Here is a 113,007-nt window from a genome sequence, read left to right as displayed (position 1 = left end):
CGTCGTTGGCGCCGACGAAGATGACCGCCACCTCGGGACGCGCTTTGAGCGCCCTGTCGACCTGGTCGCCGAGCTCGGCCGACGGCGCGCCCGACTGGCCGACGACGGTCAGCGCGACCGGGCGCTCGGCGACGGCGGCCAGGCCGTGCGCCAGCCGTACGCCGGGAGTGTCCTTGGGGTCGTCCATGCCCAGGCCGACCGAGGTGGAGTCGCCCAGCATCGCCAGCCGCAGGGGCACGCCGGGGAAGTCGCCGTAGACGCCGTCGGAGGCGGGACCCTCCGTGCCGTGCGGGCGGCCGATCACCTTCCTGGCGACCAGGCTCTCGGCGACGAGCAGGCCGTAGGCCGTCGCGCCGAGCGCCGTCAACCCGCCGCCGCCGAGGGCCGCCGCTGCCGCTATCCTGCGCGCGGTACGCGCCACCCCGGGAGTCCAGATCACCTCAGCGGCTCCTCTCGAGCTGTCGCGACGGTAGCGTTGTCCATGAGAAACGTGCTGGTATAACCGCTCGGGCGGCTCCCGCGCGATCCTCAGGGTTTGAAACCTAACCGAGGCTCCACCACCCCCTGGGAGCCGCGGCCATCCACAAGCTGATCAAGCTTCGGCAAAGAAGGTGAACACCTCAGTGCGCGTTTACGATTCCCTGATCGAGCTCATGGGGAACACTCCGCTCGTCAGGCTGCACAAGGTCTCCGCCGGCCTGCCCGCACAGGTGCTCGCCAAGGTCGAGTACTTCAATCCGGGCGGCTCGGTGAAGGACCGCATCGCGGTACGGATGATCGAGGCGGCCGAGGCGTCGGGGGCGCTGCGGCCCGGGGGCACGATCGTCGAGCCGACCTCGGGCAACACCGGCGTCGGCCTGGCCATCGTGGCCCAGAGGAAGGGCTACAAGTGCGTCTTCGTCGTGCCCGACAAGGTCGCGCAGGACAAGATCTCGGTGCTGCGGGCCTACGGCGCGGAGGTCGTGGTCTGCCCGACCGCCGTCGCGCCCGACCACCCCGAGTCCTACTACTCGGTCTCCGACCGGCTCGCGCGAGAGATCCCGAACGCGTGGAAGCCCGACCAGTACTCCAACGTCAACAACCCGGAGTCGCACTACCACTCGACGGGCCCCGAGCTGTGGGAGCAGACCGAGGGCAGGATCACGCATTTCGTGGCGGGCGTGGGCACAGGGGGCACCATCAGCGGCACGGGGCGCTACCTCAAGGAGGTCTCCGGCGGCCGGGTGAAGATCATCGGCGCGGACCCCGAGGGCTCGGTCTACTCCGGCGGTACGGGACGCCCGTACCTGGTCGAGGGCGTCGGCGAGGACATCTGGCCCGCGACCTACGACACGACGATCTGCGACTCGATCATCGCGGTGTCCGACAAGGACTCCTTCAACATGACCAGGCGTCTGGCCCGCGAGGAGGGGCTGCTGGTCGGCGGCTCCTGCGGCATGGCCACGGTGGCGGCGCTCCAGGTGGCGGCCCAGGCCGGGCCCGACGACGTGGTGGTCGTGCTGCTGCCCGACGGCGGCCGCGGCTACCTGTCGAAGATCTTCAACGACGACTGGATGGCCGACTACGGGTTCCTGACCACGGCGTCGGAGGACGGGCTGGTGCGTGACGTGCTGTCGCGCAAGAGCGGCACGATGCCGGAGTTCGTCCACGCGCACCCGCACGAGTCGGTGGGCACGGCGATCTCCATCATGCGGGAGTACTCGGTGTCGCAGCTGCCCGTCATGAAGGAGGAGCCGCCGGTCATGGCCGCCGAGGTGGTCGGCTCGATCGTGGAGCGCGACCTGCTGGAGGCGCTGTACCGGGGCAAGCTCGGCTCCGACGACCCGATCGCCGACCACATGTCGCAGCCGCTGCCGATGATCGGCGCGGGCGAGCCGGTCTCGCGGGCGGTCGAGGCGCTGGAGAAGGCGGACGCGGCGGTGGTGCTGGAGGACGGCAAGCCGTCCGGCCTGCTCACCCGCCAGGACCTGCTGGCCTTCCTCGCCAACCACTGACCGCCGGTCCAAGGACCCTGGCCCGCGTGCCGCGCGGGCCGGGTCCTGCGCCGCGACGCGGCAGGCACCCCGGTCCCCGGTGGGGGCCGGGGTGCTTCGGGTCACGGGTCAGGGCTTCCTGATGGACTCGACCACCGAGCCGAGCCCCTCCGCGGCATGTCCGTCGGCGACCGCGCGGGCGAACAGGTCCCGCAGCGCCTCGGGCAGCGTCACGTCCAGCCCCGCGTCGGCGAACGCGTGCACCACGTGCTCCATCCCCACCGCCTGCATGTGCAGGTTGTTCTGCGCCCCCGGGTAGACCCGCTCCTCCATCTCGCCGGTCAGGATCTTCAGGTACCCCATCGGCCCGTCTCCAGCGATCCCGCCGAACGTCCCCTGGGCGTACGGCAGCAGCTGCGTCACCGGCAGTCCCGCGCTCTGCGCCAGCGCCCCCGCGTACATGTACGCCGTGAGCCCCGCCCAGAACATGAACAGCTGCGACTGGTAGAACAGCATCGCCAGCCCGGGGTCGGCCCCGACGTAGGTCACGTCGCTCAGCGCCTTCAACGTCTCCTCGTGGGCCGTCAGCGCCTCGGACGGCCCGCTGTAGAACGTGTACGCGCCGGGCTGCCCGATCCCCGGAGGCGGGGTCATGATGCCGCCGGTGACGAGCACGCCTCCCCTGCCCGCCACCCACCCCGCGGCCTCGCGCAGCCTGGCCGGAGCGTCGGAGCTCAGGTTGACCAGCACCTTGCCGGTCAGGTCGACGCCGTCGAGGCTGTCGTACATCGCCTGGTAGTCCACCTGGCTGATCACCATCAGTTCACCCGCCTCGGCGGGGGAGGCCGCCTCGTGCGCGCCCAGCGCGACCAGGGCCCCGGCCTTGCCCGGCGTCCTGTTCCACACCGTCACCCGGTGGCCCGCCTTCAGGAACGTCTCGGCCATCGCGGAGCCCATCGCGCCGAGGCCGATCACAGTCACATGCGTCGTCATGCCCCCACCCTCGGCCCCCGCCCTACGGGAAACCTTCTGGTTAGCTACGGGTCATGCGTTTCGGAGTGCTGGGACCGCTGGCCGTGTGGGCCGACGACGGGAGCCTCGTGCGGGTGCCCGAGGCGAAGGTCCGCGCGCTGCTGGCCGACCTGCTGGTGCACGAGGGCCGTCCGGTGCCCATGGACAGGCTGATCGACGACCTGTGGGGAGCGCGCCCCTCCGGCAACCCGGTCGGAACGCTGCAGGCGAGGGTGTCGCAGCTGCGCCGGGCGCTCGGCGGCCCGCGAACGGTCGTGCGCGAGCCCGCGGGCTACCGCCTGGCCGGGGCCGAGGTCGACGCCGCCGAGTTCGCGGCGCTGCTGGCGCGGGCGAGGGAGGGCACGCCGCAGGAGCGGGCCCGCCTGCTGGCCGACGCGCTGGCGCTGTGGCGGGGCCCCGCCTACGCCGACCACGCCGACGCGCCGTTCGTCACGGCGGCCGCCGCGCGGCTCGAGGAGGCGCGCCTGAAGGCGCTCGAGGACCAGGCCGAGGTACGGCTGGCGCTGGGCGAGCCGGTGGAGCTCGGCGCGCTGGTCGAACGCCACCCGCTGAGGGAGCGGCTGCGCGGGCTGCACCTGCGGGCGCTGTACCGGGCGGGGCGGCAGAGCGACGCGCTGGAGAGCTACACGGAGCTGCGGACCCACCTGGCCGACGAGCTCGGCGTCGACCCCGGCAGGGAGCTCGCGGCGCTGTACGAGGCGATCCTGCGTCACGACCCCTCGCTGGACGGGCCGGTCACGGGCGCTGTCCGCCTGTCCGGAGGCGGCATGCCCGCGCCGCTGACCGAGCTGATCGGCAGGGAGGCGGCGGTCGAGGAGGTGCGCGCCCTGCTCGACGCCGGCCGCCTGGTCACGCTCACCGGCCCTGGCGGCGTGGGCAAGACCCGGCTCGCCCTGGAGAGCGCGGCGGGGGTGGAGGGCGCGCTGCTGGTCGAGCTGGCCGCGACGACCGATCCCGTCCAGGCGGTGATCGAGACGCTGGGCGTCCGCGACGACGGCCCCGCCGCGGGCCCGGTCGAGCGTCTGGTCAGCGCGCTGCGCGACCGGCGGCTGCTGCTCGTCATGGACAACTGCGAGCACGTCGTCGACAGCACCGCCGACCTGGTCTCCACGCTGCTCAGGGCGGCCGGCGGGCTGCGCGTGCTGGCGACGAGCAGGGAGCCGCTGGCCGTCCAGGGGGAGCGGGTGTGGCCGGTGCCGCCGCTGGAGACCGCCCAGGGGGTACGGCTGTTCGCGGCGCGGGCCGTGGCCGCCGATCCCGCCTTCTCGCTCGACGAGGACGAGGCCCGGACCGTGGCCACCATCGTGGAGCGCCTCGACGGGCTCCCGCTGGCGGTGGAGCTGGCGGCGACGAGGGTGCGCGCGCTCGGCGTGCGGGAGCTGGCTGCCAGGCTCGACGACCGTTTCAGGGTGCTGGGCGCGCGGCGGAGAGACGCGCCCGGCAGGCAGCGGACGTTGCGCGCGGTCATCGACTGGAGCTGGGAGCTGCTGTCCGAGGCTGAGCGGGTGGTGCTGCGGCGGCTGGCCGTGCACGCGGACGGGTGCCTGCTGGCGGCGGCCGAGCAGGTGTGCGCCGAGCCGGGGGTGGACGTCGTCGCGACGCTCGCCCAGCTGGTCGACAGGTCGCTGGTGAGCCCCGGCCCGCGCTACCGGCTGCTGGAGACGGTCCGGGCCTATGGCCTCGAACGGCTGGCGGAGGCAGGCGAGAGCGCCACGCTGAAGGAGCGGCACGCGGCCTACTACACCGCCCTCGCCGAACGGGCCGACCTGCGCGGGGCCGAGCAGGGCCGGTGGCTGCGCGCGCTCGACGCCGAGGGCGCCAACCTGCGCGCGGCGCTGGAGAGCGAGAGTCACGCGCTGCGGCTGGTGAACGCGCTGGGCTGGTACTGGTTCCTGCGCGGCAGGCGGGGCGAGGCGAGCAGGGCGATCGAGCGGGCGCTGTCGTCCGGCGGCGGCGAGGCGCGCGAGCGGGCGCTGGCCGCGGTGTGGCAGGCGGGGATGACGCTGTCGACCGGTGACGACGCGGGCGCCGTACCGTACGGGGGGCTGGACCGCGCCGGGGCCGCCTTCGCCGACTGGTTCCTCAGCTACGTGAGATGGGCCTACGGCGACCACCCCGCGCACGAGGCCAGGGTGGAGCGGGCGCTGGCCGCCTACCGCGAGCTGGGTGACCGCTGGGGCGTCGCGGCGGCGCTGGACGTGCGGGCCAAACTGGCGCTCGTCCGCGGCGACCTGGCCGCGATGGAGGCGGACGGCGAGACCAGCCTGGCGATCTTCCAGGAGGTCGGGGACGGCTGGGGCCGGAGCGAGGCGATGGAGACGCTCGGCCTGCTCGCCGAGATCCGCGGCGACTACGCGGAGTCGGCCAGGTGGCGCGGCGAGGGGCTGCGGCTGGCCGAGGAACTGGGGCTGGAGTCGGCCTACCGCCTGTCGGTGCTGGGCAGGACCGCGCTGCTGACGGGCGACTACGCGCTGGCCGACGACTACCACGAGCGAGCGCGCAGGCTCGCCGTCGAGCAGTCGTACAAGTCGGCCGAGGAGCACGCGGTGCTCGGCCTCGGGCTGGGCGCGCGGCGGCAGGGACGGCTGGAGGAGGCCGAGGCGCTGCTGCGTCCCTGGCTGGCCTGGCTGCGGCAGGTGGACGGGCAGCCGGGGCGCGCGCTGATCCTGGCCGAGCTCGGCTTCGCCGCCGAGCAGCGCGGCGACACGGCGACCGCGCTGGCGCTGCACCGCGAGGGCTACGCCGCCGCGCGGGCCAGCGGCGACCCGAGGGCCGTGGCGCTGGCCCTGGAGGGCCTGGCCGGCGCGCTGCCCGGCCGCGACGCGGCCAGGTTCCTCGGGACGGCGGCCGCGATCAGGGAGTCGGTCGGCGCGCCGCTCCCGCCCGCCGAGCGCGGCGACGTCACGCGGATCTCCGCCAGGGCGCGCGCCGAGCTGGGCGAACGGGCCTACGCCGAGGCATGGGCGCTAGGGCAGCGGGAACTCGGCACGCACCTCCCACGCGCCCTCGGCCGTGGGCCCGGCCACCAGCCGGCCGCCCAGCGCCTCGACCCGCTCGGCCATGCCGACCAGTCCGAATCCGCCGCCCAGCCGTGAGATGCGGGGATCGGTGGCCGAGCCGTAGTTGCGCACGCGCAGCACCACCACACGCTCGTAGCGCCGCAGGTCCGCCTCGACCCAGCCGGTGCCGGGAGCGTGGCGGCGGACGTTGGTGAGCGACTCCTGCAGCACCCGGTGCAGCGTCGTCATCACCTCCGGCGGCAGCGTGGCGTCGTCGATGCCCTGCCCGATCTCGAAGGCGACCTGGGGGCCGCTGGCGGCGAAACGCTCGGTCAGCAGGCGCAGGTCGGCCAGCGAGGTGCCGGGCGTGCGGGCCGCCTCGTCCTGCGCGCGCAGCACGCCGACCAGCCGGCGCATCGAGGTGAGCGCGTCGGCCCCCGCGTGGGCGATGGCGTCGAGGGCGGGCACGACCGCCTCCGGCTTGTTCTCGGCCACCGTACGGGCCGCCTGCGCCTGGACGACGATGCCGGTGATGTGGTGGGCGACCAGGTCGTGCAGTTCCCTGGCCAGCTCCAGGCGTTCGGCCCGCCGTACCGCGTGGATGGCCTCGGTGCGGCGCTCCTGCATGAAGCGCAGGTAGCCGCCGACGCCGGCGGCCGTCGCCCAGCCGATGAACAGCAGGAACGAGAAGGCGAGACCGGCGCTCCGGTAGTCGCGCATGCCGCCCTCGGCCATGAGGACGGCCATCGCGACCAGCGACAGCACCGCCGCCCGCGGCACCGGCTCCACGTGTCGCAGGATCCCGATGGTGAGGATGAGCAGCGCGCCGCTCTCGGCCATGCCGGGGAAACCGGCGAAGTCCGTGACACCGAACAGCAGGGAGACCGCCAGCGAGCACGCCATGAGGACGACGAAGCCCTCGACCCGGTAGCGCCTGCGCAACACCACCGCGGCGATGCCGACCGCGCCGCACCCGGGCACCAGGTGCTGCGGGCCGCCCGCGCTGAACGAGGCCACCACGTCGACCATCAGCAGCAGGCCCAGCCAGCCGATCATCGCGATCTCGCTCAGCCGTCTGACCCAGTAGACGAAACGTTTGTTGTCCCCCACGGCACTCGAGCCTAGGCCGGAAGTCGGACCACCCATATCAACCATTCGGCCGAGGGCCCGGCCCGCGGACCAATCCTTCAGCGGAGGCGGCGGCAACCCCCGGCGGCCGATGCTTGAAGCGTCGAAGGGATGAGGGACATGGTGGTAATCGGATTCCTGATGCTGGCTCTCGGGCTCGGCGTGGTGCTGCTGCTCGCGCTGGCCGACCCGGTCCTGCTGTCGAGGATCAACGGCGAGCCCGCCGAGGGCGGCAGCGGCCGCCACATCGAGGCCGACATCGTCCGGCTGCCGCGGCGCTTCCAGGAGCGCGGCGAGGCCGAGGCGGCCTGACGGACACCCCCCTGTGCTCGTCACGGGTGGGCGGTTGGGGGACAAGCCGCCCGTGACGTCGGTGAGGCCCGTGATCGGTTGGGGGACGGATCACGGGCCTCACAGGTTTAGCGTGGTGGGTATGAGCCACGGATTTGAGACTCTGGCCATTCATGCTGGCCAGGAGCCCGACCCGACGACCGGCGCGGTCGTGCCGCCGATCTATGCCACGTCCACCTACAAGCAGGACGGCGTGGGCGGCCTTCGGGGCGGATATGAGTACAGCCGCTCGGCCAACCCGACGCGGACGGCGCTGGAGGAGGCGCTGGCGGCGGTCGAGGGTGGGGCCAGGGGACTGGCGTTCGCCTCCGGCCTGGCGGCCGAGGACACACTGCTGCGCACGGTGTGCAAGCCCAACGACCACGTCGTCATCCCGAACGACGCCTACGGCGGCACCTACCGCCTGTTCGCCAAGGTGCACCAGCGCTGGGACCTGCGCTACGACCCGGTGCCGCTGGGCGACCTCGACGCCGTCGCCGCGGCCATGACGCAGAAGACCAGGATCATCTGGGTCGAGACCCCGACCAACCCGCTGCTCGGCATCGCCGACATCGCCGCGCTCGCGCAGCTGGCGCACGACAACGACGCGCTGCTCGTGGTGGACAACACCTTCGCCTCGCCGTACCTGCAGCAGCCGCTGTCCCTGGGCGCCGACGTGGTGGTGCACTCGACGACGAAGTACGTCGGCGGCCACTCCGACGTGGTCGGCGGCGCGCTGATCTCGGCGTCCGCGTCGCTGGGCGACGAGCTCGCCTACCACCAGAACGCCATCGGCGGGGTGGCGGGGCCGTTCGACGCGTGGCTGACGCTGCGCGGGCTCAAGACGCTCGGGGTGCGGATGGACCGTCACTGCGACAACGCCGAGCGCGTGGTCGACCTGCTGCTCGCGCACCCGCGCGTCACCCAGGTGCTCTACCCGGGCCTCGACGAGCACCCGGGGCACGAGGTGGCGGCCAAGCAGATGAAGCGTTTCGGCGGCATGGTGTCGTTCAGGGTCGCCGGCGGCGAGCAGGAGGCCGTCGAGATCTGCAACCGGACGAAGCTGTTCACGCTGGGCGAGTCGCTGGGCGGCGTGGAGTCGCTCATCGAGCACCCGGGCAGGATGACGCACGCCTCGGCGGCGGGCTCCCCGCTGGAGGTGCCGTCCGACCTGGTGCGGCTGTCGGTCGGCATCGAGACGGTTGACGACCTGCTGGCTGACCTGACCGAGGCGCTGGGCTAGGCGCCGGGGACGACCATCAGGAACAGGACGACCACGTAGATCAGCGCGATCACGCCGCCGAGCGCGGCGATCCTGCCGTTCTCGACCTTCGCGTCGTCGTCCGGGCTCTCGGTGGAGAAGACCCGGACCGCGGCGCGAAGGTCGCGGTCGATGATGAACAGCAGGACGAGGGCGACGAGGAACAGCGTCATCGACGCCGACATGTACCACTGGCCGATGACGCCGAGGCGGATCGCGAGCCAGATGCCGAAGACGAGCACGCCGAGCGAGCCGATGCCGTAGATCCGGGTCATCCGCTGCAGGACCTGCAGGACGGAGGCGTTCTTGGCCCGGATCGCGCGCGGCGCGGCCATGACCACCGCCGTGAGAGGACCGACGGTGAAGATGGCGAATGCGATGTGCAGCAAGAGCAACGTGCTATCCATGGGGCTGACCTTAGCCGCCCGGCGATCTCACCGGGAAACACTCTCTTCCTGGGGATCGTCCTGGTGGTGAGGGCAGCTCATGCACAGCTCGAAGGCCGCGACGGCCACGACCATCACGGCGATGATCACGATCATGGCGAGCATGGCTTCCTCCTTCCCCGAATATCGTCCGTAATGACTAGACGTCGTGGCAATGGAATAAGTTCAGCGCCGGTATGGTTGGTTGTCTGTTTCCCAGGGCACAAGGGGGTGCCGTCGTGGCCGTGAGGCACGTCGAGCCGTACTCGGACGAGTGGGTACGCCAGCCGTTCTCCTATGTCACCCAGGTCGTCGGCGTGCTCGGCGCCGAGGTGGGCGACTGGTGGGAGGGTCCGTGCGACCCGCGCGACGCGACCGTGCGCCTGACCGACGGTTCTGCCCTCGTGTGGGACGAGGAGAGCGGCTGGCGGCTCGGCCGGTTCGTCTCCGGCAGCCGCGGCGCGCACAGCGAGCTCGAAGAGGTGCGCTATCTCGGCCACGGCCTGCTGCCGCGACCGGAACGGGTGCAGGGCGCGCTGGCCGACGCCCGCGCCGGGGTCGGCGCGAGCTCGGCCTGGCGGCCCAGCTACCGTTCGCACCGCAACTGCCGCGACGGGTTCGACGTCGCGCTCAGCTACTACTGCTCCTTGCTCAACGCCTGATCTCGCCCGTCGCAGGTCGGGCAGTCGAAGGGCGCGTGCTGCGCGTTGGTGGCGTACCTGCATCCCGTGTGATCGACGGTGAGCCTGAGAATCCGTCTGGCGCCCGCGTCTAGCGGGCCTGGCGGTGTTCCGGTCGCCGAGCTCCTGCCGTCCTCGTGGTGTATGCCGATGACCACGACGATGAAGATGCCCGCCGCCCCGCTCGCAATGATCAGCGCCAGGATGACGGCTGCTTCCATCAAGAGAGGCCTCCCCTCGGTGTGGGGTGGAATTCGGGGGCGCGGTCCCGGGTGATGCGGCCTCGTTGCCGCGTCCGTTCTCGCGGGGAATCCTGGGTGTAGGATTCAGTTTGGTGAAACCAGTCATACCAATGATTGGTCTCACTCAAACCATCGGAACTCAAAGAGGAGCGATCCGGTGCCCGTCCCGAAGTACCAGCAGCTTGCCGACCGTCTGCGCAAGGCCATCGAGGACGGGCGGTGGGGTCCGGGTGACCAGATCCCGACCGAGGTCGAGCTGAAGGAGTCGTCCGGATTCTCGATCAACACCGTGCGCGAGGCCATCCGCCAGCTGGTGAACCAGGAGCTGCTGGAGAAGCGCCAGGGCGAGGGCACCTTCGTCCGCCGCGCACCCGACACCTTCCCCGTGGTGCTGTCCGACGAGGAAGGCAGGCGCGCGGCCCACCTGCCGGGCGACGCCTACGTCTCCTCCGTCCTGCTGCGCGGCCGCCGTCCCGAGGTGGGCAGGCCGCACGTCGACGTGGTCGACGCCCGCGCCGACGTGGCGGCCAGGCTCGACATCCCGGTCGGCGCCAAGGTCGTCACCAGGGTGCAGCGGCGGTTCGTGGACGGCGTGCCGTGGTCGGTGCAGACCTCCTACTACCCGATGGACATCGCCGACGGCACCGACCTCATCAGGCCCGGCGACATCACCCGGGGCACGATCAAGCTGCTCGAAGACCTCGGGCACCCTCAGGTCGGCTACACCGACGAGCTGACCGCCCGCATGTCCTACGCCGACGAGAGCGCGTTCTTCGGCGTCACCGGCGCGGGAGTGTCCGTGCAGGTCCTCTGGCGCACGGCCTTCGACCCCACGCGCCCGATCAGGCTGACCGTGACCGTCTACCCGGCCGACCGCAACCGTCTCGTCTACCACATCGGGTCCGTCCCGGCGAAGTACCGGGACGGGAGCTCGTGATCCACCCGCGCAGGGCCACGCCGGACGACTTCCCGGCGATCATCGGCCTGATCGACAACGCCGCGGCGTGGCTCGCGGGCAAGGACACCGACCAGTGGCAGCGCCCGTGGCCCGACCGGGTGGCCAGGGACGCCAGGGTCAGCGGCGGCATCGCGGAGGGGATCACCTGGGTCGAGGAGCGTGACGGGAGGCTCGCGGCCACCGTCACCCTCACCACGACGGTGCAGCGGGAGCTGTGGGCCCACCACGACCCTGACGCCGACGCGCTCTACCTGCACCGGCTGGTCGTCCATCGGGACTTCGCGGGGCGGGGCCTCGGCGCGGAGATCATCGACTGGGCGGCCGCGCGCGGCCCTGGGCTGCTGCGCATCGACGTGTGGCGGACCAACGAGGCGCTGCACAAGTACTACCTGCGGCAGGGCTTCGAGTTCGTCGGGATCTCGCCGCTGCCCGGCTATCCCTCGGCGGCCCTCTTCCAGCGGAAGTTGGTTACATTAGGGTAAAGCCTCCCCCAGCGAAGGGAACAGCATGCGGCCGTACACATCGGAATGGCTCTCGCTGCCTGTCGCCTACGTCGCCGAAGTCGCTCTCGCCGTGGACGCCCTCGAATGGTGGGACGACCCCTTCGACCCCCGCGACGCCACGATCCTGCTGGTCTCCGGGTCCGCGCTGGTCTGGGACGAGGAGAGCGGCTGGCGGCACGGCCGGTTCGTCTCGGGGGAGAAGGGCGTGCGCACCGAGCTGGCCGACCCCCGCTACCTGGGCGGCGGCGTGCTGCCCAGGCCCGCGGACGTGCCCGTCCTGCAGGCCATGGGCGGCAGTCCGGCCAGGCCCGTCTACCGGTCCTACCGCGACCACGGCGACGGGCTTGACGAGCGGCTGGCCACCTACACCGTCCCCGCGATCGTCTAGCGGGCCCGGCGCTGGCGCAGGAAGTCGCTGACGACGTACTCGCCCAGGCGGTCGGCGCTGGGGGAGAAGACCCTGCCGCCGTTGCGCCTGGCCACCTCGTCGACGAACTCCTTCAGCCGGTCGTCGCCGGCCAGCATGAACACGTTGATCGTCGCGCGCCGCCTGGTCATCTTGTCGACCTCGGCCAGCGTCAGCTCCAGCGTCTCCGGTGAGGGCGGCCACTCGAAGGCCGAGCGGCCGTTGCGCATCAGGTGCGCGGTGGGCTCGCCGTCGGTGACCACGAGCACGACGGGCTCGAAGTCGGGATGCCGGTCGAGGTGGCGGCCCGCGATGAGCAGGGCGTGGTGCAGGTTCGTGCCCTGGACCATGTCCCAGTCGAGGCCGGCCAGCTCGTCGGGCTGCAGCACCCTGGCGTAGTTGGAGAAGCCGACGATCTGGACGGCGTCCTGCGGGAACTTGGCGGCGACCAGCGCCTGGAGGGCGAGCGCGGTCTGCTTGGCGGCGGCCCAGGTGCCGCGGAGCGCCATCGAGTACGACAGGTCGACGAGCAGGCACACGGCGGCGGCGCTGCGCCGTTCGGTCTCGCTGACCTCGAAGTCGTCGACGGACAGCCGGACCCGCGGGGAGGCGGCCCGCGCGCGCCCCCCGAGACGGTCGTCGCGCTGCCCCGCGGCGCGGGCCGGCCGGGGCGCGGTGCGGGCCGCCCGGCCGAGGTCGGTACGGCCGGCCGCGTCGTGCCGGCGGATGCCGTTGACGAGCGTGCGGACCACGTCGATCGGCTGCTCGTCGCCGAAGCGCCACGCGCGCGACGACCCGGTCAGCTCGCCCGCCGCCCCCGCGTCCCGCTGGTCGTGGTCGCCGCGCCGTCCCGCGTCCAGGGAGGAGAAGACGCGCCGCAGCGCCGTCTCGCCGAGGCGGCGCACCGCCTTGGGGGTGAGTTCGAGCTTGCCGCGCCGCCGCAGCAGGTATCCCTGCTGCTCCAGCTCGCGTTCGATCCGCTTCAGCGCCTCCAGGTCGTCGACCGCCGACCGGCCGAGGGCACGGCGGATGGCGGCCTCGTCGATGTCGTCCAGGCGCGCGCCGGGGTAGTCCTGCCGGAGCGCGGCCTCCAGCTGGGTGAGGTCGGCCAGCTCCTCGAGCGCGGTCACGGCGTCGCCCATGCCCATGGGGTCCTCGCCGGTCAGCCGCTCGGGGGTGGTCCACGCCAGGTCGGGCCTGCGGGCGTAGAGGGAGTCGCCCAGGCGGCGCATCTGCTCGGACAGGCCGGCCTGGTCGAGCGTCTGGTCGATCAGGTTGGCGAGCTCTTCCCGCTGGCGCGGGGTGAGCGAGGCGAGCATGCGCTGGGTGGCGGCGGCCCTGCGGGCGAGGGTGTCGACCAGCTCCTCGAGCGTGCGCGGCCGCTCTGGGAACATGTCGCCATATTTCGACATGAAGGAGTCGAAGTCGGCTTGGGTGTGCTCGCCCCGGGCGTCCCGGTCCAGCATGTCGTTCAGGTCGCTCAGCATCTGCCTGATCCGCTCCATGGCGGTCGGATCAGGGTTGGCCAGCGCGTCGCGCATGCCCTTGAACTGGGTGTCGAGCACCTCCCTGCGCAGCAGGTCGCGCAGCTCCTCGAAGGTCTGCCGCGCCGCAGGCGAGCGCCAGTCGTAGGAGCTCAGCTCCTGGATCGCGCTCGCGGTGTCGTCGGGCAGGGCGTCGAGAGCGGCCTCGCGCAGGCGGGCGTCGTCCGACGGGTCGGGGAACAGCTCGGCCCGCTCCTGCCCGATCGCCTTGTCCAGCAGCGAGCGGGCCCGGTCGAGGGTGCCGTCGAGCCGTCCGCGCTCGCGCAGCTCGCGGCGGCGGCGCCGTACCTCGCGGAGCATGTCGTCCAGGCCCCTGCGGTCCTGCGCGCCCGGCAGGCCGCGCTTGAGCAGGTCACGCAGCGCGTGGACGGGGGTGGACCCGGACAGGATGGCGTCGCCCATCTCGTCCAGCGCCGCCCGCACGTCGTACGGCGGAGCGAGCGGGTCCGGCCCTTCGTGGTACTCGCCATAGCGGTAGGCCATGCGCCCACGCTAACCCGAGATATCCGGCTATGCGTCGCCGAAGACCTCCCAGACCTCCACCAGTTCGCCGCTGAGCGGGTTGTAGTCGGCTTTCACCAGGATCGGGTGCGCCTGCGCCTTCAGCGCGGCGGTGAAGTCGCCGGCCGCGCAGTTCTTCGTGCCGAGCCCGTCGCGGTCGGCGTTGACCGGCCTGCCGGACAGCCAGCCCGCCGAGCACGAGGCGGTGACGCGGTAGAAGCCGAGGGCGTGGGTGTAGCCGAGCTTGCGCCCCTTGAAGGAGACCGTGGTGTCGTCGACGCGCTTGAGCGTGCCGAAGGCGCTCCTGGGCGTGCCCCAGTCGGTCAGGAACTCGCTGACCTTGACCGCCTTCGTGCCCGAGTACTCGATCTTGAGGGGGGCGGGGCCCCGCTGCAGCGTGAAGGCGAGGTCGGCGGGCGTGCACGCCGTCCGGCCCAGGCCGCTGCCGTCGAGCGCGACCCGGCCCTCGGTCTCGACCAGGTCGCAGGCCACGGTGAGCCTGCGGTAGGCCGCCTTGGTGTAGTCGAGCCTGACCTCCTTGGCACCCGCGACGGCCTTCAGCCGGTAGCGCCGGATCCCGTGCTCCTTGACCAGGGTCGCGCCGGCGGGCGTGATCCTGAGCACGCCCTTGCCGTCGGCCCAGGCGAAGCCGTACGCGACCGAGCCGGAGGTGGCGGCCGAGGCGGCCCCTGGCGTGCAGAGGCCGGCACAGAGCACGGCACTGGCGGTCAGAGCGGGCAGGCGCATGATCTCCCCCGAGGTCGTAGGTGTCATCCTCTAGGACGCCGGAGATCACGCAAATGTTCACCCGAGCGTGTCGGCGGATCAGGTGCGGTAGACGGCCACCCCGTCCACGTCGTCCTTCGACAGCCGGCGCATGAGGTACAGGCCCTCCAGCGCGAACTCCAGGGCCGCGGCCGCGTGCCCCGGCGACTCCTCGCCGGTGCCCATGCCCAGCTTCGACATGATCCTGGCCAGGCCATCGACGGGCCCGATGCGGCGCAGCAGCTCGGCGGCCGGCACCAGCTCGCCCGACTCCACCTGGGTGCCCGCCGAGAATTTGTCCAGCAGCGGCGTCAGGTCCAGGCCGCCGAGCCTGCCGCGGAAGGTCTCGGCGGTGGCGCGGCGCAGCAGGTGGGCGAGGATCTCGATCTCCCTGCCCTCCTCGCTGACCTCGAACTCCACCTTGCCGCGCAGGCTGGGGACGACCGGGGCCAGGTCGCAGACGCGGGTCACCGCGCGCTCCTCGCCGGCGATGGCCGCCCGCCGTACGGCGGAGGCGGCGGCGGTCTCCGCCGCGGCGATGGCGAAGCGCGCCGACACGCCCGAGCGGGCGTCCACGGCGGTCGACTCCCTGACCAGGCGGGTGAAGCGGGCGATGACCTCGACGAGGTGCTCGGGGACGTCGGCGCCGATGTCGGGCATCGACTCCTGGCGGATGAGCGCGAGCTCGTCCTCGATGGTCAGCGGGTAGTGGGTGCGCACCTCGGCGCCGAAGCGGTCCTTCAGCGGGGTGATGATCCGGCCGCGGTTGGTGTAGTCCTCGGGGTTGGCGCTGGCGATGAGCAGGATGTCCAGGGGCAGTCGCAGGTTGTAGCCGCGCACCTGGATGTCGCGCTCCTCCAGCACGTTCAGCAGCGCGACCTGGATGCGCTCGGCGAGGTCGGGCAGCTCGTTGACCGAGAAGACGCCGCGGTTGGTCCGTGGCACCAGGCCGTAGTGGACGGTCTCGGGGTCGCCGAGCGTGCGGCCTTCGGCGATCTTGATCGGGTCGACGTCGCCGATCAGGTCGCCGACCGAGGTGTCCGGCGTGGCAAGCTTCTCGCCGTAACGCCCGTCGCGGTGCTTCCACGCGACGGGCAGCTCGTCGCCGAGCTCGGCGGCCAGCCGTACGCAGCGGGCGCAGACCGGCGCGTACGGGTGGTCGTTGATCTCGCAACCCTCGACCACGGGGGTCCACTCGTCGAGCAGGCCCGTGACCGTGCGGATGAGGCGGGTCTTGCCCTGACCGCGTTCGCCGAGGAGGACCAGGTCGTGACCCGCGAGGAGGGCGCGCTCGAGATGGGGCAGGACGGTGTCGTCGAAGCCCACGATGCCGGGAAAGCGTGTCTCTCCCGCGCGCAGCCTGGCGAGCAGGTTCTCGCGGACCTCGGTCTTGACGCTGCGACGGACGTGACCGCTGTCTCGCAAGTCGCGGAGAATACGAGGCTGATGCACGCGTTCGAGACTACGTCTCCTTGGGGGAATGGGGGAATGTCTTTCGGATTTGACTGATGCGTGACGATAAGGGCGCGTGCTTGTCCTCCCAGTGGGGAGAATCCGCCCGAGGGGCACTCCGAAGCGTGAGGAGGCGAGACGCGTGGCCCTGTTGACGAGCCGGTTCGCGGACGGCCTCGCTGTGGGATCCGACCTGGTCGCCGCCGCGGAGACGGCCGTCCGGCAGGCTCTGGCCGGGCTGAGCGGCCCCGCCGATCTCGTCTGCTTCTTCATCTGCGGGGAGGACCCCGACGACGTGGCCAGAGCGGGGCAACGGGCCATGGCCGTCGCGCCCGCCGCCCACGTCATCGGCTGCAGCGCGACCGGCGTCATCGGCGACGGGCAGGGCGTGGAGCTCACCCCGTCGGTCAGCGCGTGGGCGGCCACGCTCGACGGCGGCCGGCTGACCACGTTCGCGCTGGAGACCCTGACCGCCGAGGACCGGTTCGTGATCATCGGCCTGCCCGAGCGCCAGGCGGACGACAGGGTGGCGATCCTGCTGGCCGACCCCTACAGCTTCCCCACCGACGCCTTCGTCGAGCGCTCCGCCGAGGTGCTCGGCGACCTGCCGCTGATCGGCGGCCTGGCCAACGGGCTGCAGGGCAGGGGCTCGGTACGGCTGTTCGCCGGGGGTGAGGTCTACGACGAGGGCGCCATCGGCGTGCTGCTGGGCGGCGAGGTCAAGGTCAGCACGGTGGTCAGCCAGGGGTGCAGGCCGATCGGCCCGACGATGGTCGTCACCAGCGCGGAGGAGAACCTGCTGCTGGAGCTGGCCGGCCAGCCCGCGCTCGCCAGGCTGGAGGACATCGTCAGCGAGCTCGACGAGGACGACCGCGAGCTGGTCGCCTCGGGACTGCAGATCGGCGTGGCGATGGACGAGTACGCCGAGCACCACGAGCGGGGCGACTTCCTGATCCGCGGCGTCCTGGGCATCGACCCCGAGCGGGAGGCGGTGGCCATCGGGGACGTGGTCGACATCGGCAGGACGGTGCGCTTCCAGGTGCGCGACGCCGCCACCGCCGACGAGGACCTCTACGACCTGCTCGACGCGCACCGCGAGCAACTGGGCAGGATCGACGGCGCGCTCCTGTTCGCCTGCAACGGCAGGGGGTCGGCGATGTTCGGCACCGCCGACCACGACGCGGTGGCGGTGCGCGACACGCTCGGCTCCATCGGCCTGGCGGGCTTCTTCGCCGCGGGAGAGGTGGGGCCCGTGGGCGGCCAGAACCACGTCCACGGGTTCACCGCCTCGATCCTCGTCTTCTCCTCCTGATCTCCGCCGGGCGGGGGTCAGCGCAGCGCGTCGACCGGTTCCATGCGCGCCGCGCGCAGCGACGGGTACAGCCCCGCCAGCAGACCGACCATGGCCCCCGCGAGCGGCGCCACCAGGGCCAGCCGCAGGTCGAGGACCGGGGTCCACTGCTTGGCCGCCGAGACGCCGACGATCGCGACCACGCCGAGGCTGGCCCCGATCACCCCGCCGGTCAGTCCGGTGAGCGTCGACTCCAGCAGGAACTGGGCGGCGATGTGCCGGCGCGCCGCGCCCAGCGAGCGGCGCAGGCCGATCTCGGCGACGCGTTCCATGACGGTCACCAGCGTGACGTTGGCGATGCCGACCGCGCCGACCACGAGCGAGACCAGGCCGAGGATCAGGAACAGCGCGTTGACGTCGTTCTGTACGGCGTCGCGCGCCCTGGTGGGCGACGGCGGCGCGATGACCTGCAGCACGTTCTCGTTGCCGGGGCTGAGCGCGAGCGGCGCCTGCCCGGCGACGAGGTCGGCGGCGCCCAGACTGGTGTTGATGAGCACCCTGGTGACGTCCCTGAGCCCGAACTGCCTGCCGAGCGTGGGCGGGACCATGACCGCGCCGGCGAGGTTCCGCTCCCGTTTCATCCCGCCCAGGATGCCGATCACCGTGTAGGCGTGCTTGCCGATGAAGACGGCGGGCGCGCCCTCCAGGCGGGTGATGCCGAGCATCGCGGCCGCCTGCTCGCCGAGGACGACCACCCTGTCCTTGCGCGCGAGGTGCCCCACGTCGAAGAAGCGGCCCTGGAGCAGGCTGCCCTTGACCGCCTGGGGAAGGCTGGGGCTGGCGGCCACCACGGTCAGGGTCTGGTCGGTGACCCTGGTCGGGTCGACGATCTTGTTGGAGCGCACGCTCAGGTTGGCGCTGTCCTTGGTCTCGGCGACGGCGGCGGCCGACGTCACCCCGCGCAGCCTGGTGACCTGGTCGACGGCGTCCCACTCGACGAGGGCCGTGCGTTCCTCGGGGACCTCGACGGTGATCGCGGTGGCGGTCAGCTCGTCGAACCTGCCGACGATCTGGTTGCCCGCGGTGGCGGCGATGCCGAGCGTGATGACCAGCGTGGTGATGCCGAGCACGGTGCCGAGGGTGGTGAGCGCGGTCCTGACGGGGCGGGCCAGCATGCCGGCCATGGCCTCGTTCAGCAGGTCGCGAAGGTCCACTACTCCTCCACCAGGACGCCGTCGGTGATCCTGACCCTGCGCTTCGCCCGGTCGCTCACCTCGTTCTCGTGGGTGATCACCACGATCGTCAGCCCCTGGTCGCGCAGGTCGTCGAAGAGGTCGAGGACGGCTTCGGTGTTGCGGCTGTCGAGGTTGCCCGTGGGCTCGTCGCACAGCAGCAGCGAGGGGCCGCCCATCAGCGCCCTGGCGATCGCCGCCCGTTGCCGCTCTCCGCCGGACAGCCGGTCGGGCAGGAAGTCCACCCGGTGCGACAGGCCGACGCGCTCGAGCGCCGCCAGCGCTCTGGCCCTGCGGTCCTTGCGCCCGCGCCTGGCGGCGCCGCTCCGGTACACCTCGGCCAGCATCACGTTCTCCGCGACGCTGCGGTGGGGGAGCAGGTGGAAGGACTGGAAGACGAAGCCGATACGGCTGCCGCGCAGCCTGGTGCGCTCGCCGTCGGGCAGCTCGGTGGTCTCGATCCCGTCCAGCCGGTAGCTGCCCGAGCTGGGCCGGTCGAGCAGCCCGAGCACGTTGAGCAGCGTGGACTTGCCCGACCCCGAAGGGCCGATGATCGCCACGTAGTCGGTCCGGTGGACGTCGAGCGAGACGCCGGACAGCGCGCGCACGGGCGGGTCGGCGGGGAACTCCTTGCCGACGGCGTTCAGGGCGATGACGGGCTCAGGCACTGTTGACCACCACCCGGTCGCCCTGCTTGAGGTCGCCGGTCACCTCGACCTTGCCGTCGGCGGTGAGGCCGGTGCGCACCTCGACGTCCCTGGTCCTGTCCGGCGCGACCTCCACCCGGACCCGCGCCTTGCCGTCCGCCGAGGTGATGACGGCGGCCACCGGCACGACGAGGACCGCGCTGTCCGTCGCGCCGACGGTCACCTTGACGGTGACCGACGCGCCGGACAGGCCCCTGAGGCCCTTGCCGGACAACGGGCTGATCAGGACCGGTTCCGAGCTCGTCGCCGAGGTGTTCTCACCTGCCTTGGCCTCGCCGGTGGCGAGCTTCGCCTCCTGCCCGAAGGCGGTCAGTCGTGCCGGGAACGTCCTGCCCGCCTCGGTCTCGATGACGGCCGGCATGCCCTCCTTGAGCAGGGTGGCCTCGGTCGCCTCCACCGATCCCGTGACGACGAAGGTCGAGCTGGTCACGGTGGCGATCGCCTTGTCCACGGTCTCGCCGGCCTTGACCGCGGCCTTGTGCAGGCGGGCGGGCAGTCGCGGCAGGAACACCAGTTCGCCCGGCGGGATCGTGGTGCCGTAGCCGCGCAGGTACTCGGCCATCAGCGTCTTCGCCGCGCTGACGTCCTTCCTGGCGTTGGCGACCTTCAGCTTGGCGGGGGACAGCGCGCGGGCCTGCCGCAGGGCCTGCTCGGCGACGGCCACGGCCTCCTCGGCGTCCCGCACGCCCTTGCTCAGCTCGGTCAGCTTCTTCTCGCGGGCCTGCCGTGCCTCCTCGTCGATCCGCCCGTACGCCCTGCGTGCCGCGTCGAGGTCGGCCCGCGCGTTGGACACCCTCAGCTCCAGCAGCGTCGTGTCGGCGGGCGGCTTCGGCGTGGCCGGCGGCGCCGGGGTGGCACCCGGCGCGCCCAGCCCGGTCGTCGGCCCGCTGGTCGGCCCGGTGCTCGGCTCCTGGCTGCCGTTGTCGGCCCTGGCGGCGGCCAGGTCCTGCTCGGCCTGCAGCAGCTTCTCCTCGGCGGCCCGGACGGCGGCGTCGGCGCTCTCGATCCTGGCGATGTCCTCGGGGGTGTGCTCCTGCTCCTTCGCCTGCCGGTGGGCGCGCTCGGCCGCCTTCAGGTCCGCCCGCGCGTTGGTGAGCTTCAGCTTCAACGGCAGGACGTCGCCGCCCTGGTCGAGCGTCTTCTGCTCGACGGCCAGCGTCTCCTGCGCGGTCTGGACGGCCTTGCGCAGCGTGTCGAGCTGCTGGCGGGCCTCCAGCGTGGGTTGCTGGGCCGCGTAACCCTTCCTGGCGTAGAACCGGGTGACCGCCGCGACGGTGGCCTGGTCGAACACGCCCGTGACGCGCGTGCCGTACCCGAGGCGGCGCAGCGACCGCTGCAGTTGCTCGACGTCGTCGCCCTTGGCGCCGGGTGCGATGGTGCGGTGCATCGGCACCTTGCCCGTCATGGCGAAGACGGGCCTGCCGTTCACCTCCAGGAGGACCCCGCCCTCCCTGATCGTGCCGGGACGGGGCGCGCGGGTGGCGCGCTGGGTGGTGTCCGCGCCACCGGCCGCGCCGCCGACCCCGCCGCCGACCATGCCGGCCAGCGAGACCGGCAGCGGCGAGCCGTACTCGAGGGTGCCGTTGACCACGATCGTGCTGGCCAGCCTGGTGTGCTCGACGGGCGCGGTGACCAGCGACGCCTTGGGCGGCTTGCGCAGCGCCGCCTCGTCGGCGGGCGAGCGCAGTCTGGTGCTGACTCCCCAGCCGACACCGGCGATGGCGATCACGCCGGCGACGGTGCCGACGAGCACCTTGCGGGGGGACTTCACGTCGGAACTCCTTGTTCTCGGGCATGCTGAGGTTCTCGGGCATGCTGAGGTTCTCGGGCATGCTGAAGTTCTCGGGGGTGCCGAAGTTCTCGGGCATGCCGAAGAGAGCTCGTGGCACTGGAGCCGGGACGAGCCGCTAGCGGAGGCTGCGGCGCCTGGCGCGGAACGGCACGGCGACCGCCGCGCCCGTCAGGACCACCAGCAGGGCCGCATGGGCGATGTCCTGCCTGGCGACGAGCTCGACGGAGGCGTTCTCCCAGAGCACGGCCGTCGCGGGCACCAGGTAGACGCCCGCGGCGACGGCCCAGCGGGGGTCGGCGGTGAGGTGACCGGCGCAGGCGGCGCCGACGAGCAGGACGACCTCCAGGCAGACCCTGGCCATCGCGGTCGGCGAGCCCGCGACGATGTCGAGCCACGCCGGGTCGGCCCCGGCGACCAGCGGCACCGCGGCCAGCCACCACCACGAGCGGGCGCGGGGCCGTTCACGCCTGCTCGCCAGGACCAGCAGCCCGGCGACGATCAGCGCGTTGGAGGTCAGCGGGGCGATCGGGCCGCCGTGGCCGTACAGGGCGGGGCCCGACCACGGCCCGTCGGGGAAGACCGGCAGCAGCGTGGCGTCCAGCCACGGGTGGCCCATGGTGATCGCGGTGACCTTGACGGCGACGGCGCCCGCCACCGGGAGCGCGAGCCTGACGTGGCCGCGCAGGACCAGCACGAAGGCGACGGCCGACAGGGCCAGCCACAACGGGATGCCGCCGGCGTAGGGGATGAGCACCGCGAGGTTGAGCATGGCCAGCGCGACGACGCCCCTGTGCAGCCCGTCCGTCCAGGCGGGCCCCTGTGCCGCCGAGATGACGCGGGCGCGGATCCCCCCGACGACCAGGGCGACCGCCTCGCGTGCCGGAGGTATCGCCCGGCCCGGCTCCGCGCTGTCCAGGAGGATGCCGAGAAGCTCGTCCCCGTGGTCGGCCCGGTAGCCGTTCGGATAGGCCCGCAACAGCCAGCGGTACCGCCGCTCGAGGGTGGTCATGCGAACGTGGCTCCCAGGCTGTGGCGTCCGGTCACCACGGCGGCCGCCTGCTGCATGCGCCTGGCCTCCGCCTCGACGATGCGGTTGCCCTCGTCGGTGATCCTGAAGTAGCGGCGCTTGCGGCCGTTGACGACCTCCTCGCGCTCCACCGCGATGACACTGTTGGCGGCCAGCCGGTCGAGCGCGCCGTAGAGGGTGCCGACGGCCAGCGTGATCCGGCCCTGCGAGAGGTCGACGACCTTCTTGATGATCGCGTGTCCGTGGAGCGGGCCGTCCAGGAGCGCGGCGAGAACGAAGTAGGTCTGCTCACTCAACCCGGATGATCCCTTGGACATAGCGGAGAACGTACTTCGCTCGCCGAAGTATCGTCAAGACCATGCCCGCATCCCGAACTCCTCGTCGACCTTGGCGTCGATCTCGTTCGCCTTCGGCAGGTAGGCCGGGTAGAAGCCCTTGCCGCACTCGAGGTCGTCGAGCGCGATCCTGATCTCCCTGGTGAGGTACGGCCTGGCCTGCGCGGCCGTGAGCGTGGGCTCGTAGACCCGGCCCTCGGGCAGCTTGCTGTCGTCGACGTCGTCGGTCTTGCCGAGGTTCACGACCATGGCGCGGACCTGTTCGTCGCCGCGCACGGCCATCGCGGTCGGATTGGTCTTGGGTGCCCGGTAGCCCTTGCCCTTCAGGCACTCGGCCATGCTCGCCGCCTTCTCCACCAGGACGGGGTCGCCGTCGAGGGCGCGGGTCTTGGCCTGGGTCCTGGCCTTGTCCACCTGCTCGTAGTGGTCCATCGACGACGCCACGACCTTTCCGGTGATCTTCTTGATCACGGCCACGTAGCAGGTCTCGTAGGCGCTGTTGTAGGCCTTGCGCTGCTGCTGGGACAGCGAGCTCTGGATCTTCCAGTTCGGGTTGACCTCCGGGTTCTCCGGCTCGAACATCGGGCTCTCGTACTCCTTGGGGTAGACGTACACGGCGAAGTGCCCGAAGCCGTACTTGTCGCGGACCGACTTCATCGCGGCGTAGTCGCCGCTGCCGGCCGCCTTGCGCTCCTGGCTCAGCGTGCGGCCCTTGGCGACGAAGGCGACGTACTTGAAGCCCTTGCCCTTCATGCAGGTGGCCAGCTCGGCCTCCTTGCGCTGCTCGACTCCCTGGACGGCGGGGCTGGGCGCGGCTTGCGTCGCGGTGCCGGCGCATCCGGTGGCCAGGGCGAGGGTCAGGAGCGCCGCCGCGCGCCTCGTCGCCCGAACTCGGCGTTGATCTGGCATGGGGAGGACCATACTTCGCGTGGCGAAGTATGGTCAAGAGCGTTCCGCCGACGCGGGTGGTGGGAGACTGGGCGACATGGTTCTCCCGCAGGTGACCCTCGACGACGTGGTGGCCGCACGCGCCCTCCTGGCGGATGTCGCCGTGCAGACCCCCGTGCTCCGGTCCAGGATCCTGTCGGAGACCATCGGCGGCCCCGTGCACCTCAAGTGCGAGAACCTCCAGCGCGCGGGCTCGTTCAAGGTGCGCGGCGCCTACGTCCGCATCGCCAGGCTGACCGACGACGAGCGGCGCAAGGGCGTGGTCGCCGCCAGCGCGGGCAACCACGCGCAGGGGGTGGCGCTGGCCTCGGGCCTGGTCGGCACGCACGCCACGGTCTACATGCCGGAGGCCGCGCCGCTGCCCAAGGTGGAGGCGACGCAGGCCTACGGCGCCGAGGTCGTGCTCGGCGGAACCAGCGTCGACGTGGCGCTGGCCAGGGCGAAAGAACACGCACGGCGCACCGGAGCGGTGTTCATCCACCCCTTCGACCACCCCGACGTCATCGCCGGCCAGGGCACGATCGGCCTGGAGATCATCGAACAGCTTCCGGAGGTGGGCACGATCGTGCTCGGCATCGGTGGCGGAGGGCTGGCCGCGGGCGTGGCCCTGGCGGTGAAGTCGCTGCGGCCGGGCGTGCGGATCGTCGGCGTGCAGGCCGAGCAGGCCGCCGCCTACCCCGCCTCGCTGGCGCTGGGCGAGCCCGTCGTGGTCGATCCCTCGGGCACCATGGCCGACGGCATCGCGGTGGGCCGCCCCGGCGAGCTGCCGTTCGACATGATCCACTATCTGGTCGACAGCGTGGTGACGGTGTCGGAAGAGGAGATCTCCCGCGCGCTCGTGCTGTGCGTCGAGCGAGGGAAGCTGGTCGTCGAACCCGCCGGCGTGGTGGGGGTGGCGGCGCTGCTCGCGCATCCGCGCACGTTCGAGCCGCCGGTGGTGGCGGTGCTGTCGGGCGGCAACATCGACCCGCTGCTGCTGTCCAACGTGCTACGGCACGGCCTGGCCGCCGCGGGGCGCTACCTCACGGTCAGGATCAGGCTGTCCGACCGGCCTGGCGCGCTGGCCGGCCTGCTCGTCACGCTCGGCGAGCTGCGCGCCAACGTGATCGACATCGTCCACGAGCGGGTCAGCGCCAGCCTGCACGTCGACGAGGTCGAGGTGCGGCTGCAACTGTCGACCCGGGGTCAGGCACACAGCGACGAGGTGCTGGGGGTGCTCACGCGGGAGGGCTACAAGATCTTCGGCTGACGACGGCTACAGGCCGATCAGCGGGCCGTACTCGGCCATCACCCGCGCGTCGATGGAGGACTGCTTGGGCGCGAAGCGGGTGTAGAACTCCTTCCCGCACTCCAGGTCCTGCATGGCCGCCTTGACCTCGCGGTCCAGGTGCGACCTGGCCTGCGCGGCGGTGAGCTCGGGGACGTAGCTGCGACCGTCCGCGTGGTTGGGGAACTGCTGGTCGCCCAGCTTGTTGGACTCGGCCCAGAAGGCGTCGGTGCCTCTCCTGGCGAGCGCGGTCGGCTTGGTCGAGGAGACCTTGACCCCCTTGGCGGTGAGGCAGTCGGCGAAACGCCCGGCCAGGGCGAGCAGTTCCGGGTCGCCGTCGATCTCGGTGGCCTCCAGCCTGGCCGAGGCCGCGTTCAACAGGTCCACGGCGTGGTCCGTGGAGGTGACGTCCTTGTTGAGCACCTCCCTGGCGGCCTTGCCGAGACAGGTCTTCTCGGCCTTCCGGTAGGAGGCGAGCTGCGAGGAGTTCAGGTTCATCATGATCTTGTTGTTGGGGTTCTCGGCGATGTCGGCCTCGGCGCCTCCGGCCAGGGGATCCTTGGGGTAGACGTGCATGGCGAACACCCCGAAGCCGTATTTCTGGCGATAGGCCTTCATCCCCTCGTAGGTGGTCCTGTCGGGCTTCGGCTGGCTGGGCCGTACGAAGGGGATGTACTTAAAGCCCTGCTGTTTCATGCAGTCGGCCATGATCTGCTGCATCCTGGGCCGGGGATCAGGCGCCTTGGCGGCGGGGGCGGGGGTGGCGGCCTGCTCGGTCGCGCAGCCCGTGACGAGGGCAAGCGAAAGCAACCACGTGACACGACGCATGGAGAAACTCCGGATCTGTCGGGTGATCAGGTGAACGCGCGCATGCGCGACCCGCGCGGCGCGACGGCCGCGACAAGGGTGAGGAACGCCAGCAGCCCCCAATAGGCGAGGTCCTGGCGCGACTGGTCCATCAGGTGCTGGGCGAAGGCGGCCGAGCCGGCCACCAGGTAGAGCGCGGCGGCCAGCGCCCAGCGCAGGTCACCGGTCAGGCGTCCGGCCCACACCGCGCCCGCCAGCGTCACGGCCTCGGCCGCGATCCTGACCGCGACGGCGGGGGCGGGTTCGTCGAGCGACATCCAGGCGGGATCGGCCGTCGCCAGCAGGGGTACGGCGGCGAGCCACCACGACGAACGTCTGCGCGGCCGGTCCTCCCGCAGGGCCAGGATCGCCAGCCCGGCGCAGGCCAGCGCGGGCCCGGCGACCGCGCCGAGCGGGCCGCTGAGGCCGTAGAGCGGGTCCGGTGTCAGGAAAGCGGGCTCGACCGGCAGCGGCGTGGCGTCCATGAAGACGACGCCGGTGCCGAGTGCCCACGACTTGATCCCGGTGAGCAGCGCCAGCGGTACCGCCGGCCGTACCCGGCCCATGACCACCAGGACGAGGGCGAGCGCGGACAGCGCGCACCAGAGCGGGATCGACGCGGCATAGGGCAGCCAGGACGCCAGGGAGGCCGCGCACAGCGCGGTCACGCCGAGGTGGAGGCCGTCGGACCAGGCCGGAGCGGTGGTGGCCTGCCAGGCCCGCTCCTTCAGGCCGTTGGCCAGCAGGCTCACCACCTCCCTCAGCGGTGGCCTGGAGCGCCGCGGGTCGGTGTGCCCGAGCAGGACGTCCAGCAGTTCCTCGCCGTGCGCCGCGCGGTAGGCGCGCGGGTAGGCCCGGATGAGCCGCCGGTAGCGCCGTTCGAGCGGGCTCACGCCAGGCCCAGGTCGCGGCGGCCTCTGACCACGCTGGCCGCGTGGTGCATGCGCTCGGCCTCGGCCTCGGCGATCGCCCTGCCGCGATCGGTGATGCGGAAGTAGCGGCGGTTGCGGCCGTCGACGACCTCTTCGCGGTCGACGATGAGCGTGCCCTGGGCGGTGAGCCGCTCGAGGATGCCGTAGAGGGTGCTGACCGACGGCTTCACGCGGTCGCGCGACAGCTCGATGACCCGCCCGACGATCGCGTGCCCGTGCAGGGGGCCGTCGAGAAGCGCGGCGAGCACGAAGTACATCGGCTCGCTGACTTCCGTTGATCTTCTCGGCATGGCGATCAAGATACTCCGTTTAACGGAGTGATGACAAGGCCGGCTTTCTCGCCTCGAAGAGCCAGGCGTTGAAGAGGGGATCGAGATCCTTGCCCGACAGCCGCTCGGCGAGAGCGACGAACTGCGGCGTCGTGACGTGACCGTACTTGTGGCGGTCGGCCCACTCCTTGAGGATCCTGAAGAAGACGTCGTCGCCGACGCTCATGCGCAGCGCGTGCAGCGTCATGCCGCCGCGGGTGTAGACCGACTCGTTGAACAGGTCGCCCGGCCGGGCCCGGCCGGGCGGGTAGGCCCACATCGCGTCGCCGGCGGGCCTTGCGTAGTAGCCGTCGAAGGCGCTCTGCGCGCTCGCCCTGCCCTTGTGCTCCGACCACAGCCACTCCGCGTACGTGGCGAAGCCCTCGTTGAGCCACAGGTCCTTCCACCGCTTGATCGACAGGCTGTCGCCGAACCACTGGTGAGCCAGCTCGTGGGCGATGATGCTCTCGTCCGGCCGGAAACCGCCGTACATCGGCTTGGTCTGGTTCTCCAGCGCGTAGCCCGCCGCGAAGTCGTCGACCACGCCGCCCGTCGACGAGAACGGGTAGGGACCGAACACCGTGGACCAGTAGTCGGTCACCTCGCCGGAGGTCGTGTAGAGGCTGTCGAGCGTCGAGGCGAACTTCGGGTCGGCGGCGGCCAGGTTGGGGATGCCCTTCGCGGTCGTGCCCTGGCGCAGCTCGAACCTGCCCAGCGTCATCGTCGCCAGGTAGGTGGCCATCGGGTGCTTCTCCGACCAGGTGAACGTGGTCTTGCCGGCGCGCGTGACGGGCTGCCCGGTCTGCTCGCCGTTCGCCAGCGCCGTCAGCCCCTGCGGCACGGTCAGCTCGAAGTCGAAGCGCGCCTTGTCGGCTGGGTGGTCGTTGGCCGGGAACCAGGTCTTGGCGCCGTTGGGCTGGCAGGCGACGAAGGCGCCGTCATCGGTCGGCACGAAGCCGTAGGTGCCGAGGTTGGTGGAACCGGTGATCGGCCGGGGCCGGCCCGCGTAGGCGACGGCGACGGTGAAGGCGCGGCCCTCGCGCAACTGCTGGGCCGGGGTCACCGTCAGCTCGTCGCCGCTGCGCGCGACCGTGGCCCGCGCGCCGTCGACCGTGACCTCGGAGACCTGGAACCCCGCGAGGTCGAGATTGAAGCGCGGCAGCGGCTGCGTCGCCTTGGCCTGGATCGAGGCCAGGCCGTTCAGCCGCTTGGCCGCGGGGTCATAGTCGATCTTGAGGTGGTAGCGCGTGACGTCGTAGCCGCCGTTGCCGTCCAGGGGGAAGTCGGGATCGCCGATGCCCCGGCCAGGCTCCCCCGGGCTCGTCACCGGAGCGGGCGGGGCGGACGACGCCGCGGTCCCGTCGAGCGGGGCGCAGGCGACCGCCCCCAGAAGCGTCAGGAGCAGAGCGGAGCGCATGGTCCATCATCCTACGCGAGCCGCCGCGGCCGGGCACGCATAGTGGCAGCATCGTCACCCGGCGTTCCCATCGGATACGGCGAAGCCCCGGAGCGGCGGCGGCCTGCCCCGGGGCTTCGGGCGAGCATGATCGGGCGGACCCTACAGGTTGCCGCGACGCTCCTGCTCGCGCTCGATCGCCTCGAACAGCGCCTTGAAGTTGCCCTTGCCGAAGCCGAGCGAGCCGTGCCGCTCGATCAGCTCGAAGAACACCGTCGGGCGGTCCTGCACGGGCTTGGTGAAGATCTGCAGCAGGTAGCCGTCCTCGTCGCGGTCGACGAGGATCTTGCGCTGCTTCAGCTCCTCGATCGGCGCCCGCACCTCGCCGATCCTGGCGCGCAGCTCCGGGTCGTCGTAGTAGGAGTCGGGGGTGTCGAGGAACTCCACGCCCGCCGCCCTCATGTTGTCGACGGTCGTGAGGATGTCGTTGGTGGCCAGCGCGATGTGCTGCACGCCGGGACCGCCGTAGAACTCCAGGTACTCGTCGATCTGCGACTTCTTGCGGCTGATCGCGGGCTCGTTGAGCGGGAACTTCACCTTGCGGGTGCCGTCCGCGACGACCTTCGACATCAGCGCGGAGTACTCGGTGGCGATGTCGTCGCCGACGAACTCCGCCATGTTGGTGAAGCCCATCACGTTCCGGTAGAACTCCACCCACTCGTCCATCTTGCCGAGCTCGACGTTGCCCACGCAGTGGTCGATCGCCTGGAAGAAGCGCTTGGCCGGGGGCGCCACGATGGGCTCGGCCGCACGGTATCCGGGCAGGTAGGGGCCGGAGTAGTTGGACCGGTCGACCAGGGTGTGCCGGGTCTCGCCGTAGGTGGCGATGGCCGCGACCACGACCTTGCCGTTCTCGTCCTCCAGCGTGTACGGCTCGGCCAGCCCCTTGGCGCCCTTGGCGAGGGCGTGCGCGTAGGCCGCCTCGACGTCGGGCACCTCGATGGCCAGGTCGATCACGCCGTCACCGTGCTCGGCGACGTGGCGGGCCAGGTCGATGCCGTGTCCGTGGTCGCGCCCGCTTCGGCCTTCGTCGGCGCGCTGCGGCCGTACCGACGCGCGGAACTCGAACCGCGCCCCGCCCGAGGCGAGGACGTAGGCCACCTCGTCCCTGCTGCCGTTCTCCGGGCCGCGGTAGGCGACCAGCTTCATCCCGAACGCGGTGGAGTAGTAGTGGGCCGCCTGCTTGGCGTTGCCCACAGCGAACACCACGGCGTCCATGCCCTTGACCGGAAACTCATCGCTCATACCGATAACTCTCAATTTGTATGGACGCCTTGTGCAACTGTTACTTGAACCAGTGGACAATCTGTCCATGACCATCGACGAACTGGACGCCAAACTGCTCAGTCTGCTCTCCACTGAGCCGCGCCTCGGAGTTCTGGAGTGTTCGCGCCGGCTCGGCGTGGCCCGCGGAACGGTGCAGGCGCGACTCGACCGGATGATCGCCAGGGGGGTCATCACCGGTTTCGGCCCTGACGTCTCGGCGGCGGCGCTCGGCTACGACGTGACCGCGTTCGTCACCATGGAGATCCGCCAGGTGAGCGGCCACGATCCGGTCGCCGACCAGCTCGCGCGCATCCCGGAGGTGCTGGAGGTCCACACCATCACCGGAGGCAGCGACCTGCTGTGCAGGGTCGTGGCGCGCACCAACGCCGACCTCCAGCGCGTCATCGACCGGATCGTCGCCGTCCAGGGGGTTCTGCGGACTTCCTCGGTGATCGTGCTCGACACTCCGGTCCCATACCGAGTTCTGCCATTGGTCATGGATGTACCACGGCGAGGCGTGCGAAAGTCTTAGCATCGTTACCGATCGTTTATTCTTGGCCTTCCGCCAGCTGACGGGGGTTTGCTGAGCGTGCGATCGGGGGGGAGTCTGTGGCGAAGAGCGTGGGCAAACGGCGGATTCTGCGGTGGGTGGCCATCGCGTTCGGTGCCGGGATCCTCGCGACGGTCGCGCTGTTCGGCGTCGCATGGGCCATGACGCCCATCCCGGACAGCACCCAGAAGGAAGCCACGGCGCAGGGCTCGGTGATCTACTACCGCGACGGCAAGACGGTCCTGGCCAAGCAGGGCGTCAACCGCAAGAACGTCAAGCTCGCCCAGGTGCCGCCGCACGTCTGCGACGCCGTCATCGCCGCGGAGAACCGCTCCTTCTACACCGACAGCGGCGTGTCGCTGAAGGGCACCGCCCGCGCCGTGTGGTCCACCGTCACGGGGCAGCAGCTGCAGGGCGGCTCCACGATCACCCAGCAGATGGTCCGCAACTACTACAGCGGCCTGAGCCAGGAACGCTCGATCACCAGGAAGTTCAAGGAGATCCTGATCTCCATCAAGGTCGACCAGTCCAAGTCGAAGGACTGGGTGCTCGAGCAGTACCTCAACACCATCTACTTCGGCAGGGGCGCCAACGGCGTCCAGGCCGCCGCGCAGGCCTACTTCGGCAAGAACGTCGAGAGCCTCACCGTCGCCGAGGGCGCCTACCTGGCCGCGGTCATCCAGCAGCCCAGCAGGTTCGCCGACCCCAAGGGCGGCGACCGCGCCGCGGCCGAGGCGCGCTGGCGGGCGGTCGTCGACGCCATGGTCCAGACGGGCGCCCTGACCGCCGCGGACGCCGCCAAGCAGGACTTCCCCGAGCTCAAGAAGCCCAGGGCCGCCTTCGCGCTCAAGGGTCAGGACCAGGTCATGGTCGACAGGGTGCGCGAGGAGCTCAACGCCCGCGGCTACACCGACGAGCAGATCGACAGCGGCGGCCTGAAGATCCTCACCACCTTCGACAAGAACCTCATGGGCGCCGCCGAGCGCGCGGTGAAGTCCGTGCTGCCGGAGTCCACGTCCACGAAGGTGCGCACCGGCCTGGCCGCGGTCGACCCCGCGACCGGCGAGGTCGTCGCCTTCTACGGCGGAAGCAAGGACCAGTCGTGGGACAACGCCTTCTCCGCGAAGGTGCAGGCCGGTTCGACGTTCAAGCCGTACACGCTGGCCGCCGCGCTCGACAGCGGCCTGCCCCTCTCGACCACGGTCAACGGCAACTCGCCCATCTCCGTGCGCGGCGCCTCCCAGCCGATCCCCAACGACAGCGGGCGTTCCTACGGATACGTCGACCTGATCCGCGCCACCCAGAACTCGGTCAACACCGCCTTCGTCGACCTCGGCCAGAAGGTCGGCCTCGACAAGGTCGCCAAGGTCGCCGAGGCGGCCGGCATCCCCGCCGCCCAACTCGAGGCGCAGCGGGCCTACGCCTCCTTCCCGCTCGGCGTCTCCTCCGTCAGCGCCGTGCAGAACGCCTCAGGCTTCGCCAGCTTCGCCAACGGCGGCGTCCACATGGAAAGCCACGTCGTCAAGTCGGTGACCGACGCCAACGGCAAGAAGTCGGTCATCAAACCCAAGGCGACCACCGTGGTCAGCGAGCAGGCCGCCGCCGACACGATCTACGCCATGGAACACGTCGTCAAGTACGGCACCGGCACCGGCGCCCGCCTCTACGACCGGCCGGTCGCCGGCAAGACCGGCACCACCGACAGCAACGCCGCGGTCTGGTTCAACGGCTTCACCCCGCAACTGGCCACCGCGGTCAACATGTTCCGCGACGACAACAAGACCGTCGAGGTCCCCGGGTACGGCGTGCAGTTCGGCGGCCAGCTGCCCGCCCGCATCTGGAAGGCGTTCATGACGGAGGCGCTCGACGGCGAGCCCGTCGAGCAGTTCCCCCAGCCGTCGCAGTACGGCTACGACCGCTGGGACGACACCCAGGCCCCCCGCGGCGACGACCGCGGCCCCGACACCGGCTACGACGACGGTTACGACACCGGCTACGACCGGCCCCAGGACACGTGGCCGGGCCAGTGGAACGGCGAGCGGCAGGACAACCCGCAGAGCCCCCCGCCGTCCGAGCAGCCGGCCACGCCGCAGAACCCGGTCGTTCCCGAGGAGACCGACAGGGGCGAGGCCCAGGACACCGCGCCGCCGAACACCGGCCAGCCGGCCGAGCCCGACCGGCTGGACGACGCCTCAACCCGCCCCGGGGGCCGCTAACTCGGCGAGCAGGCTTCAACCCGATCCGGGGGCCGCCAGTTCGGCGAGCAGGTCGGCCGGGGTGGTCACCGGGAGGCGGCAGGTGAAGCCCCGGCAGACGTAGGCGGCGGGCGCCCCGCCGACCAGCCCCCGTTCCTCAAGCAACGGCACCCTGACACCGCCCGCGCCACCGTCCACGCCGCTGCCCGCGCCGCCCGCGCCGCCGCTCGTGTCGCTGGCCGCGCCGCCCGCGCCGCCGCTCGTGTCGCTGGCTGCGCCGCCTGCGCCGGTGCTGGTGGGCGCGGGGCCCTCCAGCGGGGCGTCGCCCACGGCGATCACCATGCCCGGCACGTCGGCCAGCAGCGCCGCCCGGTGCAGCGCTCGCGTGCGCGGATCGTCCGCCGGCCCCACGATCGCCACCTCGACCGGCCCGGCCAGCGCGGCCTGCGCCACCGCCAGGCCCCAGCCCGCGAACCTCGCATGCCCCCCGGACAGCACCGACACCGTGCCGAGCGCCGACGCGGCGGCCTCCCGATGCCGCGCCGACCCGGTCAGCGCCGCGTACGACAGCAACGCCCCCGCCGCGGCGAACTGCCCGGACGGCGTGGCGTTGTCCGTCGGATCCTGGGGCCGCTGGAACAGCCGCTCGGCGTCGTCCGCCGTGTCGAAGAAGCCGCCGCGCCCGTCCGCGAAGCGGGACAGGACCACCTCCAGCAGCCGCTCCGCCAGCGCGAACCACCGCACCTCGCCCGTCACCCCGTACAGCGCGAGCAGCCCCTCGGCCAGGTCGGCGTAGTCCTCCAGCACGCCCGCGTTCCGCCCGGCGTGCCCGTCACGGGAGGTCCGCAGCAGCCGGTCGCCGTCGAGGTGCACCCGCTCCAGCAGGGTCGCGGCCTGCCGCGCCGCCTCCACCAGGTCGGGCCGCTCGAACACCGCTCCCGTCTCCGCGAGCGCGGCCACGGCCAGGCCGTTCCACGCCGCGACCACCTTGTCGTCGCGGCCCGGCCGTACCCGCTGGTCCCTGGCCGACATCAGCCGCGACCGCACCCTGGCGAACCGGTCGGCGTCGTCAGGGTCACCGAGCAGCTGCAGCACCGAGGTGCCGTGCTCGAAGGTGCCCGTCACCTCGAACAGCTCGATCGCCCACGCGGCGTCCTCGGGGTCGAGGACCTCCCGCAGCTGGGCGGGCGTCCAGACGTAGAACCTGCCCTCCTCGCCCTCGCTGTCGGCGTCGAGCGCCGAGGCGAAACCGCCCTCGGCGGTGCGCATCTCCCGCAGCAGCCAGTCGGCGGTCTCCAGCGCGACCCGCCTGGCCAGCGGCGCGCCCGAGGACTTCCACCAGTGCGTGTAGACCCTGAGCAGCAGCGCGTTGTCGTAGAGCATCTTCTCGAAGTGAGGGACCACCCACCCGGCGTCGACGCTGTAGCGGGCGAAGCCGCCGCCGAGCTGGTCGTAGATCCCGCCCCGCGCCATCGCCTCCAGCGTCCTGGACGCCATGTCCCTGGCCGCCACGGCACCGTCGCCCTGGTATCTCAGCAGGAACTCCAGCACCATCGACGGCGGGAACTTGGGCGCGCCGCCGAAGCCGCCGCGCACCGGGTCGAAGGACCGCAGGAGGTTCTCCACGGCCACCGTCAGCGTCTGGGCCGTCGGCACCGGACCGCTCGGCAGCGTCGATCCGCCGGTGAGCGCCTCGACGACCTTCGAGCCCTGCTCCACCACCTGCCGCCGGTCCTCGGTCCACGCGGTGTGCACCCCGACGAGCAGGCGCTGGAACTGGGGCTTCGGGAAGTAGGTTCCGCAGTAGAAGGGGTGGCCCTCCGGCGTCGCGAACACCGTCATCGGCCACCCGCCCTGCTGCGTCATGGCCTGCGTCGCGCTCATGTAGACGGCGTCGACATCGGGCCGCTCCTCGCGGTCGACCTTGACGTTGACGAAGCGCTCGTTCATCAGGCGGGCGGTCTCGACGTCCTCGAAGCTCTCGTGCGCCATGACGTGGCACCAGTGACAGGCCGAGTAGCCGACCGAGATCAGCAGCGGCACGTCGCGCCGTCGCGCCTCCTCGAACGCCTCCTCGCCCCACTCGAACCAGTCGACCGGGTTGTCGGCGTGCTGCTGAAGGTAGGGGCTGGTGGCATGCTTCAGCCTGTTCATAGGGCCAGCCTCTCACGCTCGCCACCCCCGGCGACCGCCCCGCCGACCACCGCCGTCCCCGCGCTCCCGCAACGCCCAGGCCCTTCCCCTCTCCCGGCCCCACCTGGCCATTCCCACGCCCAGGCCCGCGCTGCCGTCCACGGCGGTCAGGACTCCGGCGCGGGTCTCGGCCGGCTCGGCGATCCTGCGTTCGAGCGCCTCGGCGGAGTGCGGGCCGAGCGTGCTTCCCGCGGCCAGTCCTCCGCCCGGAGCTTTCCGCGTCATTCTCGCGGCCGGCCCTTCATCCGGCCATTCGCGCTGCGTTCGATCTCCGCGACGCCCAGGCTGCTTCTCGGACGGCGGGCGGGTGCCCGGCCGGGTCGGGCGGGCCCACGGGTCCTCGGTGCGCGGCATGTCGTGGCCTGCCGTTGGGGGTCCGTGACGGCGGGGACCGGAGTCCTGCTGGGCGGCGCGCCCGCGGCGGACGGCACCCCGCGACCGGGGAGGCGCCAGACCGGCTTGCCGTACGGGCCGGGCCGGGAAGGCGGGCCGGGCCGGGAAGGCGGGCCGGGCCGGGAAGGCGGGCCGGGCCGGGAAGGCGGGCCGACTCACGGGAGGCCGGACACCGGCAGACCTGGAGGACGGACCCGGAAGGTGGGGGGATACGCAGAAGAGAGGGCTGGGTGGGTAGGTTACCGAGCGTGGACCTTGACTTCGTGAGCGCTCATGCCGAACGCGCCGCGACCGAGCTGACCCGCAGGGATGTGGCCCGCGCGCTGCTGGCCGTCCCGTCCGGGGTGGCGCTGGTGGCCCTGCCGGACCTGCGGCGGGCGATGTTGGCCGCCGGCAACCCGCTCTCGCCGGTCTTCTGGGACACCGCGAGGGCCACGCTCAGCTCGATCGAGGCCGGCACGGCCACGGTGGGCGACGTGCAACGCTGGCTGGAGGCCACCGGCAGCGAGCCGATCCTGCTCACGCCCAGCTACTTCGTCTGGCCCGAGGAGGACGAGCGCGGCCCGGTCGCCGAGGAGATGTACGCGCTCTTCGTCGCCTACCTGGAGCGGCGCGTCGAGGCGGGCGAGACCGACCCCGACGCCCTGGCGACGGGCGATCCGGCGGCCCGCGCCGCCTACGAGGAGCTGCAGGAGCGCTGGCTCAACACGGCGCTGCCGGACGGCAGGGTGCCGGTGCTGGTGGTGAGCGACGAGCAGGACGAGGAGTTGTTCGCGGCGTGGGACGAGGAGGAGTCCTACGCGTTGGCCGAGCTGCGAAGGATCCTCGACGAGCTGCCCAAACGCCCCGAGCTGCCGGAGCCCGAGCTGCGCCAGGCCGCGGCCAGGCTCAGGGAGGTGCTCGTCTTTCCCGGCTATCCCGGCAACGTGCTGCGGGCGTGCGCCGGGTTCGAGGGCGGGCTCATGCCCGACGACGACAGGGAGCTGTGGCTGTCGGTCGTCGCGGGGATCGCGGGCCCGGTCTCCGACCTGGACGAGGACGTGGACCTGGACCGGGTCCTGGGCCAGGACCAGGAGAAGGACCTGGCGCCTGAGCCGGCGGACGAGGACCTCACCCACGAGGAGGCGGTGCTGGCCGCGCTGTGCGCCATCCATCACGCCGACTGGCTGGCCGCGGTGGCGGCGCTGGCCCGGCTGGGGCCCGGCGTGCTGGCCTCGCCGGAGCGGATCGCCCGGCTCATCGCGGAGTCCGAGGACATCACGGTCGACATGGACGATCCCGACGACCTCGACACCACCGAGACCCTGTTCACCCACGTGACCGAACTGTGGGCCTACCTGGGCATCGTGGACGAGGACGACGTCCTCACCCCGCTGGGCTGGTGGGGCCTGCCTGCGGCGCTGGAACGGGCCTGGTCGGCGGAGGAATGAGCGCCCGGCAGCCACGCCGATCCGGCCCGCGCCCGTGACCAGGGCGGCACGGCCACGGTTTCCTCACTCCCACGTCAGGGGGCGAGGTTCACCGTCACGCTGTCTCGACCAGGTCCTGGTAGTCGGGGTGACGGCTGATCCACTTGGCCACGTACGGGCACAGGGGACGGACCTTCAGCCCGGTGTCCCTGGTCACGTCGAGAGCCCGCCTGACGAGCCGGCCGGCCAGACCCTGCCCCTCGAACTCCGGGGCGACCTCGGTGTGGGTGAACACGATGACCGTGGGCAGCAGCTTGTACTCCGCGAACCCGGCGAGCCTGCCGCCCACGTGGATCTCGAAGCGGGACTCGTCCGGGTTGTCGACGATCGCGATCTCTTCGGTCACTTCTTGTCCAGGTCGGCCTCGTGGGGAACCTCGATCTTCGAGATCTGCTTGTTCATCGACTTGATGAGCAAGAACAGCGCGAATCCCAGGAGTGCCACGACGGTGAAGCCCAGGATGCCCGGGCTCACGTCACCAACGGCGAAGTACGTCACGCCGTCCAGTCTACGTGCGGGCGCACGCGGTCTCCTCGGCGTGTATGCCCGCGAACAGGTCGTCCTCGGGAAGCCTGGTGTCGACCAGCGAGCGCGCGAGGTGGTAGTCCTCGGTCGGCCAGATCTCCTGCTGCAGCTCCCTCGGGCACACGAACCAGAACCCGTCGGGGTCGACCTGGGTGGCGTGCGCCATCAGCGCCTCGTCGCGGGTCTTGAAGAAGTCGCCGCACGGCACCCGCGTCGTCACCGGCCACTTCTGCGGGCGGTCCTCCCAGCGGGCGATCCAGTCGGCGTACGGCGAGCCGATGCCGCGCTTGGTCATCGCCTCGTGCAGCGCCTCGAACCGCTCCTTGGTGAAGCCCATCTGGTAGTAGAGCTTCAGCGGCTGCCAGGGGTCGCCCGCGCCCTGGTAGCGGTCGGGGTCGCCGGCGGCGTCGAAGGCCTCGACCGACACCCTGTTGGTCATGATGTGGTCGGGGTGCGGGTAGCCGCCGTCGTCGTCGTAGGTGAGCATCACGTGCGGCCTGAACTCGCGCACCGCCGCCACCAGCGGCCTGGCGGCCACCTCGAGCGGCTGCAGGGCGAAGCACCCCTCCGGCAGCGCCTCCTCCTCGCTCTCGGGCAGGCCCGAGTCGACGAAACCGAGGAAACGCTGGCTCACTCCGAGGATCTCGCGCGCGCGGTCCATCTCCTTGCGGCGGACCTCGGCGATGTTGGCGACGATCTCGGGCCGGTCCATCTTGGGGTTGAGCACGGAACCGCGCTCACCGCCCGTGAGAGTACAGACGAGGACCTCAACGCCATCCGCGACATAACGCGCCATCGTGGCGGCGCCCTTGCTCGACTCGTCGTCGGGATGGGCGTGGACGGCCATCAGCCTCAGCGTGGCGCTCACTGGCTCGCTGTCTCCTCACATCGGACCGGGTCACTCGCCACAGGAGGTTTACTTCTCCTGGGCGGTCGCGGGGGCGCACCCCCTACAGGCGACAATTGTCTCGGACAACACCGCGGAGTGCAGGGAGATTCCGTCATGGCCACCAGAGATGCCGAGAACGGTCCGGTTCTCGGCACCCCGGACGACTTCATCGACCGCCCGGAACGGCAGGGCAGGCTCGTCGTCCATGTCGTGATCGCGGTACTGGTGGCGATCATCGCTGGCGGATGGGGTTACGTGATGTGGACCGCCACCGGTCAGGCCACGGTCCCGCAGCAGGTCATCGCCTTCGACGCGAGCAGGCCCGACTCCGCCGAGATCACGTTCGGCGTCGGCAGGCCGGCGGACAAGACCGTGGTGTGCCGGCTGAGGGCGACGGATGCCAACCATGTGGAAGTAGGTAGCAAAGAGGTAAGGATTCCGGCCGGTGAGGGGTATATCCAACTGAAGGAGCGCCTGGACACCAGTGCTCAGGCATCCTCAGTCCACATCCAGTCCTGTTATCTCGTATAGTGAGACGTTTGGGGAAGCGTTGAGCGTGTAAAGTTGTTACTCTTTCGCGATTCGCGGACCCAAGTGAACACAGGGCCCCCAAGGAAGCAAGGAGAACCCGTGGCCGACTCTCGCGATGAGAACGTCACCTGGCTGACGCAGGAGGCGTACGACCGCCTGAAGGAGGAGTACGACTACCTCTCGGGCCCGGGTCGTGTTGACATCGCCAAGAAGATCGAGGCTGCTCGTGAAGAGGGCGACCTGCGGGAGAACGGCGGGTACCACGCGGCCAAGGACGAGCAGGGCAAGATCGAGGCTCGTATCTACCATCTCAGGCAGCTCCTCGACAGCGCGAAGGTGGGCGAGGCCCCGAAGACCGAGGGCGTGGTGGGTCCCGGCATGACCGTCACGATCCGCTTCGAGGGCGACGACGACGAGGTCACCTTCCTGCTCGCCTCCCGCGAGGAGACCGGCGCACCCATAGACGTCTACTCGCCCAAGTCGCCGCTCGGCGCCGCGATCAACGGCAAGAAGATCGGCGAGAAGGCGACGTACGCCATGCCCAACGGCCGTCAGAACACGGTCGAGATCCTCGAGGCCGTGCCGTACATCGGCAACTGAATCCCGACCAGCAGATCCGCCGGGCAGTGGGCCCGGCGGATCTTCAGCGTGCGCAGGGAGGAATCAGGCAGGACCTGTCCTTCCTGGTGTACGGCGACCGCCCGTGCACGCCGCGGCCGCCCGGCCCGTACGGCCCGCCCCCGCCCAGGCCGCCCCGCGGCCAGCGGCTGGTGCCCTTCATCGCGGTGACGCTCGCCATGGTGATCGCCGCCGACGTGGCGTTACTCGGTGAGTTCTCCGAGAAGGAGCCGGCCCCGGCCGCCGTGACGGCCACGAAGCTGGCCCCGCGGGAGAACCTGGTCGCCGAGCGCGAGACGGCGCCCCCGGTGCAGCCGCTCGGCAAGCTGCGCAAGCCCAGCGTGTTCGTGGTGACGCGCAAGCCGCTGCGGCGCGCCACGATGGAGAAGGTCGTCAAGGTCAAGGGCATCCAGGCGGTGGAGCTGGCCGACGCCGCCTCCGTCACGATCGACGGCAAGCGGGTGCAGACGCTCGGCGTCGACCCCTCCAGCTTCCGGTCCTACACCCCCAAGGTGACCGCCTCGTCCGACGGCCTGTGGGCCAACATCGCGGGCGGCGACGTCGCCGTCTCCTTCGTCCTCGGCAACGACGGCGGGCTCTCGCTCGGCCGCAGCGTGCCGGGGCCGCGCGGACAGCTCAGGATCGGCGCCTACGCGACGATGGGCATGGGCGCGGTGGACGCCGTCGTCTCCAGGGACAAGGCCCGCTCCCTCGGTTTCCCGCAGAACAACGCGATCGTGGTCAGCGCCCCGAAGGCCGACACCGCCACGCTGCGCAGGGCGCTGCTGCGGGTGCTGCCGAAGGGCTCGCAGGTGGCCGCGATCAACCCGGTGCTGGCCGCGCCGAAGAAGGTCACGCAGTGGAGTTCGGGCTCGTTCATGACGGCCGCGCAGCTGACCACGGCGCTGCAGGCGGGGGCGGGCAAGCTGGGCCGGCCGTACGTGTGGGGCGCGGAGGGGCCGGACACCTTCGACTGTTCGGGGCTCGTGCAGTGGGCCTTCGCCCAGGCGGGCGTGCGCATGCCGCGCGTCACCCACCAGCAGTGGGTGACCGGGCCGCAGGTGCCGCTGGCGCAGGCGCAGCCCGGCGACCTCATCTTCTGGCGGAGCGACCCCACCAACCCCGGCTACATCTCTCATGTGGCGATTTATTGGGGTAACGGCAAGGTGCTGCAGGCGCCGAGAACCGGTGACGTGGTGAAGATCTCGCCCCTCAGCACGCGCAACCTGGCGGGCGTCGTGCGGGTCAGCCCGGTCATCGCCGCCCGCGTTCGCTGACAGCTTTCCTCCGACGGCACGACTGAGGCTGGCCCTTGTCCGGCAAGTGTGTAATTCTCATTACATGGATACTGACGAAGCAACCAGCACGCTGCGGGCGTGGTTCACGGGCCGGCTGCCCGAGACCTGGTTCACCGGCCCCGTGACCATCGTCCTCGACCGCGAGGAGATCGCCGTCATCGGGACCCTCCCCGAGCCCGAGGCCGGCTCCGACGCCGAGAAGGCCGCCACGATCGACGGCCTCGTCCGGCGCTTCAGGGAAGAGACCCGAGAGCGCCGCATCGAGATCGCCACGGAGGCCGAGCGGAAGTTCCGCCGCAAGGTCTCGTGGGGCGTGACCTGCGGCGACGAGACGGTGATGTTCACCACACTGTCCGTGCCCGTGATGACCAGGCTGCGGCAGTCCGAGCGGCAGGTCCTCGACACCCTGGTCGCCGCCGGCGTGGCCCGCAGTCGCAGCGACGCGCTCGCCTGGTGCGTACGGCTGGTCGGCAAGCACACCGACACCTGGCTGACCGAGTTGCGCGACGCGCTGCAGCATGTCGACCGCATTCGCGCAGCTGGCCCTTCCGGAATGGACTGAACCAATCTCCTGATTGGTTTAGACCTTTCCTCTTGGTCTGGACCAATTAACTTTCTTTAAATCTCTTCTCGGTGGGTAGGTTCCCTCTCCATCAAGGCCGCTGCCTGCGCAAAGGTCTACGCCAATTCGCCTTTGTCGGCATTAGTCGTTAATGATGACGTGGCCCAGATAAGAGTGGAGGAGCCGCTGCCGTGTCCCTTTCCGTTGAAGTACCCAGCCCGACGTCCAACCAGAAATTGGCCGACTGGGTGAACGAGATCGCCGCCCTGACCCAGCCCGCCAGGATCGAGTGGTGCGACGGGTCCGAGGCCGAGTGGACGCGCCTGACGAACCTGCTCGTCGACCAGGGGACCTTCACCCGCCTCGCCAAGAGGCCCAACAGCTTCTACGCCAAGTCCGACCCGAGCGACGTCGCCCGGGTCGAGGACCGCACCTACATCTGCTCCGAGCGCGAGGAGGACGCGGGCCCGACGAACAACTGGATCGCGCCCGCCGAGATGCGCGCGACCTTCGGTGAGCTGTTCAAGGGCTGCATGCGCGGGCGGACGATGTACGTCGTGCCGTTCTGCATGGGACCGCTGGGCGGGGAGATCTCCCAGCTCGGCGTGGAGATCACCGACTCGCCGTACGTGGCGGTGTCCATGCGGATCATGACGCGGATGGGCGCTGAGGCGCTGCGCCTGATCGAGCAGCGTGGAGCGGCGCGAAAGGCCGAAGAGAGCGACGAAGGAGCCAACGAAGGCCGCAGCAAGCGCGACCATGAGCACGGCGACTTCGTCAAGGCCGTCCACTCCGTCGGCGCGCCTCTGGCCGAGGGGCAGCAGGACGTGCCGTGGCCGTGCAACTCGACCAAGTACATCAGCCACTTCCCCGAGACCCGCGAGATCTGGTCGTACGGCTCCGGCTACGGCGGCAACGCGCTGCTCGGCAAGAAGTGCTACGCGCTGCGCATCGCCAGCGTGATGGCCCGCGACGAGGGCTGGCTGGCCGAGCACATGCTCATCCTCAAACTGACCCCGCCCACGGGCGAGACCCGCTACATCGCCGCCGCCTTCCCGAGCGCCTGCGGCAAGACCAACCTCGCCATGCTCCAGCCGACCGTTCCCGGGTGGAAGGTCGAGACGATCGGCGACGACATCGCCTGGATGCGCTTCGGCGAGGACGGCAGGCTGTACGCCATCAACCCGGAGGCCGGCTTCTTCGGCGTGGCGCCCGGCACCGGCGAGACCACCAACGCCAACGCCGTGAAGACGCTGTGGGGCAACAGCATCTTCACCAACGTCGCGCTCACCGACGACGGCGACGTGTGGTGGGAGGGGCTGACCGACGAGCCGCCGGCGCACCTCACCGACTGGAAGGGTCGCTCGTGGACGCCCGACTCCGAGGAGCCGGCCGCCCACCCGAACGCCCGCTTCACCACCCCGGCGTCCCAGGCGCCGACCATCGCCCCCGAATGGCAGGACCCCAAGGGCGTGCCCATCTCGGCGATCCTGTTCGGCGGCCGCCGCGCCACCGCGGTGCCGCTGGTCACCGAGTCGCTGAGCTGGCAGCACGGCGTCTTCCTCGGAGCCAACGTCGCCTCCGAGAAGACCGCCGCCGCCGAGGGCAAGGTCGGGGAGCTGCGCTACGACCCGTTCGCGATGCTGCCGTTCTGCGGCTACAACATGGGCGACTACTTCGGCCACTGGCTGTCCGTCGGCCGCCGCGAGGACGCGCGGCTGCCCCGCATCTACTACGTGAACTGGTTCCGCAAGGACGACGCCGGCCGCTTCATCTGGCCGGGCTTCGGCGAGAACAGCCGCGTGCTGAAGTGGATCGTCGAGCGGCTGAACGGCGAGGCCGAGGCCGTACCGACGCCGATCGGGCTGCTGCCGAGGGAGCTCGACACCGAGGGGCTCGACCTGTCGGAGGAGGACCTGCGCACGCTGCTCACCGTCGACCGTGAGGTGTGGCGGCAGGAGGCGGCCCTGATCCCCGCGCACTTCGAGAAGTTCGGCGACCACCTGCCCAAGGAGCTGTGGGCCGAGTACGAGGCGCTCCTCGACCGGCTGTGATGTCGAGGCCATGCCGGGCGGGGACGGCCCGGCATGGCGGTGGACGGTTCCTCCGTGTGCCATGCGGCATACGCCTGCGCTCTTCCTGCGCGTGCCCGAACTGAGGGAAACTTTTGAGGGGACGCCACGCGTCTCATAAGCACACGGGCGTCGTCCTTCCCTCAGGGGGCAGTACATGGCATTCGTTCTGTTCTTTCTCGCGTTACTGCTGGCCGTCGCGGTCGCGAAGACCACGTCCTCGCTCCTGCGGGAGCACGCCAGGGTCCGGGAGGTGGCGGCGCACGCCGGCGGCGATCTGGGCCATTACGAGCTCGCCTACCTCGCTGGCGGCCCCCTGCGGGTCGTCAACACCGCGATCGCCCTCCTGGCCAGGGCGGGCGCGCTACGCGTCTCCCGCGGCGGCCTGGTGCACCCCGTGGCGGGGGCCGACTCGGCCGATCCCGTCGAGCGGGCCGTGCTCGCCGCCGTGGCCGTGCTGCCCGGCGGCATGCCGGTGCACGCGCTGCGCCACGAGGTCGGCACCGGCCCCGCCATGGACGACCTGCGACACCACCTCATGGGGGCCGGCCTGCTCGTGCCCGACGGTTCGCTGGTGCCGGTCCGCACCCACCTGACCCGCGTGAGCGGGTTGTCGGGCCTCGCGGCCATACTCGGGATCTTCACGACGGTCATGCTCGTCGCCGGCGCCGTGCCCGTCGAGCCGCTCTCGGTGGCGACGGTGCTCATCTGCGCGATCGTCTGGCTGGCCGGCCGGATCGTCGCCCGGCGGCGGCGACGCGCCCTCACCAACATCCTCAGCCGTGCCGGGCAGGCGGAGCTGCTCCGTGCCGAGCAGCGGCACGTGCGCGGGGCGGCCGCCCCCGACCTCGCCTTCGCCATCGGCGTGCCCGTCGCCCTGTACGGCCTGAGCGAGCTCGACGACGCGACCCTCAGGGACGAACTGGACGAGAAGCACAAGGCCGTCTCGTCATCGAGCTGCGCCTCGGGGTCCTGCGGCGGCGGGTCGGGCTCCGACACCCTCCACGGCGGCGGCGACTTCGGCTCCTCCTCCGACGGCGGCGGCTCCAGCTGTGGCGGCTCCAGCTGTAGTGGCGGGTCCGGTTGCGGCGGCGGGTGCGGTGGCGGCTGCGGCGGCGGGTGACGGGATGCGCCCGATGGACGGCCGGCTCGGCGTGGGCATCGGCTGGCGGCCGGAGATCGACCTGACGGTGGAGCGCCTGCCCGACGTCGACTTCGTCGAGATCGTCGCGGAGAACATCAGGCCGGCCGCGCTGCCCGAGTCGCTGCGCGTCCTGAGGGAAAGAGGCGTCCCCGTGGTCCCGCACGGCGTCGGCCTCGGCCTCGGCGACGCCACCCCGCCGGACCCCGCGCGCCTGGCCCACCTGGCGGCCTGCGCGCAGGCGCTCGACGCGCCGCTGGTGAGCGAGCACCTGGCGTTCGTGCGCGGGGGCGGGATGGAGGCCGGGCACCTGCTGCCGGTCCCGCGCACCCGCGAGACGCTCGTGGTCGTCGCCGACAACATCAGACGCGCCCAGGACGCGCTGCCCGTCCCGCTGGCGCTGGAGAACGTGGCGGCCATCTTCGGCTGGCCGGAGGACGAGCTGACCGAGGCCGAGTTCCTCGGCGAGCTGGTGGCGCGCACCGGGGTCGGGCTGCTGGTCGACGTCGCGAACCTCTACACCAACCAGGTCAACCTCGGCCTGTCCGTGGTCGCGGCGCTGGACACGCTGCCGCTGGCCGCGCTGGCCTACGTGCACGTGGCCGGCGGGCACCTGCACGACGGCGTCTGGCACGACACGCACGCGCAGGCGGTCCCTGAGCAGGTGCTGGAGGTGCTGGAGGAGCTGTGCGCCCGGGTGGCGCCGCCGGGCGTCCTGCTGGAGTGGGACGACCACTACCCGAGCGACGCCGCGCTGGCCGGCGAGCTCGACCGCATCCGCACGGCCATGGCCGCGGGCGCCCGCCGCCTGGCGACCTCGTAGGACCGGGCATGGAGGGTCACGGCAGCGTGCAGGCGGGGAGCGGGTCGCAGGCGCTGAGGGAGGCCGGGCCGGAGGAGGTGACGGAGGTGTCGGGAGTGTCGGGGGAGCTGTCGCGGGGTGCCGCGGGGCCCGAGCGGTCGCTGGAGGACGTCAGGGCGCGGCTGGGGGAGGCGCAGGCGAGCGTGGTCGCGGCGCTGGTCGCGGGTGGCGCCCCGCCCGCCGGATTCGACCAGGTACGGCTGGCCGTCCAGGCGCGCAGCCTGCTCGCCAAGCGGCGCGGCATCGTGGCGAGGCTGCGCCCCGACGCCGCCGCGGCAGCGGGGGCCGCGCTGGTGGCCGAGTTCGCCGCCTACGCCGCCGCCCGTACCGAGCCCCCGGCCCGCTACCGTGCCGACGCCGACGACTTCGCCGACTGGCTGCGCGCCCGAGGGATCCTCCACGACCCGCCACCGCGCCGCCGCGGGCGCCTGCCGTTCCCCTGGCGCCGCCGCTGAACCGGGGGACACCCCCCACAGTGCGGGTCGGCCACCCTTCGCCTCGCAGCGGCCCGAGCCTCGGTCCTGCCGTTCTTCCTGGGGCCGCGGTGAGTCCCGGGGAGCTCTTGCCGAGGTCGGCCAGACATCCTATGTTTGCCGCGTGATAGTCGACGCCCACCAGCACTTCTGGAACCTGGAGACCGGCGCCTACTCCTGGCCCACTCCCGACCTGCCGGCGATCCACCGCACCTTCGGCCCCGCGGACCTGGCGCCCGAGCTGGCCGCCGCGGGCGTCGACCGGACGGTCGTGGTCCAGGCCGACGACTCCTTCTGGGAGACCGACGCCATGCTGGCCCACGCCGACGCCCACGACTTCATCGCCGGGGTCGTCGGATGGGTGCCCCTCGACCGCCCGGAGGAAGCCGCCCGAGCGCTCGAGCGCTACACCAGACATCCGAAGTTCGTCGGCGTCCGGCACCTCATCCACACCGAGCCCGATCCCGACTGGCTGATCGGGGAAGCGGTGCTCGACGGGCTCGGACTGCTGGCCGAGGCGGGCGTGCCGTTCGACGTGGTCTCGCTGCTGCCCCGGCATCTGGAGCACGTCGTCACGATCGCCGAGCGGCACCCCACGCTCAACCTCGTCATCGACCACCTGTCCAAGCCCAGGATCGCCGCCGGTGAGCTGGAGCCGTGGGCGTCGCTGCTGCGCGCCGCCGCCGCCTGCCCCACCGTGTACGCCAAGGTGTCGGGCCTGGTCACCGAGGCCGACCACGCCCGCTGGACCGTGGCGGACCTGCGGCCCTACGTGGAGCACGCGGTCGAGGTGTTCGGGCCGGACCGGCTGATGTTCGGCAGCGACTGGCCCGTCTCGCTGCTGGCGGCCGACTACCGGACGGTCTTCACGGTGTACGGGGCGCTTCTCGGGGGGATCGACCGCGACAAGGTGCTCGGCGGGAACGCCGCCCGTTTCTACGGCTTGAGTGCGATGTAGCGGCCCGTCGCGGGCCGGAGGTTCGCGGCTATTTGCGTGGTTTATGCTATTTTGCTACTTTTGGGTCGTTGTGCGACGAACTGTGACATGTTCGTTGCCGTTTCATTGCCCGGACCGCGCGTCATCTCAGGCCAGTCCGCCGGACGCGCGGCCGCCGAATCCGTATCCACGGAGCCGGGGACCCACTTCCCTTGGGGTGAATCGAGCGCCCGCTCAGCGGCGCCCGTAGGGCACTTCCCAGCCCGAACCCGTCAGCTAACCCGGTAGGCGGCATGGAAGCCAAGGAGCAGACCCTTCATGCCCACGCATCTCACCTACCGGCTGGGACGCGCGCTGCTCGGCGCCGTCATCACCGCGGGCGCCGTGACCGCGGTCGCCACCGGTGCGCAGGCCGCCCCCCAGCCCGGCGTCGTGTCGCCGGTCTCCCGGACCCCCGCTCCGGCCGCCGCCGCGGACGCCCCGGCGGTGCTCGGCCGGGCCGCCCACCTGATCGACGCCAGGACCGGCAAGGTCTACTTCAGCAAGAAGGCCGATCGGCGCATGCCGGTGGCCAGCATCACCAAGGTGATGACCGCCTACACCGTGCTGAAGGAGGCCAAGCCCACGGACGTGGTCAAGGTCACCTCCGCTGACGTGCGCTACGCCTCGAAGGGCGGCGCCTCCGTGGCGTACCTGCGCGCCGGCGACCGGCTCACCGTGGAGGAGATGCTCTACGCCCTGATGCTGCCCTCCGGCGCGGACGCCGCCCACGCGCTGGCCCGCTCGTACGGGCCCGGTGTCGACGCCTTCACGGCGAAGATGAACGCCAACGCCCGCGCGCTCGGGATGAAGGACTCGCTGTACGTCAACCCCGACGGGATGCCCGCCAAGGGCGGCGGCTACTCCACCGCGCGCGACCAGGTACGGCTCGCCCAGGCCGCGCTGGACAACAAGACGATCAAGAAGGTCGGCTCCACCCGGTACCGCTCGCTCCCCGAGACGGCGGAGCACGGCGCCTACTCCTGGCGCAACACCAACCGCCTCCTCGGCACGCCGGGCGCCGTCGGCCTGAAGACCGGCTTCACGCGCGCCGCGGGCTACACCCTCGCCTTCGCGGCCGAGCGTGACGGCCATCGGCTGGTCGGCGTGATCCTGGGAGAGTCCAGCTCCAGCCGCCGCTTCGACACCGCCGAGGCGCTTGTCGACTGGGCGGCGACCAGCGGCAGGCTCTGACCGGCGGGGCGCACGCGCCCCCATGGTCCCGCCGCGTCCGACCACCGCCCGCGGCGACGGATGTGGCGAGCGGGCCGGACGGTTCCACCGTGGCGCTGGAGGCGGCACCGGATCGCCGACAGCTCGCCAGGAATCCGCCTAAGGGGGCCAGCAGTCTCGAAAGGCGGTGATAATTGCCTGTTAGGTCGTGAGTCGACCACTAAGGCACAGCACCGCTGGGGAGGAACTCCGTGGGCCTGCGCGATCTGGTCTACCGGCTGTACGAGCGCCGGTTGGAGGCCAAGCTGTCCGCCGACAGCGGCGACTTCCCCCGCCATGTCGGGGTCATCATCGACGGCAACCGCCGTTGGGCGCGCGCGATGGGCATGCGCGACGTCAGCAAGGGACACAGGAAGGGCGCCGACAAGATCTCGGAGCTGCTCACCTGGTGCCGTGAGGCGGGCGTGGAGGTCGTCACGGTCTGGATGCTGTCCAGCGACAACCTCAACCGGCCGAAGGAGGAGCTGGAGCCGCTCCTGAGGATCATCGAGGACGTCACTCAGGAGCTCGTGGCCGAGGGCTGGCGCATCATCCCCGTCGGCGCGCTCGACCTCCTCCCCGACCAGACGGCGAATGTCCTGAAAACCGCGAAAGAAACCACATCGCACCGTCCCGGGCTGATTGTGAACGTTGCGGTTGGGTATGGAGGAAGACGTGAGATTGCCGATGCGGTGCGCTCACTCCTCCAGGAGCACGCAAGTAGGGGGGCGAGCATCGAGGACCTGGTCGAGGTCCTCGATGTGGAGCACATCGCGGAGCATCTCTACACTCGCGGTCAGCCCGATCCCGACCTCCTCATCAGGACGTCGGGCGAGCAACGACTGTCAGGCTTCCTGCTCTGGCAGAGCGCCCACTCCGAGTTCTACTTCTGCGAGGCCTACTGGCCTGACTTCCGCAGGGTCGACTTCCTGCGGGCGCTGCGCGACTACGCCGCGAGACACCGGCGTTACGGCTCCTGAGACATGTTCACGAACAGCACGTGAACAGACGCTTGGCCGCTTCGGCGGCGGGTATCCAGGACCTAACGTTGGAAGTGGCCGACCACAGGCCGGTCACTCCGGAGAGGGCCCGCCTTTGCGCACTGACCTGCCGAGGGGGGCCGGTACCCGGCGCCCCACGCGGGGCGCGGGCCCGGTCCGAATTCCCGCCTCGTCTGCAGGGCGCCCCTTCCACGGGCGCCCGGGGGAGAACGTGTGGCAGTGTCCTCGAGCAACAACTCCACCACCAAGCGCACCTACGTGCTGGACACCTCGGTCCTGCTCGCCGACCCGGCGGCGATGACCCGCTTCGCCGAGCATGAGATCGTCCTTCCGATCGTCGTGATCACGGAGCTGGAGGCCAAGCGGCACCATCCCGAGCTCGGCTACTTCGCACGCAAGGCACTGCGCTACCTCGACGACCTGCGGGTGCAGCACGGCAGGCTCGACGAGCCGATGCCGACAGGCGAGGGCACGATCAGGGTCGAGCTGAACCACAGCGACCCCTCGATCCTGCCGGTCGGGTTCAGGCTGGGCGACAACGACACCCGCATCCTCACCGTGGCGCGCACGCTCGCCGCCGAGGGCAAGGACGTCGTGCTGGTGTCCAAGGACCTGCCGCTGCGGGTGAAGGCCGCCTCCATCGGCCTGTCGGCCGAGGAGTACCGCGCCGAGCTGGTCATCGAGTCGGGCTGGACCGGCATGGCCGAGGTCCAGGTCACCACCGACCATGTGGAGACGCTGTTCGAGCACGGCTCCGCCGACCTGGAGGAGGCGCGCGAGCTGCCCACCCACACCGGCCTGCGGCTGCTGTCGGCCAGGGGCTCCGCGCTCGGCAGGGTGCTGCCCGACAAGTCCGTACGGCTGGTCCGCGGCGACCGGGAGGCCTTCGGCCTGCACGGCCGCTCGGCCGAGCAGCGCATCGCCCTCGACCTGCTCATGGACCCCGAGGTGGGCATCGTGTCCCTCGGCGGCAGGGCGGGCACCGGCAAGTCGGCCCTGGCGCTCTGCGCCGGCCTGGAGGCCGTCCTGGAGCGCCGCCAGCACCGCAAGGTCGTGGTCTTCCGCCCGCTCTACGCGGTCGGCGGCCAGGAGCTCGGCTACCTGCCGGGCAGCGAGGGCGAGAAGATGGGCCCGTGGGCGCAGGCCGTCTACGACACGCTGAGCGCGGTGACCACGCCCGAGGTGATCGAGGAGGTCCTCGACAGGGGCATGCTGGAGGTCCTGCCGCTCACCCACATCCGCGGCCGCTCGCTCCACGACGCCTTCGTGATCGTGGACGAGGCGCAGTCGCTGGAGCGCGGGGTGCTGCTGACGGTGCTGAGCAGGATCGGCGCCAACTCCCGCGTCGTGCTGACCCACGACATCGCCCAGCGCGACAACCTCAGGGTCGGCCGGCACGACGGCGTGGTGGCGGTGGTGGAGAAGCTCAAGGGCCATCCGTTGTTCGCCCACATCACGCTGACCAGGTCCGAGCGCTCGCCGATCGCGGCGCTGGTGACCGAGATGCTGGAGGACATCACCCTGTAGAGCGGTGATCAGGAGGGCGCACCCGCGGGGGTCAGGTCGTGGAACTCCGCGCAGGTGCGCCTTCCCGTCGTCGACGAGGCCGACACGGTCCTGGTGATGTTGACCTGCACCTTGGCGATCTCGGGGCGCAGCCGCGCGGTGCAGACGATCTGGGCGAGCGCCGCCCGGCTCAGCTCCCGCTCGCCGGTGAGGGTGACGTACAGGACGAGGCTCTTGTTGTCCGGGTCCATGCGCTGGGTCCGCTGGCCGATGGGCTCGGCGTCCACGGCCTGGTAGCGCATGCCGTACAGGTCGGTGTCCTGGCCGGACTCGACGGGATGGTTGGCGAGGTCCATGAGCGTGCGCATCAGGTCTTCGGGGGTCTTGCTGGCGACCCTGACCTCCTGCAGCGCCAGGCGGCCCTTCTTGATGAGGTAGACCTTGGCCCAGATCGGCTCGGTGCTGATCACGGGCGCCGAGGTGAGGACGGTGACCGGGGTGGGCGTGATGCCGCACCCGGTGAGCGTCAGCAGGGCGGCCAGCAGGATCCAGGCGCGTCTCATGCGTGCGGCAGCCAGACCGTGAAGAGGGTGCCGGGGCGCTGCGCGCGCACCGAGATCGTGCCGCCGTGCAGCTGGGCGTTGGCCCGCGCGATGGACAGGCCGAGCCCGCTGCCCTGGCTGCGGACGCGCCCCGTGCCCGCCTTGAAGAAGCGGTCGAAGACGTGCGGGATGGCCTCGGCGGGGATGCCGTCGCCGTGGTCGCGCACCTTCACCTCCAGCCCGTTCATCGTGCTGCGGGCGGTGACCAGCACCGGCGGGCCACCGTGTTTGAGGGCGTTGCCCACCAGGTTGGCGACGATGACGTCGAACCTGCGGGGGTCGAGGTTGACGACGGCTCCGGTGGGCGCCTGCACGCTGACCCGCTCGCTCCAGCCGCGCACCTCCAGGCTGTCGCTGATGGCGTCGGCGACGTCGACGGACTCCAGCGCCAGCGTGGCCGTTCCCGCGTCGAACCTGCTGACCTCGATCAGGTGCTCCACCAGCTCCCTCAGCCGCTCCATCTCCGACAGCACCAGCCTGACGGCCTTCGCGGGCTGCTCGGGCAGGCGGTCGGCCTCCTCCGCGAGCATGTCGGCCACCGCGGTCATCGCGGTGAGCGGGGTGCGCAGCTCGTGGGAGACGTCGGCGACGAACCTGCGTGACATGGCCTCCAGCGCGCGCAGCTCCGAGACGCTCAGCTCCAGCGCCGCGGCGGCGTCGTTGAAGTGCGCCGTCAGCTCCGACAGCTCGTCCTTGCCCCGGACCGGCAGCCGCGTGTCCAGCCGGCCGCGGCCGAGCGCCTGGGCGGCCGCGCTGAGCCTGCCCACGGGAAGCAGCACGTGCCTGGCCGACACCAGGGCCACGGTCAGCGCGATCAGCAGGGTGATGGCACCGGCCTGGGCGAAGGCGTCCCTGAGGTTGGACAGCGTCCGCTCCTCCTCGGCCAGCGACACGTACTCGTAGACCAGCAGCCCGGTCGGCCTGGGGACGTCGTCGGTCCCGGCGCGGTAGACCTGCGTGCCGAGGACGAGCCAGAGCTCGCCGTCGATGATCCTGCGCTGGCTGACCAGCTTGCGCAGCGCCTGGCCGCGCAGCTCTCCCGACACGTCGTCGGGGCCGAACGCGCCCGTCTCGTCGCGGTAGTAGAGGCCCTGGTACTCCAGGAGCGCGTGGCGGTCGGGCCCGGACAGGGCGTTGGCGAGGTTGTTCAGCTCCTCGCCGCTCGGCGGCACCTCGCCGGGGCGCAGCTCGCCGACGGCGAAGTCGATGCGCCGCAGGTCCTTGGTGAGGTCGTCGACGGCGTTCCTGGTGGTCCTCTCGATCAGCGCGCCCTTGGCCAGCCCGAAGCCGATGCCCGCGACCAGGGCGGAGGCGGCGACGGCGACGAGGGTGAAGGTGATGACGAGCCGGCCGCGCAGGCCGGTGAGAAACGCGATCACGGCGGGCTGAACCGGTAGCCGAATCCCCGCACGGTGTGGATGAACGTCGGCTCGGCGGGCCTGGGCTCGATCTTCGCGCGCACACGCTGGACGCAGGCGTCGACCAGGCGGGAGTCGGCCACGTGGGTGTGGTCCCAGACCGCGCGCAGCAGGTAGCGCCGGTTGAGCACCTGGCCGGGGTGGCGGACCAGCTCCAGCAGCAGCCGCAGCTCGGTGGGCGTGAGGTGGATCTCCTTGCCCGCCAGGCTGACCTTGAGCGCGCCCCTGTCGACGACCAGGTCGCCGAAGGTGATGCGGTCGGAGGTGGCCGACTCGGCCCTGCGCAGGATCGCCCTGATGCGCGCGTCGAGCACGCGCGGCTCGACCGGCTTGACCACGTAGTCGTCGGCGCCCGCCTCCAGGCCGACGACCACGTCGAGGTCGTCGCCCCTGGCTGTGAGAATGATGACGGGCAACTGGTCGAGCTTGCGGATACGCCGGCACACCTCGACGCCGTCGATGCCGGGGAGCATGACGTCGAGGATGGCGATCTCGGGCCGGCGCGACCTGACGTGGTCGAGTGCCTCCTCGCCGGTCGCGTAGGAGGTGACGGAATGACCTTGGCGGGTCAGTGCCAGCTCGAGCGCGGTCCGAACGGAGGGGTCGTCTTCGACGAGGAGGATTCCTGCCACGCGCACATTATTCTTCCGACTTGGGGAGATGCGTTCCGTGTCACGAAACTGTGACACGCCACGCACAAGACTACAAAGAACACCAGGCAGCCTGAGGGGGGACCTCCCCTCGGCACGGGGGTGCGAGGGGCGGACCCCCCTCTGTGTGACGAAAATCACATGATCCGAAAAGTCCTGGTTGGTCAAGGGAACTCCAACCGAATGCCACGTTCGGGTTGCGCAGCACCCCCCAAGTCAGGGCAAGCTCATAGGTCGTGAACCCAGGTCCGCAGTTGAGCGAGCACCCCGCGCCCGAGGTGCCCCGCGGTCGCCGCCGCCCGCCACGTTCCCCCAAGCAGTCGGCCAAGCGCGCTGTGATCATCGGGCTCACACTCGTCGTCATTCTCGGCGGCGGCGGTTACACCGCCTACACCGCCTACCAGAACGCCACGGCCCCGCCGCAGGCCCCGCTCTCCCTGCCGGAGCTGAACGGCCTGCTCGGCGGCGACCCCTTCGCCCCCGACCCCAGCGCCGACGTCCTCAAGGAGGCGGCGGTCAGCGCCATGCGCAAGGACCAGCTCGCCGCCAGCCGCAAGGGCAAGCCCAAGCTCAACCCGATCGAGGTGGCCGAGCAGGGCCCCGGCGGCAACGGCATTCCCGCGGCCAACTTCCCGCCCGGCAGCACCCCCTCGCCGGGCAGCAACAAGGCCGTCGCCAAGGAGATGCTGGCGGGCTTCGGTTTCGGCGCCGACCAGTGGGGCTGCCTGGAGAAGCTCTGGCAGAAGGAAAGCGGCTGGAACGAGCGCGCCATGAACCGCTACTCCGGCGCCTACGGCATCCCGCAGTCGCTGCCGGGCAGCAAGATGGCCAGCGCGGGCGCCGACTGGCAGACCAATGCCGCCACCCAGATCAAGTGGGGTCTGGGTTACATCAAGGGTCGGTACGGCACACCCTGTGGCGCGTGGGGCCATTCCACGGCAACGGGCTGGTACTGACACTCCCAGTGATGGGCAAGCCTGCTCGCCGCGGCTGACCGGACGGCTCACGCTGACCGTGTGAAGGTCAGCGTGATCGTGAATGTCCACAATCCAGGCGATACAGCCGACGCGTGCATCCGCTCGGTGCTCGAGCAGACGCTGCCGCAGGACCAGTACGAAGTGATCTTCGTGGACGACGGCTCCACGGACGGCACCGCCGAGCGGCTCGACACGGTCGCCTCCGTGCGGCGCAACGTGCGCGTCCTGCACCTGCCGCGCACGGGCTCGGCCATGCGCGGCCGTAACGTGGGCATGGCCAGCGCCAGGGGCGATTACGTCTACCTGCTCGACCAGGCCGACCGGCTGGAGCGCGACGCCCTGGCGCTGATGCACGAGCGCGCCGTCGAGACGGAGGCCGACGTGCTGGTCGGCCGGCTCGTCAGGGACGACGGGCCGCCGATGGTCGCCTTCGAGGCCAACAGGGAGCGGGCCGACATCCTGCGCGACAGGTTGCTCACCCTGCTCACCCCGCACAAGCTCTACCGCAGGGCCTTCCTCGAGGAGGAACGGCTCGGCTTCGCCGTGTCCGGGGGGAAGGTGGCCGAGCAGGCCTTCTCGCTCGCCGCCTACCTGCGGGCCAAGGTCATCGCCGTGCTGGCCGACGAGGTGTGCTGCCACCTGGGCGAGCAGCGGGAGGAGCCGGACGACCCCCCGGTCGTGCTCACCGAGCTACGCGCGCTGCTCGACGTCATCGACAGCGGCACGGAGGAGGGGCGGCAGCGCGACCGGATCTACGCCTACTGGTTCCGCTCGATGGTGCTGCGGCCGTTCCTCAGCCCCAGGTTCGCCGGGTCGTCCGTCGACAGGGGCCTCATCTTCACGATGTTCAGGGAACTGATCATGGAGCGGTTCCCCGAGCGGCTGGACCGCTATCTGCCCGTCCACCTGCGCGCCGTCGCGTCCATGATGCGCGCGGGCCGCCTGGACCAGCTCGTCAGCTTCGCCAACGAGTCGCGGCGCGCCGAGCTGTGGGCCGAACTGGGCGACGTGCGCTGGTCGGACGAGGTGCTGGAGCTCGGCCTCGAGGTGGAGATCCACACCTCCGCAGACGAGCCCGCGAGATTCCGCGAGGAGGAGGGCCGGCTGTACTGGCGTCCGCCCGGCTCGGTCGACCAGACGCTGCTGCCTGACTCGGTCACGGACGTCACCGAGGCCGTCGAGCGGGCCCACATCGAGGTCTACGTCAAGCACGACAAGACCGGCGACGTCTACTTCGTCCCGGTGGTCTGCGAGGTCGTGCGCATCAGGGAACACGGCAGGGTCAGGGTCCAGGTGCACGGGCAGGCGCGTCTGGACGTCGCCACCGCCGCGCTCGGCGAGGCGTTGCCGTCCGGCCTCTGGGCGGTCCACGTCAGGATGTACGGCGGGGCGCACCGCGCGTCGGCCAGGGTCAGGCACGCCGACGGGCAACCGTCCACCTGCCTGGGCGTGCTGGCCGAGCGGCCGCGGCGGCGGCTGATCGTGCCGTGCTGGAGCGACGACGGCGAGCTCAGCCTGTGCATCGAGCCGCGGACGTTCGCCGACTCGATCGCGCTCGTCTCCCGCGGCACGACGGTCACCAGGCGGGAGGGCCACGTCTACGTGGTGGTGCCGGTGCCGTACGTGCCGCCGAGCGGCGGGCCCGCCATGGAGCTCGTGCTGCGCGGCACCGGCCGCCGCAAACGGGAGGTCAGCGTGCCCGCGCTGGTCGAGCCCGGGCTGCCCGGCAAGACCGCGGGGCAGCTGATCGCGAAGGTGCCCATGGCCCGGCTGCCCGGCAAGGACCAGATCGGCCCAGGGAGGTGGACGTCGTCGCTGCGCACCGACGAGCAGGAGACAGGGCTGCGTTTCGCGCTGGAGGTGCACGGCGGCAGGATCCAGGTCACGCCGACCGCGCCCGTCGAACTCCCGCGCGACCCCATGGGCGGCGACACGCTGCTGCGCAGGCTGGCCCGTCGCGTGCCAGGCGCACGGCACGCCGTACGGCTGGCACGGGCGGGCAGGCACCGTTACCTGCGCGACTGAAGGTGCTCCACGAGATGCCCGCGGAACTCCTCGGGCTGTTCGATGTGGGGGCTGTGGCCGCAGTCGGCCAGCACGACCTCGCGGTAGTCGCCGTAGCGTTCCAGCGCCGCCCTGGTCTGGGCGACCATGGGCTGCGCCGGGGTGCCGGGCGAGCCGGGCACGACACCGAGCTGCCCGAGGTGGGCCAGGTCGAACGGCGAGCCGTCGGCGACGATCACGTCGTCGGCGCCCCTGATCCACAGGATGGGCGGCTTGGGGTCGACGGTGTGCAGGTCGTCGATGCGGAAGTGGACCGGGGCCAGGGCGTTGAGCACGCCGCGGGTGCCCGGACGCACGCCCGGCCACCCCTCGGACGTCACGGCGTCGCCCGGGTAGTTGTCCTCGCCGACCCTGGTGGACAGCATCGAGGCGACGTAGAAGTCCTCGTCGGCGACCGGCTTGGCGACGTAGGCCGAGCGGAAGACCACGCGGGGCGAGGTGGGCGCCTCGTCCGACAGGTCGCCCGCGGCGAGCCTGGCGACGAAGTCCGGGTTCGCGGCGCCCGCGCCCGACCCGGTGCCGTCGGCGTGGGTGAGCAGGCCCTCGGCGCCCTCCGTGCCGCTGTAGCCGTACGGGGAGACGGGGTTGACCAGGGTGAGCGAGCGGACCATCGCCGGCCGGTCACGCAGGAGCTGCAGGATGATGCCGCCCCCCATGCTCCAGCCGACGAGGTGCACCGGGCCCAGCCCCATGGCCTCGATCAGCTCGGCCAGGTCGTCGGAGAAGTCGCGCAGGCCGCGCGTCGCGTCGACCGGCGCGGGATCGCTGTCGCCGAAGCCGCGCAGGTCCACCGCCAGCGGCCGGTACGGCTCCGGCAGGGCGGCCAGGCTGTCGCGCCAGAAGGCCGCCGACGAGACGTTGCCGTGGACGAACAGCACGGGCTCGCCCTCGTCGCGCGGTCCGGTCAGGACGTTGTGGGTGAGCCGTGCGGTGGTGACCTTCATGCGACGACCTTTCCTTCCGCCAGGTCGCTGCCCTGCGTTTCACGGGCGGCGTAGACGGCGAACAGCGTAAGGGCCGCGGCTGCGGCCAGGTAGACGGCGATCGGCACCCAGGTGCCGAAGTCCTGGAGCAGCTTGACGGCGATGATCGGGGCCAGCGCGCCCGCCACGATGGCCGACAGCTGCGCGCCGATCGACACGCCGGTGTAGCGCATCCTGGTGCCGAACAGCTCGGAGAAGAAGGCGGCCTGCGGGCCGTACATCATGCCGTGGAACAGCAGGCCCACGGTCACCGCCAGCGTGATGGCCAGGAAGCCGCCGGTGTTGATGAGCGGGAAGAAGGCGAAGATCCACACGCCGACGCCCGCCGCGCCCACCAGGTACATCGGGCGGCGGCCGACGCGGTCCGACAGCGCGCCCCACAGCGGGATGGTGACGAAGTGGATCGCCGAGGCGATGAGCACGGCGTTCAGGATGGTCGGCTTGTCCAGCTTCACGACGGTCGTGCCGTAGGTGATGACGAACACGGTGATCAGGTAGAACGAGATGTTCTCGGCCATGCGGGCGCCGATGGCGATCAGCACGTCCCGCCAGTGGTACTTGAGCACGGCCGCGAGCGGCGTCTTGTCCTCCAGGGGCGGGGCCTGCTGGAAGACCGGCGACTCGCTGATGGACAGCCGGATCCACAGCCCGATCAGCACCAGCACGCCCGACAGCAGGAACGGCACCCGCCAACCCCAGGACAAAAACGCCTCGTCGGACTGGAAGGCCGCCAGCAGCGCGAGCACGCCGGTGGCCAGCAGGTTGCCGCCCGGCGCGCCGGCCTGCGGCCACGAGGCCCAGAAGCCCCGGCGGCTGGAGTCGCCGTGCTCGGAGACGATGAGGACCGCGCCGCCCCACTCGCCGCCGAGCGCGAAGCCCTGCACCAGGCGCAGCGCGGTCAGCAGCACCGGCGCGCCCGCGCCGATGGCGGCGTGGGTGGGCAGGCAGCCGATCAGGAAGGTCGCGATGCCCATCATGAGCAGGCTGATGACCAGCAGCGTCTTGCGGCCGAGCCGGTCGCCGAAGTGGCCGAAGACCAGGCCGCCGAGGGGGCGGGCGACGAAGCCGACGGCGTAGGTGAGGAAGGCCAGCAGGGTGCCGGTCAGCGGGTCGGACTCGGGGAAGAACAGCTTGTTGAACACGAGGGCCGCGGCCGAGCCGTACAGGAAGAAGTCGTACCACTCGATGGTGGTGCCGATCAGGCTCGCGGCCACGATCTTTTTGATGCTCATGAGCTTTCGCCTGTCTGGGGGAGTGGGGGGTTGTTGCTCACGGTAAGGAGTGACCGGCATCACTCATATGGGCGCGCGCCCCATACTCGGCGGGGGTGATATGTGGGTCAGCCGCTGAGGCGGTGCAGGCGGAGCGCCAGCTGGATCTCCAGCGCCCGCTCCGGCTCCTGCCAGCCGTCGCCGAGGAGCTGGGCGACGCGGTCCAGGCGCTGGGTGACGGTGTTGACGTGGATGTGCATGACCTCGGCCGTGCGCGAGGGGGAGCCGCCCGAGCCGAAGTAGGCGGCGAGCGTCTTCAGCAGCGCCGTGCCCCTGCGCTCGTCGTAGTCGACGACGGGCCCGAGCGTGCCGGTGACGAAGGCGCCCACGTCGCGGCCCTCGCCGATGAGCAGCCCGACGAAGCCGAGCTCGGCGGCGCTCGCGCCGTCGCCGGCCCGGCCGAGCGCCAGCAGCGACTCGGCGCAGCGCAGCGCCTCCCTGTGGGCGCGCGGGACCTGCGTCGGGTCGCTGATCGGGCCGGTCGCGCCCGCCGTGGCGGACGAGCCGAGCGAGACGGTCAGCTCCGCGGCGACGCGCTGCGCCAGCGCGCCCGGATCGGTGCCGGGCAGCAGCAGCACCACCTCCTGGCCGCGCGCGGCGGCCAGCCCGCCGGAGAGCGTGGCCTGCGAGGAGGCCCAGAAGGCGGCCCGCTCGCGCTGCCCCTCGTGCCTGGCCACCACGACCACGTGCGGCGCGGCCAGGTCGACGCCGAGCCGGCGGGCGCGGTCGGTCAGCCCCTGGGGATCCTCGGCGGCCCGGGAGATCAGGTCGTCGAGCAGCTCGCCGCGTACCCTGCCCTCCGCCTCGGCAACGCTCCTGCGGAACAGCAGCAGCAGGGCGCAGACCAGCGCCGCGCGTTCGAGGATGCGCTCGTCGGCGGCGTCCCTGTGGTGCGGGTCGCTGCGCAGCACCAGCGTGCACAGCGGCGCGCTGGCGGTGACCATGAGGTCGCCCCTGCGCACGGTCCTGCCCGGCACCGCCGCGTCGAGGACACCCTGCTCCACCTCGCCGACCAGCGGCCGTCCCGTCTCGTCGAGAACGGCCAGCGTGCCGCCGAGCACCTCCGTCACCACGGCCGCCACGTCCTCGATGCCGCCGCCGCGCAGCACGAGCGAGGTCATCCTGTCGTGGGCCAGCGCCGCGCGCTCCACCGCGTCGCTGTGCTCCCTGGCGGTCCGGTGCGCGTGGGACAGCTCCTCCAGGGCGTTGCGCGTCTCCTGCAGCAGCCGCGCGTTGTCGATCGCGACCGCGGCGTGCGCCGCCAGGCTGGCCAGCAGCGCCACCTCCTCCTGCGCGAACGGCCGCGCGCTGCGGTTGGCCGCCATCAGCACGCCGATCACCCGCTGCCCGAGGCGCAGCGGCACGCCGAGGATGGCCACCAGGCCCTCCTCCTTGACCGCCTCGTCGATGTCGGTGGTGTGGCGGAAGCGCGCGTCGGCGAAGTAGTCGGCCGTGGAGTACGGCGTCGCCGTCTGCGCCACCAGGCCGCCCAGCCCCGCGCCCATCGCGAGCCTGAGCGAGCGGAAGGCGGCCGAGATCGAGCCGTCGGTGACCCGCATGTAGGTGTCGCCGCGTTCGGGGTCGTGCAGCGTCATGTAGGCCGTGTCGGTGCCCAGCAGCTGCCTGGCCCGGTGGACGATCGCCTCCAGCACGGCGTCGAGGTCGCGCAGCCCGGCCAGGTCGCCCGCGGTGTCGTAGAGCGCGCTCAGCTCGGCCTCACGCCTGGCCCTGCGCCGCAGCAGGGCGCGGACCTTGAGCGCCGCCAGCTTGGCCTCCTCGAGCTCCTCGAGCGCCCGCGGGCCGGCGCCCTCGGCCCTGGCCTTGAGTATCGGGCCCTCGAACTCGACCGCCGGCGCCTCACGGGCCAGCAGATCGAGGAACGCTAGCGAGCCGTCCATCCGCCGTCCAGGGGGAGGGAGACTCCGGTGACGAACGACCCGGCGGGCCCGCACAGGTAGGCGACCAGCTCGGCGACCTCCTCGGGCTCGATCAGGCGCTTGATCGCGGCGGGGGCGAGCATGATCTGCTCCACGACCTCGGACTCCGGGATGCCGTGCGAGGCGGCCTGGGCGGCGATCTGCCTCTCCACCAGCTCGGTGCGCACGTAGCCGGGGTTGACGCAGGTGGAGGTCACACCCTTGGCCGCCCCCTCCAGCGCGATCACCTTCGACAGTCCTTCGAGGCCGTGCTTGGCGGCCACGTACGCCGCCTTGTACGGCGAGGCCCGCAGGCCGTGGACGGAGGAGATGTTGACGATCCTGCCCCAGCCTGCGGCGTACATGCCCGGCAGCACCCGGCTGGCCAGCAGGAACGGGGCCTCCAGCATGACCTTGACGATCTTGGAGAAGATCTCCGGAGGGAACTCCTCGATCGGCGCCACGTGCTGGAAGCCGGCGTTGTTCACCAGGATGTGCACGGGCTCGTCGGGCAGCGCGTCCAGGAAGCGGGAGTCGGACAGGTCGGCGACGACGGCGACGCCGCCGGTCTGCTTTGCCACGCGCTCCGCGGATTCCCGCGACATGTCCACGACCAGCACCCTGGCGCCCGCGGCCGCCAGCCGGACGGCGCACGCCCTGCCGATCCCGCTACCCGCCCCCGTCACCAGGGCGGTCCGCCCGGTCAGCTCGTCGGTCATGCCTCGGACCCTAGACCCTCCTCCGCCGACGGCACATGGAGGCCGCCCACATACCTTTTCGCGGCACTATGTGGACATCTTGATGAGGCCGCCCGCGAACGCCTTCTGGCTCAGCGCGCCCAGCTTCACCACCGAACTGGGGTAGACGCTGCCGCAGCTGGTGTCCTTGGCGACCAGGTCGGGCCGGATCACCGCGGAGTCGATGACGCCCTGGCCGTAGCCCATGAGGAAGGAGCGCAGCTCGACGGGGGTGGGATCCACGCCCTCCTCCTCCAGTGACCTGTCGATCTCCGCGACCTCCCGCGCGATGGCGTCGGAGAGCGCGCGGTCCTGGGCGGCCTGGGCGAGGATGTCACGCCCGAACCGGGCGTAGATGTGTTCGAGCGGCGTCGCCGACAGGTGCCTCGTCAGGTCCTTGGCCCTGGCGTGGCGCATGGCCTGCATGAGGCGAAGCATCAGGATCTTCATCTGGTTGGTGGCACCGCCACGGCCAGGGCGGCGCCACTCCTCCTTTCGCTCCTTCAGGGGATGGTGTCGAAGCTCGGAACCTCATGCCGCGTCGGCGGGCCGCGCTGAGCGGACCTGTGCAGTCCTGGGGTGCCCACACCGCCTCCCTCGGCGCCCCGCGGACGCGAGGCGGAACCACCGGCATCGATACCCCGGTCGCCGGTGCCGCCCTCGCTCGCGCGCGAAACGCAATCCGGTTGTTGCACGGGGGCGTCCTGCCTTTCGCCAGAGGGTCGATGCCTTCCTCTGACGACGTGATGGGGGGATCGGATGGCGGCGTTGGCGAATCGTTATCGCAGCCCGGGGGGAACGTTGGGATTTGCCGGGAAATACCTTTACCCCGCGCCGGGTCACGGGGACCCGCGGGGTGGGGCGGTCCCGCCGTCCCTCAGGAGGGCCCGGTCATCGACAGCACGTCGAGCAGCGCGTCCAGCTCGGCCTCGGAGATGGTGCCGTTGGCGACGTGGCCGCGCTCGATGACCACCTCGCGGATCGTCTTGCGCTCCGCCAGCGCCTGCTTGGCGATCTTGGCGGCCTCCTCGTAGCCGACGTGACGGTTGAGCGGGGTGACGATCGAGGGGGAGGACTCGGCGTACTCGCGCAGCCGCTCGGTGTTGGCGGTGATCCCGGTCACGCACCGGTCGGCCAGCAGGCGGGAGACGTTGGCGAGCAGGCGGATCGACTCCAGGACGTTCCTGCCGATCAGGGGCAGCATGACGTTCAGCTCGAAGTTGCCCGAGGCGCCCGCGAAGGTGATGGCGGCGTCGTTGCCGATGACCTGGGCCGCCACCATGGCCGCGGCCTCGGGGATCACCGGGTTGACCTTCCCCGGCATGATCGAGGAGCCGGGCTGGAGGTCGGGCAGGTTGATCTCACCGAGCCCGGCCCGCGGTCCCGAGCCCATCCACCGCAGATCGTTGGCGATCTTGTTGAGGGAGACGGCGACGACCTTCAGCTGGCCGGAGAGCTCGACGATCGCGTCCTGGCTGCTCTGGGCCTCGAAGTGGTCAGGGGCCTCGACGAACATGATGCCGGTCGCCTGGCTGAGCTTCTCGATCGCCTTGGCGGCGAAACCGGGAGGGGTGTTGATGCCGGTGCCGACGGCCGTGCCGCCGAGCGGGAGCTCCACCACGTGGGCGAGGGCCGACTGGACGCGGGTGACGCCGTGCTCGATCTGGGCGGCGTAGCCGCCGAACTCCTGGCCGAGCGTCACGGGGGTGGCGTCCATGAGGTGGGTCCTGCCCGACTTCACGGTCTGCGCGAACTCCGTCGCCTTGGCCCGCAGGGCGGTGGCCAGGTGCTGCAACGAGGGCACCAGGTGGAAGACGACCTCGGTGGCGGCGGCCACGCGGATCGAGGTGGGGAAGACGTCGTTGGACGACTGCGAGGCGTTGACGTGGTCGTTCGGGTGCACCGGACGGCCGAGCCGCGCCTGCGCCAGCGTGGCGACGACCTCGTTGGTGTTCATGTTCGACGAGGTGCCCGAGCCGGTCTGGAACACGTCGATGGGGAAGTGCTCGTCGTACTCGTTCTCCGCCACGTCGGCGGCGGCCTGGGCGATGGCCTCGGCCAGATCCTTGTCGAGGACTCCGAGCTCGGCGTTGACCTCGGCGGCCACCGCTTTGATCAGGCCGAGGGCGGCGATGTGAGAGGGCTCCAGGCGGCGACCCGAGATGGGGAAGTTCTCCACGGCTCGCTGGGTCTGGGCGCGCCAGTGGGCGTCGACGGGGACGCGGACCTCACCCATGGAGTCGTGCTCGATCCGGAATTCACTCATGTGTCCAAGTCTGTGCGATCCAGATCGAGCACGACATGCCGGGGTCAGGAGATGGCGGCGATGACCAGGATGGCGATCACGGCCAGCGCCACGATAGCGACGCCGATGAGGACGAGGACGCCCGCCCTGTTGGACTCCGGCTGGGGCGCCGGCGTGCCCGCGATCGCGAACAGGTCGGTGCCCAGGCCCGGCTGCCGGTCGGGGTGGTCGGTCCCGTGCCCACCGGGACGAGCCGGTACGGCCACGCCGCCCGGTCCGGGCGGCATGCCGTTGTACGGCACGGCACCCGGCGGACCCGCGTATCCGGGAACCCCCGGACCACCATGACCCGGACCGCCATGACCTGGACCAGGCCCCTGCCCGGGACCCGGGCCCTGGCCGCCTGGCCCCTGGCGCCAACCGCCCTGCCCGCCTGGTCCCTGTCCGGGTCCCTGGCTGTGTCCCTGCCCGGGTCTCTGCCCTGGTCCCTGCCCGGGAGCCTGTCCTGGTCCCTGTCCTGGTCCCTGTCCTGGGCCGTGGGTGGCCTGGCCGGGGTGCGGGCCGGGAGCGGCGGGGCCACCGGGACCCTGCTGCCCGGAACCGCCCTGGGCGGCAGGCGTGCCGGGGCCGCCCTGGGCGGCCGGTGCCGCGAAGGCGCCCCTGCCCTCCGGCGCCACGGGTCCCGCGAACGCGCCCCGCCCCTGCTGCCCGGCCCCGGCCGTCCCCGAGAACGCTCCAGGCGCGCCTGGCTCGCCGTGCGGTCCGGCGGCGCCCGGCGGCGGGAAGACCGGCTTGTCGGCACGCACCGGGATGGACAGCCTCGAGGTGACGACGGCCCCCTCGTCCACCGGCTCGGCCGGCTGGGGACGGGCGGGCTTGGGCCGCTGCACGGCCATCGTCCTGTCGGGGTCGAACTCCTCCATCACCTGCGGGATGTCGTTGCTCGGGGTGTCGGCCACCATCCGCAGCAGGGTCTCGGTCTTGGCCGCGGTCAGGCGCTGGCGGTGGTCCTTGTGCAGCATCCCCTCGAGCACCGGGCGCAGCGCCCCCGCCTGCGTGGGCGGGTCGGCGCTCTCGGTCATCAGCGCGGCCAGCGTCTCGGCCACGGTCGCGCGCTCGTAGGCCGGCCTGCCCTCCACGGCGAAGTACAGGGTCGCGCCGAGCGACCAGATGTCCGACTCCGGCCCGGTGTACTCGCCACGCGCCCGCTCCGGCGCCGTGTAGCCGGGGGAGCCGATCACCATGCCGGTCTTGGTCAGGCGGGTGTCGCCCTCGACCTTGGCGATGCCGAAGTCGGTCAGGACGACCCGGCCGTTCTCGGTGATCAGTACGTTGCCCGGCTTGACGTCGCGGTGCGTGACGCCCTGCGCGTGGGCGGCGCGCAGCGCGCCCAGCAGGTCGACGCCGATCTCGGCCACCAGCCGGGGCGGCAGCGGACCCTCCTCCTCGATGACCTGTTCCATGGAGCGGGCCTCGACGAGCTCCATGATGATCCACGGACTGTTGTCCTGGATGAGGACGTCGTGGATGGAGGCCACGGACGGGTGGCTGATCCGCGCGGCGGTGCGGCCCTCGCGGACCATGCGCTCGCGCAGTTCGGCGCGCTGCTCGTCGGTGAGCCCCGGGTCCTGGCGGATCTCCTTGATCGCCACCTCGCGGCCGAGGGCACGGTCGTGGGCCCGCCACACGGTCCCCATCGTCCCTCTGCCGATCGGGGTGATCAGCTCGTAGCGTTCCGCGAGCAGGCGCTTCTGCTGTTCCGGCATGAGAAGAAGATATCTATTCCCGCTTGGAGAACGCTTTACCCGCGCTTGCGAAGTTCGCGCGGCCACCAGCGTCGTGGAAGGAACACCTTTATCAAAGTGGCCATGAATCGGGCATAGCCGGACGGGTTGGGGCGCTGCTCGACGACCTTCCTGTGCACGCCCTCGCCCGGTCTGCGGTGGCTCCTGGGGAGCGGCACCACCGGGGTCGGCGCGGTCGTCTCCGCCCGGTGCAGGCCGCGATGCGTGGGCCGGCGGACCGGGCCTGGGCGGGGGATCCTGCTCCTGGTGGCCAGCGGGTCCTCCGCCGCGCCCCCGGCCGCGACGCGGGCCAGCATGAGCGAGGCGCGCACCGAGTCGAGCCGGGTGGCGGGGTCGATCCTCAGCAGGGCGTCGAGCACGGGCGCCAGCGGTCCCGCCTTGACCATGGGGATGGGCTCCCCGCTGGTGAGCGCGGCCAGCGCCGCGGCCGCCGTACGTCTGCCGTGCAGGCCCCTGCCCTCGACCGCGGTGTAGAGGGTCGCGCCGAGCGACCACAGGTCGGCCGCGGGGCTGGCCTTCGCGCCCAGCACGCGTTCGGGGGCGATGTAGCCGGCCGAACCGAGCACGATGCCCGCCTGGGTGATGGAGGCGTCGCCCTCCATGGCCGCCAGGCCGAAGTCGGTGAGCACCGCCCGCTCGTCGGTGACCAGGACGTTGCTGGGCTTCACGTCGCGGTGGAGGATGCCCTTGGCGTGGACGGCCCGCAGCGCGCCGAGCACCTGCCTGCCGATCTCCGCAGCCCTGCGCGGCGGCAGCGGGCCCTCCTGCATGATGAGCTGCTCCAGGGACCTGGCCTGGAGCAGCTCCATCACGATCCACGGCCGTTCGTCCTCGGTGACGACGTCGAAGACGGTGATCACCGAGGGGTGCGCGACCATCGCCGTGGCCCTGCCCTCACGCTCGGTGCGGGCACAGAGCTCGGCGCGCAACTCCTCGTCGAGGACCGTCGGCAGGCGCACTTCCTTGACCGCTACGTAACGGTCGAGCAACTCATCGTGCGCTCGCCAAACCGTGCCCATGCCGCCGCGGCCGACCGGCTCCAAAAGCCGATAGCGCGCGGCAAGGAGGTAACCGGACGGCGCACGCATGGCAGGCAGCTTACCTATTTGCGGAAACCGACCAGTAGAGGCCGGGCCGATAAAAAGTTGCGAACTTCGGTCAAGCCGCCTGACTCGTCACGTCAGCAAACCTCTTGGCGACATCGTTCCAGTTCACCAGGTCCCACAGCCTCTCCACGTAGTCGGGACGCACGTTGCGATACTGCAGGTAGTAGGCGTGTTCCCAGGCGTCGAAGACCAGCAGCGGCGTGGTGTTCATGCCGACGTTGCCGTGGTGGTCGTAGACCTGCTCCACCACCAGGCGCCCGCCGAGCGGCTCGTAGGCCAGCACGCCCCACCCGGAGCCCTGTACGCCGGTGGTGGCGGCGCTCAGCTGCTTCTGGAAGGCCTCGAAGGTGCCGAAGTGCTCGTCGATCGCGTCGCGCAGCGCGCCGTCGGGGCGGTCGCCGCCGTCGGGGGACAGGTTCTCCCAGAAGATCGAGTGCAGCACGTGGCCCGACAGGTGGAAGGCGAAGGTCTTCTCCAGGCCGACCAGTCCGCCGAACTGGCCCTTGTCGCGGGCCTCGGCCAGCTGCTCCAGCGTGTCGTTGGCGCCCTTCACGTAGGCGGCGTGGTGCTTGGCGTGGTGCAGTTCGAGGATCTCGCCCGTGATCGCGGGCTCCAGCGCCGCGTAGTCGTAGGGCATGTCAGGAAGGGTGTAGGCACCCATGATCCACCTCCAGGTGATCAACGCCCTCCCGACACTATTGCAAAGAGTTCGCACCTGCATCGGTCCGGAGACTTAGGGCTCCGCTTCTTGCAAGTTATTCGCAACTACTGCATGATGGCGGTATCAGTTCGGTCCCTGCGTGGGGCGGGCGGGGCCGCCCCGCCCGCCCACGTGCAGGTGGCTTGACTCTCTCGATCGTGGTCGCGTCAGCGGATTGCAAGCTGTTCGTCAGCGCCCTGACGCACGCTGAATCCGTGAACCTCACTACCGCAAAACGCGTCGAAACTGTCAGCGTCGAGCGTCATGATGAAAGTAGACGGGTTCACCGGAACTAGGCGGGACCCCGGAGGCGTTGGGGGAGAAAAGAGACGATCTCCAGCGCGCCGGGGACCTACCAGGGCAACGAGGCCCACCACATGAAGGATCAGGAGAGTCATCTGAGAGGTACATGATGTGCAGTCACTCACCCGCTTGCCCGGCCGCCGACGCAGCCGACCGTGAAGCCTCGCACGTGATCGCAGCCCACCCCGACCAGGGATGGAGCCTGCTGTGCAACGGTGTGGTCCTGTTCGAGGACACCGGCCTGCTGCTCCCCGACGGCACCGTCATCGCACCCCACCGCGGCCTGGTCGCCGCCTGACTCATCCCGCAGGTGCGGTCGTCCGAGACCGGCCACACCGCGGTGAGCCGTCACCCGTCCGAGAGGGCGCACCACCGACGCCGCTCACACCTGGCGCACCACCCACCGTCCTGAGGGCACCGCCCGGCATGCCGTACGCCGTCGAAGGGTGTCCGGCCACCGGCTTGGGATTCATCACCGAGCTGGCTGACCAGGCGAGGGCACTCTCGCGACTACGACCGTCAAGTGGACGCCGTCACCGTGCCCCTGTAGGTGGCAGGGGTGTTCGAGGCCGAGCACCGGCCCATCATGGAAGCCGGCGGCTACCGGCTGTCACCGGGGGCAGGGGTGGTTCACGTGCCTGTTCGGGCAGCAGACCATGCCGACCGTGATGAAGCGGCCTCCGGACAGCCAGGAGCCCCATTGGACATCCACCCCGCGCGGCAACAGGTCGGCAGCCAGAGCCTCACGGCACTCCAAAGGGATCTTGTCTCCCGCGTCGCGGTGCCGAGCGTACGTCTGGGACATCCATTCGACGGCTTTGACCGCGTCATCGAACGTCTCGGCGATCCGCGCAGCGGGTTTGGCCAGCCATTCACCCGTCCGCATCGGCGGCAGGACAGAAGTAACGAAGTCCGGTGAGGTGGGTCGGCGTTCAGCCTCACGAGCCAGGTCGGCCCCGTTGCCGAGCCACGTGTAAGCGTGCCAGTGCATCGTTCCCCGTAGTGTCGAAGGGGGACGGCCCCTGCCTGATTCAGGCGGGCAGGGGCCGTCTCTGGTGGCGTTCTAGATGGTCGCCTTCTGGAACGCCTCCAGCTCGGACCTGGTGAACCGGAGCGTCCCGGCATCCGGGCGCTTGCTGTCGCGCAGGGCGAACGCGTCACTCGCGCCAGGAATCGGGGCGATCTCCACGCAGGATTCGCCTTCGCCGTCCTCGTTGTTGTTGCCGCCGCACAGGCGGCGGAACTTCAGCGAACCGAGATCCTTCCCATACAGATCCATCTACCTGCCTTCCACCACCTCGGACCGGGCGGCCCGAGGTGGTGGCACGGCTGGCGGCTGGATGCGTCTGCCAGACGCCGGCCGCGCGTCTATGGGGGCGGCCGGTGCCTTGCGCGCGCCGCTTGCTCGTCCAGCCGGGGTGTCAGGCTATCCAGGTTCCGCGCGAGGAGGACAGGCAGTAGGCCATGCCGTCGGGAGCCGTACTTCGTCTTGAGTTCGTCAGGCGTCATCGAGCTAGCTCACCGCCCTGAGGGGCGCCCGCCTGCGGGGCCGGCGGGTAGCCAGTTGGAGGGGTGTGACCCTTTCGACGTCGGCAACTCGCCGACGCAGCGCCGGAGCATCGGCGGCGCACACGATGTCGTCCCTGTTCATTTGGGTGACGATCCGCAGCCGGAGCATGTGTTCCCGGTACTCTTCACAGGTCCACGACGGCGGCACGTCTGATCGCGCGTCTCTGGCTCCGCAGGGATGCCAGAGCTGGCAGACCGAGCCTGGCGATCGCAGTGACTCAGCGCTGTCTGTCCGGAGGGCATGCCCCGACGGTAGGAAAGCCCTGACAGCGCGGCCTAGGGGCTTTCCTGTCCTGTCAACAACTCGCCCCGGACATGCTCAACGAGAGTCGTCATCTCGTTGTCATGGACGGCTACCCGAGTGAAGCCCTCGAACTTGGTGACGTACGTTCCGACGTCGCGGGGATCGGTCGTGACGATCTCCGCGTGTGGCGTCTCCACAGTCGCCAGCCGCTCGTCGAAGATGCAGAACGACGTACCCGGTAGGTCGGTCTGGGGGACCGACAGCGGCACGACGCCTATCCGTACGTTGGCCAGGCGCGAGATGGATACGAGCTTGTCCAGCTGCCCGGCCATCATCGCCGGGGGAAGGATGCGCCACCGTAGAACTGACTCGGTGATCAGGAAGTGAAACGACCTTCCCGAGTCGTACAGAACGGTCTGGCGCTCCAATCGCGCTCCCATGGTGCGCGTCGTCTCCTCGGGCGTGAGGTTCCGTCGTCCGACGACGGCCCGTACGTACTCCGGCGTCTGGAGTAGCCCGGGGATGGCAGAGCACTGAAAGAGCCTCAGGAATGCCGTCTGAGCTTCTACGGCTTGGATCTGCATCTGCTTCTTGTGCGACCCCATACGCCGGTACAGACGCCATGCCGTCACCTCTGTTGCTGCTCTGCGGGCAGCTTGGATGAATCCGGCCTTGACCTCTTCGGAGACCTCAAGGGCCGTGAGGATGCGTTCTACGTCCGTGAGGGACGGGGCAAGATGCCCGTTCTCGATCTTGCTCAGCTTGGACGGAGACATGACGGCACTCCGGGCAACTGCCTTGGCGGGTAGGCCGCTGGCTTCGCGCAGTTCCCGGAGGGCTGTCGAAAGGTCTTCCTTGTTCAGCCGTGACGCTCCCAGAAGGAAGCGAACGGCTCGGCGTGCTTGAGGGCCAGGTCCCGGTGCTGGATGTACTTCGAAGCCTGCGCTTCGGGCAGGATCTCAGCCCCGGTGAATGCTCCCTGGCCGTCGTAGTACATGCGGACGACCGTCCGTTCGTCGAACATCCAAAAGTCGTGATCGGGAAGTCCGGACACGTCGTGCTCGGCCAGATCCAGGACGAAGAACTCTTCCCCCGCCTTGGCGTTGCGGTGGTAGCCCCACGCGAACTCGAACCGGAGGTAATCCGTAAGCGGAGTGGTCACCACATGCACCCGGTACATGCGCTTGCCCGCCTGTACGGCGTTGCTCACCGTCGTTACCCACGGAGAGTTCCTGAACTGCTCGGGCTCCTCCTCGCCGGCGAGGAAGGCAGGGAGGCCGATGCGGGTTCCCGCTGAGTCGTAGTGGTTCAGCGTCTCCAGCCGAAAGGCTTCACGGTCGAAGCTCTCGAAGAGTTGGCCGAACTCCTCAGGTGAGATCACGGGCAACCTTCCGAAGGAGTTCTTCGGGGATCTCGACAATCGTTTCGTGATCAGGAATCGCTAATCCGTGATCGTCCAGCACTCTGGCACCTTGGATCACGTACGTTCCCCGGTCACTCCGGAAGACGGTAGGGCAGGTGCCGTCGTCACAGCCCTCGGTACCGCCGACCTTGGTGAGCCTCATGCCCGCCCCTCTGTGTCTGTGATCCCATGCTTCGGGGATCACCGGGCAGGGTCAAGCGTCGGGAGTTGAGAGAACAGGAAACCCCGTTCGGCTGTGGGACTGGGGATAGACGGCAGCCCCCGCCCCGATGCGCGGGCGGAGGCTTGGACGGCTCTCAGCCGCGCCCCAAGGCGTGGGAGGTTAGTCCAGACGCCTTGACCGGCTGACGACGACGAGTCCTCTGAACTCGCAGGCCCTCGTCCGTTGGAGTGAGGAGCATCCAACGACAGCGCCCATCTAGCTGCGGTTTCGGGTGGGGATGCCCATGAAGGTGGCTCCGCCGTCAAGTTGCCGCTGGTCAAAGAAGTCGTCACCCTTGTCGTCGACGACGATGAAGGCGGGGAAGTCCTCGACCTCGATCTTCCAGACCGCCTCCATGCCCAGCTCCGGGTATTCCAGGACCTCGACCTTCTTGATGCAGTCCTGCGCCAGGCGGGCGGCGGGGCCGCCGATGGAGCCGAGGTAGAAGCCGCCGTACTTCTGGCACGCCTCGGTGACCTGCTTGGACCTGTTGCCCTTGGCCAGCATGACCTTGGACCCGCCCGCGGCCTGGAAACGCTCGACGTAGGAGTCCATGCGGCCGGCGGTCGTGGGGCCGAAGGAGCCCGAGGCGTAGCCCGTGGGGGTCTTGGCCGGACCGGCGTAGTAGACGGCGTGGTCCTTCAGGTAGGCCGGCATCTCGCCGCCGGCGTCGAGCAGCTCGGCGATCTTGGCGTGCGCGATGTCACGCGCCACCACCAGCGGCCCGGTGAGCGACAGGCGCGTCTTGACCGGGTACCTGGTCAGCTCGGCGAGGATCTCCGGCATGGGCCGGTTGAGGTCGATCTTCACCACGTCGTCGGACAGGTGCTCGTCGGTCGTCTCGGGCAGGAAGCGGGCCGGATCGGTCTCCAGCTTCTCCAGGAAGACGCCCTCGGGCGTGATCTTGGCGAGGGCCTGCCGGTCGGCCGAGCAGGAGACGGCGATGGCCACCGGGCACGAGGCGCCGTGCCGTGGCAGGCGGATGACGCGGACGTCGTGGCAGAAGTACTTGCCGCCGAACTGCGCGCCGATGCCGAGCTTCTGCGTCAGTTCGAAGACCTTCTGCTCCATCTCCAGGTCGCGGAAGCCGTGGCCGGAGGCCGCGCCCTCGGTCGGGATCGAGTCTAGGTAGCGGGCGCTGGCGTACTTGGCGGTCTTCAGCGCGTACTCGGCGCTGGTGCCGCCGATGACCACGGCCAGGTGGTACGGCGGGCACGCCGCGGTGCCGAGCGAGCGGATCTTCTCCTCGAGGAAGGCCAGCATGCGCTTCTCGTTGAGGACGGCCTTGGTCTCCTGGTAGAGGAACGACTTGTTGGCCGAGCCGCCGCCCTTGGCCATGAACAGCAGCTTGTACTCGTCGGCGTGGCCGTGGGGGTCCTCGGCGTACAGCTCGATCTGGGCCGGCAGGTTGGTGCCGGTGTTCTTCTCCTCCCACATGGTGAGCGGAGCCATCTGGGAGTAGCGCAGGTTGAGCTTGGTGTAGGCGTCGTAGACGCCGCGCGCGATCGCCTCGGCGTCGCGGCCGTCGGTCAGCACGTGGCGGCCGCGCTTGCCCATCACGATCGCCGTGCCGGTGTCCTGGCACATGGGCAGCACGCCGCCGGCGGAGATGGAGGCGTTCTTGAGCAGGTCGAGCGCGACGAACCGGTCGTTGCCGCTCGACTCGGGGTCGTCGATGATCTTCCGTAGCTGGGCCAGGTGGCCGGCGCGCAGGAAGTGCGAGATGTCGTGGACGGCGGTCTCGGTGAGCAGCCGCAACGCCTCCGGGTCGACCTCCAGGAAGCTGCGTCCCGCAGCCTCGACCTTCCGCACCCCCTCGCTGGTGATCAGCCGATACTCGGTGTCGTCGGCGCCAAGCGGAAGCAGGTCGGTGTAGTCGAACTCGGGCATGTCCCTCGATCCTTTCGGTCCTCCTAGAGGGTACGGCTTGGCGCGTGCGAGGAAGAACCACCGGTCACGAGAGGCATCCCATAACGGATTTTTCCGATTTATGGGGTCAAAGAGGTGTCTTGTGGGGCCGCTCCGCCGAACGCTTGAGGGAGGAGGACGTCATGGATGTGCCCATTTTCTTCGTGCTCGGATTTGCGCTCCTCATGGCCGGAGCCCTCGGCCTCGCCGTCGTCGCCATCGTGCTGACGGGCATCAAGAGCGGCCAGTGGCCGGCAGGGGAACACCACCCGCATCGGCGTACCTGGCGCCACCACTGAGCCCCACCACGATCCCGGCGATGACCAGCGTCGCCCCCAGCAGGTCGGGCGCGGTCGGCACCGCGACGCCGAGTGCGAGCCCCGTGACGATCGCGCCGACCGGGATGAGCCCGGCGAACAGCCCTGCCCTGCCGGGGCCCAGCTTGGGGAGCGAGGAGTACCACAGGAAGAAGGCGATCGTCGTCACGACCACCGCGAGGTAGGCGAAGCCGAGCCCCTCGGCGAGGGTGGGCGTCCGCAGCATGGCGGGGCCCTCCACGACCAGCCCGATCACGGCCAGCAAGGGGACGGCCAGCGCCGTCGAGTAGGCCGAGACGCGCATCGCGCCGAGCTTCGGCAGGAGGGGGATGGCCAGCATGGAGAAGCTGACCTCCCCCACGAGCGCGCCCAGGGACCACAGCAGCCCTGGCAGGTCGCCGCTGCCGAGACCCGCGGCCAGCGTGGCGCCCGCCACCACGACCCCCGCGCCCACCAGCAGCCGCGGCGCCGGCCGCCCGCCGGCCAGTGCCAGGACGAGCGGCACGGTGCCCAGCACCGTGCCGGGAAGGGCAGGACCCGCATGCCTGGTGGCCTCGATGACGCACACGTTGAAGATGACCAGGCCGAACACCGACAGGCCGATGAGCAGCAGCGTCTCCCGCGCGGTGAGCTTGACGAAGCGGTGGCCCGCCATGCGCGTGACGGCCAGCAGGATGACCGCCGCGGCCAGGTAGCGGACGGCCTGCCCGCCGTACACCGGGTAGTCCTGGATCACTCTGGAGACCGCGGCGAGCGTGCCGACGAGGAACATGGCGGAGGCTGCTCCGATGACGCCGTTTCTCATGTACGGCATGCTAGGAATCGAATGGTTCGCCCAGACAGTCCAATGATGCGGTGAAAGCGGGGACCAATTGGCCGACCTTCATATACCGATAAATCGGGATCTGGGGGCGATCTCCGCGCAGATCGCGGGGCACCTGCGCGAGTCCATCCGGCAGGGCCGGCTCGAACCCGGCACCCGGCTGCCCGCCAGCAGGGAGCTGGCCGCGGATCTGGGCCTGTCGAGAGGCGTCGTGGTCGAGGCCTACGAGCAGCTCGTCGCCGAGGGCTTCCTGCTGGCCAGGGTCGGCGCGGGCACCGTGGTCGCCGCGACCGCCCGCAGGGATCCGGAGCCGGTCGCCGTGCGGGAGCGCGCCCCCTACTACGGGCACCGGCCGACCTCGCCCGACCTGAGCGCCTTCCCCCGCGAACGCTGGCTGGCCGCGGTCAAGCACGTGCTGACCACGGTGCCCGGCGACGCCTTCGACTACTGCGATCCCGGCGGCGTCATCGAGCTGCGCGAGGAGCTGGCCTCCTACCTCAAGCGGGTGCGCGCCGCCGACGTCACCGCCGACAACCTGGTGATCGTCGGCGGGGTGGCCCAGGGGCTGAGCCTGATCCTGCACGTGCTGAACGGCCCCAGGCTCGGCGTCGAGGACCCGACGAGCCACCGCCAGGTGCCGCTGCTCAGGAGGTCGGGCTCCGAGCTGGTGCCGATCCCGGTCGACGCCGAGGGCCTCGACGTCACCGCCCTGGACGGGGTGGCGGCCGTCCTGGTGACGCCCGCGCACCAGTACCCGACGGGCGTCGTGCTCTCGCCCGCGCGCAGGGCCGCGCTGATGGAGTGGGGCGGCATGGTGCTGGAGGACGACTACGACGCCGAGTTCAGGTTCGACCGCGACCCCGTGGGCTGCCTGCAGGGCCTCGCGCCCGACCGGGTGATCCTGTCGGGCAGCGTCAGCAAGTCGCTGGCTCCGGGGCTGCGGCTGGGCTGGATCGCCGCCCCCCTGGACCTGGCCGACGCCGTACGGCGGGCCAGGGCCGAGTTCGACCTCGGCTCTCCCGTCGTCGAGCAGTACGCCCTGGCCCACTTCCTGCGGTCGGGCGGCTACGACCGCAACCTGCGCCGGATGCGCAGGGAGTACAGGAAGCGGCGTGACGCCCTGGCCAGGGCGCTGGCCGAGCACCTGCCCGAGGTGAGCGTCGGCGGCATCGAGGCGGGGTTGCACGTCTTCGTCGGCCTGCCCGAGCACTGGGACGAGCGGGAGGTGGTGGCCGCGGCCGAGGCGGAGGGGCTGTCCGCCGAGCCCGTCGGGCCGATGCGCTTCGCCGGAGGGTCGCCCGCGATCGTCATCGGCTTCGCCCGCCTGCCCGTTCATCACGCCGCTGACGTGGTACGACGAGTAAAGGTAAGAATGTCTGGACAAAGAAAGGGATAGAAGGTTAGAAAGGGATCCGATACCCGACTCCTGGGAGGCGTCATGCGTGTCGGTCTGCTCGGTTTAGGAAGAATCGGGGCATTCCACGCCGCGACCCTGACCGCGCACCCGCTGGTGGACGACCTGATCGTGTGGGATCCGGTGCGCAGCTCTCCCTACGGTAGGGAGGGCGACCCGTTCGAGGCGGACGCGCTGGTCATCGCCACGCCCACCAGTACTCACGCCGATCTGCTGATCAAGGCCTGCCGCCTCGGGATCCCGGTCTTCTGCGAGAAGCCGGTCGCTCCCACGGTCGAGGAGACGCTGAAGGTGTTGGCGGCCGCGGAGGGCAACAGGGTCCAGATCGGCTTCCAGCGTCGGTTCGACCCCGGCTACGTCGCGGCCGCCACCGCGCTGCGCGCGGGAGAACTCGGCGACCTGCACAGGGTCCACCTGCTGACCGCCGATCCCGCGCCTCCGCCCGCCGAGTACATCCCCATGTCAGGGGGCATCTACAGGGACTGCCACATCCACGACTTCGACATCCTGCGCTGGGTGACGGGCCGGGAGGTGGCCACCGTGTACGCCACCGGCGCCAACAGGGGTGCCGAATTCTTCAGGGAGGCGGGCGACGTGGACACCAGCGCGGCCCTGCTCACGCTGGACGACGGCACCCTGGTCACCCTCCAGGGCTCCCGGTACAACGGAGCGGGCTACGACGTGCGGATGGAGCTGGCCGGCACCCGCCGCACGCAGGTCGTCGGCTTGGACCCGCGTGCCCCGCTGACCAGCGCGGAGGGCCTGCAGCCGCCCGGCGAGCCATGGCCCGACTTCGTCACCCGCTTCCGCGCGGCCTACGTGGCGGAGATCGACGGCTTCCTCACCAGCGACACGAGCCCGTGCTCCATCGAGGACGCGCTCGCGGCGCTGTACATCGCGGAGGCCGCCGAGAAGTCGCGCAGGGAAGGCCGCGTCGTCGCCGTCGAGGAGGTCAGGAGATGAGGATCGCCGGAGCGCCGATCTCGTGGGGTGTGTGCGAGGTACCCGGCTGGGGGCACCAGCTGGACCGCGAGCGGGTGCTCACCGAGATGCGCGAGCTCGGCCTGACCGCCACCGAGCTCGGCCCCGACGGCTTCCTGCCGCCCTCGCCCACGCACCGCAAGGCGCTGCTGGAGGAGTACGGCCTGCACGCCGCCGGCGGGTTCCTGCCGGTCGTCCTGCACGACCCGGAGCACGATCCGGTTCCGGGCCTGCGGGCCAGGATGCGCGACTTCGCCGAGGGCGGCGTCGACGTCATGGTGCTGGCCGCCGACAGCGGGGGCAGCGGCTACGACCAGCGCCCCGACCTCGACGCCGCCGGATGGAAGACGCTGCTGGAGAACCTGGACCGCATCACCGCCGAGGCGCGCGCGTTCGACCGCCCGGTCACCCTGCACCCGCACGTGGGCACCATGGTCGAGACGCGCGAGGAGGTCGACAGGGTGGTGGACGGCTCCGCCGTACCGCTGTGCCTGGACACCGGGCACCTGCTGATCGGCGGCACCGATCCGCTCGAACTGGTCCGTCGCGACCCGGGGCGGATCGCGCACGTGCATCTGAAGGACGTCGACGCCGGCCTCGCCGAGCAGGTCAGCGACGGCACCCTCACCTACACGCAGGCGGTGCGGATCGGGATCTACCGCCCGCTCGGCCAGGGGGACGTCGACATCGCGGGCATCGTGGCGGCGCTGGAGACGAGCGGCTACGCCGGCTGGTACGTCATGGAGCAGGACGTGGTGCTCACGGGCGACCGCGACGACCCGCGCGACGGGGTCCGGCAGAGCATCGCCTACCTGGGCGGCCTCGCATGATCGACGTCCTGACGATGGGACGGGTCGGGGTCGACGTCTACCCCCTTCAGGTCGGGGTGTCGTTGCGCGAGGTCGAGACGTTCGGCAAGTACCTCGGCGGATCGCCGACCAACGTCGCCGTGGCCGCCGCCAGGCTCGGCGAGCGGGCCGCGGTGATCACCAGGACGGGTGCCGACCCGTTCGGCGCCTTCATCCACGACGCGCTGCGCTCCTACGGCGTGGACGACTCGTTCGTGACGGAGGTGGAAGGGCTGCCGACGCCCGTGACGTTCTGCGAGATCCGGCCGCCCGAGGACTTCCCGCTGTACTTCTACCGCTACCCCAAGGCTCCCGACCTGGTGATACGCCCGGAGGAGCTGCCGCTCGACGCGGTGCGGACGGCCAGGTTGTTCTGGTCGACGGTCACGGGGCTGTCGGAGGAGCCCTCCCGCGCCGCCCACTTCGCCGCGTGGCGGGCGCGCGGGCGCGCCGTCCACACCGTGCTCGACCTGGACTACCGGCCGATGTTCTGGGCCTCGGCCCAGGACGCCATGCCTCAGGTCCGCCGGGCCCTCGCCCACGTCACCGTGGCCGTGGGCAACGTGGACGAGGTCGAGGTGGCCACCGGCACCCGCGACCCCGACAAGGCGGGCCGGATCCTGCTGGAGGCCGGCGTCGAACTGGCGGTGATCAAACGGGGGAGCGAGGGCGTGATCGGCATGACCGCCGCCGAGCGCGTCGAGGTCCCGCCCGTCGAGGTCGAGGTCGTCAACGGCCTCGGCGCGGGCGACGCGTTCGGCGGCGCCCTCTGCCACGGCCTGCTGGAGGGCTGGCCGCTGGAACGCACGCTGCGCTTCGCCAACACGGCGGGCGCGATCGTGGCGGGACGGCTGGCCTGCGCCCCCGCCATGCCCACCGTCGAGGAGGTGCTCGCGCATGGGTGACTACCGGCGGATCAGGGAGATCAGGGCCCGCCATCCCGAGCGGGTGGCGCAGGCGGCGGCCGTCCGCAGGCGCAGGCCGCTGCTCGGCGAGCGCGACCAGCTCATGATCATCGCGGCCGACCATCCCGCGCGCGGAGCGCTCGGCGTCGGCGGCAGGCCGCTGGCCATGGGCAGCCGGATCGAGCTGCTCGACCGGCTGCGCACCGCGCTGGCCAGACCCGGCGTGGACGGCCTGCTCGCCACCCCCGACATCGTCGAGGACCTGCTGCTGCTCGGCGAACTCGACGACAAGGTGGTCATCGGTTCGATGAACCGCGGCGGCATCCAGGGCGCGGTGTTCGAGTTCGACGACAGATTCACGGCCTACGACACGGCCGCGATCGTGCGCATGCGGCTCGACGGCGGCAAGATGCTGTGCAGGATCGCCGTCGACGAGCAGGACACCGCGGCCACACTGGCGGCCTGCTCGCAGGCGGTGAGCGAGCTGGCTGGGGAGGGGCTGGTCGCCATGGTCGAGCCGTTCTGGTCGCGGCGCTCGGGGCACGACCTGACCCCCGAGGGCGTCATCAGGGCGATCAACGTCGGCCAGGCGCTCGGCACCACCTCGGCCCGCACCTGGCTGAAGATCCCCGTCGTCGAGGACATGGAGCGCGTCATGCAGGCGACCACGCTGCCGACGCTGCTGCTCGGCGGCGACCCCGGCGACACGCCCGACCTGGCCTACGCCGCCTGGCGCAAGGCGCTGAAGCTGCCCGGCGTGCGGGGGCTCGTGGTCGGCCGCGCGCTGCTCTACCCGCCCGACGACGACGTGGCCGCCGCCGTCGACAACGCCGTCGCGATGCTGGAGGACTCATGACGTTCATCCCGGCAGGCAGCACCGCTCGCTCGCCGTGGGCACTGGAGATCACCCCGGACACCGCCGGGTGGACCTACTCCGGGCTGCGCACGCTGAACCTGTCGGGGGAGACCGTCTCCTTCACGACGGATTCGGAGGAGATGCTGGTACTGCCGCTGTCCGGTTCGTGCATGGTGGAGGCCGACGGCGTGCGGGTGGCGCTCCAGGGGCGCCGCTCGGTCTTCGCCTCCGTCACCGACTTCGCCTACCTGCCCATCAACGCCGAGGTCAGGATCGTCGGCGAGGGCCGGTTCGCGCTGCCGTCCGCGGTCGCCACCCGGCGCTTCCCCGTCCGGTACGGCCCCGCCGAGAAGGTCCCCGTCGAGATCCGCGGCGCGGGACACGCCTCCCGGCAGGTCAACAACTTCTGCGCGCCCGACGCCTTCGAATGCGACAAGCTCGTCTCCGTCGAGGTGCTCACACCCGAGGGCAACTGGTCGTCCTACCCGCCGCACAAGCACGACACCGCCTCCGAGCGCGAGGCGGTGCTGGAGGAGATCTACTACTTCGAGGGCGGGCCCGGCTACCAGCGCGTCTACGGCGGTCACGAGGTGCTCACCGAGGTGTCGTCGGGCGACGTCGTCCTGGTGCCGCGCGGCTACCACGGCCCCTCGATGGCCGCCCCCGGCTACGACCTGTACTACCTCAACGTGCTGGCGGGCCCGGCCGAGGAACGCTCGATGGCCTTCTGCGACGACCCCCGCCACGCCTGGATCCGCGGCACGTGGGAACAGCAGCCGGCCGACCCCCGGCTCCCGTTCGGGAGGAACTGATGAGACTCACCGTGGCGCAGGCGCTGGTGCGCTTCCTGGCCCAGCAGTACTCCGAGCGCGACGGCGTCGAGCACCGGCTCGTCGAGGGCTGCTTCGGGATCTTCGGGCACGGCAACGTGGCCGGGATCGGCCAGGCCCTGGCGACGCAGGACGTGCCGCTGCCGTACTACCTGGCCCGCAACGAGCAGGCGATGGTCCACACGGCCGCCGGGTTCGCCCGGATGCGTGACCGGCTGTCCACCTTCGCCTGCACCTCCTCCATCGGTCCCGGCGCGACGAACATGGTGACAGGCGCCGCGCTGGCCACCGTCAACCGTCTTCCCGTGCTGCTGCTGCCCGGCGACATCTTCGCCACCAGGGCGGCCAACCCGGTGCTGCAGGAGCTGGAGGACCCGCGCTCCCTCGACGTCAGCGTCAACGACGCCTTCAAGCCCGTCTCACGCTACTTCGACAGGATCAACCGGCCGGAGCAGCTTCCCTCCGCGCTCATGCAGGCCATGCGGGTGCTCACCGACCCGGCCGAGACCGGCGCCGTCACCCTCGCGCTCCCCCAGGACGTGCAGGCGGAGGCCTACGACTGGCCCGCCGCGCTCTTCGAGCGGCGCGTCTGGCACGTGGCCCGCCCCGCCCCCGAGCCCGCGGCGCTGGCCCGCGCGGCCGAGCTGCTGCGCTCCTCCTCCCGGCCGCTCATCGTGGCCGGCGGCGGCGTGATCTACAGCGGCGCCACCGAAGCGCTGCGCGCCTTCGCCGCCGAGCACGGCGTTCCCGTCGCCGAGACACAGGCAGGCAAGGGCGCGATGGCGTGGGACTCGCCCCTGGCCGTCGGCGCCATCGGACACACGGGTACGGCCGCCGCCAACGAGCTGGCCCGCACCGCCGACCTCGTCATCGGCATCGGCACCAGGTACAGCGACTTCACCACGGCCTCCCGCACGCTGTTCGGCGGGGCGCGCTTCCTCAACATCAACGTGACGGCCTTCGACGCGGCCAAGAACGCCGCGACCATGCTCGTCGCCGACGCCCGCTCCGCCCTCGAAGCGCTGGCGGCCGACGGCTGGCGCGCCGCTCCCGAGTGGACCGCGCAGGCGAGCGCCCTGGCCGCGTCCTGGTGGTCCTCCGTCCGCGCCGGCGACTCCCTCACCCAGGAGGCGGTGCTGGAAGACCTGTGGTCGGCGATGCAGCCGACCGACGTGGTGGTGAACGCGGCCGGCTCGATGCCCGGCGACCTCCACCGGCTGTGGCGGCCCCGCGACCCGAAGGGGTACCACGTCGAGTACGGCTACTCCTGCATGGGATACGAGATCGCCGGCGGGCTCGGCGTGAAGCTCGCCGCGCCGGCGCGCGAGGTGTTCGTGCTGGTCGGCGACGGGTCGTACCTGATGATGGCGCAGGAGATCGCCACCGCGATCCAGGAGGAGGTGAAGCTGGTCATCGTCCTGGTGGACAACCACGGCTTCGCCTCCATCGGCAACCTGTCGGAGTCCGTCGGGGCGCGGCGGCTGGGCACCGCCTACCGCATGCGCGGCCCCTCCGGGCAGCTCGACGGGGCCTACCTGCCGGTCGACCTGGCGGCCAACGCGGCCAGCCTGGGCGCCGACGTGCTCAGGGCCGACGACCGGGAGTCGCTGCGGTCGGCGCTGGCCAAGGCGCGGGAGGCGGCCAGGACGACGGTGGTGTACGTGGAGACGCTGCCGGGCGCGTCGGCGCCGCCGTCGGGGGCGTGGTGGGACGTGCCGGTCGCCCAGGAGCCGGGCGAGATCTACGACCGGTACCGGGAAGCCAAACGCACCCAGCACCCCTACCTGTAGCCGAGCCCTTTCCCTCCCCGCCCCGACCGGGTCCAGGTCGAAAGGCCGACACCGCCCTCATGGTCTGGCCGGCACACGCTGTCCGCGTCCCGTCAGGCCACCGGATGGTCTGGCTGGTACGCGCTGTCCGCATCCCGTCAGGCCACCGGCTGGGCGGTGACGCGCGGCTCGAAGCCCCGGGCCAGCACCACGATCGCCCCCGCCAGCACCAGCGGCGCCCCGAACGCCACCCGCATGTCCGAGGAGTCGGCGATCCCGCCCACCAGCGCCGCTCCCACGATGAACCCGACGTAGTTGAACAGGTTGACCCGCGCGATCGCCACCCCGGTGCCCGCCGGGTCCAGCCGCCCGGCCGCGGAGAACGACTGCGGCGCCACCACCGCCAGCCCCATCCCCGTCAGCCCGAACGCCACGATCGCCAGCGGCTGGGAGGGGGCGAACACCACTCCGGCGAACCCGATCGTCGCGATCGCACCGCCGATGCGCACGATGGCCGCCGGGCCGTACCGTCGCACGGTGAGGTCGCCGCCGAGCCGGACGAGGAGGGTGGCCCCCTGGTAGGCCCCGTATGCCAGGGGCGCCACGCTCGCGCTCGCGGCCAGGATGTTCTCCATGAACACGCCATGGAAGTTGGAGACGGCGGCGTCCCCGACGTACAGGAAGCCCATCGCGAGGCACAGCGGCAGGATCGGCCCCCACCGGACCCCGCCCGGCGCGCCGCCCTTGGCCTGCGCCGGGGCCTTCTCTTCCGCGATCGTGCACAGGCGGGGCGCGGCGAGGAGGGAGCCCACGACGGCGACCGCCATCGGGATGGCCATCATCACGGGCAGGGTGAGGCCGAGCCCGTTGGCCAGCGCCACCCACAGCGCCCCGGCCAGGCTCGACGCGCTCCACGCCGCGTGGAAGCCGTTCAGTACCGCCCGGCCGTAGAGGCGCTCGACGGCCACGCCCTGCATGTTCATGCCCGCGTCGACCGCGCCCACCGCCAGCCCGAACAGCGCGAGCGCGGCGAGCAGGTGCGGGATCTCGGCGGCGAGCCCGGCGGCCACCACGGACACGGCGACGGCGGGCTGGGACAGCCGCAGCAGCCACCTGCTTCCCCTGCGGGCGGCGAGGGCGCCCGCCGCGACGCTGCCCACCCCCGCCAGCACCGGTACCACGAGCAGCAGGAGGGTCAGGTCGCCCTCGCTGAGGCCGTGCTTGTCCTGCAAGGTGGCGACCTGGGTCAGGAGCGTCGCGAAGCTGAGACCCTGGACGGCGAAGACCGCGAAGGTGGCCGTTCTGGCCTGGCGGTGACGCACCGATACCTCCCTGTTCGGGGGGAAACATGAGGCTGCGTCAGGTTAGTCCTCTGTCGGCCCTCCGCGCTAGAGCCTGCCGGCAATACCAAGTAGTCAGTAGGTTTTTGACTGTTTCGTGATCCTGTTAGGGTGTCCGGGTGCGTCGACGGGGATATGCCGCAGGCGAGGCGCGGCGCGAGCGCATCCTCGCCCTCGCCCTCCAGGAGTTCGCCGAGTACGGCTATCGCGGGGCCTCGCTCGCCAGGATCGCCGAGCGGGCCGAACTCACCCAGGCCGGACTGCTCCACCACTTCAAGAGCAAGGAACTGCTGCTCGTCGCCGTTCTGGAGTATCGCGACGAGGTCGATACGCGCAGGTTCGACCTCGGGGAGGCGAGCGGGGCGGCGGCGCTGCGGGCGCTGGCCGACCTGGTCGACTACAACTCCAGGGTGCCCGGCCTGGTCCAGCTGTTCTCGGTGATCAGCGGGGAGGCGGTCACGGCCGACCACCCGGGGCACACCTGGGCCCGCGACCGGTACCGGCGGCTGCGGCAGTCGCTGGCCGACTCGCTGCGCCGCGCGGTCGACAGCGGCGAGTTCCGCGCCGACCTCGACGCGGAGGCCCACGCCGACCGCGTGATCGCCATGATGGACGGCCTGCAGACGCAGTGGCTGATCGACCCCGACCAGGTCGACATGGCGACGATCTTCCGGGGATACGTCGAGGACGTGATCGACCGGCTGAAGGCCCGGTGACCTCGGCCTCTCCCGGCCTGCCGTAGCGGATCGGGCGGTACGGCCGGGCCCGGTAACCGGCACCCGTGTCGGCCGGGTCCGGATTGCCGGCGCACCCGTGTCGGCCGGGTCCAGATTGCCGGCGGCCTGTGTCGGCCGCGTTCGGATTAGCGTCGCGCCTGTGTCGGCCGGGTTCGGATTGTCAGGGGTACCCGCGGCGGCCGGTCCGGTTACCGGGGGACCCTTGTCGGCTGGGTGGTGGTGTCGCCGCCGGGGTGGGACGCGGGGCCGTGCGGCGCGGCGGTGGCGGGGCCGTTCGCCACCGCCCTGGTGGCCGCCCACACGCCCAGCGCGACCAGCGCGCCCACCTCGGTGGCCGCCAGCCCGCGCTCGACCAGCCCGAGCGGCATCACCTGCCACCACGCGAGGCCCGAGCTGTTACCGATCGCGATCATCGTGACGATGCCCGCCACCCACACCAGCGAGGCGCCGCCCAGCACGAACGCCGCCAGCGCCGCCCGCGGATGCCGCCGCCACGTCCGCGCGATCAGCATCGCCGCCACCGGCAGGCACAGGAACGCGACCAGGCTGCCGACCCGATGGATGCTGCCGCTCAGGCTCGGTCCGACCGACCAGTCGTGCTTCGGGAACCATGCGACCACCAGCAGTCCGAGGCTCCAGCCGAGGAGCGCGACGAGACCCGGCCCTCCCGCCAGCCTCCGGCGCAGCAGCGTGATCCCGATCGCCAGGGAACCGAGGGCCAGCAGTGCCACCCCGAGCCCGAACACCCAGGCCTGGTCGCCGAGGCCGTGCTCGCTGATCGTCCGCCGGAGCGGGTTGATCTCGCCGAGGTAGGCGACGTCCAGTCCGACGATGACGACGGCGCCCGCCGTCACCGCGGCAAGCCCTGCCCGCGCGGGTCCCTCCACGACCGCTCCTTTCCCTGGGTGGTGCCGGTGTAACGGACGGAAGGGTAGATCGATTCCCAGTCCTTGAACTCTCAAGAAACTCTGGGCTACATTCATGAGCGTTCAAGCACTTCTGAAGGAGAGACCATGAACATCGGTGGCGACCTTGACGTGACCCGCATCGGTTTCGGCGCGATGCGGCTGGCGGATGCGGCGATCTGGCACGGTCCGGCCGACCGTGCGAATGCCCTGGCCGTGCTCAGGCGCGCGGTCGAGCTTGGTGTGAACTTCGTCGACACCTCCGACGCCTACTCCCTGGGCGCCAACGAGGAGCTGATCGCCGAGGCCCTGCACCCGTATGCCGACGACCTGGTGATCGCCACGAAGGCCGGGGTGACCAGGCCCTCCCCTGAGGCGTGGGTGCCGCTCGGCAGGCCCGAACACCTCAAGCAGCAGGCCGAGCTGAGCCTGCGCCGGTTGCGCCGCGACCGCATCGACCTGTTCTACCTGCACCGGGTGGACCCGCAGGTGCCGCTGGCCGACCAGATCGGGGCGCTGGCGGAACTGCGGCAGGAGGGCAAGATCCGGCACATCGGCCTCTCGGAGGTGAGCGTCGGCCAGCTCGTCGAGGCGTCCGCGATCGCGCCCGTCGCGGCCGTCCAGAACATGTACAACCTGGCCACGCGCGAGCACGAGGACGTGGTCGACTACGCGGAGAAGGAAGGCATCGCGTTCGTGCCGTTCTTCCCGATCGCCACCGGCGACCACGCCCGCCGCGACAGCCCGCTGGCGACGGTGGCGGCGGAGGCCGGGGCGACGCCCGCCCAGGTGGCACTGGCGTGGCTGCTGCGCCGCTCGCCGACGATGGTGCCGATCCCCGGCACGTCGTCGCCGGCCCACCTGGAGGAGAACGTCGGCGCGCTGCGGGTGTCCCTGACCGACGCCCAGTACGACCGGCTCTCCACCCTCGTCTGACCCTGGGTACGGTCACCCTAGTCTGACCCGGGTACGGCCGGGCTCGTCTGGCGGCCACCCTTGTCCGACCCCGGGTACGGTCACCCTCGTCTGGCGGCCACCCTCGTCTGACCCCGGGTACGGTCACCCCCGTCTGATCCCCGGGGCGGCCGGCCAGGACCGGCGGGGTCAGTCGATCAGGCGGGCGCGCATCTTCCACACCGCCAGCGACCACATGAGCGCGGCGTAGGCCACGAGCACCGCCGTATGCCCGAGATCGTCCACCCCTAGCCGGCCGAACACCGCCCCGCGCACCAGCTCGACACAGTGGTAGAGCGGGTTGAGCTGGGCCGCCGTCGCCACCCAGCCCGGCAGCTGGGTCACCGGGAAGAACGTGCCCGCCACCATGAACATCGGCGTCAGCGCACCGGTGATGACGTAGTCGAAGGTGTTGATCGACGGGACGATCGCCGACACCCACACCCCGAACAGCGCGAACAGCAGCCCGGTCAGGAACCCGATGAACGGCACGAGCAGCATGCCCCAGCTCGGTTCGAGGCCGAAGGCGATGCCGACCAGCAGGGGCGCGCAGCCGTACACGCCCGCCTTGGCGGCCAGCCACGAGGCCTCCGCCGTCACCAGCTCCTTGACGTCGACCGGCGCCGCCAGCATCGCGTCGTAGGTGTGCTGGAACGTGCGGCGGATGAAGGTGTTGAACATGCCGCCGAAGGCGCCGATGAACAGCACCGCCGTCGCCACGACGCCGGTCGCGACGAAGTAGCGGTAGTCGTAGCCGTAGAGGGCGCCGACCACCGAGCCGAAGCCGTAGCCGAAGGCCAGGAGGTAGATGGTCGGCTCGGTCATGGCGGCGAACGAGGTCGAGGCCCAGTAGCGCCGGTAGAGGGCCAGCTCGCGCCGCCAGACGGCCCGCACGGGGGCGAACTCCATCATCACTCGACCGCCTCCCCGGTCAGCACGACGAAGACGTCCTCCAGATTGGCGGGACGCCTGACGGTGGGCACGCCCAGCTCCGCCTCCAGCGAGCGGGGCAGCTGGTCGGCCTTCAGCACCGAGATGGACGGGCCCGTCCTCCTGGTCGGGACGCCCGCCGCGGCGGCCAGCGCGGCGATCTCGGCCTGGCGCGGCGGCGAGGCGTGGTGCTCGGCGACCTCGGCGCCGGCGTGCTCCTTGATCAGCTCCTCGGGCGAGCCCCTGGCCACGACGCGGCCGTGCGACATCAGCGCGCAGTCGTCGGCCAGGCGCTCGGCCTCCTCGATGTAGTGGGTGGACATCAGCGTCGTGACGCCCTCGTCGCGCAGCCGTACGATCAACGACCACAGCTCCTGGCGCACCTGCGGATCGAGGCCCACGGTCGGCTCGTCGAGCAGGACCAGCCTGGGCTGGTGGACCAGGCCGCGCGCGATGAGCAGCCGCCTGCGCATGCCGCCGGACAGGTTGACCGTGCGGGTGGCGGCCCTGTCGGTGAGCTGGGCGATCTCCAGCGCCCGATCGACGGCCGCGCGGCGTCGCGGGCGGGGGACGCGGTAGAGATGGGCGAAAACCTCCAGGTTCTCCCTGGCCGTGAGCTCCTCGTCGAGGTTGTCGAGCTGCGGCACGACACCCATGAGCGCCCGCGCCCGCTTGGACTCCTCCGGCAGGCGCAGGCCGAGCACGTGGATCTCGCCCTCGTCGGCCAGCGACTGCGCGGTGAGCAGGCGCATCGTGGTGGACTTGCCCGCCCCGTTGGGACCCAGCAGGCCCAGGCAGATGCCCTCGGGCACCTCCAGATCGAGCCCGTCGACAGCGGTGACCTCGGGATAGCGCTTGGTCACCCCGCGCAACACGATCGCGTGCATGAACGCCACGATAAGCAACGCCACCGACAGAATCCGGGGGACCGCGACACCGTTCCGGAGGGCTATCGTCGAAGTGTGAACGAGCGTTGGCTTCCCCGCCTGCAGGAGGTCGGTGAGCGGCTGGCCGAGGAGTTCGTCTCGGCCCGGCGGCCGAAATCGACCGAAGGACCGCGACCGCACGAGCTCCGCGCCTCCGACGACGATCGCGACCGGGTGGCGCAGGTGCTGAACGAGGCGGTCGCCGACGGGCGGCTCGGCATGGACGAGTTCGAGGAACGGCTGACCGCGCTCTACAATGCGCGCACGCTGGGCGAGCTCGCCGCGCTGACCGCTGATCTGCTGCCCGACGCCGAGCAGCCGTTCAGGCTGGACGGGCGGCCGGTCTCGGCGATCTTCAAGCAGGAGCAGCGCGAAGGGCGGTGGGTGGTGCCCGCCGAGCTGCCCGTGACGGCGATGTTCGGGACGACCAAGCTCGACCTGCGCGACGCGATCATGCAGAACCGGCGGGTGGTCATCAACGCGACGCTGATGTTCGGCGGGCTGGAGATCCACGTCCCCGAGGGCGTCGAGGTCATCCGGGTGACGAAGGACAAGACGGTACGGCTGACGCGCGAGCAGGCCGACCCCGACTGCCCGGTGATCGAGGTGCGCACGTCCAACTTCCTGGGGGAAGTCAAGGTCAAGGAGCCACCCAAGCGCAAGCGCCGCCGCTGAGGCACGCGGCGCCTGGCCCGGCGCCGCGCCTGGCCCCGCACCGCGCCTGGCCCCGCACCCGCGCGGCGCCGGACCCCGCACCCCACCCCGCACCGCGCCGGACCCCGCCGCGCCGGACCCCGCCGCGCCGGACCCCGCACCGCGCTGGAACGGCGCGGCACCGGACCCGCGCCGCGCCGGACCCGCGGGGCAGGCCCGGCGCCGGGCGGAAGGCTCAGCCCGCGGTGTCGAAGTTGATCGCGCTGTAGGCGCGCAGCTTCCAGAGCTGGTGCTCGCTCTCCACCTTGCGGATCGTTCCAGAGCGCCCGCGCATGACCAGCGAACTCGTCACGGCCACCCCGCCGCGGAACCGCACGCCGCTCATGAGCTCGCCCTGGGTGATGCCGGTGGCCGCGAAGAACACGTCGTCGGACGTGACCAGGTCGTTGGTGGTCAGCACCCTCGTGAGGTCGTGACCGGCGTCGAGGGCCCGCTGCCGCTCGGCCTCGTCCTGCGGCCAGAGCCTGCCCTGGATGACCCCGCCCAGGCACTTGATGGCGCACGCGGCGATGACCCCCTCCGGCGTACCGCCGATGCCGAGCATGAGGTCGACGCCCGTGCCGGTGCGCGCGGCCATGATCGCGCCCGCCACGTCGCCGTCGGTGATGAACTTGATCCGGGCCCCGGTCTCCCTGATCTCCTTCACGATCTGCTCGTGGCGCGGCCGGTCGAGGATGACGACGGTGACGTCGGCGGCCGAGCAGCCCTTCGCCCTGGCCACCGCCTTGACGTTGTCGGCGACGGGCGCGTTGATGTCGACCACGTCGGCCGCCTCCGGCCCGGTGACCAGCTTCTCCATGTAGAACACCGCCGACGGGTCGTACATCGAGCCACGCGAGCTCACCGCGATGACCGAGATCGCGTCGGGCATGCCGAGGGCCGTCAGCCTGGTGCCGTCGATCGGGTCGACGGCCACGTCGCACTCGGGGCCGCTGCCGTCGCCGACCTGCTCGCCGTTGAACAGCATCGGCGCGTGGTCCTTCTCGCCCTCGCCGATCACCACCACGCCGTTCATCGACACCGTGTTGATGAGCTGGCGCATCGCGTTGACGGCCGCTCCGTCGGCGCCGTTCTTGTCGCCACGGCCGACCCATCGGGCCGCGGACATCGCGGCCGCCTCGGTGACCCTGACGAGTTCCAGCGCCAAGTTGCGGTCGGGTGCGTGCTCGCCCGTGGCAAGGGCAGGAGGAACGGACGTCTCGGACATGGTGATGGGCCTCCTCGTGGGACAACTGACTCGATCGTAGTTGCCACTCCATGCCCGGTCAGCGGAGGATAATGTGCCTGCCATGAGCAGCGATGTGGAACGCCTGGCGACCGGACGCGGAGCGGCCACCCGCGCGGCCCTGCTCGACGCGGCTCGCGAGGTGTTCGTCGACAAGGGTTTCGCCGAGGCGGGTGTCACCGACGTGGTCGCCAAGGCGAAGGCCAGCGTCGGCAGCCTCTACCACCACTTCTCCGGCAAGGCCGACCTCTACCTCACGCTGTTCGAGGAGTTCCAGGCCAGGCAGACCCAGCGCACCAAGCAGGCGGCGCGCGACGTGCGCGCGGCGGGCGAGAGCGATCCGATGCGGGTGTTCCTCGCCGCCGCCCACGCCTACCTGGCCGGCTCGCTGGAGGAGCGCGAACTGGCCGCGCTGTTCCTGCGCGGCGACGGGCCTCCCGGGTTCGAGGTGGTCATGCGCGACAGGCTGCGCACCTGGGCCAAGCGCAACGCGGCCCTGTTCGACGACGACGAGGGAGCGCTGGTCGTGGTCGTCACGGGCGCGCTCGCCGCCGCCGTCTCCGAGGTCGTCCTGTCCGACGACGAGGCCGTCGCGCGCCGCCTCGCCGACGACGTGCTGGCCATCATCGGCCAGATCCGACCGGTCGCTTCGGCGGGCGGCGCCACCAGCGGGTAACCTCGCCATTCGTGCGACGGTTCACTCAAGGTTTCTACGGCTACGCGTTCGCCCTTCTGGTGTGCCTGGCGCTCGCCGTGATCATCGTGGTGTCCGCGCCCACCGGCAGGCAGGGGCAGCACGTGCCCCGTCTCGACTACGCGATCACCGTGGCCAACTACAACAGGGCGGTGCCGCAGCAGGTGTGGGCACCCGCCAAGGATCCCGCCGACTGGATCCCGAACAGCAACAGGATCGCCAAGGGCGCCGACGGCACGCAGGTGCTGTCGGTCGGCTACGCCACCGCCCCCGACGCCGGCGACCAGCGTCACCACGTGATGATCGTGCAGGGCGCGGAGAAGCCCGCCGCCGCGTTCGCCAGCCGTATCGCCAACACCGACAAGCCCGTCGGCACCGTCCAGATCGCGGGCGCCGACTGGGAGAAGCGCTTCCGCGAGGACAAGAACCAGCGCACGCTGGTCCGCTTCCTGCCCGACGCCACGGTGATGGTGACGGGCACCGCCGACTGGCCCGACCTCACCGCCCTCGCCGCCACCCTGAAGCCCCAGCCCAAGCCCACCAGCTGACATCCCCGGGTCCCGCTCGGGCGGCCGCCTCCAGGCGACCGCTTGTTCGGACACCCGCTCCTCGAGTCGCCCGCCTCGAGGTGGCTGCGTGTTCGGACACCCGCTTCTCGAGAGGGCTACCTCGAGGTGGCTGCGTGTTCGGACGGCCGCTTCTCGAGGGTGCTGCTTGTTCCAGCGGTGGCTTCTGAGGTGGCTGCTTGGTTCGAGCAGCTGCTGTTTCGAGCGGTCTCCCTTTGGCTGCCGGCTGGTCGCGGGCTGGCGTCGGGTGCGGGCCGTCCGGGGGAGCCCCGGTGATGTCGTCGGGTGCGGGCCGTGCCGGTCACCGTCCGCCGTCCGGCCCCGGCCCGTACGGCACGCCGGTCTGGCCCCTCCGCCATCACGGGGTCCCGCCCGCCGAAGGCGCGCCGCCCAGCAGGACTCCGGTCCCCGCCGTCACGGCACAAACCACGGCGGCTGGAGACGGCGGCTGGACTGTCCCGGAAGACCCCAGCCCCGTGACGTGATCCCCGACCTCGTGAGCCGTGCGGGGCTCACAGCAGGCGTAGCAGTTCGTGAGCCGTGCGGGGCTCACAGCAGGCGTAGCAGGTCGTCCATGCCGGCTTTGATCGCCTCGGCGGTCATCCCGCGTTCGGACTGCTGGTGGCTGATCAGGCAGGCGTTGATCGGGGCGAGCAACGCGTCGGCGAGGAAGCTCGCGTCCGCCTCGGGACGCACCTGGGCGAGCAGCGTCGCCAGGTGCGTGTGGTGGAGCTTGTACGGCCCGCTGAACCTGCCCTTGGGCGGCCCCGCCTCCAGCATCATGAACAGCTCCCGCTGCGACACCTTCCTGTCGATCAGCGCGTGCAGGAAGGCCCGGACCCGCTCGGCGGGTGGCGCGCCCGGCCCGATCGGCGGCGGGCCCGTCATGAACGCGGACTGGAACTCGCGCTCCTTGGCGTCGATGAGCGCGTAGATCAGCCCGGCGCGGTCGCCGAAGCGGCGGTAGACGGTGCCCACGCCGACGTTCGCCTCGCGGGCCACCTCATCCAGGGACAGGTGCTCCGCGCCGTGCGACGCGAGCATCCTGGCCGCCACCTCGATGATCTTCTGCCGGTTGCGTGCTGCGTCCGCGCGTTCGGCGGGAGGCTGCCCGGCGATCGGCAGTTCACGAGTCATCGCTGCATCATAGTCCTTGTAACCGGAGAGGTCTCCGATTAGCCTATGGATCCGGAGAGATTTCCGCTTATGGGAGGCGCAGCATGCCGTCGGAGTTCAACCAGAAGATCATCGAGGAGTTCCGCGCGAACGGCGGCCAGGTCGGCGGTCACTTCCAGGGCTCCTCCCTGGTGCTGCTGTCCACGACCGGCGCCAGGAGCGGCAAGCGCGTCACGACACCGGTGATGTACCTGCGCGACGGCGACAGGATCGTGATCATCGCCTCCAACGCGGGCGCCGACAACCACCCCGCCTGGTACCACAACCTGCTGGCCAACCCGGACGCCACGGTCGAGCTCGGCACCGAGACCTTCGAGGCCGCGTCCGAGCTGATCGAGGGTGCGGAGCGGGACCGCCTCTACGCGGAGATGGTCGCCATCGCGCCCACCTTCGCCGACTACGAGGCGAAGACCACGCGCCGCATCCCGGTGGTGGGGCTGCGCCGCGCATCCTGAGGCGCAGCCGCACTGTGCGCCGTGCGTCCTGAGGCGCGCATCCTGAGCGCGCCACCTCCAGGCTCCACGCGCTCCACCCCGTCGCATGTCCCGGTCCAGGTGCTCCAGCCGGTCGCACGTCCGGGTCAAGCGCTCCCGCCGGTCGCATGTCCCGGGTCAAGCGCTCCCGTCGGTCGCACGTCCGGTCCACGCGCTCCAGCCGGTCGGACGTCCGGGTCAAGCGCCCCCGCCGGGTGCACGTCCCGGTCCACGCCCGTGGCACCGGCGCCTTCCCCTGCACGCTCGCCATGTCCCACCAGGACAAGGCGCCGTCAGACCCCCGCGCCCGCACCGTCGCCGCGTGGGAACGGCAGCGCCTAGAAGGGGCGGTCGTCGTCCTGCGGGGTGGGCTCGGCCCGGCGCGCCATGGCGGCGGCCAGCTTCACCCGGGCGCCCTGCAGCCACTCCTCGCAGATGGCCGCCAGCTTCTCGCCGCGCTCCCACAGCTCGATCGACTGCTCCAGGGTGAGGCCGCCGGTCTCCAGGCGGCGCACTACCTCGGTCAGCTCCTCGCGGGCCTGCTCGTAGGACGGCGTCTCGTTGTTTGCCACCGCACCACCCTAGGCCGATCGCCCGACAGAATCGCCCCCGACCGCGTCCGCCGCGTCGGCGTCCCTGACAGAATCGCCTTCGACCGCGTCCGCCACGTCGGCGTCCCTGACAGAATCGCCTTCGACCACGTCGGCCGCGTCGGCGTGCCCGTCAGAATCGCCCCCGACCGCGTCGGCGTGTCCGTCAGGCCGGAGGTCGCCGGCCGGGTCGGCGGTGACCGCGACCCGGCCGTCGGTGAGGCGGATGGTGAGCCGGTCGCCGGGCGAGACGTCCCGCGCCAGCCGTACGACGTCGCCCGACGGGTGTTGCACGATCGCGTAGCCCCGCTCCAGCGTCGCCGCGGGGGACAGCGACACCAGCCGGGCGCGCAGGTGGGCGAGGTCGTCGGTGGCCCGGTCGAGCGAACCGCCCATGACGCGCCTGGCCCGTTCGCGCAGCGCGTCGACCTGTTCGGCCCGCCGTTCGAGCTCCCTGACCGGGTCGGCGAGCGACGGACGGGACCGCACCGACGTCAGCCAGGACATCTCCCGGTCGAGCCAGCCGCCCACCACCCGCCGCCCGCGGTCGCGCAGCTGCCTGATCAGCGTGAGCTGCTCGCCGACGTCGGGCACCACCTTCTTGGCCGCGTCGGTGGGCGTGGACGCCCGGACGTCGGCGACCAGGTCGAGGAGCGGACTGTCCTGCTCGTGGCCGATGGCGCTGACGACGGGAGTTCGGCAGGCCGCCACGGAGCGCACCAGCGACTCGTCGGAGAACGGGAGCAGGTCCTCGAGCGATCCGCCGCCCCGGGCGATGACGATGACGTCGACCTCGGAGTCGGCGTCGAGCTTGCGCAGCGACTCGGTGACCTCGCCGACCGCGTACGGCCCCTGCACCGCCACCTGCTCCACCTTGAACCGCACGGCGGGCCACCTGCGCCGGGAGTTCTCGAGCACGTCGCGTTCGGCCGCCGAGTCGCGACCGCAGATCAGGCCGATGGTGCCGGGCAGGAACGGCAGGCGGCGCTTGCGTTCGGCGCCGAACAGCCCCTCGGCGGCCAGCAGCTGGCGCAGCCGTTCGAGCCTGGCCAGCAGCTCGCCGACGCCGACCGGGCGGATCTCCAGCGCGGTGAAGGCGAACGAGCCGCGGTTGACCCAGAAGTCGGGCTTGACGTTGACCACGACCCGAGCCCCGTCGGCTGGACGGGGCATCGCGGCCTCATAGACCCCTCGCGGGCAGGTCACCCTGGCCGAGACGTTGGCGACGGGGTCGCGCAGCGTCATGAACACCGTGCCGCCCCTCGCGGTCAGCTCGGTGATCTGACCCTCCACCCACACCGTGCCGAGCTTGCCGATCCATCCCGCGACCATCTGGAGGACCGTGCGGACCGGCAGCGGCTGCTCCGGTGTGGTTTTCGCGCTCATGACAACGAAGGCTACGGGGCGCGACCGACTATTCGGCGGCCTGCAGCTTGGTCAGGCGGTTCTCGTACATGCGCACGACGTCCGGGCGGGCGGTGGTGGCCTTCTCGTAGGCGAGCAGCTCCTCGATCTGGGTGACGGACTTGCCGCGCATCCTGGCCCGCAGCGAGGCGACGCTGAGGTCGGCGTACCCGGCCAGCGGCTCGACCGGCACGCTCGCCTCCGCGGTGGCCGTGGTGGCGGCCGCGGCCTTCGCCAGCTCGCCGTCGGCCTCCTCGACGCTCACCGGCTGTACGGCAGGCGCGGCGGCCTCGGGCTCGGCGGTGTCGGGCTCGGCGGCGGGCTTGGCGGCCTCGGACTTGGCGGTGTCGGGCTTGGCGGCCTTGGGCTCGGCGGTGTCAGGCTCGGCGACGGCCGTCGCGACAGGCTCGGCCACCGGCTGCCGGGCGGTCGGCTCCTCGGCAACCGGCTGCTCGGTAACCGGCTGCTCGGCCACGGCCGGGGCGGCCTGCTCGGTGGTCGTCGCCGAAGCGGCCTGGGGCCCGGCTGTCTTTCCTGCGGGCTCGGGCTCGGCGGTCCTGGCAGCGGGCTCGGGCTCGGCGGGCTTTGCGGTGGGCTCGGCGGTCTTGACGGCGGTGCCGTTCGCCGACTCCTCCTTCGCGGGGGTGAAGATGACCGGCTCGGGCCGTTCCGCCGCCTTCTCCTTGCGCGGGGCGAAGATGACGGGCTCCCTGCGGGCCGGCTTCTCCTCGTCCTCGACGCCGGACGCCGGCTGATCCGCCACCGGAGAACGCTCGCTCTCGTCGTCCTCCTTGTTGCTCCCCAGCCCCTTGACGGCGTTCTTCACGCGGTCGGCGAGCAGCAGCGCCTGGCCCGCGGCGCTGAGCGTGGTCTGGATGACGAAGAGCGGCAGCTCCTTGGCCTTCTCCTTGAGCTCTTCGCGATTGGTGACAGTTTTAGCGATGTTGCGGACAACGTCACTGAGAGACATGCCGGCTCCCTGGGAGGTCTGTTGTGGTGGGCCAGTCTGGCAAACTCCCGCGCGCGGCGTGACACGGGCGGCCGGGTGGCCTCTTCCACGTAGCATAGGAACATGGAGCCAAAGACCCCCGCCCGACGTGTACTCGTAGCCAAACCGCGCGGTTACTGCGCCGGTGTGGACCGTGCGGTCGAGGCGGTCGAGAAGGCCCTCGAGCAGTACGGCGCCCCTGTCTACGTCCGCAAGCAGATCGTGCACAACACCCACGTCGTCAAGACGCTCGAGGAACGTGGCGCGATCTTCGTCGAGGAGACGGCCGAGGTCCCCGAGGGCGAGATCGTGGTCTTCTCCGCCCACGGCGTCTCCCCGATGGTCCACGCCGAGGCCGAGCAGCGGCGCCTGCGCACCGTCGACGCCACCTGCCCGCTCGTCACCAAGGTCCACAACGAGGCCAAGCGGTTCGCCGGCCAGGACTACGACATCCTGCTCATCGGGCACGAAGGCCACGAAGAGGTCGAGGGCACCGCCGGTGAGGCGCCCGACCACATCCAGCTCGTCGACGGCCTCGACTCCGTCGACCGGATCCAGGTGAAGGACCCGAGCAAGCTGGTGTGGCTCTCCCAGACGACCCTCTCGGTGGACGAGACGATCGAGACGGTCACCAAGCTCAAGGAGCGCTTCCCGACCCTGATCGACCCGCCGAGCGACGACATCTGCTACGCCACCCAGAACCGCCAGGTCGCGGTGAAGGAGATCGCGGCGCAGGCGCAGCTGGTCATCGTGGTCGGCTCCGACAACTCCTCCAACTCCAAGCGCCTGGTCGAGGTGGCCAAGGGGGCCGGCGCGGCGTCGTACCTGGTCGACAACGCCTCCTTCATCCAGGACGCGTGGCTCGACGGGGTCAGCACGGTCGGTGTGACCAGCGGCGCCTCGGTGCCCGAGGAGCTGGTCGACGGGGTGCTGGCGTACCTGGCGGTGCACGGGTTCGCCGACGTCGACGAGGTCGAGTCGGTGAAGGAGAGCATGCGCTTCGCCCTGCCGCACGAGCTCCGCAAGGACCTGCGGGCCGGCTGATCCCGGCCTGCCCGGTACCGGTTAACGGGAAGGGCCCCGCGGTTGTCCGCGGGGCCCTTCCCGTGCTCGGTGAAGGAGCGAGGCAGCCGTGAGCCGGGGGCGGTCAGTCCTCGGGGGAGCGCGGCGTGCCGTACACGCGGGGCTCGAAGTAGCCCTCTGGCTCCGGCACGAAGCTCTGGTCCTTGGGCTGCCGGGGACGGGGCACGTCCACGCCCGCCCGCAGCTCCTCCCGCAGTTCCCTGACGTTGCCCGGCAGCCCCCGCTTCAGCGCGATCCCGAGCACCAGCGCCGACCCCGCGAACAGCCATGGGGCGCCCGCCGACAGCGACGTGAACAGCCCCAGGGCGAGCGCCTGCACCAGCGAGCCGTTGCCGAGCGCCCGGCCCAGCTCGACGATCAGGGTGGCGCCGAAGAACACCATCGGTGGCGTGACCACCAGCGACAGCAGCTCGCGCGGGTTGACCAGGATGACGCTGACCAGGCACGAGCCGATGAACGTGAGCCCGACCACGATCGGCAGGTCGAGCAGCGCGGCCAGGACGTATCCCGCCAGCGTGCCGATGAGGACGAGCGCGATGGCGCCGCGGGCGGTCAGCCTGACGGCCGAACGCGTGCCTTTGTCACTCATGAGCCCGCCCCCTTTACCGGCGACCTACCATCATCGTGCTTCAGGACAGGTCGCCAGCCAACTTACCGTTCGCGTGCGGGATCAGAGACGAGGTTTCCAGCAGTTCGGGGGAGGCCAGCGGCCGCGGGAGGCCTTCCAGCATGTCGGGGGAGCCGAGCTCGCCGTCCACGACGCCCAGATCGTGCAGTTTGCGAGCGGTGACCAGAACCCTGGTCTCCAGCGAGCCGACCGTCTTGTTGTAGCTCTCGACGGCCCTGCTGAGCGCCTTGCCGAGCGACTCGACGTTGCGGCCGAGCGACGACAGCCGCTCGTACAGCTCCTTGCCGAGCTCGAAGACGGCGCGGGCGTTCTCGCTGAGCGCCGCCTGCTGCCAGGCGTAGTGGGCGGTGCGGAGCATGGTGATCAGCGTGGTCGGGGTGGCGATGTGGACGCGCTTGGCCATCGCGTACTCCAGCAGCCCTGGGTCGCGTTCGAGGGCGGGGGCCAGGAACGCCTCGCCGGGGATGAACAGCACCACGAACTCGGGCGAGGGGTTGAACGACTGCCAGTAGGACTTGGCGGCCAGGCGGTCGATGTGCTCGCGGACGTGCCGGGCGTGGGCGTCGAGGCGGACACCGGCCAGTGACTCGTCGCCCGCCTCGGCCGCCTCCAGGTAGGCGGCGAGCGAGACCTTGGAGTCGACGATGATGTTCTTGCCGCCCGCCAGCCGTACGACCATGTCGGGGCGGTGGGCGCCCTCGACGACCTGCTCGTCGAAGTCGCAGAAGCGCTGCATCCCCGCGATCTCGGCCACCCTGCGCAGCTGCAGCTCGCCCCACCTGCCCCTGGCCTCGGGCCGCTGCAGCGCCCGGACCAGGGCGGTGGTCTGGGAGCGCAGCTGTTCGTTGCTCTGCCGGACGAACTCCATCTGCTGGGTCAGCTCGGCGCGGGCGGCGCGCTGGCCGGACTCGGTGTCGCGCAGCTGCGTCTCCACCCGCCCCAGGAGGTCCTTGAGCGGCTCGACCAGGTGCTCGACCGCCTGCCTGCGCTGGTCGAGGTCGCCGGCCGCCTCGGCGCGGCTGGCGGCCAGGCGGGTCTCGGCCAGTTCGAGGAAGCGGATGTTGTTGACGTCGAGCGCGCGCGTCGACAGCGCCTGGAACCGCTCGCTCAGCTGCTCCTCGACGTAGACGAGCTTGTCGGCGGCGGCCTTGGCGCGGGCGTCCGCCTCCGCCACCCGTACGGCGGCGCGGGTCCTCGCCAGCAAGAAGCCGACCGCCAGTCCGAGTGCCAGGCCGATGAGCAGCGATGCGACGTCCATTGTCGGCATCTTTCCAGGGGGCGACCGCTCCGGCGCGCTCGACACGCCTTCCGCATTCCGCTTGTGCGGACGCGCCATCGTCACCGACAGTACCCATATGATTACCGGTTCGAAGATGACGGTCGCGCTCGCGGCCACGGCCGTCGTGGCGGCGCTCGTGGCCGCGGCGGCGGGAGCGGTCATCGCCGGCCGCGTCGGCGACGCCGGGCGCCCCGCGCCGCCGGGCTCGCCGGCGCGGGGCACGCTGGTATGGACACCGGGCGCCTGCGTGAGCAAGACCGGGGTCAGGTTCGACCTCACCGCCTGCAACGGCGGCCATGCCGAGGTGCTGGCCATGGAGGCCGATCCGCGGCGCTGCCCCCTCGACACCGACGAGATCGCCCGCGTCGACGGCGGCAGGATCGCATGCCTGCAGTACTTCCTGGAGCCCCACCCGGGCGCGGGCGGCGCCGGCGGCGGACTGCTGCGGGCCGGTGACTGCCTCGACCGCGAGGGCCGCGAGCTGCCCTGCGCCACCCCCGGCTGGTACGGCAGGGCGGTGGCCGTCGTCGCGCGCATGGACCACTGCCCGCGCGGTACGGCCGACGCGCTCGCGATGGAGGGCCAGGCGGTGTGCCTGGCCCCCGGCGGCAAGGTGCTGGCCGAGGGCGCCTGCGTCGACGAGGAGGTGCGCAAGGTCGGCTGCGGGTCGGGGCGGGCGTGGGCCCGCGTGACCGCCTTCGGCAGGTCGGGTGGCGACTGCCCGGTGGGCTCGGATCGTTACGTCACGGCTCGCGGGGCGTATCGGCCGGTGACCTGCCTGCGTCTGATGGCCGGGTAAACTCCGTCCACGTGAGCCTCAGCATCGGCATCGTCGGCCTGCCAAACGTCGGCAAGTCCACCCTGTTCAACGCCCTGACCAAGAGCGCCAACGCGCTCGCGGCCAACTACCCGTTCGCCACGATCGAGCCGAACGTGGGCATCGTGGGCGTGCCCGACGACCGCCTGGCCACCCTGGCCGAGATCTTCGGCTCCGCCAGGATCCTGCCGGCCAAGGTGGAGTTCGTCGACATCGCGGGCCTGGTGCGGGGCGCGTCCGAGGGGCAGGGCAGGGGCAACCAGTTCCTGGCCAACATCCGCGACACCGACGCCATCTGCCAGGTCATCCGGGTCTTCACCGACCCCGACGTGACGCACGTCGACGGCGAGATCTCGCCCAAGCGCGACATCGAGACGATCAACACCGAGCTCATCATGGCCGACCTGCAGACGGTCGAGAAGGCCATCCCGCGCCTGCAGAAGGAGGCGCGCACCAACAAGGACAAGAAGGCCGCGCTCGAGGCCGCCGAGGCCGCGCTGAAGGTCCTGGAGACCGGCAAGACGATCTTCGAGAGCGGGCTCGACCGCGCCGAGGTGCGCGACCTCCACCTGCTGACGGCCAAGCCGTTCCTCTACGTCTTCAACCTCGACGCCGACGAGCTCGTCGACACCGCGCTCAGGCAGCAGCTGTCGGAGCTGGTGGCGCCCGCCGAGGCGGTGTTCCTCGACGCCAAGATCGAGTCGGAGCTCGTGGAGCTGCCCGAGGAGGAGGCGCTGGAGCTGCTGCAGTCGGTGGGCCAGGAGGAGTCGGGGCTGTCGCAGCTGGCCAGGGTCGGGTTCGAGACGCTGGGGCTGCAGACCTACCTCACGGCGGGGCCCAAGGAGACCCGGGCGTGGACGATCCGCAAGGGCGCCACGGCTCCGGAGGCCGCCGGCGTCATCCACACCGACTTCCAGCGCGGGTTCATCAAGGCCGAGGTCGTCTCCTTCGAGGACCTGGTCGCGTCGGGGTCCATCGCGAACGCCAGGTCGGCGGGCAAGGCGCGCATCGAGGGCAAGGACTACGTGATGCGCGACGGCGACGTGGTGGAGTTCCGCTTCAACGTGTGATCCGTCCCGGTGCGACCGGAGGCCGGGAGAAGCCCCAACTGGGGACGAGTTCCACGGCCTCGGTGAAACCGGGACAGTATGGGGCGTCAACCCCTTCCAACCCTGGCGCGTCGAATCGTCACGGCGATCACGCTGACTCGGGAGGACAGATCATGATTCGTCGCATACTCGGGAACCGGCGCCCCGCGACGCCCTCGCTGGCGAGCATCAGCCTGGAGGAGGAGCTCGCCCTGCTCCGGGTCGAGCTGATGTACGGCCTGCGTGTCAACAGGGAGGCCTACCTCCGCAGGAAGATGGAGGAGCGGGAGGAGGTCGTGCGCCGGATGCACCACCGCGACGCCCAGGCCATGCTCGCCGACCTGCGCGGCCGGCTCGAGAGGGTCAAGCCGCAGAACGACGCGCCGAGAGTGATCGATCTGCGAACTCGCCGCCACCTGCGTCCGGTCGACGGCCCCGAGACGGCCTGATCACCCCCGCTGACCAGCGCTCCTGTCCCCGAACGGGCAGCCGCATATACCAAATGTGTGGTTCGAGACAGTGCCTATGCCCTTTGGACAGCAATCCCTGGCCGTCCGGTAATGCAGGCCACCTGTCTGGCCTGGTCACACGCCAATTCCACAGGAATGGGACAGGAACCGGCACTCCGTCCTGTCATGCCCACTCGGTTTGCCCACACGCGGCGATGCCTGCAGCATAGGCGTGGCTTTCCTGGAACAATTGGCGGGACTCGATAGGGTGACTGCTTCGCCACGGATGATGCGACATCGCGCCAGCCGGGGGGATCGGCGCGAGCGGAGGCGTGATGGCTCGTAGGTCAACTGTCCACGGTCCTCGGATCGCTGGCGACCCCGAGCTTTCGGCATACCCGGACTTCGACCAACCCCCCGCGGGCGGCAGACGGGCGGGCAAGCGCGGCGGCTGGTCAGGTGGCGGCGGACGCTGGCTCGTCTGGACCGGCCGCGCCATTCTCTGGGCGCTTATTGTGGTTATTGTGGTCAACGGGGTTCGTGCACCATTTGAGCGATTCACTCAGCCGAGCACTCCAGCGGCGAATGTCCCCTCGCCGACGGGCCGGGCATTTCCCGCCGAGCGCGCCTCGGCGTTCGCCACCCAGTTCGCCAGCATCTATCTGAATATGAAGTCCGAGGAGCTCGACCAGCGCAGCAGGCAGCTCGCGCCGTACCTGCCGAGCACCGACGACCCGCAGTGGGGCTGGGACGGCTACGGCCGCATGTTCGCCGCCAACCTGCAGCCCTTCGGGGTGGAGACCGTCGACGCCGACAACGCGGTCGTCACGCTGACCTTCCAGTCGGGCGCCCGCCGCTTCCTGCTGTCGGTGCCCGTCTACCACTCGGGCGGCCGGTTCGTGGTCTCGGGCCGTCCCGCGCTGCTGCCCGCTCCCGGGGCCGCGGAGCTGCCCCAGGTGGCCCAGCCGGAGGGTGACGAGGCGGCGGAGGCCGAGCTGCGACCGCAGCTGCAGGGCTTCTTCAAGGCGTACGCCGACGGCAGCTCCGACCTGTCCCGCTACCTGGTCGCGGGCAAGGGCCTGCCGAGTTTCGGAGGGGCCCTCTCCTTCGTCGAGCTCAAGAGTGTCGTGGTGCCTGTGGGGGGTGCCACCCGAGAGATCCAGGCGGTCGTGGTGTGGGGCGTGCCGACCGGCGCCACCCCCTCGGCCACGCCGGGCGCGGCCGAGGCCGGTGTGTCCGGCGGCCGCCTCGAGCAGGCCTACCGCCTCACGGTCGAGAAGCAGGGCGACAAGTGGTACGTCGAAGACATCCGCGGCGCCGGTCGGGCCGTTGGATAGACGCACGGCCACGCCGCTGATCGATACCCCCCGGGAGGACCAAGAGTGAAAACCATCATCCTGCACCTGATCGAACTGGCGACGCCGTCACCCGCCCCGACCGGTCCCGACACCGCCGGGCTCGCCAACATGCTGCGCGGCTTCTTCGCCCCGCTCTTCCTCGTCGTCGTCTCGATCGTCGCGCTGTTCTTCCTCTTCACCCGCGAGATCACGAGATTCGTACAGTTCCTGATTCTGGCCGTGGCGATCGGCGTGATCTTCTACGTTCCCAACATCATCGAAGTCACGGCCAAGGCGATCGCGGGGGCTCTCGGCATCAAGTGAGCACCGCTCCCTGGCGATATCGGCAGGGTTGAGACCGCGCCCGCGCGGTCATGGAACGAAGGGCAGCGGCGGCTGCCAGCGAGGGCGGAGAGGAGGACCGCGTGGACCTGCCTACCTACACGAACATCTGGCGCATCGAGAAGCGGCTCTACAAGCTGTACGACCTTCGGCTGCCCATGCCGCTCCCCATCGTCTGGATCGGCGTGTTCGCCGGCGTGCTCGCCCCGTGGTCCCTGCTGCTCTGGCTGGTCGGCATCGGCTTCGAGGCGCCGTGGCACGTGCTCTACCTCGTGCCGCCGGGCATCGTGACGTGGCTGTCCACCCGCCCCGTCATCGAGAGCAAGCGGCTCACCGAACTCCTGCAGTCCCAGCTGCGCTACATGGGCGAGCCGCGCTCGTGGTGCCGCCTCATCCCCACCGCCGAGCCCGAGAGCGTCACCTTCTCCGGCAGGGTCTGGCGCGCCGCCCCCGCTCCCGTCCGCGTCAAGGCCAAGGCGAAGGCCGGCGCGCACAAGCGCCGCGCCGTCCCCGCCGCGGTCAAGGCCCGCCAGGTACGGCCCGCCGTCGCGGCGGCCGCCGCCGCGGCCACCCACGCTCCCGTCGCCCCGCCCGCCGCGGCCACCCACGCGTCTGTCGCCCCGCCCGCCGCGGCCCGGCCCGCCTGGGGCGGCGCCACGGGCCGCCGCCAGGGCGTCGCCCCCGCCCTGCCCTCCGCCGACGTCGAGTCGCCGTTCCCGCCCGACACCCCGGTACGGCACGCGGAACCGGCCCGGGTGGCCGACGAGATCGCGGTGGCGGCTCCGGCGGCCGGTGTGGCGACGCCGGACGACGGCCTGGCCGTCGAGGGCGCCGCGCTCCCGCACATCGGTGAGGTGTCGGAGACCGGAGCGCCCGTCGCCCAGGACGACGACGCGCACGTCGACGCCACCCACGGACCCGGGAAGCACACCGAGGGTCATGCCGGTGACGGGTTCGCGGTCCGGGCCGTTGGCGGTCGTGCCGGTGACGGGTTCGAGCCGCGGGCCGGGGGTCATGCCGGTGTTGGACCCGGGACACATGCTGAGAGTCGTGCCGGTGACGGGTTCGAGACGAACGTCGAAGGTCGTGCCGGTGACGGGTCCGCGGCCCAGGCCGGTGGTGGTCGTGCCGGTGACGGGTCCGAGGCGCAGGCCGGGGTGTCGCCGGTCCGGTGGGGGTCCAGGATCGAGCCCGGTCCCGCCGAGGCGCCCGCCCAGACGCCCGCCGCGCCCGCCAAGCCCATCGGCGCCGAGGCGCTGCGCCGGCTGCGTCGGCTGGCGGCCACGGCGGACGCCCCCGACCAGCCGTCCCGCCCCGAGCCCGCCCCCACCCAGACCTCGGTCACCCGTGCCGGGACCGCTCGCCACGAGTCCAAGGCGCCCCGGCCCCAGGCCGCCCGGCCGGAGCTCGAGGTGACCCCGGATGCGGCCGCGCCCGTGACGGCGGCCGCCAGGGGCGAGGAGAGCCCGGCCGAGGAGAACCAGGCCGAGGGCGTCCCCGTCGTCGAGGCCGCGTTGCCCGAGCTTCCGCCCGCCCAGGAGACCACCGCCGACAAGTCCGACCCCGCCGAGCAGGGCACCGGCCGCCACAGCGCGGACAAGCAGGGCACCGGCAAGCAGGGCACCGGCAAGCAGGGCACCGGCAAGCAGGGCACCGGCAAGCAGGGCGCCGGCAAGCAGAGTGCCGACAAGCAGAGCGCCGACAAGCAGAGCGCCGACAAGCAGAGCGCCGGCGAGCGCGGCGCCGACAGGCAGGGCGCCGACGAGCAGACCACTGCCAAGCAGGGCGTCGCCGAGCAGGGCACCGCCAAGCACGGCGCCGGCGAGCAGGTCGAGGACCAGGCCAGAGACCAGCACCGCAAGGGCCAGCCCCCGCTGACCACCGCCGTCGTGTTCCAGGGCCAGGTCAGGCCGACCATCCCCTCGATCGTCCCTGGCACGCGCCCGCCCCAGCCTCCTGCCCAGTCCGGCCGGCAGGCCCAGTCGCCGCCCCCCATGAAGCCCTCCACGAAGCCCTCCACGAAGCCCTCCATGAAGTCCCCCGTGACGCCCCCCGTGACGCCCGCCGAACGCCGCCCGAACCCGCAGCCCACACCGGCCGCCCAGAGCGCCCCGCCGCTCAACATCAGGGCCGTCCAGGCGCCGACCACACCGGGCGGGGCCGTCCCCGGACGGCGTGACGAGCCGCGCGTGCGCAGGGTCGAGTCGGTCGTCGGCCGCGACTCCTCCGGCGGGTGGCGCAGGCTCGCCCAGGTGGTGGTCGGCGGTGGCGGCAGCCGTACGGACGGGTCGGAGATCGACGAGGCGCGGACGCGCGCGGTGTTCGGCGGCGGCAGGAGGATCGTGGTGCTCGGCTGCACGGGCGGCGCGGGCCAGAGCACGACCGCGCTGATGCTCGGCCACACCTTGGCCCAGTACCGCGACGACCGGGTGCTCGCGGTCGACGCCAGCACCGGCGGCAGCACGCTGACCAGCCGCATCAAGGCCGAGTCGCCCGAGACGCTGACCAGCCTGCTGTCGGGGCTCGACCAGGTCAACGGCTATCTCGGCATGCGCGCGTTCACCACCCGCACGGGCAGCGGCCTGGAGGTCGTGGCGGCCGACACCGACAGCGGCGCCGAACAGCGACTCGCCGACCGCACGCTCTACTCCGACCACCGGCTCGGCCAGGCGATGCACCTGTTCGACCACCACTACAAGCTGACCGTTCTGGACCCGGCGCCCTCGCTGGCGGCCCGCGTCCTGCCGTACGCCGACCAGCTGGTGCTCGTCGTCCCCGCCAGCGAGGACGCGGCTGAGGCGGTGGCGATGACGTTCGAGTGGCTCGACGGCCACGGCTGTGCCGACCTGCGCAGGCGCGCGGTCATGGTGGTCAACGGGGTGAGCCGCCGCAGCATGGTGGACGTGGAGCAGGCCGAGGCGGTGGCGCGCGGGAGGTGCCGGGCCATCGTCAGGGTGCCGTGGGAGGACGACCTGGCGCAGAGCCGTACCGAACCGGTGGAGCCAGAACAGCTACGACAGGCGGGACGGCGGGCCTACCTCGCTCTCGCCGGGGTCGTGATCGCGGGTTTCGCGTCAGCACAGAGCACCCGTTCCAGCGAGGAGGAACTGGCCCAGTGACCCCCAGGGCACCCAACGAGGAGCGTGCCAGGTCGGCTGCCATCGCATCCGGACACCGGCACGACGGAGGTATGGCGGTCTGATGAGCACGCTTCTTGCCGGTCAGCGGGGCTCATGCGCGGAGGGGGCGGCATGAGCAGGGCGACTCGGGCGCACCAGCGTCTGGCGGTCCGATACTTCGACGACCGCATCCTGCTCACCGAGGGCTCCGCGTGGGCCTACTTCCGGTTGCCGACGGTCAGCTACGAGTTCGTCACTCCGGAGGAGCGGGAGGCGCTGGCCACCAACATCACGATCGCGCTGGCGGCGATCCGCATGCCGGACGCCGAGGTGCATCTCAGGGTCGCGCACCGCACCTATCCCGCGGCCGAGTGGGCGATGGCGCTGAACGGCACCTCCGACGAGGGCCCCGGCTGGCGCGACTACCTGGAGGAGATGTACCGGCACGTCTGGGCGAAGGACTTCTGGTCGAAGGAGGTCTACCTCGGCGTACGGCTCGGCCCGCGCGGCCGCCAGCTCGGCGCGGGCGTGCTGGCGCAGCTGTTCGGGTTCTACCAGCGCAGCGAGAAGGCGCTCGGGCTCGAGGACGACCACGTGCCCGACGGCGAGCTAGCCCGCTGGACCGAGCAGGCCGAACGGCTCGGCCGGGCGTTGGCCTCCAGCGCCCTCTACGCCCGCCACGCGACCTCGGGCGAGGTGGCGTGGCTGTTCAGGCACGCGGCGACCGCCTCGCTCGGCGACCCGCCGGCCAGCGCGAGCCCGAAGCGGCGCTGGGGCAGAGGCGAGATCGAGTCGCTGGTCGAGGGGCAGATCCACAACGGCAGGTCGTTCCTGCGCATCGCGCAGCCGCAGGGCGACTCCTACGTGGCGCACCTGTCGTTCGCCCGCTTCCCCGACCTGATGCCCTTCCCGGACGGCGAGCCGTGGATGCACTTCGCCGACCAGCTGCCCTTCCCCGTGGAGATCTCCAGCCGGATGCGGCTGATCCCGCCGGTCAAGGCGTCCAAGGACGTCGCCCGCAAGCTCGCCCACGCCCGCGACATGGACATCCACATCCGTGAGGCCGGCGCGGAGGCGCCGATCGCGCTGGCCGAGCAGATCGACGCGGCCCGCATGCTGGAGCACGGCATCACGAAGGAACGCCTGCCCTTCGTCTACGGCTGGCACCGGCTGATCGTGAGCGCCCCGACCGAGGAGATCTGCCTGCAGCGTGTCGAGGCGGTCGTCGAGCACTACCGCGACATGGGCATCGACATCGTCAACTCCACGGGCGACCAGTTCTCGCTGTTCTGCGAGGCGCTGCCGGGGGAGAAGGTGACGGTCAACGCCTACGCCCAGCGCCAGCCGCTGCGCACGATCGCCGGTGGCATGGCGACCGCGACCGTCGACCTGGGCGACCGGATCGAGACCGAGGCCGGCTGGCACGGCCCGTACATCGGCGAGACGGTGGGCCGCGCCCGCAGCATCGTCCACTTCGACCCGCTGGTGGCCGCCGCCCGCAACCGGCCGACGGCCATCGCGATCACCGGCGAGCCCGGCGGCGGCAAGACGACACTGGCGCTGCTGATGATCTACCAGATGGCGCTGCGCGGGGTCACCGTCGCGGTGATCGACCCCAAGGGCGACGCCGAGTCGCTGGTACGGCTGCTGCAGAAGCGCGAGCGCAAGGCCCGCATCATCCCGCTGGGGTCGGCCGCGCCCGGCCTGCTCGACCCGTTCTCGTTCGGCGACGACATCGCGGCCAAGAAGACCATGGCCACGGAGACGCTGCGGCTGCTGCTGCCGCGCATGTCGGAGGAGCGAGAGTCGGCGATGATCCAGGCGGTGGCGGCCGTCTCCAACGCGCCCGACCCCTCGCTGGGCAAGGTGGTCGACTTCCTGGAGCAGGCCGGCGACGCGGCGTCGAAGAACCTCGGCGCCGTGCTGCGCTCGATGTCGGAGATGCACCTGGCGAGGCTGTGCTTCGACGCCTCCGGCGGGGAGCAGATCGACAGCGAGGGCTGGACGACCGTCTTCACGCTCGGCGGCCTCACCCTGCCTGACGCCACCACGGCGCGCGACGACTACTCCTACGAGCAACGCCTGTCGGTGGCGCTGCTCTACCTGGTCTCGCAGTTCGCCCGCAGGTTGATGAACGGCCTCGACCGGCGCGCGCCCAAGGCCATCTTCCTCGACGAGGCGTGGGCGATCACCTCCACGCCCGAGGGCGCCAAGCTGGTGCCCGAGGTCAGCCGGATGGGCCGCTCCCGCAACACCGCGCTCGTCCTGGTCTCGCAGAACGCGGGCGACCTGCTCAACGAGCAGGTGACCAACTGTCTCTCGTCGGTCTTCGCCTTCCGCTCCACCGAACGGGTGGAGGTCGGCCACGTCATGGCGCTGCTCGGCGTGGAGGCCTCGGAGGAGCACAAGGCCGTGCTGCGGTCGCTGGGCAACGGGGAATGCATTTTCCGTGACCTCGATGGCAGAGCGGGCCGCATCGGCGTAGACCTGATCTCCGACGAGCTGCTCAGGTGGCTCGACACGAACCCGACGCACGACAAACCCGGGGAGAACGTGCATGATCAGATTCGCGGGGGAGTGACCGGAGCCCAGGAGGTACGTTCATGAAGGGCCGACTAGGTCGGCGGCTGACGTTGGCGCTGGTGCTGCTCATCGGCATCGTCGCGCTGCCCATCGCCCTGCCCTCGGGCACGGCGGCCGCCGCCGCTCCGTTCTGTGACCTTTCACCCGACCTCGCCCCGCAGCTCGTCGACAGCGGTGTCGACGGCCTGCTGCAACCGCCGCCGCCGGAGGGTACGGCGGCGGCGCCGCAGGCGACGACCAACTACGCCCGTTACGGCATGGCCGGCCTGTTCTGGCACACCGACGGGCTCGGCTGCAGCGACGTCGCGGCCGTGCTCGGCAACACGTGGGCGAACATGATCTTCGACTGGGCCAAGGCCGTGGACCGGTTGACGATCACCACCTACCAGGCCGCGGCCACTGAGGGCCCGCTGCAGTCGATCAAGGACGTGGTCGACGACATCGTGGAGAACCTCGCCGCCGCGATGTACTGGCCCTTCCTGCAGCCGATCATCATCCTGGCCGCCATCTGGCTGGCCTGGTACGGACTGTTCAGGCGCAGGGCGTCGGTCACCACCGAGGCCGTCGTCTGGATGGTCATCGCGGTCACCGCGGCCGTGTGGTTCTTCAGCCGTCCCGGCGACTTCACCGGGCTCGGCAAGATCGTCACGGACAAGACCACCGAGGTGGTCAACCAGGCCTTCTCCGGGCTGCCGGGCGCGGGCGGGACCTCGTGCCTGCCGGCCAAGGGCGCGCAGGGCGACAAGCCGGTCGAGGGCGGCTACGCCAGGACCGGCGTGCCGAGCGTCGACCAGAACGCCGACGCGCTGTGGTCCACGCTGGTGTGCAGGCCGTGGCTGGTCGGCCAGTTCGGCACCTCCGACCCGAACGCGCCCGTCATCCGCGACTTCGGCGCCAAGCTCCTCGACATCCAGGCGATCGACAAACAGGAACAGGCGGGCCAGCCGCCCAGCAGCACCGCCCACCAGGCGGCCTACAACGAGATCGCCGAACCGCTGCGCACCACGCCCATCTACTTCCTGTTCCAGGGCAAGGACTGGAGCGGCAGGCTCGGCATCGCCATCGGCGCGCTGCTGGCCGCGCTCATCGCCGGGCTCCTGATCTTCCTGGTGGCCGTCTCGCTGCTGGTGCTCAAGGTCGGCTTCCTGCTGTTGCTGATCCTGGGGCCGGTCTTCCTGCTCATCGGCGTCCATCCGGGCAGCGGCCGGATCATCGCGATGCGCTGGGTCGAGATGCTGATCGGCATGCTGCTCAGACAGGCCGTGCTGGCGCTGGTGCTCGGGGTGCTGGTGTACGGCTACGCGCTGATCATGGCCACGGCGCTGCCGTGGGGCATCCAGATCCTGTTCATGGCGCTGCTGACGATCGCGGTGTTCTTCTACCGGCGACCGTTCCAGCACCTGTTCGCCTCGATGAGCGGCCACACGCTCACCACCAGGATGCTCGGCGAGGCCGCCTCCGCGCCGACCCTGGAGCGCGCCGCCAACGTGCTGCCGCCCGTCGCCATCACCAAGGCCGGACGCTGGGGCCTGCGCAAGGCCGAACCGTTGATCCAGGCGGCCGCCGCGGGCAGTACCGCGGGGGCCACGGCCGTGGGCGCGGCCGTCGCCCAGGGCAGGGTCAGGGGCGAGGAGGGCGCGGCGGCCAACGCGCAGGCCGGCACCAGGGTGCCGGCGCCGCTGGCCACCGACGCCGAAGGCAAGGCGGGCGCCAGGCCCGCCGCCGCGCAGCGCACCGGCGCGGCACCCCCGCTCAACCTCGGCTCGGGCGGCCGCGCCACCCCGCCCACCCGCACAGGCACCGGCGGCGTCTCGTCCGCCCTGTCCGCCGGCGCCGGATCCGGCACCGGATCCGGCGCCGGATCCGGCGCGGCGACCTCCGGCGGGTCCAGGACCGGCGGCTCCCGCGGATCGGGCTGGTTCGGCAGCAGGTCGGGCGGCGGCTGGGCCGCCACGGGCGGCTCCAGCGGTACGGCAGGCGGCTCACGCTCGGGCCGCGGCGTCCGCTCGTCCGGTGGGCTGTTCGGCGGCGGCTCGGGCTCGTCCTCTTCGCGTGGCTCGTCGGGCTCGCGCGGCTCGTCCTCGTCGCGCGGGTCGTCGGGCTCGCCGGCCGGGCGCGGCCCGATCGGCTCGTCCGGTGGCGGTCGTCCGGCCGAGGCCCCGCAGGCCCGTTCGGCTGAGCCGCCGCCGCTGTGGCTGCCCAGCCGTAAGAGCGAGGGCAGGAGCGACGAGCCGCCCGTGCCGTTCTGGCTGCGACCCAACAGCTCCGACAAGGATTGACGATGGCACAGCTGGGTGACAGGAGAGGGCTGGCCTTCGCCGCGATCGTGCTGGTGCTGGCGGCGGTCGGGCTCTTCGTCACGATGTGGCCCGCCTCGGACGAGCCCGTGCCCGCCGCCGGTCAGGAGGCGGCGGGCCGTACGGGGTCCGGGGCCTCGGCGGCGCCCGCCGCCGTCACCCCGCTGGCCACGGCGAGCGACGCGCCCTTCGACATCTACTCCTACCTTCCGATGACCAAGCAGGAGCTGGCCGCGGCGGCGGACCTGGCCGTGCGCTTCGCCGCCGCCTACGGCAGCTTCCGCTACGACGAGGAACCGGCCGCCTACGCCGACCGGCTGAAGGTGTTCGCCACCGCCGACCTGGCCGAGGTGCTGACGCGGACCGTCACCTCGCCGGGCACCGTCGAGGCGAACAGGACCGATCAGGTGGTCTCGCAGGCGACCGCGAAGGTCAAGGAGATCAGGCAGGTCGACAGGACCTCCATCGTCTTCGTCGTCACCGGCACCAGGCAGGTGTCGGCCAAGAGCGGGTCGACCAGGCGCGACGAGGACTACGCGGTGACCGTGCAACAGATGGGCTCCGACTGGCGGGTCTTCGACCTGCAGCCCGCCGACCAGGGGCAGGACGGAGACAGCTCCGGGTGAAGTTCTCCTCCCGCACGAAAATCGTCGGGGCGCTCGGGCTCGCCGGGCTGGTACTGGTGACGCTGATCATGTCCCCGATGCTGATGACCAGCTTCCCCTCCTTCATCAGTGACGGCAGTCTTTCCGACTGCGAGGAGATCACGCAGGCGGACGAACCAGCCTCGGAAGGGGCGACAGCCGACATTCCCCCCGACTACCTGGCGCTCTACCAGAAGTTCGGCAAGCAGGTGGGCGTCCAGTGGACGATCCTGGCGGCCGTGGGCAAGCGCGAGACCGACCACGGCCGCTCCACGCTGCCCGGCGTGCAGAGCGGCACCAACTACGCCGGCGCCGCCGGGCCGATGCAGTTCCTGGTGAGCACGTGGGGCGGGGCCAAGCGCATCCCCATCCCGTCGGAGTTCAACGGGTACGCCTCGGACGGCGACGGCGACGGCTGGGCCGACATCTACAACCCGGCCGACGCCATCCTGGGCGCTGCCACGATGCTCAAGCGCAACGGGGCCCCGGAGAACGTGCGGCGGTCGCTGTTCGTCTACAACCGGGCGTGGTGGTACGTCGACCAGGTCGAGGAGATCGCGCGCAAGTACGCCGCCGACGGCGAGGTCAAGGTGCCGCCGCAGGCCGACGCCGGATGCGACGAACCGCTCATCGAGGCGGCGCCGAGCGGCGTGGTGGCGAGGATCCTCGCCTACGCGCTCGACCAGCGCGGCAAGCCGTACCTGTGGGGCGGCACCGGGCCCGACGCCTTCGACTGCTCCGGCATCATCTACATGGCATACCGGAGCGTGGGGCTGACGATCCCCAGGACGACGTTCGGGCAGTGGCCGTTCGGGGTGAAGGTGCCCGACGGGCAGGAGCAGCCCGGCGATCTCGTCTTCTTCAACGCGGGGCCAGGAACCAGCGCCGACAATCCCGGACACGTCGGGATGGTGGTGTCGAAGGGGAAGATGGTCGAGGCGCGCTGCCGGTTGTGCGGCCCGATCAAGGTCACCAGCTATCGGGGCAGGGACGCCATCGTCGGATTCACCAGGCCGCTGGAGAACCCGGCCGTCAAGGAGCAACTGGCCAAGCTCACCCCCGTGTTGTAGCGCTGTGATCCTTCACCAACCGTTGGCCTTCCGTCCCCTGCCCCGGCGCAGGGGCGGATGCGTAAGGTTGGGAGGCTCGAAGGCAAGGAGATGCGATGGCGGTTCTGGTGGTGGGCGCGGCGATCATCGCCGACGGCAGGTTGCTGGCGGCGCAGCGAGCAGAGCCACCCGAGCTGGCCGGCGGCTGGGAGTTCCCCGGAGGCAAGGTCGACGAAGGGGAGAACGACATCGACGCGCTGGTCAGGGAGTGTCACGAAGAACTCGGCGTGATCATCCGGGTCGGCGAGCGCGTGGGCGGCGACTGGCCGCTCGGCGACGACTACGTGATGCGGGTGTGGTTGGCGTCGCTGGTCTCCGGCACGCCCCAGACCAAGGAGCACCTGGCGCTGCGCTGGCTCGCGCCGGAGGAGTTCTACGACGTGCCGTGGCTGGCGGCCGATCTTCCGGTGGTCAAGGTTGTGGAGACTCTGCTGCGAGAGGATTAATCCACTCCACTGCGTGACATAACCACTACGCAGTGTATTTGTTGGCGCGTCCCGTCTCGGGGGAAAAGCGGAGAAGCGCAGTGAGTTGGTGGCGTCGTGCCCAGATAGCGTCGGCTGTCGGATCAGGGGCGCTGATCTTGGCGACCACGGCCACGACGTCGGCGGTCGAGGCTTCGGAGATCGAGGTACCTTCTGCGGGGGTTTCCCGCGAAGGGCTGATCGAGCTCAGAGTGGAGCGGGTGGCCGATCCGGACGTGGGCCGATGGTTGCGAACCGGTGACGTGCTGCGCTTCAGGGTGGCCGTGGAAGGTCCGGCACGGGACACCAGTTTGGCGGTCACGGCCCAGCCGGCGCGGGCGCTGTCGCAGGTGACGTGCGCCGCGTCGCCCGCCACCGGAGCTGACGCCGTCACCGGAGGAGCGGACGCCGCGCCCGGCGCGGGGTCGGCCGTCGACGGTGCGGGGCCGGCCGGAGGCGGTGTCGCGCCGGGCTCGGAGCCAGCCGGAGGGGGCGTCGGGGCGGGCTCGGGCTCGGCCGGAGGCGGTGTCGCGCCGGGCTCGGGCTCGGCTGGAGGCGCCGCGTCGGCTGAGGGTTCGGCTGGAGGCGCAGGGTCCCCGGCGGGCTCGGGCTCTGCGGGTGTCGCGCCGGGTGCGGGTTCCACCGGTGGGGGTTCAACCGGTGCGGGAGGCACGGGCTCCGCGGGGGCCGGTGCGGGGATGTGCCGGTTCGGGGACGCCCAGGGAGAACGGGCGGCCGATGTCAGGCTCACCGTGCCCGAGGGTGCGAGAGAGGTCGTGCTGACCGCGGAGGCGCAGGCACGACAAGGCGCCGACGGCGTTCCGGAGCGGGTCACCAAGACGACCACGATCCCGGTCGCTTCGCTGCCGCTGCCGTGGTTCGCCGAGCCGCGCCCGGCGAACTATCCCGTCCCCATGTTCGCCGAACCGCGTCCCGCGAACTATCCGCTGCCGGTCTTCGCGGAGCCGCGTCCCGCGAACTACCCCGTGCCCCTGTTCGCCCAGCCGCGCCCGGCGAACTACCCGGCGCCGGGATCGGCCGAGTCGGGCTCGGGGAACGTCCCGCCGGCGTCCGCCGAGTCGCGCCCGGCGCAGGCGTCCGCCGACTCGCGCCCGGGGAACGTACCGGCGCAGGCGTCCGCTGCCTCGCGCCCGGGCAGCTACCCGGCGCAGGCGTCCGCTGAGCCGCGCCCGGCGAACTATCCGGCA

At 71.2% G+C, this 113,007-nt stretch carries 106 protein-coding genes, 1 pseudogene and 1 riboswitch (1 of these 108 running past the window's edge); of the genes and pseudogenes, 54 read left to right on the top strand and 53 right to left on the bottom strand.

From position 1 onward, the window contains the following. A protein-coding gene (locus ACWEVS_RS03885; RefSeq protein WP_354905584.1) for an SGNH/GDSL hydrolase family protein crosses the window boundary here: on the bottom strand, window positions 1-439 show its 5' end (the start). It extends 542 nt beyond the left edge of the window; only the first 439 of its 981 coding nucleotides appear in the window; its start codon is at window positions 437-439; the stop codon falls past the left edge of the window. A 184-nt stretch (window positions 440-623) separates the two neighbouring features. Here ACWEVS_RS03885 and ACWEVS_RS03880 point away from each other — a divergent pair, with 184 nt between their 5' ends. Continuing rightward, entirely contained in the window at window positions 624-1,994 is a 1,371-nt protein-coding gene (locus ACWEVS_RS03880) for a cystathionine beta-synthase (protein WP_354905587.1), read from the top strand. Between the two features lie 108 nt (window positions 1,995-2,102). Here the strand turns inward: ACWEVS_RS03880 and ACWEVS_RS03875 are convergent, their stop codons facing one another. Continuing rightward, a complete protein-coding gene (locus ACWEVS_RS03875; protein WP_452415768.1) occupies window positions 2,103-2,966 on the bottom strand; it encodes an NAD(P)-dependent oxidoreductase in 864 nt (287 codons plus the stop codon). Between the two features lie 53 nt (window positions 2,967-3,019). Here ACWEVS_RS03875 and ACWEVS_RS03870 point away from each other — a divergent pair, with 53 nt between their 5' ends. After that, on the top strand, window positions 3,020-6,100 hold the full coding sequence (locus tag ACWEVS_RS03870; RefSeq protein WP_452549783.1) for a BTAD domain-containing putative transcriptional regulator: 3,081 nt from the start codon (window positions 3,020-3,022) through the stop codon (window positions 6,098-6,100). Here the strand turns inward: ACWEVS_RS03870 and ACWEVS_RS03865 are convergent. Further along, a pseudogene (locus tag ACWEVS_RS03865) lies at window positions 6,038-6,631 on the bottom strand (sensor histidine kinase); the annotation flags it as partial. The gene ACWEVS_RS03870 and the pseudogene ACWEVS_RS03865 sit on opposite strands and share 63 nt — an antisense overlap. A 621-nt stretch (window positions 6,632-7,252) precedes the next feature. Here ACWEVS_RS03865 and ACWEVS_RS03860 point away from each other — a divergent pair. Continuing rightward, window positions 7,253-7,444 (top strand): hypothetical protein, encoded by a 192-nt coding sequence (locus tag ACWEVS_RS03860; protein ID WP_354905594.1) that lies wholly within the window; start codon window positions 7,253-7,255, stop codon window positions 7,442-7,444. A 121-nt stretch (window positions 7,445-7,565) separates the two neighbouring features. After that, entirely contained in the window at window positions 7,566-8,705 is a 1,140-nt protein-coding gene (locus tag ACWEVS_RS03855) for a cystathionine gamma-synthase (RefSeq protein WP_452549781.1), read from the top strand. Here the strand turns inward: ACWEVS_RS03855 and ACWEVS_RS03850 are convergent. Further along, entirely contained in the window at window positions 8,702-9,130 is a 429-nt protein-coding gene (locus ACWEVS_RS03850) for a hypothetical protein (protein ID WP_354905599.1), read from the bottom strand. The two genes, ACWEVS_RS03855 and ACWEVS_RS03850, sit on opposite strands and share 4 nt — an antisense overlap. A gap of 257 nt (window positions 9,131-9,387) precedes the next feature. Between ACWEVS_RS03850 and ACWEVS_RS03845 the strand changes: the two genes are divergently transcribed. Further along, a complete protein-coding gene (locus ACWEVS_RS03845) occupies window positions 9,388-9,810 on the top strand; it encodes a DUF6292 family protein (protein ID WP_449918023.1) in 423 nt (140 codons plus the stop codon). On the opposite strand, the gene ACWEVS_RS03840 is transcribed toward ACWEVS_RS03845, so the two are convergent. Beyond that, complete coding sequence (locus ACWEVS_RS03840) at window positions 9,786-10,049, bottom strand: hypothetical protein (protein WP_452549780.1); 264 nt, start codon at window positions 10,047-10,049, stop codon at window positions 9,786-9,788. The genes ACWEVS_RS03845 and ACWEVS_RS03840 overlap by 25 nt on opposite strands. Before the next feature lie 178 nt (window positions 10,050-10,227). Between ACWEVS_RS03840 and ACWEVS_RS03835 the strand changes: the two genes are divergently transcribed. Genes ACWEVS_RS03835 through ACWEVS_RS03825 form a run of 3 tightly spaced genes read left to right on the top strand, consistent with a single transcriptional unit; the run spans window position 10,228 to window position 11,919 of the window. Further along, on the top strand, window positions 10,228-11,007 hold the full coding sequence (locus ACWEVS_RS03835; protein ID WP_449918020.1) for a GntR family transcriptional regulator: 780 nt from the start codon (window positions 10,228-10,230) through the stop codon (window positions 11,005-11,007). Next, on the top strand, window positions 11,004-11,510 hold the full coding sequence (locus ACWEVS_RS03830) for a GNAT family N-acetyltransferase (protein ID WP_452549778.1): 507 nt from the start codon (window positions 11,004-11,006) through the stop codon (window positions 11,508-11,510). Before ACWEVS_RS03835 ends, ACWEVS_RS03830 begins: the two co-directional genes overlap by 4 nt. Window positions 11,511-11,535: 25 nt before the next feature. Further along, window positions 11,536-11,919, top strand: a complete 384-nt coding sequence (locus ACWEVS_RS03825; RefSeq protein ID WP_452549777.1) for a DUF6292 family protein — start codon at window positions 11,536-11,538, stop codon at window positions 11,917-11,919. On the opposite strand, the gene ACWEVS_RS03820 is transcribed toward ACWEVS_RS03825, so the two are convergent. From ACWEVS_RS03820 to ACWEVS_RS03810, 3 genes are all read right to left on the bottom strand, one after another. Continuing rightward, complete coding sequence (locus ACWEVS_RS03820) at window positions 11,916-13,964, bottom strand: vWA domain-containing protein (RefSeq protein WP_452549775.1); 2,049 nt, start codon at window positions 13,962-13,964, stop codon at window positions 11,916-11,918. The two genes, ACWEVS_RS03825 and ACWEVS_RS03820, sit on opposite strands and share 4 nt — an antisense overlap. A 27-nt stretch (window positions 13,965-13,991) precedes the next feature. Continuing rightward, entirely contained in the window at window positions 13,992-14,729 is a 738-nt protein-coding gene (locus tag ACWEVS_RS03815; protein ID WP_449918010.1) for a hypothetical protein, read from the bottom strand. Window positions 14,730-14,807: 78 nt separating this feature from the next. Next, complete coding sequence (locus tag ACWEVS_RS03810; protein WP_449918009.1) at window positions 14,808-16,199, bottom strand: sigma 54-interacting transcriptional regulator; 1,392 nt, start codon at window positions 16,197-16,199, stop codon at window positions 14,808-14,810. Between the two features lie 142 nt (window positions 16,200-16,341). Between ACWEVS_RS03810 and ACWEVS_RS03805 the strand changes: the two genes are divergently transcribed. Further along, a complete protein-coding gene (locus ACWEVS_RS03805; protein ID WP_354905622.1) occupies window positions 16,342-17,511 on the top strand; it encodes an FIST signal transduction protein in 1,170 nt (389 codons plus the stop codon). Between the two features lie 17 nt (window positions 17,512-17,528). Here the strand turns inward: ACWEVS_RS03805 and ACWEVS_RS03800 are convergent, their stop codons facing one another. The 6 genes from ACWEVS_RS03800 to ACWEVS_RS03775 form a co-directional block, all read right to left on the bottom strand. Then, a complete protein-coding gene (locus ACWEVS_RS03800) occupies window positions 17,529-18,704 on the bottom strand; it encodes an ABC transporter permease (protein ID WP_452415773.1) in 1,176 nt (391 codons plus the stop codon). Beyond that, window positions 18,704-19,390, bottom strand: a complete 687-nt coding sequence (locus tag ACWEVS_RS03795) for an ABC transporter ATP-binding protein (protein ID WP_449918003.1) — start codon at window positions 19,388-19,390, stop codon at window positions 18,704-18,706. Before ACWEVS_RS03795 ends, ACWEVS_RS03800 begins: the two co-directional genes overlap by 1 nt. Beyond that, window positions 19,383-21,200, bottom strand: a complete 1,818-nt coding sequence (locus tag ACWEVS_RS03790) for a peptidoglycan-binding protein (protein ID WP_452549772.1) — start codon at window positions 21,198-21,200, stop codon at window positions 19,383-19,385. Before ACWEVS_RS03790 ends, ACWEVS_RS03795 begins: the two co-directional genes overlap by 8 nt. Before the next feature lie 136 nt (window positions 21,201-21,336). After that, window positions 21,337-22,230 (bottom strand): hypothetical protein, encoded by an 894-nt coding sequence (locus ACWEVS_RS03785; protein WP_354905632.1) that lies wholly within the window; start codon window positions 22,228-22,230, stop codon window positions 21,337-21,339. Next, complete coding sequence (locus tag ACWEVS_RS03780; RefSeq protein ID WP_449917999.1) at window positions 22,227-22,565, bottom strand: PadR family transcriptional regulator; 339 nt, start codon at window positions 22,563-22,565, stop codon at window positions 22,227-22,229. Before ACWEVS_RS03780 ends, ACWEVS_RS03785 begins: the two co-directional genes overlap by 4 nt. A gap of 33 nt (window positions 22,566-22,598) precedes the next feature. Next, window positions 22,599-23,492, bottom strand: a complete 894-nt coding sequence (locus tag ACWEVS_RS03775) for a hypothetical protein (protein WP_452549770.1) — start codon at window positions 23,490-23,492, stop codon at window positions 22,599-22,601. A gap of 76 nt (window positions 23,493-23,568) precedes the next feature. Between ACWEVS_RS03775 and ilvA the strand changes: the two genes are divergently transcribed. After that, window positions 23,569-24,780, top strand: coding sequence for a threonine ammonia-lyase (gene ilvA / locus ACWEVS_RS03770; RefSeq protein ID WP_452549768.1), 1,212 nt, complete (start codon window positions 23,569-23,571; stop codon window positions 24,778-24,780). A 6-nt stretch (window positions 24,781-24,786) separates the two neighbouring features. Here the strand turns inward: ilvA and ACWEVS_RS03765 are convergent, their stop codons facing one another. The 5 genes from ACWEVS_RS03765 to hppD all read right to left on the bottom strand — a co-directional run bounded on the left by ACWEVS_RS03765 (window position 24,787) and on the right by hppD (window position 29,585). Then, on the bottom strand, window positions 24,787-25,626 hold the full coding sequence (locus tag ACWEVS_RS03765) for a hypothetical protein (RefSeq protein WP_452549767.1): 840 nt from the start codon (window positions 25,624-25,626) through the stop codon (window positions 24,787-24,789). A gap of 26 nt (window positions 25,627-25,652) precedes the next feature. Continuing rightward, complete coding sequence (locus tag ACWEVS_RS03760; RefSeq protein ID WP_452549765.1) at window positions 25,653-26,537, bottom strand: hypothetical protein; 885 nt, start codon at window positions 26,535-26,537, stop codon at window positions 25,653-25,655. Further along, the gene (locus tag ACWEVS_RS03755) at window positions 26,534-26,866 is read right to left on the bottom strand and encodes a PadR family transcriptional regulator (protein ID WP_354905644.1); all 333 of its coding nucleotides are present in this window, start codon (window positions 26,864-26,866) and stop codon (window positions 26,534-26,536) included. The genes ACWEVS_RS03760 and ACWEVS_RS03755 overlap by 4 nt, the downstream gene beginning before the upstream one ends. A gap of 19 nt (window positions 26,867-26,885) precedes the next feature. Beyond that, complete coding sequence (locus ACWEVS_RS03750) at window positions 26,886-28,301, bottom strand: M1 family metallopeptidase (RefSeq protein WP_452549763.1); 1,416 nt, start codon at window positions 28,299-28,301, stop codon at window positions 26,886-26,888. Window positions 28,302-28,442: 141 nt separating this feature from the next. After that, window positions 28,443-29,585, bottom strand: a complete 1,143-nt coding sequence (hppD, locus tag ACWEVS_RS03745) for a 4-hydroxyphenylpyruvate dioxygenase (protein ID WP_449917983.1) — start codon at window positions 29,583-29,585, stop codon at window positions 28,443-28,445. Window positions 29,586-29,652: 67 nt separating this feature from the next. Between hppD and ACWEVS_RS03740 the strand changes: the two genes are divergently transcribed. Together ACWEVS_RS03740 and ACWEVS_RS03735 are read left to right on the top strand one after the other, a co-directional pair. Next, complete coding sequence (locus ACWEVS_RS03740) at window positions 29,653-30,138, top strand: Lrp/AsnC family transcriptional regulator (protein WP_449917982.1); 486 nt, start codon at window positions 29,653-29,655, stop codon at window positions 30,136-30,138. 116 nt (window positions 30,139-30,254) lie between these two features. After that, the gene (locus ACWEVS_RS03735; RefSeq protein WP_452549761.1) at window positions 30,255-32,372 is read left to right on the top strand and encodes a transglycosylase domain-containing protein; all 2,118 of its coding nucleotides are present in this window, start codon (window positions 30,255-30,257) and stop codon (window positions 32,370-32,372) included. A 15-nt stretch (window positions 32,373-32,387) separates the two neighbouring features. Here ACWEVS_RS03735 and ACWEVS_RS03730 read toward each other — a convergent pair whose 3' ends face one another. Together ACWEVS_RS03730 and ACWEVS_RS03725 are read right to left on the bottom strand one after the other, a co-directional pair. After that, complete coding sequence (locus tag ACWEVS_RS03730; protein WP_452549759.1) at window positions 32,388-34,505, bottom strand: thioredoxin domain-containing protein; 2,118 nt, start codon at window positions 34,503-34,505, stop codon at window positions 32,388-32,390. Window positions 34,506-34,517: 12 nt separating this feature from the next. Next, window positions 34,518-34,769: a hypothetical protein gene (locus ACWEVS_RS03725; RefSeq protein WP_452549757.1), complete on the bottom strand. Its 252-nt coding sequence runs from the start codon at window positions 34,767-34,769 to the stop codon at window positions 34,518-34,520. Window positions 34,770-35,185: 416 nt separating this feature from the next. Between ACWEVS_RS03725 and ACWEVS_RS03720 the strand changes: the two genes are divergently transcribed. Beyond that, window positions 35,186-36,367 (top strand): hypothetical protein, encoded by a 1,182-nt coding sequence (locus ACWEVS_RS03720; protein ID WP_449917976.1) that lies wholly within the window; start codon window positions 35,186-35,188, stop codon window positions 36,365-36,367. Window positions 36,368-36,461: 94 nt separating this feature from the next. On the opposite strand, the gene ACWEVS_RS03715 is transcribed toward ACWEVS_RS03720, so the two are convergent. The 3 genes from ACWEVS_RS03715 to mca are packed head-to-tail and all read right to left on the bottom strand — an operon-like array spanning window position 36,462 to window position 37,799. Next, window positions 36,462-36,752 (bottom strand): GNAT family N-acetyltransferase, encoded by a 291-nt coding sequence (locus tag ACWEVS_RS03715; RefSeq protein WP_452549755.1) that lies wholly within the window; start codon window positions 36,750-36,752, stop codon window positions 36,462-36,464. After that, window positions 36,749-36,904: a hypothetical protein gene (locus ACWEVS_RS03710; protein WP_354905664.1), complete on the bottom strand. Its 156-nt coding sequence runs from the start codon at window positions 36,902-36,904 to the stop codon at window positions 36,749-36,751. Before ACWEVS_RS03710 ends, ACWEVS_RS03715 begins: the two co-directional genes overlap by 4 nt. A gap of 10 nt (window positions 36,905-36,914) precedes the next feature. Further along, window positions 36,915-37,799, bottom strand: a complete 885-nt coding sequence (gene mca, locus ACWEVS_RS03705) for a mycothiol conjugate amidase Mca (protein ID WP_354905667.1) — start codon at window positions 37,797-37,799, stop codon at window positions 36,915-36,917. 135 nt (window positions 37,800-37,934) lie between these two features. On the opposite strand from mca, the gene ACWEVS_RS03700 reads away from it, so the two are divergent. The 12 genes from ACWEVS_RS03700 to ACWEVS_RS03645 all read left to right on the top strand — a co-directional run bounded on the left by ACWEVS_RS03700 (window position 37,935) and on the right by ACWEVS_RS03645 (window position 50,093). After that, complete coding sequence (locus ACWEVS_RS03700) at window positions 37,935-38,351, top strand: DUF4307 domain-containing protein (RefSeq protein ID WP_449917970.1); 417 nt, start codon at window positions 37,935-37,937, stop codon at window positions 38,349-38,351. 99 nt (window positions 38,352-38,450) lie between these two features. Further along, window positions 38,451-38,951 carry a transcription elongation factor GreA gene (gene greA / locus ACWEVS_RS03695; protein ID WP_354905672.1) on the top strand — a complete coding sequence of 167 codons (501 nt, stop codon included), beginning with the start codon at window positions 38,451-38,453 and terminating at the stop codon, window positions 38,949-38,951. Between the two features lie 26 nt (window positions 38,952-38,977). Next, window positions 38,978-40,246 (top strand): C40 family peptidase, encoded by a 1,269-nt coding sequence (locus ACWEVS_RS03690; RefSeq protein ID WP_452549753.1) that lies wholly within the window; start codon window positions 38,978-38,980, stop codon window positions 40,244-40,246. A 64-nt stretch (window positions 40,247-40,310) separates the two neighbouring features. Continuing rightward, window positions 40,311-40,829, top strand: coding sequence for a hypothetical protein (locus tag ACWEVS_RS03685; RefSeq protein ID WP_354905677.1), 519 nt, complete (start codon window positions 40,311-40,313; stop codon window positions 40,827-40,829). A gap of 191 nt (window positions 40,830-41,020) precedes the next feature. After that, window positions 41,021-42,883, top strand: coding sequence for a phosphoenolpyruvate carboxykinase (GTP) (locus ACWEVS_RS03680; RefSeq protein ID WP_449917964.1), 1,863 nt, complete (start codon window positions 41,021-41,023; stop codon window positions 42,881-42,883). A 175-nt stretch (window positions 42,884-43,058) separates the two neighbouring features. Continuing rightward, a complete protein-coding gene (locus tag ACWEVS_RS03675) occupies window positions 43,059-44,024 on the top strand; it encodes a TIGR04222 domain-containing membrane protein (protein WP_452549751.1) in 966 nt (321 codons plus the stop codon). Window positions 44,025-44,028: 4 nt separating this feature from the next. After that, window positions 44,029-44,865, top strand: a complete 837-nt coding sequence (locus tag ACWEVS_RS03670; RefSeq protein WP_449917960.1) for a DUF692 domain-containing protein — start codon at window positions 44,029-44,031, stop codon at window positions 44,863-44,865. Window positions 44,866-44,873: 8 nt separating this feature from the next. Further along, on the top strand, window positions 44,874-45,359 hold the full coding sequence (locus ACWEVS_RS03665; RefSeq protein WP_449917957.1) for a hypothetical protein: 486 nt from the start codon (window positions 44,874-44,876) through the stop codon (window positions 45,357-45,359). 142 nt (window positions 45,360-45,501) lie between these two features. After that, a complete protein-coding gene (locus tag ACWEVS_RS03660; RefSeq protein WP_449917955.1) occupies window positions 45,502-46,335 on the top strand; it encodes an amidohydrolase family protein in 834 nt (277 codons plus the stop codon). Between the two features lie 142 nt (window positions 46,336-46,477). Then, window positions 46,478-46,620, top strand: a riboswitch (cyclic di-AMP (ydaO/yuaA leader). A 12-nt stretch (window positions 46,621-46,632) separates the two neighbouring features. Next, a complete protein-coding gene (locus ACWEVS_RS03655; RefSeq protein ID WP_452415793.1) occupies window positions 46,633-47,547 on the top strand; it encodes a D-alanyl-D-alanine carboxypeptidase family protein in 915 nt (304 codons plus the stop codon). Window positions 47,548-47,777: 230 nt separating this feature from the next. Further along, entirely contained in the window at window positions 47,778-48,545 is a 768-nt protein-coding gene (locus ACWEVS_RS03650) for an isoprenyl transferase (protein WP_354905693.1), read from the top strand. Window positions 48,546-48,779: 234 nt separating this feature from the next. Continuing rightward, window positions 48,780-50,093: a PhoH family protein gene (locus ACWEVS_RS03645; RefSeq protein WP_354905695.1), complete on the top strand. Its 1,314-nt coding sequence runs from the start codon at window positions 48,780-48,782 to the stop codon at window positions 50,091-50,093. A gap of 8 nt (window positions 50,094-50,101) precedes the next feature. On the opposite strand, the gene ACWEVS_RS03640 is transcribed toward ACWEVS_RS03645, so the two are convergent. The 3 genes from ACWEVS_RS03640 to ACWEVS_RS03630 are packed head-to-tail and all read right to left on the bottom strand — an operon-like array spanning window position 50,102 to window position 52,724. Further along, window positions 50,102-50,635, bottom strand: a complete 534-nt coding sequence (locus ACWEVS_RS03640; RefSeq protein ID WP_354905697.1) for a hypothetical protein — start codon at window positions 50,633-50,635, stop codon at window positions 50,102-50,104. Continuing rightward, window positions 50,632-52,053 carry a HAMP domain-containing sensor histidine kinase gene (locus tag ACWEVS_RS03635; RefSeq protein ID WP_354905699.1) on the bottom strand — a complete coding sequence of 474 codons (1,422 nt, stop codon included), beginning with the start codon at window positions 52,051-52,053 and terminating at the stop codon, window positions 50,632-50,634. Before ACWEVS_RS03635 ends, ACWEVS_RS03640 begins: the two co-directional genes overlap by 4 nt. Continuing rightward, window positions 52,050-52,724, bottom strand: a complete 675-nt coding sequence (locus ACWEVS_RS03630; RefSeq protein WP_354905702.1) for a response regulator transcription factor — start codon at window positions 52,722-52,724, stop codon at window positions 52,050-52,052. The genes ACWEVS_RS03635 and ACWEVS_RS03630 overlap by 4 nt, the downstream gene beginning before the upstream one ends. 254 nt (window positions 52,725-52,978) lie before the next feature. On the opposite strand from ACWEVS_RS03630, the gene ACWEVS_RS03625 reads away from it, so the two are divergent. Both ACWEVS_RS03625 and ACWEVS_RS03620 read left to right on the top strand, forming a co-directional pair. Next, complete coding sequence (locus ACWEVS_RS03625) at window positions 52,979-53,698, top strand: aggregation-promoting factor C-terminal-like domain-containing protein (protein WP_452549748.1); 720 nt, start codon at window positions 52,979-52,981, stop codon at window positions 53,696-53,698. Between the two features lie 72 nt (window positions 53,699-53,770). Next, a complete protein-coding gene (locus ACWEVS_RS03620) occupies window positions 53,771-55,744 on the top strand; it encodes a glycosyltransferase family 2 protein (protein ID WP_452549746.1) in 1,974 nt (657 codons plus the stop codon). Here ACWEVS_RS03620 and ACWEVS_RS03615 read toward each other — a convergent pair. From ACWEVS_RS03615 to ACWEVS_RS03575, 9 genes are all read right to left on the bottom strand, one after another. Further along, window positions 55,729-56,727, bottom strand: coding sequence for an alpha/beta fold hydrolase (locus ACWEVS_RS03615; protein WP_449917943.1), 999 nt, complete (start codon window positions 56,725-56,727; stop codon window positions 55,729-55,731). The genes ACWEVS_RS03620 and ACWEVS_RS03615 overlap by 16 nt on opposite strands. Continuing rightward, window positions 56,724-57,998 (bottom strand): MFS transporter, encoded by a 1,275-nt coding sequence (locus tag ACWEVS_RS03610; protein ID WP_449917941.1) that lies wholly within the window; start codon window positions 57,996-57,998, stop codon window positions 56,724-56,726. The genes ACWEVS_RS03615 and ACWEVS_RS03610 overlap by 4 nt, the downstream gene beginning before the upstream one ends. 107 nt (window positions 57,999-58,105) lie before the next feature. Then, entirely contained in the window at window positions 58,106-59,935 is a 1,830-nt protein-coding gene (locus ACWEVS_RS03605) for a helix-turn-helix domain-containing protein (RefSeq protein WP_449917939.1), read from the bottom strand. After that, entirely contained in the window at window positions 59,920-60,672 is a 753-nt protein-coding gene (locus ACWEVS_RS03600) for a 3-hydroxybutyrate dehydrogenase (RefSeq protein ID WP_449917936.1), read from the bottom strand. Before ACWEVS_RS03600 ends, ACWEVS_RS03605 begins: the two co-directional genes overlap by 16 nt. A 66-nt stretch (window positions 60,673-60,738) precedes the next feature. Further along, window positions 60,739-61,128: a hypothetical protein gene (locus tag ACWEVS_RS03595; RefSeq protein WP_354905712.1), complete on the bottom strand. Its 390-nt coding sequence runs from the start codon at window positions 61,126-61,128 to the stop codon at window positions 60,739-60,741. A 439-nt stretch (window positions 61,129-61,567) separates the two neighbouring features. Next, window positions 61,568-62,956: a class II fumarate hydratase gene (locus ACWEVS_RS03590; protein WP_452549744.1), complete on the bottom strand. Its 1,389-nt coding sequence runs from the start codon at window positions 62,954-62,956 to the stop codon at window positions 61,568-61,570. A 44-nt stretch (window positions 62,957-63,000) separates the two neighbouring features. Next, entirely contained in the window at window positions 63,001-64,701 is a 1,701-nt protein-coding gene (locus ACWEVS_RS03585) for a protein kinase domain-containing protein (protein ID WP_452549742.1), read from the bottom strand. 35 nt (window positions 64,702-64,736) lie between these two features. Further along, window positions 64,737-65,828 carry a serine/threonine-protein kinase gene (locus ACWEVS_RS03580; protein WP_449917928.1) on the bottom strand — a complete coding sequence of 364 codons (1,092 nt, stop codon included), beginning with the start codon at window positions 65,826-65,828 and terminating at the stop codon, window positions 64,737-64,739. 70 nt (window positions 65,829-65,898) lie between these two features. Further along, window positions 65,899-66,507 carry a superoxide dismutase gene (locus tag ACWEVS_RS03575; RefSeq protein WP_354905717.1) on the bottom strand — a complete coding sequence of 203 codons (609 nt, stop codon included), beginning with the start codon at window positions 66,505-66,507 and terminating at the stop codon, window positions 65,899-65,901. 451 nt (window positions 66,508-66,958) lie between these two features. Between ACWEVS_RS03575 and ACWEVS_RS03570 the strand changes: the two genes are divergently transcribed. Further along, window positions 66,959-67,147, top strand: coding sequence for a DUF5999 family protein (locus tag ACWEVS_RS03570; RefSeq protein ID WP_354905977.1), 189 nt, complete (start codon window positions 66,959-66,961; stop codon window positions 67,145-67,147). A gap of 261 nt (window positions 67,148-67,408) precedes the next feature. Then, on the top strand, window positions 67,409-67,768 hold the full coding sequence (locus ACWEVS_RS03565) for a hypothetical protein (protein ID WP_449917925.1): 360 nt from the start codon (window positions 67,409-67,411) through the stop codon (window positions 67,766-67,768). A gap of 144 nt (window positions 67,769-67,912) precedes the next feature. Here the strand turns inward: ACWEVS_RS03565 and ACWEVS_RS03560 are convergent, their stop codons facing one another. From ACWEVS_RS03560 to ACWEVS_RS03535, 6 genes are all read right to left on the bottom strand, one after another. Then, window positions 67,913-68,128 carry a DUF397 domain-containing protein gene (locus tag ACWEVS_RS03560; RefSeq protein WP_449917922.1) on the bottom strand — a complete coding sequence of 72 codons (216 nt, stop codon included), beginning with the start codon at window positions 68,126-68,128 and terminating at the stop codon, window positions 67,913-67,915. 566 nt (window positions 68,129-68,694) lie between these two features. After that, window positions 68,695-69,525 (bottom strand): helix-turn-helix domain-containing protein, encoded by an 831-nt coding sequence (locus ACWEVS_RS03555; protein ID WP_452549898.1) that lies wholly within the window; start codon window positions 69,523-69,525, stop codon window positions 68,695-68,697. Beyond that, on the bottom strand, window positions 69,522-70,043 hold the full coding sequence (locus ACWEVS_RS03550) for a DUF6879 family protein (RefSeq protein ID WP_449917920.1): 522 nt from the start codon (window positions 70,041-70,043) through the stop codon (window positions 69,522-69,524). Before ACWEVS_RS03550 ends, ACWEVS_RS03555 begins: the two co-directional genes overlap by 4 nt. Further along, window positions 70,030-70,227, bottom strand: coding sequence for a hypothetical protein (locus ACWEVS_RS03545; RefSeq protein WP_449917917.1), 198 nt, complete (start codon window positions 70,225-70,227; stop codon window positions 70,030-70,032). The genes ACWEVS_RS03550 and ACWEVS_RS03545 overlap by 14 nt, the downstream gene beginning before the upstream one ends. Window positions 70,228-70,503: 276 nt before the next feature. Then, window positions 70,504-72,177, bottom strand: a complete 1,674-nt coding sequence (locus ACWEVS_RS03540) for a fumarate hydratase (RefSeq protein WP_449917915.1) — start codon at window positions 72,175-72,177, stop codon at window positions 70,504-70,506. Window positions 72,178-72,429: 252 nt separating this feature from the next. After that, window positions 72,430-73,317 carry a DMT family transporter gene (locus ACWEVS_RS03535; RefSeq protein ID WP_452549739.1) on the bottom strand — a complete coding sequence of 296 codons (888 nt, stop codon included), beginning with the start codon at window positions 73,315-73,317 and terminating at the stop codon, window positions 72,430-72,432. A gap of 67 nt (window positions 73,318-73,384) precedes the next feature. Between ACWEVS_RS03535 and pdxR the strand changes: the two genes are divergently transcribed. The 7 genes from pdxR to iolD are packed head-to-tail and all read left to right on the top strand — an operon-like array spanning window position 73,385 to window position 80,959. Next, window positions 73,385-74,731, top strand: coding sequence for a MocR-like pyridoxine biosynthesis transcription factor PdxR (pdxR, locus tag ACWEVS_RS03530; protein ID WP_452549736.1), 1,347 nt, complete (start codon window positions 73,385-73,387; stop codon window positions 74,729-74,731). A gap of 42 nt (window positions 74,732-74,773) precedes the next feature. Next, window positions 74,774-75,712 carry a Gfo/Idh/MocA family protein gene (locus ACWEVS_RS03525; protein ID WP_452549735.1) on the top strand — a complete coding sequence of 313 codons (939 nt, stop codon included), beginning with the start codon at window positions 74,774-74,776 and terminating at the stop codon, window positions 75,710-75,712. Further along, complete coding sequence (locus tag ACWEVS_RS03520) at window positions 75,709-76,560, top strand: TIM barrel protein (RefSeq protein WP_452549733.1); 852 nt, start codon at window positions 75,709-75,711, stop codon at window positions 76,558-76,560. The genes ACWEVS_RS03525 and ACWEVS_RS03520 overlap by 4 nt, the downstream gene beginning before the upstream one ends. Beyond that, the gene (iolC, locus tag ACWEVS_RS03515; protein ID WP_449917903.1) at window positions 76,557-77,483 is read left to right on the top strand and encodes a 5-dehydro-2-deoxygluconokinase; all 927 of its coding nucleotides are present in this window, start codon (window positions 76,557-76,559) and stop codon (window positions 77,481-77,483) included. Before ACWEVS_RS03520 ends, iolC begins: the two co-directional genes overlap by 4 nt. Continuing rightward, complete coding sequence (locus ACWEVS_RS03510) at window positions 77,476-78,339, top strand: Cgl0159 family (beta/alpha)8-fold protein (protein ID WP_449917902.1); 864 nt, start codon at window positions 77,476-77,478, stop codon at window positions 78,337-78,339. Before iolC ends, ACWEVS_RS03510 begins: the two co-directional genes overlap by 8 nt. After that, the gene (iolB, locus tag ACWEVS_RS03505; protein WP_452549730.1) at window positions 78,336-79,151 is read left to right on the top strand and encodes a 5-deoxy-glucuronate isomerase; all 816 of its coding nucleotides are present in this window, start codon (window positions 78,336-78,338) and stop codon (window positions 79,149-79,151) included. The genes ACWEVS_RS03510 and iolB overlap by 4 nt, the downstream gene beginning before the upstream one ends. Beyond that, window positions 79,151-80,959 carry a 3D-(3,5/4)-trihydroxycyclohexane-1,2-dione acylhydrolase (decyclizing) gene (gene iolD / locus ACWEVS_RS03500; RefSeq protein WP_452549728.1) on the top strand — a complete coding sequence of 603 codons (1,809 nt, stop codon included), beginning with the start codon at window positions 79,151-79,153 and terminating at the stop codon, window positions 80,957-80,959. The genes iolB and iolD overlap by 1 nt, the downstream gene beginning before the upstream one ends. 137 nt (window positions 80,960-81,096) lie before the next feature. Here iolD and ACWEVS_RS03495 read toward each other — a convergent pair whose 3' ends face one another. Further along, window positions 81,097-82,260 (bottom strand): MFS transporter, encoded by a 1,164-nt coding sequence (locus tag ACWEVS_RS03495; protein WP_452549726.1) that lies wholly within the window; start codon window positions 82,258-82,260, stop codon window positions 81,097-81,099. Between the two features lie 137 nt (window positions 82,261-82,397). Between ACWEVS_RS03495 and ACWEVS_RS03490 the strand changes: the two genes are divergently transcribed. Further along, complete coding sequence (locus ACWEVS_RS03490; RefSeq protein WP_452549724.1) at window positions 82,398-82,994, top strand: TetR/AcrR family transcriptional regulator; 597 nt, start codon at window positions 82,398-82,400, stop codon at window positions 82,992-82,994. A 209-nt stretch (window positions 82,995-83,203) separates the two neighbouring features. On the opposite strand, the gene ACWEVS_RS03485 is transcribed toward ACWEVS_RS03490, so the two are convergent. Further along, window positions 83,204-83,902, bottom strand: a complete 699-nt coding sequence (locus ACWEVS_RS03485) for a DUF998 domain-containing protein (RefSeq protein ID WP_452549722.1) — start codon at window positions 83,900-83,902, stop codon at window positions 83,204-83,206. A gap of 126 nt (window positions 83,903-84,028) precedes the next feature. Here ACWEVS_RS03485 and ACWEVS_RS03480 point away from each other — a divergent pair, with 126 nt between their 5' ends. Then, window positions 84,029-84,856: an aldo/keto reductase gene (locus tag ACWEVS_RS03480; RefSeq protein WP_452549720.1), complete on the top strand. Its 828-nt coding sequence runs from the start codon at window positions 84,029-84,031 to the stop codon at window positions 84,854-84,856. Window positions 84,857-85,024: 168 nt separating this feature from the next. Here the strand turns inward: ACWEVS_RS03480 and ACWEVS_RS03475 are convergent, their stop codons facing one another. Both ACWEVS_RS03475 and ACWEVS_RS03470 read right to left on the bottom strand, forming a co-directional pair. Continuing rightward, window positions 85,025-85,786, bottom strand: coding sequence for an ABC transporter permease (locus ACWEVS_RS03475; protein WP_354905740.1), 762 nt, complete (start codon window positions 85,784-85,786; stop codon window positions 85,025-85,027). Further along, window positions 85,786-86,691: an ABC transporter ATP-binding protein gene (locus tag ACWEVS_RS03470; RefSeq protein WP_354905741.1), complete on the bottom strand. Its 906-nt coding sequence runs from the start codon at window positions 86,689-86,691 to the stop codon at window positions 85,786-85,788. Before ACWEVS_RS03470 ends, ACWEVS_RS03475 begins: the two co-directional genes overlap by 1 nt. A 75-nt stretch (window positions 86,692-86,766) precedes the next feature. Between ACWEVS_RS03470 and ACWEVS_RS03465 the strand changes: the two genes are divergently transcribed. Next, window positions 86,767-87,405, top strand: coding sequence for a DUF1707 SHOCT-like domain-containing protein (locus tag ACWEVS_RS03465; RefSeq protein ID WP_354905742.1), 639 nt, complete (start codon window positions 86,767-86,769; stop codon window positions 87,403-87,405). 214 nt (window positions 87,406-87,619) lie between these two features. Here ACWEVS_RS03465 and glpX read toward each other — a convergent pair whose 3' ends face one another. Then, complete coding sequence (glpX, locus tag ACWEVS_RS03460; RefSeq protein WP_354905744.1) at window positions 87,620-88,651, bottom strand: class II fructose-bisphosphatase; 1,032 nt, start codon at window positions 88,649-88,651, stop codon at window positions 87,620-87,622. Between the two features lie 82 nt (window positions 88,652-88,733). Between glpX and ACWEVS_RS03455 the strand changes: the two genes are divergently transcribed. Then, window positions 88,734-89,345 carry a TetR/AcrR family transcriptional regulator gene (locus ACWEVS_RS03455; RefSeq protein WP_452549717.1) on the top strand — a complete coding sequence of 204 codons (612 nt, stop codon included), beginning with the start codon at window positions 88,734-88,736 and terminating at the stop codon, window positions 89,343-89,345. Window positions 89,346-89,356: 11 nt separating this feature from the next. Next, on the top strand, window positions 89,357-89,911 hold the full coding sequence (locus ACWEVS_RS03450) for a DUF4245 domain-containing protein (protein ID WP_452549715.1): 555 nt from the start codon (window positions 89,357-89,359) through the stop codon (window positions 89,909-89,911). A gap of 567 nt (window positions 89,912-90,478) precedes the next feature. Here the strand turns inward: ACWEVS_RS03450 and ACWEVS_RS03445 are convergent. Then, window positions 90,479-91,066, bottom strand: coding sequence for a TetR/AcrR family transcriptional regulator (locus ACWEVS_RS03445; RefSeq protein WP_452549713.1), 588 nt, complete (start codon window positions 91,064-91,066; stop codon window positions 90,479-90,481). Between the two features lie 83 nt (window positions 91,067-91,149). On the opposite strand from ACWEVS_RS03445, the gene ACWEVS_RS03440 reads away from it, so the two are divergent. Further along, window positions 91,150-91,560: a nitroreductase family deazaflavin-dependent oxidoreductase gene (locus ACWEVS_RS03440; protein ID WP_354905749.1), complete on the top strand. Its 411-nt coding sequence runs from the start codon at window positions 91,150-91,152 to the stop codon at window positions 91,558-91,560. Window positions 91,561-91,916: 356 nt separating this feature from the next. Here the strand turns inward: ACWEVS_RS03440 and ACWEVS_RS03435 are convergent, their stop codons facing one another. The 3 genes from ACWEVS_RS03435 to ACWEVS_RS03425 are packed head-to-tail and all read right to left on the bottom strand — an operon-like array spanning window position 91,917 to window position 94,542. Next, window positions 91,917-92,150 (bottom strand): exodeoxyribonuclease VII small subunit, encoded by a 234-nt coding sequence (locus ACWEVS_RS03435; RefSeq protein ID WP_354905750.1) that lies wholly within the window; start codon window positions 92,148-92,150, stop codon window positions 91,917-91,919. Between the two features lie 9 nt (window positions 92,151-92,159). Next, window positions 92,160-93,554 (bottom strand): exodeoxyribonuclease VII large subunit, encoded by a 1,395-nt coding sequence (gene xseA / locus ACWEVS_RS03430; protein ID WP_452549711.1) that lies wholly within the window; start codon window positions 93,552-93,554, stop codon window positions 92,160-92,162. A gap of 28 nt (window positions 93,555-93,582) precedes the next feature. Further along, window positions 93,583-94,542: a hypothetical protein gene (locus ACWEVS_RS03425; protein ID WP_452549709.1), complete on the bottom strand. Its 960-nt coding sequence runs from the start codon at window positions 94,540-94,542 to the stop codon at window positions 93,583-93,585. A 102-nt stretch (window positions 94,543-94,644) separates the two neighbouring features. Between ACWEVS_RS03425 and ACWEVS_RS03420 the strand changes: the two genes are divergently transcribed. After that, window positions 94,645-95,604 carry a 4-hydroxy-3-methylbut-2-enyl diphosphate reductase gene (locus ACWEVS_RS03420; RefSeq protein WP_452549707.1) on the top strand — a complete coding sequence of 320 codons (960 nt, stop codon included), beginning with the start codon at window positions 94,645-94,647 and terminating at the stop codon, window positions 95,602-95,604. A gap of 103 nt (window positions 95,605-95,707) precedes the next feature. Here ACWEVS_RS03420 and ACWEVS_RS03415 read toward each other — a convergent pair whose 3' ends face one another. Continuing rightward, entirely contained in the window at window positions 95,708-96,232 is a 525-nt protein-coding gene (locus tag ACWEVS_RS03415) for a DUF6542 domain-containing protein (protein WP_449917870.1), read from the bottom strand. 40 nt (window positions 96,233-96,272) lie between these two features. Beyond that, window positions 96,273-97,529, bottom strand: coding sequence for a DNA recombination protein RmuC (locus ACWEVS_RS03410; protein ID WP_452549705.1), 1,257 nt, complete (start codon window positions 97,527-97,529; stop codon window positions 96,273-96,275). Between the two features lie 97 nt (window positions 97,530-97,626). Between ACWEVS_RS03410 and ACWEVS_RS03405 the strand changes: the two genes are divergently transcribed. From ACWEVS_RS03405 to ACWEVS_RS03355, 11 genes are all read left to right on the top strand, one after another. Beyond that, window positions 97,627-98,349, top strand: coding sequence for a hypothetical protein (locus ACWEVS_RS03405; RefSeq protein ID WP_449917868.1), 723 nt, complete (start codon window positions 97,627-97,629; stop codon window positions 98,347-98,349). 11 nt (window positions 98,350-98,360) lie between these two features. Further along, the gene (gene ychF / locus ACWEVS_RS03400; RefSeq protein ID WP_449917866.1) at window positions 98,361-99,437 is read left to right on the top strand and encodes a redox-regulated ATPase YchF; all 1,077 of its coding nucleotides are present in this window, start codon (window positions 98,361-98,363) and stop codon (window positions 99,435-99,437) included. 152 nt (window positions 99,438-99,589) lie between these two features. Continuing rightward, window positions 99,590-99,904 (top strand): hypothetical protein, encoded by a 315-nt coding sequence (locus tag ACWEVS_RS03395; RefSeq protein ID WP_452549703.1) that lies wholly within the window; start codon window positions 99,590-99,592, stop codon window positions 99,902-99,904. Window positions 99,905-100,572: 668 nt separating this feature from the next. Further along, window positions 100,573-101,241, top strand: coding sequence for a conjugal transfer protein (locus ACWEVS_RS03390; protein WP_449917863.1), 669 nt, complete (start codon window positions 100,573-100,575; stop codon window positions 101,239-101,241). A 45-nt stretch (window positions 101,242-101,286) separates the two neighbouring features. Beyond that, window positions 101,287-101,565 (top strand): hypothetical protein, encoded by a 279-nt coding sequence (locus tag ACWEVS_RS03385; protein WP_354905764.1) that lies wholly within the window; start codon window positions 101,287-101,289, stop codon window positions 101,563-101,565. A gap of 101 nt (window positions 101,566-101,666) precedes the next feature. Then, entirely contained in the window at window positions 101,667-104,702 is a 3,036-nt protein-coding gene (locus tag ACWEVS_RS03380) for a TcpE family conjugal transfer membrane protein (protein WP_452549701.1), read from the top strand. Between the two features lie 132 nt (window positions 104,703-104,834). Next, complete coding sequence (locus ACWEVS_RS03375) at window positions 104,835-107,309, top strand: ATP-binding protein (RefSeq protein ID WP_354905767.1); 2,475 nt, start codon at window positions 104,835-104,837, stop codon at window positions 107,307-107,309. Beyond that, window positions 107,306-109,564 (top strand): type IV secretion system protein, encoded by a 2,259-nt coding sequence (locus ACWEVS_RS03370; RefSeq protein WP_452549699.1) that lies wholly within the window; start codon window positions 107,306-107,308, stop codon window positions 109,562-109,564. Before ACWEVS_RS03375 ends, ACWEVS_RS03370 begins: the two co-directional genes overlap by 4 nt. A 2-nt stretch (window positions 109,565-109,566) precedes the next feature. Next, window positions 109,567-110,208 carry a hypothetical protein gene (locus tag ACWEVS_RS03365; protein ID WP_452549697.1) on the top strand — a complete coding sequence of 214 codons (642 nt, stop codon included), beginning with the start codon at window positions 109,567-109,569 and terminating at the stop codon, window positions 110,206-110,208. Beyond that, a complete protein-coding gene (locus ACWEVS_RS03360) occupies window positions 110,205-111,296 on the top strand; it encodes an NlpC/P60 family protein (RefSeq protein WP_452415831.1) in 1,092 nt (363 codons plus the stop codon). The genes ACWEVS_RS03365 and ACWEVS_RS03360 overlap by 4 nt, the downstream gene beginning before the upstream one ends. A 95-nt stretch (window positions 111,297-111,391) precedes the next feature. Further along, on the top strand, window positions 111,392-111,781 hold the full coding sequence (locus ACWEVS_RS03355) for a (deoxy)nucleoside triphosphate pyrophosphohydrolase (RefSeq protein ID WP_354905774.1): 390 nt from the start codon (window positions 111,392-111,394) through the stop codon (window positions 111,779-111,781). The last annotated feature ends 1,226 nt before the right edge of the window (window positions 111,782-113,007 follow it).

This window comes from Nonomuraea sp. NPDC003754 (assembly GCF_053605785.1).
The sequence above is the reverse complement of the archived record's forward strand: the minus strand, read 5'-3'. Positions and strand labels throughout refer to the sequence as shown.

Bases quoted from the DNA above. Each gene is read 5' to 3' on its own strand.
- ACWEVS_RS03875 (WP_452415768.1), bottom strand. From the start codon at position 2,966: ATGACGACGCATGTGACTGTGATCGGCCTCGGCGCGATGGGCTCCGCG.
- ACWEVS_RS03870 (WP_452549783.1), top strand. From the start codon at position 3,020: ATGCGTTTCGGAGTGCTGGGACCGCTGGCCGTGTGGGCCGACGACGGG.
- ACWEVS_RS03860 (WP_354905594.1), top strand. From the start codon at position 7,253: ATGGTGGTAATCGGATTCCTGATGCTGGCTCTCGGGCTCGGCGTGGTG.
- ACWEVS_RS03855 (WP_452549781.1), top strand. From the start codon at position 7,566: ATGAGCCACGGATTTGAGACTCTGGCCATTCATGCTGGCCAGGAGCCC.
- ACWEVS_RS03850 (WP_354905599.1), bottom strand. From the start codon at position 9,130: ATGGATAGCACGTTGCTCTTGCTGCACATCGCATTCGCCATCTTCACC.
- ACWEVS_RS03840 (WP_452549780.1), bottom strand. From the start codon at position 10,049: ATGGAAGCAGCCGTCATCCTGGCGCTGATCATTGCGAGCGGGGCGGCG.
- ACWEVS_RS03825 (WP_452549777.1), top strand. From the start codon at position 11,536: ATGCGGCCGTACACATCGGAATGGCTCTCGCTGCCTGTCGCCTACGTC.
- ACWEVS_RS03820 (WP_452549775.1), bottom strand. From the start codon at position 13,964: ATGGCCTACCGCTATGGCGAGTACCACGAAGGGCCGGACCCGCTCGCT.
- ACWEVS_RS03815 (WP_449918010.1), bottom strand. From the start codon at position 14,729: ATGCGCCTGCCCGCTCTGACCGCCAGTGCCGTGCTCTGTGCCGGCCTC.
- ACWEVS_RS03785 (WP_354905632.1), bottom strand. From the start codon at position 22,230: ATGACCACCCTCGAGCGGCGGTACCGCTGGCTGTTGCGGGCCTATCCG.
- ACWEVS_RS03780 (WP_449917999.1), bottom strand. From the start codon at position 22,565: ATGTCCAAGGGATCATCCGGGTTGAGTGAGCAGACCTACTTCGTTCTC.
- ACWEVS_RS03775 (WP_452549770.1), bottom strand. From the start codon at position 23,492: ATGCCAGATCAACGCCGAGTTCGGGCGACGAGGCGCGCGGCGGCGCTC.
- ilvA (WP_452549768.1), top strand. From the start codon at position 23,569: ATGGTTCTCCCGCAGGTGACCCTCGACGACGTGGTGGCCGCACGCGCC.
- ACWEVS_RS03765 (WP_452549767.1), bottom strand. From the start codon at position 25,626: ATGCGTCGTGTCACGTGGTTGCTTTCGCTTGCCCTCGTCACGGGCTGC.
- ACWEVS_RS03755 (WP_354905644.1), bottom strand. From the start codon at position 26,866: ATGCCGAGAAGATCAACGGAAGTCAGCGAGCCGATGTACTTCGTGCTC.
- ACWEVS_RS03750 (WP_452549763.1), bottom strand. From the start codon at position 28,301: ATGCGCTCCGCTCTGCTCCTGACGCTTCTGGGGGCGGTCGCCTGCGCC.
- hppD (WP_449917983.1), bottom strand. From the start codon at position 29,585: ATGAGCGATGAGTTTCCGGTCAAGGGCATGGACGCCGTGGTGTTCGCT.
- ACWEVS_RS03740 (WP_449917982.1), top strand. From the start codon at position 29,653: ATGACCATCGACGAACTGGACGCCAAACTGCTCAGTCTGCTCTCCACT.
- ACWEVS_RS03730 (WP_452549759.1), bottom strand. From the start codon at position 34,505: ATGAACAGGCTGAAGCATGCCACCAGCCCCTACCTTCAGCAGCACGCC.
- ACWEVS_RS03725 (WP_452549757.1), bottom strand. From the start codon at position 34,769: ATGACGCGGAAAGCTCCGGGCGGAGGACTGGCCGCGGGAAGCACGCTC.
- ACWEVS_RS03700 (WP_449917970.1), top strand. From the start codon at position 37,935: ATGGCCACCAGAGATGCCGAGAACGGTCCGGTTCTCGGCACCCCGGAC.
- ACWEVS_RS03685 (WP_354905677.1), top strand. From the start codon at position 40,311: ATGGATACTGACGAAGCAACCAGCACGCTGCGGGCGTGGTTCACGGGC.
- ACWEVS_RS03675 (WP_452549751.1), top strand. From the start codon at position 43,059: ATGGCATTCGTTCTGTTCTTTCTCGCGTTACTGCTGGCCGTCGCGGTC.
- ACWEVS_RS03670 (WP_449917960.1), top strand. From the start codon at position 44,029: ATGCGCCCGATGGACGGCCGGCTCGGCGTGGGCATCGGCTGGCGGCCG.
- ACWEVS_RS03665 (WP_449917957.1), top strand. From the start codon at position 44,874: ATGGAGGGTCACGGCAGCGTGCAGGCGGGGAGCGGGTCGCAGGCGCTG.
- ACWEVS_RS03655 (WP_452415793.1), top strand. From the start codon at position 46,633: ATGCCCACGCATCTCACCTACCGGCTGGGACGCGCGCTGCTCGGCGCC.
- ACWEVS_RS03640 (WP_354905697.1), bottom strand. From the start codon at position 50,635: ATGAGACGCGCCTGGATCCTGCTGGCCGCCCTGCTGACGCTCACCGGG.
- ACWEVS_RS03615 (WP_449917943.1), bottom strand. From the start codon at position 56,727: ATGAAGGTCACCACCGCACGGCTCACCCACAACGTCCTGACCGGACCG.
- ACWEVS_RS03610 (WP_449917941.1), bottom strand. From the start codon at position 57,998: ATGAGCATCAAAAAGATCGTGGCCGCGAGCCTGATCGGCACCACCATC.
- ACWEVS_RS03605 (WP_449917939.1), bottom strand. From the start codon at position 59,935: ATGGACGGCTCGCTAGCGTTCCTCGATCTGCTGGCCCGTGAGGCGCCG.
- ACWEVS_RS03600 (WP_449917936.1), bottom strand. From the start codon at position 60,672: ATGACCGACGAGCTGACCGGGCGGACCGCCCTGGTGACGGGGGCGGGT.
- ACWEVS_RS03595 (WP_354905712.1), bottom strand. From the start codon at position 61,128: ATGCTTCGCCTCATGCAGGCCATGCGCCACGCCAGGGCCAAGGACCTG.
- ACWEVS_RS03590 (WP_452549744.1), bottom strand. From the start codon at position 62,956: ATGAGTGAATTCCGGATCGAGCACGACTCCATGGGTGAGGTCCGCGTC.
- ACWEVS_RS03585 (WP_452549742.1), bottom strand. From the start codon at position 64,701: ATGCCGGAACAGCAGAAGCGCCTGCTCGCGGAACGCTACGAGCTGATC.
- ACWEVS_RS03580 (WP_449917928.1), bottom strand. From the start codon at position 65,828: ATGCGTGCGCCGTCCGGTTACCTCCTTGCCGCGCGCTATCGGCTTTTG.
- ACWEVS_RS03575 (WP_354905717.1), bottom strand. From the start codon at position 66,507: ATGGGTGCCTACACCCTTCCTGACATGCCCTACGACTACGCGGCGCTG.
- ACWEVS_RS03570 (WP_354905977.1), top strand. From the start codon at position 66,959: ATGTGCAGTCACTCACCCGCTTGCCCGGCCGCCGACGCAGCCGACCGT.
- ACWEVS_RS03560 (WP_449917922.1), bottom strand. From the start codon at position 68,128: ATGGATCTGTATGGGAAGGATCTCGGTTCGCTGAAGTTCCGCCGCCTG.
- ACWEVS_RS03545 (WP_449917917.1), bottom strand. From the start codon at position 70,227: ATGAGGCTCACCAAGGTCGGCGGTACCGAGGGCTGTGACGACGGCACC.
- ACWEVS_RS03540 (WP_449917915.1), bottom strand. From the start codon at position 72,177: ATGCCCGAGTTCGACTACACCGACCTGCTTCCGCTTGGCGCCGACGAC.
- ACWEVS_RS03535 (WP_452549739.1), bottom strand. From the start codon at position 73,317: ATGAGAAACGGCGTCATCGGAGCAGCCTCCGCCATGTTCCTCGTCGGC.
- ACWEVS_RS03525 (WP_452549735.1), top strand. From the start codon at position 74,774: ATGCGTGTCGGTCTGCTCGGTTTAGGAAGAATCGGGGCATTCCACGCC.
- ACWEVS_RS03520 (WP_452549733.1), top strand. From the start codon at position 75,709: ATGAGGATCGCCGGAGCGCCGATCTCGTGGGGTGTGTGCGAGGTACCC.
- iolC (WP_449917903.1), top strand. From the start codon at position 76,557: ATGATCGACGTCCTGACGATGGGACGGGTCGGGGTCGACGTCTACCCC.
- ACWEVS_RS03510 (WP_449917902.1), top strand. From the start codon at position 77,476: ATGGGTGACTACCGGCGGATCAGGGAGATCAGGGCCCGCCATCCCGAG.
- iolB (WP_452549730.1), top strand. From the start codon at position 78,336: ATGACGTTCATCCCGGCAGGCAGCACCGCTCGCTCGCCGTGGGCACTG.
- iolD (WP_452549728.1), top strand. From the start codon at position 79,151: ATGAGACTCACCGTGGCGCAGGCGCTGGTGCGCTTCCTGGCCCAGCAG.
- ACWEVS_RS03480 (WP_452549720.1), top strand. From the start codon at position 84,029: ATGAACATCGGTGGCGACCTTGACGTGACCCGCATCGGTTTCGGCGCG.
- ACWEVS_RS03475 (WP_354905740.1), bottom strand. From the start codon at position 85,786: ATGATGGAGTTCGCCCCCGTGCGGGCCGTCTGGCGGCGCGAGCTGGCC.
- ACWEVS_RS03470 (WP_354905741.1), bottom strand. From the start codon at position 86,691: ATGCACGCGATCGTGTTGCGCGGGGTGACCAAGCGCTATCCCGAGGTC.
- glpX (WP_354905744.1), bottom strand. From the start codon at position 88,651: ATGTCCGAGACGTCCGTTCCTCCTGCCCTTGCCACGGGCGAGCACGCA.
- ACWEVS_RS03455 (WP_452549717.1), top strand. From the start codon at position 88,734: ATGAGCAGCGATGTGGAACGCCTGGCGACCGGACGCGGAGCGGCCACC.
- ACWEVS_RS03445 (WP_452549713.1), bottom strand. From the start codon at position 91,066: ATGACTCGTGAACTGCCGATCGCCGGGCAGCCTCCCGCCGAACGCGCG.
- ACWEVS_RS03440 (WP_354905749.1), top strand. From the start codon at position 91,150: ATGCCGTCGGAGTTCAACCAGAAGATCATCGAGGAGTTCCGCGCGAAC.
- xseA (WP_452549711.1), bottom strand. From the start codon at position 93,554: ATGAGCGCGAAAACCACACCGGAGCAGCCGCTGCCGGTCCGCACGGTC.
- ACWEVS_RS03425 (WP_452549709.1), bottom strand. From the start codon at position 94,542: ATGTCTCTCAGTGACGTTGTCCGCAACATCGCTAAAACTGTCACCAAT.
- ACWEVS_RS03420 (WP_452549707.1), top strand. From the start codon at position 94,645: ATGGAGCCAAAGACCCCCGCCCGACGTGTACTCGTAGCCAAACCGCGC.
- ACWEVS_RS03415 (WP_449917870.1), bottom strand. From the start codon at position 96,232: ATGAGTGACAAAGGCACGCGTTCGGCCGTCAGGCTGACCGCCCGCGGC.
- ACWEVS_RS03410 (WP_452549705.1), bottom strand. From the start codon at position 97,529: ATGGACGTCGCATCGCTGCTCATCGGCCTGGCACTCGGACTGGCGGTC.
- ACWEVS_RS03405 (WP_449917868.1), top strand. From the start codon at position 97,627: ATGATTACCGGTTCGAAGATGACGGTCGCGCTCGCGGCCACGGCCGTC.
- ACWEVS_RS03395 (WP_452549703.1), top strand. From the start codon at position 99,590: ATGATTCGTCGCATACTCGGGAACCGGCGCCCCGCGACGCCCTCGCTG.
- ACWEVS_RS03390 (WP_449917863.1), top strand. From the start codon at position 100,573: ATGAAGTCCGAGGAGCTCGACCAGCGCAGCAGGCAGCTCGCGCCGTAC.
- ACWEVS_RS03375 (WP_354905767.1), top strand. From the start codon at position 104,835: ATGAGCAGGGCGACTCGGGCGCACCAGCGTCTGGCGGTCCGATACTTC.
- ACWEVS_RS03370 (WP_452549699.1), top strand. From the start codon at position 107,306: ATGAAGGGCCGACTAGGTCGGCGGCTGACGTTGGCGCTGGTGCTGCTC.
- ACWEVS_RS03365 (WP_452549697.1), top strand. From the start codon at position 109,567: ATGGCACAGCTGGGTGACAGGAGAGGGCTGGCCTTCGCCGCGATCGTG.
- ACWEVS_RS03355 (WP_354905774.1), top strand. From the start codon at position 111,392: ATGGCGGTTCTGGTGGTGGGCGCGGCGATCATCGCCGACGGCAGGTTG.